This is a genomic window from Sphingomonas astragali, assembly GCF_051400615.1.
In the GTDB taxonomy this organism is placed as follows: domain Bacteria; phylum Pseudomonadota; class Alphaproteobacteria; order Sphingomonadales; family Sphingomonadaceae; genus Sphingomonas.
On sequence record NZ_JBLFFH010000001.1, the window covers coordinates 1,651,350 to 1,766,692 of the forward strand.

Sequence of the window (115,343 nt, forward strand, 5' to 3'; positions counted from 1 at the left end):
TGAGCGAGCCCGCCTGACGCGTGGCTAATCAGATCGGGATTGCAGCGCCTTAAGCCGCGCCGGGAGCTGGTCGAGGATCGCCTGCCGCCGCGCATCGGTGGTGCCGGTCCACTCCTCCACCTCGTCCCCGCTGCGCCCGCAGCCGAGGCACCAGCCGGTGGCGGAATCGAGCACGCAGACGTTGATGCACGGGCTCATCACCCTTGCCGGATCGGAATATTCGAAAAGGTCGTCGTCCATTGACCGAGGTGTGCGCTACGCCCCGAGCTTGACCTCGAGAAACGCTGGCACCGGGCCGTTCCAGCCCTCGTCCGGCCCTTCGCCGCGGCCTTGCCGGCGCTCGTCGCGGCGCGGCCGCTTCGCCTCGCGCCCCGGAGCCGGAGCGGCGGCGGGTTCCGCCTCGCGCCGCTGCCTACGCTCCTCGCGCGGTGCCTCGGCCTCATCGACGGGCTTTTCGGCGCGCCGCCCGCGCCTGGGCTTCTCGCGGTCCTCGATCTCGATCGTCTCGCGCGGGATGGTCTGGCCAGTGAGCTTCTCGATGTTCTGGATGTTCTCGGCGTCCTCGGGCGTCACCAGCGTGTAGGCGATGCCGGTCGCGCCCGCGCGGCCGGTGCGGCCGACGCGGTGGACATAGTCGTCGGGATGCCAGGGCGCATCGAAGTTGAAGACGTGGCTGACGCCCTTGATGTCGAGCCCGCGCGCCGCGACGTCCGAGGCGACGAGGATGTTGATCTCGCCGCGCTTGAACAACTCGAGCTCGGCCAGGCGCTGCGGCTGCTCCATGTCGCCGTGGATCTCGCCGGAGCGGTAGCCGCTACGCTTCAGGCTCTTGTTGAGCTCGCGCACTGTGGTCTTGCGGTTGCAGAAGACGATCGCGGTCGAGACGTTGTCGCGGTCGATCAGCGCGCGCAGCGTCTCGCGCTTGGCCGTCGACGTGGTGGCAACCAGCTTCTGGGCGATGTTGATGTTGGTGCTCGCCGGCCGCGCGACCTCGATCGTCTTGGGGTTCGACAGGAACTTGTCGGCAAGCTTCTTGATCGGCGGCGGCATCGTCGCCGAGAACAGCAGCGTCTGCCGGTTCTTGGGCAGCTTGGTGCAGATCTCCTCGATATCGGGAATGAACCCCATGTCGAGCATCCGGTCGGCCTCGTCGATCACGAGCAGGTTGCACCCGGTCAGCAGGATGTTGCCGCGCCCGAACAGGTCCATCAGCCGCCCCGGCGTCGCGATCAGCACGTCGACGCCCTTTTCCAGCGCCTTGATCTGATCGCCCATGGAGACGCCGCCGATGAGGAGCGCCATCGAGAGCTTATGGTACTTGCCGTATTTCTCGAAATTCTCGGAGACCTGGGCGGCGAGCTCGCGCGTCGGCTCCAGGATCAACGAGCGCGGCATCCGCGCGCGGCTGCGGCCCTGCGCCAGGATGTCGATCATCGGCAGCACGAAGCTGGCGGTCTTGCCGGTGCCGGTCTGGGCGATGCCGATCAGGTCGCGCATCATCAGCACGCTTGGGATGGCGCTCGCCTGGATCGGGGTGGGTTCGGTATAGCCGGACTCCTCCACCGCACGCAGCAATTCGTCTGAAAGGCCGAGGTCGGCGAAGCTCATGAACGATGTCCGGAAAGGGGCGGGCGAGGATCCCGCCTCGATTCAACATCGCGCGCTCGCGGATTTACCCGCGCTTGTCAAGCTATCGGCTGGGAACGAGGGCGCGAAATGACTCGATCCTGCACTCGCCGCCCGCGCGCGAGCGGATCGAATCGCGGCTGGCGCAGACCTTCCCGTCGGGGTTCATGCGTACGTAGAGGCCCGAGTAGAAGTCGAGCGCCGGGCAATCGTCGCCGAAACGTGCGCGCAGCCGCTTGCCGTTGAGCAGCAAGAGGTCGACCCGGTCGGTGCCCGCGATCGTCGCGCCGGCGAGCGTCTCCACCGGCACGCATTTGTCCGCCTTGCGCTCGACCCAGCGGATCGGCGGCAGCGGCGCGGCGGGCGGCGCTGCCGGCATCGACGCGCGCCCGACCGGCAGCCGCGGGATGCGGATGACCAGCCGCTGCTGGATCGTCACCTCGGTGATCGTCTCACGCCCGGATGCGGCCTGTCGACGCTGCTCACCACCGGCCGCGCCGGCGGCGCCGGGAACAGCGAGGGCGGTGAGCAAAAGCAGCGGAAGGCGGACGTCGGGCATGATGTCGGCGGAAATGTGGAATCCTGCGATTGAACCGGGCATGAATTGGCGGCCGAGACATGCCATGCTAGCGGCGAGCACGCCATGACGCCAGTGCAAGCCCAGCTCGTCGAAGCGCTGCGGTCCCGCTTCGGGGCGAAGATCGCCGTCACCGATCCCGCCGACATCGCCCCATGGGTGACCGACTGGCGCGGCCGCTATCATGGCGCCGCTCCGGCGCTGCTGGCGCCCGCCTCGACCGCGGAGGTGGTCGCGATCGTCGAGGCGGCGCGCGAGTCGCGGGTGCCGCTGGTGCCGCAGGGCGGCAACACCTCGATGGTCGGCGGCGCGACTCCGCCCGCGGACGGATCGGCGCTGATCCTGTCGTTGAGGCGGATGAATCGCGTGCGGAGCGTCGACCCCGACGCCAATCTCGCCGTCGCCGAGGCGGGGGTGATCCTCGCCGACCTCCATGCCGCCGCCGAGGCGGTCGGACGGCGCTTCCCGCTGTCGCTCGGCAGCCGCGGGTCGGCGACGATCGGCGGGCTCGCTTCGACCAACGCCGGCGGCACGCAGGTGCTGCGCTGGGGGACGATGCGCGGCCTTGTCGCCGGGCTGGAGGCGGTGCTCCCCGACGGCTCGGTGCACGAGGGGCTGGCCGCGCTCAAGAAGGACAATCGCGGCTACGATCTCGACCAACTGCTGATCGGCTCCGAGGGGACGATCGGCGTGATCACCGCCGCGACGCTGCGGCTCGCGTCCGCGATCGCCGCGCGCGCGGTTGCGTGGGCCGGCGTCGGCACGCCGCACGCGGCGCTCCGGCTGCTTCGGCTGATGGAGGCGGAGAGCGGTGCGATCGAGAGCTTCGAAATCATCCCGGGCGAGACGCTGGCGCTGGTACTCGGCCACATCCCCGACACCCGCCCGCCGCTCGCCGGCACGCACGGCTGGCATGTGCTGATCGAGGCGGTGGCGGGCGACCTCGACCGCGAGCCGCCGGCGATGCTGCTCGAGCGCCTGCTCGCCAGGGCGCTCGGCGATGGGCTGATCGAGGATGCGACGCTCGCCGCGAGCGAGGCGCAGGCCGAAGCCTTCTGGCGTATCCGCCACTCGATCTCGGAGGCCGAGCGGGCGCATGGGCCCCAGCTCGCACACGACATCTCGGTGCCGGTCGAGCGGATGCCCGATTTCCTGACGGCCGACGCCCGCGCGGTCGAGGCGGCCTTTCCCGGCACCACGGCGACCGGCTTCGGCCATCTGGGCGACGGCAACGTCCATTTCCATGTCCACGCCCCGGCCGGCACCGATCCGGCGACCTGGTATGTCGAGCAGGCGCCCGCGATCACCCGCCTCGTCCATGATCGCGTGGTGGCCGCGGGCGGCTCGATCTCGGCCGAGCATGGCATTGGGCAGATGAAGCTCGCCGAGCTCGAACGGCTGGGGCCGCCCGCCCGCCTTTCGGCGCTCCGGGCGATCAAGGCGGCGCTCGACCCGATCGGCTTGTTCAATCCGGGCAAGCTGGTGCGGCTTGCGCCGCCCCCCTTCGGCGCATCATAACGGTTGTCTCTTCGAACGGAGACATCAATGGCGCTGGGTCCACTTGTCCGTGACGATCGATATTCCACCGTCGCAATCGCCTTTCACTGGACGATCGCAGTGCTGGTGCTGTTCAACCTTGCGGTCGGGCTGTTCCACGACGGCTTGCCCCGCGAATGGCAGCTGATGCCGGTGCATAAGGCCGTTGGCATCACCGTGCTGGTGCTGAGCCTCGGGCGGCTGGCCTGGCGGCTGATGCACCTGCCGCCGACGCGCGCGACCAACGTCGCGCCGCTGGAGCACCGCCTGGCCCTCACAGCGCATTGGACGCTCTATTTTCTGATGATCGCGATGCCGCTGACCGGATGGGCGATGGCATCGATCGGCCGCGACGGCAATCCGCCGAGGCCGCTCACCTGGTTCTTCCTGTTCGACATTCCATATCTGCCGGTGTCGCCTGGCCTAGCCGGCTTCGGCCACGACGCGCATGAGATCCTGGGCTATCTGATGTCGGCGCTGGTGCTGCTGCACATCGCCGCGGCGCTGCGCCATCACCTTGTCTTGCGGGATGTTACGCTCGTGCGCATGCTACCCATTCTGCGGCCGGCGCGGGCTGACATACAAAGATACAATTGAGTGCCTTGAACGCCGGTAACCGTTTGCCTATATCGGTCTTGTACGGCTTCGTGTCCCCCCTTTCGCGAGGTCGTACGGCACGCCTGCGGGCGTGTCTCCTCCCTGAACCTTGGCCGCCTCGGGCTTGTCCCGAGGCGGTTTTTTATTCGTCGAATTCTATTCGGCAGCGATGGCGGTGGGAGCGATCTCGTCGGCCAGCGCGTCGATGATCGTGCGCAGCAGCCGGGCGGTCGCAACGAAGCCGGGGCCCGGCTCGCGCAGCTTGGCGTCGAGGTAGCTCGACCGGTCGATTTCGACCTGGATCGCGTGGATTCCGCGCGCCGGCGCGCCATGCCGGTCGAGGATATGGCCGCCGGGGTAGGGAGCATTGAGCGCAACCGCGAAGCCCGCATCGCGCACCACGCCCTCGATCCGATGGACGAACCGCGACCCTGCCGCGCGCCCGAAACGATCGCCGACTACCACCCGCGGCGCCCTGGCGGCGGCGATCGGCGGCATTGAATGGACGTCGAGCAGCACCGCCGCGCCGAACCGCGCCCTCGCCGACTGCAGCGCCGCTGCCAGCGCCGCGTGATAGGGCCGGTGATCGGCGACGATCCGCGCGACGACCTCCTCGCCCGACAGCCGCCTGAGCCACAGCTCGCCGGCGCCGCTCACCCGCCGCGGCACCAGCCCGAGGCCCCCCTTCACCTTGGCGGAGACGAACGGCATCGTCATCGTCGAAGCGCCGTCGTCGAGCCGCGGGTCGCGGTCCTGCTCGCCGCGGTTGAGATCGATCCAGGCCCGCGCACGCCGCGCAACGAAGGCGGTCTCCGCGCGGAGCGCCGCCTCCGTCAGCCGGTCGACATAGCGGTCCTCGAGCGGAATCAGCGACGCGAGCGGCACGCGCAGTGCCTCCCGCAGCGCCAGCGGATAGTCGCGGCCGCCGTGCGGCACCGACAGCACCACCGGGCTCGCCGGCTCCGCGGGGCCAAAACGCTCGAACGATGGAGTGTCGGCGGGACTCACGTCGGCAACGGTATCGGCCCCGCTTCCATCCTGCAACGCGCGCGTGGAACGGCTGGAAAATCTTAAGCCCTGGGCGCATAAGGAGAGCCTCGGGAGCATGTGATGATCAGGATTCTTCTGGCCGAGGACGATACGGTGATGCGCGAATATCTGACGCGTGCGCTGGAAAGGTCCGGCTATCAGGTGTCGGCGGTGGACCGCGGCACTGCGGCGCTCCCGCTGCTCGAGAGCGAGCGGTTCGACCTCCTGCTCACCGATATCGTGATGCCGGAGATGGACGGCATCGAGCTCGCGCAGAAGGCGGCCGAGATCGCGTCCGATACGCGCGTCATGTTCATTACCGGCTTCGCCGCGGTGACGCTGAAGGCGGGCAAGACGATGCCGCAGGCACGCGTGCTCTCCAAACCCTTCCACTTGCGCGACCTGGTGCTGGAGGTCGACCGTATGTTCGAGGTGGGAAACGCGAGCGGATCGATTTAATCGGGGAAAGCGGCTTGCGCGGACGATGAGCGCCCGCTAAAGCCCGCGCCTCTTGGGCGTGTAGCTCAGTGGTAGAGCACTGTGTTGACATCGCAGGGGTCGCAAGTTCAATCCTTGCCACGCCCACCATTCTTATGCGTTAAGAATCGACTGATTGGAGGTTGGCGACGGGTCGCCAACCTCCCGGTTGTCCGATTCTGGCCCGGTGAATGCGCCGGGCGCGAGCGTTTCGAACTCTCGCGTGGCGACCGCGCGGTGGGATCCCCCAGGAACAGGTCGATCTCCGGCCAGCCGGACTTCGGCATTCGCTCGCTGGCTGGCGCGCTTCGCCCCGATGCCGTTGCCGGTGTGCTCTTCACCGCCGACACGCACGGAACTTCCTGGTCAGCCGGCCGCGACGCTTTCTTTGCGGCCCCGCCCCGTCAGAAGAGGACGTCGGCCTGGGTAACCCACGCGTTCGCCTCGATGATGAAGTCGGCGACGCCGTCGCCGTCGACATCGCCGGCGAGGACAACCGATCCGCCCTCGCCATAGGCACGCAGCTCGCCCGCGGTGCCGCTGAACGCCTGCGACGCGATCCAGTGGAAGGCGTCGTCGCCGCCGCCGGCGACGGCGTCGATCGCAATCAGGTCGATGCGGTCCCCTCGCCGGAAGTCGGTCACCGCGTCGGTCCCGCCGAGATCGACGAAGACGAAGACGTCGTTGCCGCTGCCGCCGGTCAGGACGTCGTCGCCCGCGCCGCCGAACAGCCGGTCATTGTCGCTGCCGCCGTCGAGCCGGTCGTCGCCGTCGCTGCCGATCAGAAAATCGCTGCCGCTGCCCCCCGTCAGCGTGTCATGGCCGAGGCCGCCGGTGACGGTGTCGGTGTCGTTTCCTCCACTCAGCCGATCGTCACCGTCGCCGCCGCTCAGCACGTCGCGGCCGTTGCCGCCGTTCAACCGATCATTGTCCGCGCCGCCGTCGAGCGTATCGTCGTCGTTGCCGCCCTCGAGAAGATCGACGCCGGCCCCGCCGATCAGCACGTCGCGGCCGTTGCCGCCGATCAGCACATCGTCGCCGATGCCGCCGTCCAGCGTATCGTTGTCGTTGCCGCCGTCGAGCGTGTCGTTCCCGTCCCAACCGCTCAGCGTGTCGGCGCCGTTGCCGCCCCGCAGCGTGTCGTTGCCTGCGCCGCCGTCGAGCGTGTCATTGTCGTTGCCGCCGTCGAGCGTGTCGTTGCCCTCGCCACCAAACAGCGTGTCACGGCCGTTGCCGCCGTCGATGCGGTCGTTGCCGGCAAGTCCCGACAGCCAGTCGTTCGCCGTGCCGCCGATGAGGGTGTCGTTGAAGCCGCTTCCCTCGAACCGCTCGATCCCGACGTAGCGGTCGCCGGCCGCATCGCCCGAGACGCCGCGCATCGCCGCAGCCGACAGCGTCACCCCGGCGGTCGCCTGATGATAGCTGACGGTGTCGGTCCCGCCGTTGCCGGTCAGCACGTTGGCGACGGCATTGGCGACGATATAGTCGTCGCCGCCGCCGCCGACCGCGTTCTCGATCCAGGCGCCATAGGCGATCGAGATATTGTCGTGCAGCATCCCGTCGACCGCATTGTAGCGGGTGCGGAGCGCCAGATACTGCTCCTCGGTATAGCTCTCAGGCAGCAGGCCCCGCGCCTTGAGCACCTCGAGCGGCACGACGCCGCTGCCGCCGCCGCTGCTGAACTGGCCGGGATTGAGGTCGATCACCGAATTGCTGTCCCAGCCCGAGAAGTCGAGCGTGTCGTTGCCGCCGCCGTCCCAGATCGCCAGCACCGGCATGGTGTTGACGGCGAAGTCGTAGACGTCGCGGTCGGCGGTGCTGTTGAAGCCGTAGACGGTGTTGCCGGAACGGGTGGTCATGTCGGCGCCGTACATCGCCTGGATGGTGGCGATGTCGTGGATCAGCGGGGTCGCCGAATAGACCCAGCTCAGCCGGTTCCAGTCGATGTGCCCTGCCCCGGTGAACTCCGAATTGAAATAGGACATGACGGTATATTGCCGCGAGTCCTGATAATATTCGGCGTTGTTCGGATAGGTGATCGAGAGCCCCGGCGCCGCGTTGTAGGCGCCCGGATGCTGCAGGCCGAGCGTATGTCCGGTCTCGTGCACCAGCGTCTGCATCCCGTAATAGCCGTAGTCGAGCTGCAGGTTGCTCGCCTGGAGGCCGTTCACCCACACGTCGCCGGCCGCCAGCGTGTCGGGCGCGCTGTAGTTGTACGGCAGATAGGCATAGGCCTGAGTGCCAGGCTGGTTGGTGTAGTTGCCGTAGGTGATATCGGCCTGATCCGCCGTCGTCTCCTCGAAGCGGACCGAGACCAGGTCGTCCCACAGCCCGATCGCCTCGCGCGCGGCATCCTTCTGCGCCTCGGAGAATTCCTGGAAGCCGAAATATTCGACGGTGCCGTAGAGCTGCCCGTCCTGCTCGTAGACATAGGGCTCGGCGAACATCGTCTCCTCGGTGTGGAAACCGAAGGTGAGCACCGTCGCATCGCCGCTGCGCGGCCGCGCGCCGTAGCTGTCCTCGTCGGTGGTCCAGTGCGGGCTGTCGATATCGGTGCCGGGATAGGAGGTGCGGTTGAGATTGGCGATGATCTGGTCCAGCGACCACACCGGCTTGCCCGAGATGCTGCCGCCCTGACCGTCGACGTTGCCGTAGAGGGCGATCGTGTCGCCGACATCCACCACCGGCAGGTCGGTATCGCGGAACGGCTCGAGGTGGTCGCCCGGACCGTGCTGCACGCTGATCGCCTTCGTATTGACCTTGGCCATCGGACTCCCCTCTGTTGGCCGTTGGTGATCTATGACTCCGGACCTCGCCACGGCAGGCTTTGCCGGAGTGCGCCGTCGATCGCGGCGCGGATTTCGGGCGCGGCGGGATTGCCGCCGGCAAACGGGATCGCCACGGGCGGCGGCCCGAACAGCACCGTTCCCTCGGTGGCGCTGCGATAGGGTCGTATGCCGAGCAGCAGCAGCGGCTCGCCGCCGATGCGCTGCACGGCGGCGTGGACGAGGATGGTGAGGGTCGAGCGGTCGAGCACGGCCGGATCGCCGAACCCGACGGCCGAGACGGGGACCGGCGCGCCGCGCGCCGCGGCGTCGCGGACTTGCTCGCACAATTTCGTCCGGAGCGCGCGCGCACTGCCGTCCTGCGGCTCGACGAGACAGAGGATGCGGACGCTGGCGATGCCCTGGGCCGAAAGCGGCGGCGTGGTCGGCTCACGCTGCGCGCCCTGCACCCCAGCCGCGCCGATCAATGCGATCGACCCGACCAGCAAACGACTCCGGATTCGGCGCGCGCCCATCGCATAACCCGCTCCATAGGCCGGCCCCACACCCGGGTGCGCGGAATGACGGAACCGGAAGCTAGAACCCGCCGATGCTCGCGGTCAAGCCGGATTTGATGCCGCAGTGCGGCAACAAACGGTGCCGGAACAAACGGTTATCGACCATCATGTCATAGCGGCCGGCGATGGGACGACGAGCGGCCCGATTCAAGCGACCAGCCGCTCGCTTCTTTCCGCATCCGCCCGGGTCTTCCCGCCGGCTGCGTCGCGTTCCATGATAGGACACGAGCTAGCCCGCGCCGAGGGGAGCGCAATATCCTTGTCACAGATCGGACTTAGCGACCGAGGGATCACCGAGAGCGTGCCGGATCCCGAGCGGTTCGCAGCTTCCTGAGGGGGAGGAATTTCGATGCCTGCCAATGCGTTCATCAACGAGATCCATTACGACAATGCCGGCACCGACACCGGCGAATTCGTCGAGATCGCAGGACTCGCGGGCACCGACCTGACCGGATGGAAGCTGGTCCTCTACAACGGCAATCCGTCGCAGCGCACCGCCTACAGCACGGTCACGCTGAGCGGCACCATCGCCGACCAGCAGGACGGCTTCGGCGCGGTCCGCATCGCCTATCCGGCCAACGGCATCCAGAACGGCGGCAGCGGCGCAGCAGGGGAGCCCGACGGAGTCGCGCTCGTCGACGCGAGCGGCGCGGTGGTCCAGTTCCTGAGCTGGGAAGGCAGCTTCGTCGCCGCCGACGGTCCTGCTGCCGGCATGACCAGCGTCAACGTCGGCGTCCATGAGGACGGCACGCAGGCCGGCACCTCGATCGGCCTCACCGGCAGCGGCACCGAGGCAGGAGACTTCAGCTGGTCGCTGATCGCCGACGACACGCCCGGCGCGATCAACGTCGGCCAGAGCTTCGGCGGCGTCGTGCCGCCGTCGGCCGGCACGCTCGGCATCGCCGACGCGACCGTCGCCGAGGGCGACAGCGGCACGCGCGAGATCGTTTTCACCGTCACGCGCACTGAGGGCAGCGCGGGCGCCGTCTCGGCGACCTGGTCGCTGGAGCTCGGGACCGGCGCCGGCGCGGCCGACGCGAGCGACTTTGCGGCTGGCATCCCGACCACGGGCACCGTCACCTTTGCGGACGGTGCCGCCACCGCCGAGGTGCGCATCGCCGTCCGGGGTGACGCCAGCTTCGAGGGCAACGAGACCTTCACCGTAACGCTGGGCAACCCGCAGGGCGGCGCGGCGCTCGGCGACGCGAGCGCGACGGGCACGATCACCAACGACGACGCGGCGCCGCCGGCGGCCCCCGCGAACGTCTTCATCAACGAGATCCATTACGACAATTCCGGCACCGACACCGGCGAGGCGATCGAGATCGCCGGTGCCGCCGGGACCGACCTCAGCGGCTACAAGCTCGTCCTCTACAACGGCAGCAACACGCCCGATGCCGCGCCGAGCTACACAACCACCAGCCTGTCGGGCGTGATCGACGACGAAGGCAACGGCTTCGGCGCGGTCTCGTTCAGCTATCCGGCCAACGGGCTGCAGAACGGCGCCGCCGACGGCGTCGCGCTGATCGCGCCAGACGGCACCGTGATCCAGCTGCTGTCTTACGAAGGCACGTTCACCGCCGCCGCCGGCACGCCCGCCGCGGGCGTGACCAGCACCGACATCGGCGTGTCGGAAGATCCGGCGCCCGGCGCCGGCCTGTCGCTGCAGCTCGTCGGCACCGGCTCCAGCGCCGCCGACTTCACTTGGGTGGAGGGCGCCGACGACAGCTTCGGCAGCGTCAACGCGGACCAGACCTTCCTGCCGCCGACCGGCACCGGCCACCTGCGCATCGGCGATGCGCGCACGGTCGAGGGCGACGACGGCACGTCGAACCTGGTGTTCACCGTCCATCGCGCGGGCGGCACCGCGCTCGCCGCGAGCGTCGACTATGCGGTCAGCCTCGACGGAACCGCGACGGCCGACGACCTCGCCGGCGCCGCGCTCTCGGGGACGGTCGGCTTTGCGGCCGGCGAGACCTCGAAGCAGATCGTGATCCCGATCAAGGGCGACACGATCGGCGAGGGCAACGAGACGCTGTCGGTCACGCTCGGCGCCACCACCGGCGACGTCGTCGTCGACGACGCGCACGCGGTCGGCACGATCACCAACGACGATCCGATCGCGCTCTCGATTGGCGCGATCCAGGGCGAGGGCCACCAGTCGGCGTATGTCGGCCAGCCCGTCTCCACCACCGGCATCGTCACCGCAGTCGACAGCAACGGCTTCTATCTCCAGTCGGCGGAGGGCGACGGCAATGCCGCGACCTCCGACGCCATCTTCGTCTTCACCGGCTCGGCGCCGACGGTCCATGTCGGCGACGGTCTCTCGGTCAGCGGCACGGTATCCGAGTTCGCGGGCGATGCGCAGGGCCTCACCGTCACCGAGATCGTCACGCCGACGATCAGCGTCGAGAGCACCGGCAATGCGCTGCCCGCGGCGGTGCTGATCGGCGCGGGCGGCATCCTGCCGCCGACCGAGGTGATCGAGGACGACGCCTTCGCCAGCTTCGATCCCGCGCAGGACGGCCTCGACTTCTGGGAATCGCTCGAAGGGATGCGCGTCACCATCGACGCGCCCCAGGCGGTGTCGAACACCGACTCGTTCGGCGAGACCGACGTCGTCGCTTCCCACGGCGCCGGTGCCACCGGCATGAACGACCGCGGCGGCATCACCATCGCGCCGGGCGACTACAACCCCGAGAAGATCCAGATCGACGACGACAGCGCGATCTTCTCGGGCTTCACGCCGGGCTACACGATCGGCGACCAGCTGAGCAGCGTCACCGGCGTCGTCAACTATTCGTTCGACCAATATGAAGTGATCGCAACCGAGGCGGTCGCCGTCACCAAGGACGCGACGCTCGACCGCGAGGCGACGACGCTGTCGGCCGGCGATGCGAACTACCTGTCGATCGCGACCTACAATCTCGAGAATCTCGACACCTCCGACAACAAGTTCGACATCCTCGCGAACGACATCGTCTACAGCCTGAAGGCGCCCGACATCGTCGCGGTCCAGGAAATCCAGGACGCCGATGGCGCCGGTTCGGGTACGGACCTGTCGGGCACGGTGACGGCGCAGGGCCTGATCGACGCGATCTATGAAGCTTCCGGCCTGCACTATGCCTATGTCGAGGTCGCGCCGACCGTGGCCGGCTCGACCGGCGGCGAGCCGGGCGGCAACATCCGCAACGGCTATCTCTACAATCTCGACCGCGTCGATTACGTCGACGGCAGCGCCGAGCTGATCACCGGCGGGGCCTATGCCGGCACCCGCAACCCGCTGGCCGCGCAGTTCGAGTTCGGCGGGCAGACGATCACCACGATCAACGTCCATCTCACCTCGCGGCTCGGCAGCGACCCGCTGCTCGGCAACACCCAGCCCGCCGACAATGCCGGCGACGCCGCGCGCACGGCGCAGGCCGCGGGGGTCAAGGCCTATATCCAGGAGCATCTCGCCGACGATCCGGCGCTGAACATCGCGGTGCTCGGCGACTGGAACGGCTTCTATTTCGAGGACGCCCAGACCCAGCTCACCGACCCGGCGCAGGGCGGCGTGCTGACCAACCTCAACACGCTGCTGCCCGAGGAGGAGCGCTACAGCTATCTGTTCGACGGCAACGCCCAGCAGATCGACAACATCCTCGTCACCGGCGGCCTGCTCGGCGGCGCGCAATATGACGCGGTGCACCTCAACTCGCAGGTCGCCGGCAGCCGCCCGACCGACCACGACCCGCAGCTCGCGCTGCTGATGCTCGGCGCCGCACCGTCCGACCTGACGCTCGACCATGCGAGCATCGCGGAGAATCTGCCGGCCGGCACCGTGGTCGGCACGCTCTCGGCCACCGATACCGCCAACGACACGCTGACCTACGCGCTGCTCGACAATGCGGGCGGGCTGTTCGCGGTCGACGCGGCGACGGGCGTCGTCACCATCACCGCGCCGCTCGATCACGAAGCGGTCGCCAGCTACGCGATCGTCGCCAGGGTGACCGACAGCGCCGGCGCGAGCATCCAGCAGGACTTCACGATCGCGGTCGGCGACGTCAACGAAGCGCCGGTCGCCGCGGCCGATGCGGTGGCGGTCGACGAGGATGCGACGAGCGCCAACCTCTGGGCGACGCTGCTCGGCAACGATCACGACGTCGATGCCGGCCAGACGCTGTCGATCAGCGCGGTCGACACCACCGGCACGCTCGGCCATCTCATCTTCGATCCCACGCACCAGACGCTGCAATATGTCGCCGACGCCGATGCGTTCGACGCGCTGGCGAACGGCGCCGTCGCGGTCGACACGTTCAGCTACACCGTCACCGACGGCAACGGCCTCACCAGCACCGCGACGGTGAGCGTCGACGTCACCGGCATCGCCGACGGCATCACGCGCACCGGCTCGATCTTCGCCGACACGCTGAACGGCACCGCCGGCGAGGACAGGCTGTCGGGCCGCCTCGGCAACGACACGCTGAACGGTCTCGACGGCCACGACCGGCTCGACGGCGGCCTCGGCAACGACCGGGTCAACGGCGGGACCGGCAACGACGTCCTGTTCGGCGATCTCGGCCGGGATACGCTCTCGGGCGGCGACGGCCGCGACGTCCTGTTCGGCGGCCTCGGCAACGATACCCTCTGGGGCGGCGCCGGTGCCGACACCTTCCACTTCGGCCGCGTCGAGGGCAGCGACACGATCGGCGACTTCGACACCGCCGAGGACCGGATCGTCCTCGACGACGGCGTCACCGTCCGCGGCACCCGCGTGAAGGACGTCGATCGCGACGGCACCAAGGACCTGGTCCTGACGCTGAGCCTCGGCACCAGCGTCACGCTGCTGGGGGTCGGCGACGCCAAGCTCGTCAAATATGCGGGCCCCGACGGATATTCGGACCACCAGCCGGGCCTCGGCGGCGTGCTCGACGACTTCGGCGATTTCGTCGACGACCTGTTCGGTCATTGGAAGCCGATGGAGCTGGGCCACGGATTCTGATTTGATTCCAAGGCAATTCGCCCCGATACTGCGCTCGCCGCGCGATCATGCCGGTCGTGCGGCGAGGCTCGCGGGGGAAGCAGCAGCGTGAAGATGGCGGCACCGGCAACCGCGATGCGTGCGGCGTTCGCGCTGTGCCGCCGGCATTTCCTCGCCGCGGCGGGCTTCAGCGCGCTGATCAACCTGCTCTACATCGCGCCGACGATCTACATGCTGCAGATCTACGACCGGGTGGTGCCCACCCAGGGCCTGCAGACGCTGCTTTTCATCACGCTCGTGCTGCTGTTCGCGCTGGCGACGCTCTCGCTGCTCGACAGGGTCCGCAGCCGGCTGCTCGTGCGTGCGGGCGTCCAGCTCGACGCCGCACTCGCGCCGCAGATCCTCGACGCGACGCTCGGCCGGCCGGACCTGCCGGTCGCGCGTCAGGCGCTGCGCGAGTTCGACACAATGCGCAGCGCGCTGACCGGCACGGGAATCCTGGCGCTGTTCGATGCGCCGTGGATACCGATCTACCTGCTCGTCTGCTTCCTGGTGCATCCGTGGGTCGGAGCGCTCGGCGTGCTCGGCTGCGCGGTGCTGCCGCTGCTCGCCTGGGCCAATGCCAGGGCGACGCGCGTGCGGCTCGATCGCGCCCAGGCGATCGCGAGCGCCTCCTACGCCAGCCAGGACACGCTGCTGGCATCGAGCGACAGCATCCGGGCGCTCGGGATGCGCCGTGCGGTGGTGACCCGGCAGCTCCGCCAGCGCGAGGCGATGCTGACCGCACAGACCGAGGCGAGCTTCGCCACGGGCGGCTTCCTCACCGCCACCAAATTCACTCGCCTCGCACTCCAGTCGCTCGCGCTCGGTCTCGGCGCGATGCTGGCGGTCGACAATCTCATCTCGGGCGGCGCGATCTTCGCTTCCTCGTTCCTGATCGCCCGCGCGCTCGCCCCGATCGAGCAGCTGATCGGCACGTGGAAGACGATCGTGCAGGCGCGGCAGAGCTACCGCAATCTCGACCTTCTGCTGGACAATTTGGACTGGGGAGCCGCCGAGCCGACGCGCCTGCCGCCGCCGCGCGGGGAGATCGTTGTCGAGGGCGTCACCGTGCTCAACGACGCGCGTGACGGAGCGATCCTGAACGCGGTGTCGCTGCGGATCGAGCCCGGCGAGGTCGTCGCGGTCGTCGGACCGAGCGGCGCCGGCAAGTCGACCCTCGTCCGCGTGATCGCGGGCGCGGCGACCGCCGACCGCGGCGCGGTCCGCTTCGACGGCGCCGACACGCGCGACTGGAACCCGGAGGCGCTCGCGCGCCATGTCGGCTATCTGCCGCAGGACTCGGTCCTGTTCGCAGGCACGGTCGCCGAGAACATCGCCCGTTTCGCCGGCGAGCTGGACGCCGACCGCCCCACGATCGACGCGGCCGTGGTGCGCGCGGCCGAAAAGGTCGGCGCCGACGCGCTGATCCGCCGCCTGCCGGGCGGCTATGATCACCAGCTCAAGCTCGGCGGCCGCGGCCTCTCCGCCGGCCAGGCGCAGTGCATCGGGCTCGCACGCGCGGTCTATGGCGACCCGGCGATCCTCCTGCTCGACGAGCCCAACGCCCATCTCGACGGCGAAGGCGATGCCGCATTGGTCTCGGCGCTCGCCGCGCTCAAGGCCGAGGGAAGGACCGTCCTCGTCGTCTCTCACAAGCTCGGCATCCTGCCGGTGATCGACAAGATCGTGGTGCTGCGCGACGGCCGGGTCGAGATGTTCGGCCTGCGTGACGAGCTCCTTCCCAAGATCGCGCCGCAGAATGTGCGCCGTATGCCCGCCCAGGCGGCGGCTGCGCGATGAGCGAGGCCTTGCTCCTCCCGCCCGCGACGGCGGTCACGCCCGTCTCGACGGCGGTAGCGGACCCGCGCGGCGACATCCGCGGCGGCTCGATAATCGCAGCGCTGTTCTTCGTGCTGTTCCTGGGATGGGCCGCCTTCATCCGCCTCGATGCTGCGGCCTATGCTCCCGGCTCGCTCGTCGTCTCGGGGCAACGGCAATCGGTCCAGCACCGTGACGGCGGCGTCGTCGGCAGGATCCATGTCCGGGAAGGCCAGCGCGTCGAGCGCGGCCAGCTGCTGATCGAGCTCGCCGCGCCCGAGGTCCGTGCGCAGGAACGCGCGCTCGCGTCGCAGTCGATCCGGCTGCTCGCGCAGCGCGCGCGACTCGAAGCCGAACAGCTCGGCCAGTCGCGGATCACGCCGCCGTCGCAGTTCGCCTCGCTCGCGCCCGAGGACAAGGCCGAGGCGGCGACGGCATTGCGCCTCCAGCAGACCGAGCTCACCGCGCGGACGGCGGTGCTCGCCGCGCAGCGCGGGGCGCTCAGCCAGCGCGTCACCCAGTCGGGCGAACAGGGACGCGGCTATGGCGAGCAGGCGACGGCCGCCCGCGAGCAACTGCGCATCATCGACGAGCAGATCGCGGCGTTGCGGCCGGTCGCCGAAAAGGGCTTCGTGTCGCAGACGCGGATGCGCGAGCTCGAACGCGCCCGCGCCGAATTGCAGGGGCAAGGCGGCCAGTACAGCGCCAGCGTCGCCCAGACGCGCGGCGCCGCGCGCGAGAGCGAGCTGCAGGTGCTCGAGGCCGAGCGCAGCTTCCGCGAGCGCACCGCCTCCGATCTTCGCGAGGTCGAGACCAGCCTCGGCGAGATCCTCCCGAAATGGATGGCGGCGCGCGACCAGCTCGAACGCACCGCCATCCGCGCCCCCGCCACCGGCGCCGTCGTCGGCCTGTCGGTGTTCACACCGGGCGGCGTGATCTCGCCCGGGCAGAAGCTGATGGACATCGTGCCCGAGCGCGCGCCGCTCGTCATCCAGGCGCGCATTGCGCCCGACGATGCCGACGACCTCTCGGTCGGCCAGCTCGCGCGGGTCAAGTTCTCGGGACTGCACGAGCGCAGCCTGCCCAATCTCGAAGGCCATCTGACACGGCTCTCCGCGGACAGCTTCACCGACGAGAAGTCGGGCCAGAGCTATTTCACCGGCGAGATCGTGGTGCCCTACGATCAGCTCCAGCTGATCCACCGCGTCCGAGGCCATGATTTCGCCCTGCGCGCCGGAATGCCCGTGCAGATCCTGATCCCGCTGCGCAAGCGGACCGCGCTGGACTATATGCTCGAACCGCTGGTCAGCAGCTTCTGGTCGTCCTTCCGCGAGCACTGAAGGTATTTCGGAAATGGGATGAAGCTTCCCGAGGCTTGGGTTTGTGATTCGAGCTTCGGGTGTGGACGAAGCAGAGCCGTGGCCGGAGCTCCGTCAGCCAGGGAAATATTTGGTGGACATGTCTTAGCAGGCTCTCGACGCGACCTCGCTCTCATATTAATCTTACCATTGAGAATCGGACTCGTACGGGGGGAGAGATGGAGAGGCGGGACGCTCCAAGGGCGCTGCTGTCGCAGCATTGCTGCCCGCGGGAGCGCGCGCTGCGCAGGCGGCCCCCGCTTCTGCCCAGGCGCGTCAGCGGCTGCTGCTTGACCGGGAAGGGCGTTTCTCGCCTTGGCCACGCCGGCGCCGGCAACGGCGATCCTACCTGTCATGAGCCCGATCGTCCCAGCCAGCGGAGCGCCTTCAAGGGGCTCGCCCAGACGATCGTCCAATCGCCCGGCAGCAACGGATCGGTGCGGATCACGGCGGCCACGGACGGCCTCGAGTCGGGGAACCTCTCGATTCTCGCAGGAGCTAGACCATGATGCTGACCTCGCTCGTCGTGCTGCTGATGGCTGGCCCCAGTCCCGATCCGACGCTCTATCTTGGCGCCGACCTCTCCTATGTGAATGAGATGGAGGATTGCGGCGCGGTCTATCGCAAGAACGGCAAGCCGGTGGATCCCTTCGCGCTGCTCAAGGCCGAGGGCGGCAACCTGGTGCGCGTGCGCCTCTGGAACGATGCCGGATGGACCCGCTACAGCAATTACGAGGACGTGCTGAAGACGATCCGCCGTGCCCATGGCGCCGGGCTCCAAGTGCTGCTCGACTTCCACTATTCGGACGACTGGGCCGACGGCGACAAGCAGCACCCGCCCGCCGCCTGGGCCGGGCTCGACACCGATGCGCAGGCGAAGGCGCTCTACGACTATACCCGCGACATCATCGGCCGGCTGGCCGCGGCGGGCCATGTGCCGGAGATGGTCCAGGTCGGCAACGAGACCAACCCCGAGCTGATGAGCGGCGCGGGCAAGATGGCGATCGACTGGGCGCGTAACGCCAAGCTGCTCAACGCCGGTCTGAAGGCGGTGCGTGACGCGAGCACGGCGGCGGGCAAGCCGATCAAGTCGATGCTGCACATCGCCCAGCCCGAGAACGTCCTCCCCTGGTTCGACGATGCGACCAAGGCCGGCGTGACGGACTATGACCTGATCGGCGTCAGCTATTACCGCAAATGGTCGAAGCGCTCGATCCCCGAGCTCGGCACGACCGTCGCCGAGGCGAAGCGGCGCTACGGCAAGGACGTGATCCTGGTCGAGACCGCCTATCCTTTCACCACCGACGGCGCCGACGCCGCGCCCAACCTGCTCGGCCCGGACACGCTGATCCCCGGCTATCCGGCGACGCCTGACGGCCAGCGCCGGTATCTGATCGATGTGACGCAGACCATGGTCGACAACGGCGGTATCGGCACGGTCTATTGGGAGCCCGCGTGGATCGCCACCGCGTGCAAGACACGCTGGGGCACCGGTTCGAACTGGGAGAATGCGGCGTGGTTCGACCTCAGCACGCATGAGGCGCTGCCGGCGTTCGAATTTCTCCGGCACGACTATCGCCGGCGAGGGAACTGATCGTTTTGAACGAATGACCGTCGCACTTTGATACAAATGCTATCGGCGATCCCTATAAATGATAAGATAAATGCGATATCATGGTCGCAATAAGGATCCGACTCGATCGGGCCAGGGACCGGAAGCGAGGGGGAGGACCATGGGCAAGCTCAACGCAATTCACTCCGTCAGCGCGCTGGCGCTGACTGTGGCGCTGTCCACGCCGGCGCACGCGCAGGACACGGGCGAAACGCAACCCGCCGCTCCGGGCGAGCAGGGCTCCGAAGACATCGTCGTCACCGGCATCCGCCAGAGTATGCGCGATGCGCTCGACGTCAAGCGCAGCTCGGACAAGGTGGTCGACGCGATCTCGGCGAAGGAGATCGGCGTCCTGCCCGACGTGACGATCGCCGAGTCGATCAACCGCCTGCCGGGGGTGAACGCGACGCGCGACCGCGGCAACGACAGCCAGGCGGTCATCCGCGGGCTCGGCGCGCGGCTGGTGCTCGGCACCATCAACGGCCGCGAGGTCGCGTCGAGCGAGCCCGATCGCAACGTCCGCTGGGAAATCTATCCGTCCGAAGTGGTGTCCGGCGTCGAGGTCTACAAATCGCAGTCCGCCGACCTGATCGCGGGCGGCGTGGCGGCGACCGTCAACATCTCCACGCTCGATCCGCTGGACTATCGCGGTCCGGCGCTCGTCGTCCGCGCAGGCCCCGTCTTCTACGACGGCGGCAAGGATTTCCCGGGTTACGACCGGCTCGGCTATCGCGCCAGCGGATCGTTCGTGCACAAGCTCACCGACGATCTCGCGATCGTCCTCGGCGTGACGGCGCAGAAGCAGCGGAACGGCTACCCGTCGTTCCAGGGCTGGGGCTACAATGATTCCGAGGCGAGGCCGCCGGCCGGCGCCAGCGACTTCACCGGCGATCTCGACGGCGACGGCACGCCCGATCCGACGCCCTGGGGTGCGCAGGTCTCCAACACCCGCATCGACCAGGACCGTTTCGGCGTGTCCACCGGTCTTTCCTGGCAGCCGACCGACGGGTTCAAGCTCAAGGCCGACTTCCTCTATTCGGACATCTCGATCGAGGAGCGCCAGGACCAGACCGTCTACGGCCAGAACAACTGGGGCAATTGGGACAACGGCAACGCGGGCGATTACAATGCGCCGGGCGCCTCCTACACGCTGATCGACGGCGACGTGATCCGGGCGACGCTGCCGTTCAGCTCGGTCGGCACGGCGCTGGCCCGCTATGTCGAGAAGAAGAAGCTCTACATCGGCGGCCTCAACGGGCGCTGGAGCTCCGACGACTGGGCGGTGACCGCGGACCTTTCCTATTCGCGCGCGGAGCGTCGCAACGCCTGGATGGCGGTGCGCACCGAAGTCTATCCGGCCTCGATGAGCTTCGACTTCAGCGCCGATCGCGTGCCGAGCATCACGACGACGGAGGACCCGTCGACCCTGCCCCAGGTCGCGCAGAACTATCGCTCGGGCAGCTACGACGGTCCCGAGAATCTGAAGGACGAACTCGGTGCCGTCGCGCTCGACTTCAGCCGCGAGCTCGACGGCTTCGTCAAGAGGTTCAATTTCGGGCTGCGCGGGTCCCATCGCGTCAAGCGGCACGACAGCGCGATGTTCGTGCCGAGCGTGTGCGGCCCCGTCGAGCAGGCGTGGATGTGCTCGACCGGAAGCGTGACGATCCCGGCCGACATGTTCACGCCCTACAATGTCTCCGCGTTCAACGTTCCGACGCTGCTGACCGGCGACGTCGATGCGATCGCCGCGCTGGCCTATGGTGCCGATCCGTTCGATCCCGACAATGCGGTGGACGAGCCGGCCGAAGCCTGGCGGGTCAAGGAAAGGGTCTTTGAGAGCTATGCCAAGCTCGACTTCGGCGGCGACCTTGCGAGCGGCGGCTTCAGCGGCAACCTCGGCGTCCGGATCGTGCATGTCGAGACGACGAGCCGCGGCAACCAGCAGGACGCGATCAGCGGCACCTTCACCCCGGTGTCGGTCGAGGACGACTATACGCGGGTGCTGCCGAGCGCGAACGTCAGGTTCGACTTCGGCGGGGGCAAGGTCCTGCGCCTCGGCGCGGCCAAGGTGATCGCCCGCCCGCCGCTGGACGAGCTGCGCGCCAGCCGAACCCTCACCCAATGGCAGCCCTACACCGGCAGCGGGGGCAATCCCAATCTGAAGCCGTTCGAGGCGTGGCAGTTCGATGCCTCGTTCGAATATTATTTCCGGCCCGAATCGCTGTTCGCCGTCGCGGGCTACTACAAGCTGGTCGATTCCTACATCGGGTGGAAGCAGACGCCGATGACCTTCAGCGGCCTGACCTACAGCGTGTCCACGCCGGTCAACGGATCGAGCGGCTACATCCGCGGCGTCGAGGTCACGTTCCAGACCCCCTTCTTCTTCCTCGGCCTGGACAGCGTCGGCATCTATTCCAACTACGCCTTCGCCGATTCCGACCTCGAGGAATATGCGCCGGCCAATGATCCGCTCAAGATCGTCGGGCTCGCGCGGCACACCGCGACAGTGGACCTGTGGTACGCCAAGAGCGGACTCCAGCTGCGCGGAGGCATGAAATATCACAGCCCGTTCACGGTGATCTACGGCTGGAACGGCGCCGATCTGCAGACGCTCGAGGAAGAGACGACGTTCGACGCGAGCGCATCCTATGACATCAGCGACAACATCACGGTGCGTGCGCAGGTCAACAACCTCACCAACGAGCGTCTGCGGATGTATCGCGACAACAAGCCCGATCGGATCGGTCGATATGACCTTTACGGCAGGCGCTACCTCTTCGACGTCACGCTGAAGTTCTGACGTGGACTTGCGCTCGGAATATCGGCTGAGCCCTGGCGCCGTGCCGTCGAGGCAGCGCCGGCACGATCATTCCGCGACTTCGCGGCCGATCGGATAGAGCAGATAGCGCGCATCGTAATAGGGCGTGCGCTCGTAGAACCAGGCAAGCCTCGCCTCGCCGTCGGCCGCGAACGTCGGATCCGCCGCGAGCTTCGTTCTGAACTCGCGCCTGAGCGCCGGGTCGGCGGCGAGCATCCGCTCGGCGAGCGGCGCGATCACATAGCCTTCGACATATTCGGTGCGCTGGAGGATGCCTGGGAAATAGTTCCAGGCGAGCATCGAATCGGGGCTTTCCGGCTCGAGCAGCGCGGCCGCAAGCAGGCCGAGCGGCTGATCGGCGGGCACGCGCACCGAACCCGCCGGGAGGGTCTCCTCGCCGCGGACGGGCTCGAACTTGGCGGTGAGCGGAACATGGCCTTCGTTCGCCTTGCCGAGCTTCGGGTCGACGAGGCGTACCCTTTCCAGCGTCAGGCGCCGCGGCGCTGCGATCGTCTCGAAGGCGATGCCGTGCAGCTTCAGCCGGTCGATCACCTGCGTCTCCGACGCCGGCACCCACCACGCCTTGGGGAGCGTGACCTCCACCTCGGGCTCGTTCCCGAATACGGACATGCGCTGCCGGATCGGCTTGCCGAGCCAGCGGATCTCCTTTCGACCCGAAGCCGGCGAACGGTAGGTCTCATGCGCGACGCCGAGGAAGTCGATGGTGTAGAGCGGCGCCTCGCGGCGCTTCCAGCGCAGCACCATGGTCCTGGGCCGCGCCGCGCGGTCGCGGGCGATCGCGGTACGCAGCGAGGCTCCCTGCTCGCCGACCAGCCCGAGCGCCGACTCGACGAACACATAGGTGCCGAGCACGCGCTGGCGGTAGGGCTTCAGCGAATGCGTCTCGAGCAGCACGGTCGGCAGGCGCCGATGGTCGCCATAGCCGGTCGAGTAGCGCGGCAGGTCGGGGTCGTGGACGATCCCCTTGTCGGGATCGCGGTTGTCGACCGCGCTCACATAATAGCCGGGGATATGCCCGTTGCGGGCAAGCGCCCGGTCGACCGCCGGGCGGAAGCGCGCGTCGAGCCAGCGCCCGATCGCAGGCGACTGGGCGTAGTAGCCGCGCCAGCCCGAGAAGGCATAGGTGATGTCGTACTGGTAATCGGTGCCGTCGGTGACGTGGAGATCGAGATAGAGCACCGGGTCGAGACGATCGATGAGCGCGATCATCGCGCGCATCTCGGGCGAATCGGCCTTCAGATAGTCGCGGTTGAGATTGAGGTTCTGCGCGTTGGTCCGCCAGCCCTGCGACCGGGGGCCGCGCTGGTTGGGGCGGCTGTAGGGCGAGGACCGCTCGTGACCGTCGGCGTTGAAGATCGGCACGAAGACGAGCTCGGCCTTGTCGAGCAGGCCGTCCTTGCCCTTGAGCGCGATGTCGCGCAGCAGCATCAGCCCCGCGTCCTTGCCGTCGATCTCGCCCGAGTGGATGCCGGCTTGGACGAGCAGCACGGGCTTGCCGCCGCCCTTGCGCGCCCGCACGAAATAGAGGTCGCGGCCTTCCGGGGTCTTCCCGAAGCTCTCGATCGAAAGCAGCGGCGACGACGCGACAAGCCGCTCCAGCCACGCGCGCGTCGCCGCATAGTCGGGTGTCTCGACGAAGTCGCTGCGCTCGACCGGCGTGATCCAGGGATCGTCCTTGGCCACGATCAGCTTCTCGCTCGCCCCCGACCAGGGCAGCACCGGCGGCAGCGGTGCCTCCTCGAACGCCGTCTGCGCGGCGGCGACAGTGCTGCCGGTCGCGCCGCCCGCAACGAGCAACATTCCAAACGCCAGTCGAGACATCCGCATAGCTGAAGCCTGTGCCCCATTTTCCTTTTGCAGCTTGAGCCCCTTGCGACGTGGCGCAGGCCCCCAGCACGATCGTGATGCGCCGCATCGCTTCGTCGAGCAATCGCGTTGACTTAGGAAACGATACAACATTACTAGGCGCTTGCAACGCGGCAGAGACGTAACAGGAATGACCATGTCCGACGCTAGGGCTCCAGCCATGACCCAGCCTTCTTCCTTGAACGCGCCGATGCTCGATCGCCGCCGGTTCGCCCTCGGACTCACCGGCACCGCGTTCGCCGGTCTGCTCGGCGCCTGTACCTCGATGCGCCAAGGCATGACCCGGCCGGCGCCGCGCGCCTATGGCGCGCTCGAACCCGATCCCGCGGGCCTGCTCGACCTGCCCAGGGGCTTCCGCTACCGCGTGATCTCCGCGTTCGGCGACCGCATGGACGACGGCTTCGTGGTCCCCGACCGCGCCGACGGCATGGGCTGCTTCGCACTCGATCGCCGCCGCGTCGTGCTGGTGCGCAATCACGAGCTCCAGGCGCGCCACCGCGAGACGGGCCCGGTCCGCGGCTCGAGCGACTCCGGTCTCGCTTCCTATGACCGCAACGGCCGCGGCGAGGCGCTTCCCGGCGGCACGACGACGATCGTCTACGATCTCGCCGCCGGCCGGGTGGAAGCGCAGCATCTGAGCCTCCTCGGCACCATTCGCAACTGCGCGGGCGGGACGACGCCCTGGGGCAGCTGGCTCACCTGCGAGGAGGACGTGACGCGCGCCGGGGACGGCGTGGAGCGCGATCATGGCTGGGTGTTCGAGGTGCCGGCGACGGCGCGCGGGCTGGCGGAGCCGGTGCCGCTCACTGCCCTGGGCCGGTTCAACCACGAGGCGGCGGCGGTCGATCCGCGCACGGGGATCGTCTACCTGACCGAGGATCGGGACGACAGCCTGCTCTACCGTTTCCTTCCGGAGACGAAGGGCAGGCTCGCGCGCGGGGGGCGGCTCCAGGCGCTCGCGCTCGTCGAAGCGAGCCTCACCGACAGCCGCAACTGGAGCGGCATGGAGCTCCCCCAGAGCACATGGCAGGCGGTGCGCTGGATCGACCTTGACGGGGTCGATAGTCCGGATGACGATCTACGCCGCCGCGGCGCTGCGCGCGGGGCGCTGCTGTTCGCGCGCGGCGAGGGCATCCACTATGGCGACGGAGAGCTCTATTTCTGCTGCACCTCGGGCGGTGCCGCAAAGCTCGGCCAGGTGATGCGCTACAGGCCCTCGCGTTTCGAGGGACAACCGCAGGAGCGGGGCGATCCCGCTATGCTCCAGAACTTTGTCGAATCGACCGATCCTTCGCAGTTCAACTTCGGCGACAACCTGACCGTGGCGCCCAACGGCCACCTGATCGTCTGCGAGGACCAGTATACTGACGTCGTCGACAATCATCTGCGCGGCGTCACGCCGGCGGGTCAAGTCTACACCTTCGCCCGGCTGCGGACGCAGACCGAGCTTGCCGGCGCCTGCTTCTCGCCCGACGGTTCGACGCTGTTCGTCAACGCCTACAGTCCCGGCAAGACGCTCGCGATCACCGGCCCCTGGTCAGCTTTCGTCGCCTGAAGCAAGGCCGGACGGCGCGGCGGACCGGCGTTGCCAGCCCAGATCGAGCGACGACACGCCGAGCAGCCGCCGCCGCACGACCGCCCAGATGTCCATCACCGCGGTCGCACCGGCACCGATCAGAAGTGCGAAGACCAGAAAGTCCGTCGTCGCAGACATGGCTGCTTCCTACGCCCGCTAGGGAATGATCGCGCAGGCGATCCGCTCGCCCGCGCCGCCGATCGGCTGGGTCCGGTAATCGTCGGGATTGGCATGGATCACCAGCGCCGAGCCGTCGCCATCCTTCAGCGCCGGCCTGCCACCGCGGCCCTCGGCCGAGACCAAGGTCGAGTAGAGCTCGACGGTCACGCCGCCGTCCGCGGTGACATGGATGTTGGGGAGGTCGCCGGCGTCGTTGGCGTCCTCGACGAGGAAGCCGTGCACGATCGGCTTTTGCGAATGGACATGGCCGCCCGCGCTCTTGAAGGCGGCACCGCCGCAGTCCGCCTTCTCGTGGAAGTGTATGCCGTGCCAGCCGGGCGGCAGGCCCTTCGCCTCGATGCGCAGCAGCACGCCCTTCGGAGCGTCGGTGACGGCGACCGTGCCCAGTTCCCGACCTGCGCCGTCGTAGAGAATGCCGGGGCGGCGTTCGGCGGCGTCCGCGGGAATCGCGGTCACCACCGCACCCGCCGTCGCAACCAGTGCCAAAAGGCTCTTCATCCTGAACGCCATAATTTCCTCCTTCGGTCTCGTTGAACGGGCCTGCGGCGCGGTGCTGCGTCCCGCGCACTCGGCGCAGATGCCGGACAGCTCGAAGATCGCGTGCGATGCCGAGAAGCCGGCGGCGCGGCACACGCGGTCGACCGCGCGGGCGAAGGCAGAGCTCGGGAAGCTCTCGACGCTGCGGCAGCACCGGCAGATCATATAGCCCTTCTTCTCGCCTCGAGACGCATGATAGGCCGCCAGCAATTCGATCCGCTGCACCGTGCCCCTCGTGATCAACCGGTTAAGGATACGATAGACCTGGGTCGGCGAGATGGGAGATCCTCGATCGCTGCTTTGCCGGGCGATCTCATAAGCGGTGAGCGGCTGGTTGCTTTCCTCGAGGATTCCCATCAGCGACGCGTCGAGCATCGCGGGCGTGCGAAGGGGGTGGCCGCCCTTCGTACAGCCCGCGCGCCGCAGTGCGGCTGCTGGGGCCGCTTCCCTCTCGGCTTCAGGCCGCACAGGTCCGCCATCTCCAGTTCAGCGTGTGGCCGATGACGAGGAGCAGGCTTCCCGCAACGGTGACCCAGGTCTCGGCGCCTTCGGCAAGACCCGGGAGCAGCGCAGCGACGAGGCAGCCGACACCCGCGACGCCGAGCAGCGCCGGACCCGGCGTGCGATGGCGCCGATAGCCCAGCCAGAAGGCGCCCGCCGCCGAAGGCACGACCAGCGCCAGGGCAACATAGTGGAAGGCTTCCGAGCGCGCGAACAGGCCGATGATCCCGGGAAGCAGCAGCAGGAGCAGCGGCAGCGCCAGGCAATGAACGAGGCAGAGCACTGAGGCCGAGACCGCCGCCCCTTCGATGATGTCGGTCCGCCGCTGACCGTCGATCTGAGTTGCTGTGGTCTTCGCGCACATGATCGGTCCCAGAATCCGCTTGAGGTATGATATATCGTCTCCTAATAGGATCGGCATCTCAAAAGGAAAAGGGGGTCACTCGTGAAAAAACGCGTCTTGCTTCTTTCCGCTGTCTCGATTGCGGTGATGACGCCACATCCCGTGCGCGCTTCCAATCAGGCCGGCAGCACTGCTCCGCCCGACATCGTCGTGACCGCCTCGGCGCTCGATCAGAAGGCAGACGAGACCGCGACGCCCGTCATCACCCTGTCGGGCGACGAGCTGGTGCACCGCCGCCAGGCAACGCTCGGCGACACGCTCGCCGGTCAGCCGGGCATCAGCTTCGACAACTTCGGCGGCGGCGCCAGCCGGCCGGTGATCCGCGGCCAGACCGCGCCGCGCGTCCAGGCGCTGTCGGATGGCGCGAACATCCAGGATGCCTCGGCGATCTCGCCCGACCATGCCGTCACGACGGAGCCGCTGCTGCTCAGCGGCATCGAAGTGCTGCGCGGCCCCGCCGCCCTGCTCTACGGCGGCGGCGCGATCGGCGGCGCGATCAACCTGCTCGACGAGAAGGTGCCGACCAGGCTTCCCGACGGCGGCATCTCCGGCGTGGCGGAGGGCCGTATCGGCACCGCCGACGACGAGCGTTCGCTGGTGGGTGGCCTCACCGCCGGGATCGGCCCGTTCGCCTTCCATGCCGAGGGCGTCCATCGCAGCTCCGACGACTATCGCGTGCCGAAGGCGTTCGGTTCCTCGCGCGTCGAGGGCTCCTACAACGACACCTCGACCGTCAGCGTCGGCGGGTCGTGGATCGGCCCCGACGGCTATCTCGGCGTCGCCTATACCCGGCAGCGCAGCGAATACGGCCTGCCCGGCCACTCCCACGAATATGAGGACTGCCACCCGCACGGAACGCACCTCCATTGCGGCGGGCATGGCCATGACGACGACGATCATGACCACGACCATGGCGACGACCACGATCACGACCACGAAAGCGCGCCGTTCGTGAAGCTCCGCAGCGAGCGGTTCGACATCCGCAGCGACTATCGCGATCCCCTGCCGGGCTTCGAGAAGGTCCGCTTCCGCATGTCGTTCACCGATTATGCGCATGACGAGGTCGAAGGCGACGAGGTCGCCACCACCTTCAAGAACCAGGCGCACGACATTCGCTTTGAACTCACGCACAAGCCTGTCGCAGGCTTCCGGGGCGTGTTCGGCGTCCAGCATTCGGAAAGCGAGTTCAGCGCGCTCGGCGAGGAGGCCTTCATCCCCGAAAGCGAGACGCGCAGCACCGCCCTGTTCCTGATGGAGACGCTGCAGGCAGGGCCCGTCCGGTTCGAGCTCGCCGGACGCCAGGAGTGGCAGACGATCGAGACCTCGCTCAACCGCCGGGTCAGCCATGATCCGCTCTCCATCTCGGGCGCGGCGGTCTGGACCGTCGGCGATGGCTATTCGCTCGCGCTGTCGCTGGCCAGATCGCAGCGCGCGCCCAATGTCCAGGAACTCTATGCGCGCGGCATCCACCTCGCGACCAACACCTATGAGCTCGGCACCGACACGCTCGACAAGGAGACGGCGAGGTCCATCGACCTCACCTTCCGCAAGACGTCGGGCGCGACGACCTTCACCCTCGGCGCCTACCACCAGGATTTCGACAACTACATCTTCGCCGAGACGCTCGACCGTTTCGAGGACTTCCGCCTGATCCGGTACATCGGCGCGGACGCGACCTTCACCGGCGTCGATGGCGAGATCCGGCACCAGTTCACGCCCGATTTCGGCGCGTCGGTCTTCGGCGACTATGTGCGGGCGAAGCTCAAGCACGGCCTCGGCAACTTGCCGCGCATTCCCGCCGGACGCTTGGGCGCTCGCGCCGACGGCAAACGGGGTCCGCTGTCCGCTGACCTCGAATATTACCATGTCTTTGGGCAGGACCGGATCGCCTCGTTCGAGACGCGCACGCCCGGCTACGACATGCTGAACGCGACGCTCGCCTACAAGCTGGAGCTCGCGCCTGGAAAGACCGCGGAGCTGTTCGTCCGCGGGACCAACCTTGCGAATGAGCTGGCGTTCAACCATGCCTCGTTCATCAAGGACGCCTCGCCCTTGCGCGGCCGCAACTTCGTGTTCGGCTTGCGCACGGCGTTCTGAGGCGGGATCGGTCGGGCAACGGGTGCGGGAGGAGCGGACGGCCGTCCGCTCCTCCTTAATGCTCAAATCGAAGGCATGGCATGAACAGCGCGCGATCAGGCCGGCGGAAAGCGCCGCGAGGGCGGCGTCGCCAGCGTGAGCAGGTTGCCATCGGGATCACGCACCTGCGCCAGCGTCGAATAGTCGCCCTGAAAGTCCTCCCCGAGCACGATCCCCAGGCGCTGCAGCCTGCGGCGCTCGGCAGCGATATCGTCGACGTAAAGGAACATCGCGCCCCTACCGGCGATCTCGTCGCTGGTTGAAAGCATCAGCCCGCCCCGGTCGAAGAGCTCCCACTGCACCAGCGTGTCCATCGGCCGGTAATCCGGTCCACGACCGAGCAGCTTCGTGTACCAGTCTTCCGCTGCCGCAAGGTCTGCCGTGAGCAACGCGGTATAGATCTTCTGCAGGTTCATTGTTCGTCTCCAGGCCGGGCCCGGTGTGAACGCCTGCTCGACCAGGAGGGTTGCCGCGGCATTCGGAGCGGAAGCGGGCGACTACCCCGTTTCAGTCAATGGGAAACTTCCCGATAGGTCGCAGCGCGCGCCATTGGCGCGGTGTGACGCCCATCCGCCGTTGGAAGGCGGCGGCGAACTTGCTTGCATTGGCATAGCCGACCGTCAACGCCGCCCGCGTCACCGGCTCGCCATGCTCGAGCAGCAGTGCCGCGCGCTCCATTCGTCGCGCAGTGAGATAGGCGAACGGGGTGGAACCGGTCGCCTGCTTGAACGCGCGCGTGAAGCCGCTCGCCTCATAGTTGGCGACGGCCGCCATCTGTGCGACCGACAGGTCGCCGGCCAGGCGCGCCTCGACGAGTTCGAAGACGCGGTCGAGCCGTGCGCGGTCGAGCTTGTGCGGCCGGCGCGGCGCCGGCGCTCCCGAGAGCGCCGCGATCCTTCCCAGCACCAGCTCGACGCCATGTTCGAAGAACAGGGTCGAGCAGCCGTGGAGCTCCGCAGCGTGGCGCAGCGCCAGCAGTACCGATGCGATCGCCTCATCGCGGTGAAGCATGCCGGCGAGCGAGACCAGCTGGTCGGGACAGGGCCTCGCCTGCGCTCCCGGCCAGCGGTGGAGGTCGACCGCCAGGCCCACCATGTTGACCGGCGCGCAGCGGCCCTCGCCCGAGAGGTTCGGCGGCACGATCGTGAGCAATCCGGGGCGCCACTCGGCCTCGATCCGCCCCGCATCGGTGCGCTGGAAATAGGCGCCGCCTCCCGCCGTCGCCAAGCCGATGCGCAGATAGTTCGTCGCGTACACCAATCCTTCATAGGCGGCGAAATCCGACTGCATCACGAACAGCGAGCCGCTCGGATTGGCGGCGTGGAAGCCCCGCTCGGGATCGACGGACCGTGCGAAGTCGGACGCATGGCGGAAGCTGGCGTGCCGCAGAGGAATGATCCCTTCGATCGGAGCCGAACCGTCCCGGATCGGAGCGGTGGCCGGTCATGTAACAATATATCCCGCGATCGACGGAGCAAGCGAAAAGGGGCATCGGTGAAGGGCATTTATTGGCAATCGGCGCTTGCCGGCGTGCTGGCAGCCGGGTCGGTTCCGGCGACCGCTCAGGAGCGGGAGGAGCCGCGCGGCCCCGAAGGCGAGATCGTCGTCACCGGCCAGAAGCGCCAAGGCACGCTCCAGGACAGCGACATCGCGATCACCGTGCTCGACTCCAAGGCGATCGACGAGGCGCGCCTCCGGGATTTCAGCCAGCTCGACGACCTCGTCCCCAACGTGCAGTTCAACCAGGGCGGCCAGCTCGGCAATGTGTTCATCACGATCCGCGGCGTCGAATCGAACCCGTTCATCGTCAACCGCGCCGCGGTCTACATCGACGGTATCCCGTTCCGCGAGCTGACCAACGCCGTGCTGAGCCAGGTCGACTCGATCGAGGTGCTGCGCGGACCCCAGGGAACGCTCTACGGCGCCAACAGCGAGTCCGGCCTGATCGTCATCCGTACGCGCAACCCGGCCGACCGTCCGGAGCGCGAGCTGCGCGCCACCGGCAGCCTCTACAGCGGCGCGGGCGGCTATACGCTCGAAGGCTATGTCAGCGAACCTTTGGTCGAAGACCGGCTCTCTGCCTCGCTGGCGGTCAAATATAGCGACGAGGCGACTTGGATGCGCAACCGCGCGCCGGGCGTGACCGAGCCGGGCAGGATCGGCGAGCTGTTCGTCCACTCCAAGCTGCGCTGGACGCCGAGCGCGGACACCACCGTCAATGCCACCGCCTATGTCCTCGACATCAACGCGCCGGGGCTGTTCGACAACGACTTCTTTCCGTTCGACGTCGAGCTCTACGATCGCACCTATGGCCCGCTCAACAGTGGGCGGCGCTCGGGCCGGAGCAGCTATTTCCACGATGCGCCCAAGCGTACCGACGAGACTGAATATGTGTTGGGCCTGAGCGCAACGCAGCGGTTGGGGAGCGGCACGGTCGACGCCGCGCTCTCCTATCGCCGCGACAAGTCGGACTCGCGCGGGCTCGACTTCGATTTCACCGCGATGCCGACCGCGGCGGGGCGTGACGCGAACGACGAGCGGGTGTGGAATGCGGAGCTGCGCTATTCGAGCGACCAGGCGCTGCCGCTGAACGTCATCGGCGGCGTTGCCTGGTTCCGCGACGCCAAGGACAACCAGAAATCGACCTTCGTCGGGCCAGGGACGATGGATGCCTACGTCGCTGCGCCCGTCCAGACCCGCAGGATCGAGAGCGTATCGGCGTTCGGATCGGCGCGCTGGAAGCTGCCCTTCCTGCCCAAGGTGACGCTGAGCGCGGGCCTGCGCTACGACCGGACCAGGCAGGACGCGATCCAGCGGGCGGGCCAGCTCGACCTCGGTGGCGGATCGATCCTCTATTACACCGATGCGCGGCTCAAGGCCTCGGACGAGGCTGTGCTGCCGCGTTTCTCCGCGACCTGGGAACTTTCGGACGACGCGACCTTCTATGCGACCGTCGCCAAGGGGAACATCCCCGGCGGGTTCAACCTGGCGGCGACGCAGGAGGGCATCTCCGATCCGGACGTGCTCCGCTACCGCTCGGAATCGATGTGGAGCTACGAGCTTGGCTTCCGGCTGCGCTCCGCCGACGGAAAGCTGCGCGGCAGCGGCGCGATCTTCCAGATCGACTCCGACAACTGGCAGGAGATCCGCGTGCTGACCGACGCGAACGGCCGCCCGGTCTCCTCCGATTTCATCGGCTCGTCAGCCTCGGTGCGCAGCCGCGGGGTGGAGGTCGAGGTGAGCTGGCGCCCCAGCGACGCGCTCAGCCTCTCGGGCAGCTTCGGCTATGCGGATTCGGTCTACCGCTACCTGTTCAACGGCACCGAGAACCTCGCGGGCAACCGGGTGAAGCTGGTACCCGAATATGACGCCAACCTGACCGCCCGCTACGCCCATTCGAGTGGGCTCTTCGCGCGTGCCGCGGTGAACTTCACCGGCGCGATGGCGCTCGACGAGCGTAGCTATCGCATCCAAGGAACGACCACTACGATCGATCTCCAGCTCGGATACGAGAAGGACGGGTGGAGCGCACGGCTGTTCGCCGACAACCTCACCGATGAACGGCGGATGGGCGGCCTCGGGTTCGAGAACCTGACGTTCGGGACCGACGGCAACGTCTACGGCTCGCTCGAGGCGCCGCGGATCGTGGGGCTGGAGATCGAGCGGCGCTTCTAGCCGCGGAAGCGCGAGCCGCTCGTCGCCGGGAAACGATTACGATCGCCGGTTCATCTTCCCCCGAACCTCTTCGTCAGAACGAGGCCGATCGTTCGCGGATTGGGCGGCGTGTTGTAGGGATCGAAGCCCAGCACGGCGTCGACGATGCGAGGCGGCTGTGCGTCGAACATGTTGGCGACGACGAGCTGCACCTCGCTGTCCGCGAGCGCCGGCGCGGACGTCAGGCGGCCGAGATCGAAGCCGAGGAACAGCGATGCGGTCGTGAACGAGCCGATCCTGCGCAGCGGCTCGCCTGGCCGGTTGTCGGTGAAGCCGTCGACATAGTTGACGACCGACCCGATCGAGAAGCCGTCGCGTCCCCAGACCAGCGTGCCGTTCAGCCTGAGGTCCGACGGCTGGGCATAGCCGTCGAGCCGCGAGACCGCGGTTCCGCCGGCTGCCTTAAGGTCGAGGTTCAGGATATATTGCCCGGTCAGGTGCAAGCTCGCATTCCCCCCGAGCAGGCGCGTGCGGTAGGTGAGGTCGAGGTCGAAGCCGTCGGTCGATTCCACCGCGAAGTTCTGCGGCCGGATGTCCGCGATCACCTGTACGCTCGACAACAGATCGGCCGGGATCTGGCTCGCGCTGCTGTAGATCGCGGTCCCGCCATCGTTGACGAAGGGGATGCCTGTCGCGAACCAGCGGAACACCGTCGGATTGTTGACGATGCTGTTGACCAGATCGGCGTTCGGGTTCCGCACGTTGAAGACCTGCAGGTCCGGGACCGATGCGCTGTCGTCTTGCGACGGCGTGACGATGCGGCCGGAGATTTTGATCCGGTAATAGCCCGCCTTGACCGTGAGGTTCGGGATGAAGGTTGGCGTCAGGTCGACGCCGAGCGTGAAGGTATCCGCGTTCTGCGTCTTGAGATCGGGGTTCGCGCCGGCCCGGAACATGACCAGCGCGTTGCCGGCGGACAGCGCCGGGTTCTGGTCGGCGGGATCGAGGAACGCATAGGGATAGTTCCAGAAGGAGACCTGCTCGGCTATGCCGATCGTGTCGCGGAACCGCGGCACGAGGAACGAGCGCGCATAGGTGCCGCGCAGCGCGATGGAGCGGTCGATCTGCCAGCGCAGCCCCACCTTGGGCGCAAGCGCGTCGTCGAACCCCAAATCCTCGTAGCGCGCGGCGGCGGACAGGGTCAGCGATCGGACCAGCGGCACGCCCAGCTCGGGCCCGACGATCGGCACATTGACCTCGCCGAAGGCCGACTTGGCCTTGCGGGTGCCGCCGTTCAGGTTGAAGAAGATCTTCGCGTCGGTGCGCATCGTCTCGGCGCGGTACTGCACCCCGCCCGCCACCAGGACCGGCCCTGCCGGCAGCGTCGCCAGCTCGGTCTGCCCGCTCAGCTCGGCGACGAACAGCGTGTTGGTATATTCATAGTCGGTGGACGGGTTGCCGTAGGGCGGAATGCCCCGGAACGCCCTGCTGTTCGTCTTGTTGCGCCCATAGTCGATGTTGAGGTCGAGCGAGGTCGCGCCGCTCCCCTGCCAATGCACGTTGCCATAGATCGAATAGCCCGTCGTCCGGGTCTTGAAGAACCGGTTGTCCTCCGGCTCGTCGATATAGTTGATGCGCGCATCACGGTCGCGCTGAAAGCGCGAGGCGTCGACCGAGAAGGCGAGATCACCCACGTCCTGGCGAACGCCGCCGTAGAAGCCGGAGAGCTCCTCGTGCGGCAGCTGCGTGATCTGGAGCGGCGTGTCCGATACGACAATAGGATCTTCGATATAGGCCCCGCGCTTCTGGTACATCGCCATGCCGTAGACGTTGCCGCTGCCCCAGCTGTGGCCGGCCAGCGCGCTGGCTTCCCAGTTCTTGGAACCCGTCTCTGTAGTCGTCGAGCCGCGCAGCCGCAGTTCGGCGCCGTCCGTAACCTTGCGCGTGACGATGTTGACCACGCCGGCGACGGCATCCGCGCCGTAGGTCGCCGAAGCGCCGTCGGAGATGATGTCGATCCGCTCGATCAGGGCGGAGGGGATGACCGATACGGTAGGGGCCTCGATCATACCCACGGAGGCCATGCGGCGGCCGTTCAGCAGCGTCAGCGTCGCGTCCGAAGCGAGGCCGCGCAGCGCAAAGCCCGCGAAGCCGTCATATTGATTGTAGGTCGTGCCGTCGCCGAGGGTGGTGCCGATGCTCGCCGCCGAGGTGCCGAAGTCGCTCAGATCGCCGGTGAAGTTCTGCGGGATCGTGAGCATGTACTCCGAGACCGAGCCCGCACCGGATCGCACGATGTCCGCCTGGCCGTAGGTGAAGACGGGACTTGCGACATATTCCCGCGGCAGGCCGCGGATCAGCGAGCCGGTGACGACGATTTCGCCCGATGCCTCATCCGGATCGGCATTCTCGCGCGCATCCCTGCTCTCGGTCGAGGACTCGGCCGGATCGGCTGGCGGCGTCTGCTGCGCGAAGGCGGGCGACGCGGACGCCCCGATCAAGGAGAAGGCGGTGAAGCCCCGAACGATCGAAAGCTGCAAGCCACCCCCCTTCCAATAGGATATATCATATCGTTCCCTATCGAGCCGCCGACGATTGTCAATCGGCACGAGCCGGTCCGGGCGGTCGATCGGCAAGCCGGAGTCTGAAGGTTCCCGTGCCGTGCAGGGCGGCTGCGCGGCCGCCCGCGACGCAGCCTCATCCCGCGCCGCGGACGGGCTCCGCGGCGAGAACACAGCCATGGCCGCGCCACGGCCGCGTCGCGGCGCCTTGCAGCGGCGCCGACTCGGCGACGATCCGAAGCGGACGGACGCGCTGATCGCGATTGCCGCTGGTGTCGGCCGGCACCAGGCCGTAGACGGGTTTGCTGCTCCAACTCGGGTCAGAGCGTCGCCGTCCAGCCCGAACCGAGATTGTACGGTTGACCGGCTTCCCCTGGCGCATGGGTCGCGCCGACTGCTCCCGAGCAATATACCGGTGATTGGCCGGTGCGCCGGACGATCGCTCATGGTTCCGCCTCGAAAAGGATAACGCAATGCAACCTTCCTCGACCATGTGCCGCGCGCAGGAAGCGCAGCAGCGTGAGCTCGCCTCGAACGCGGTGCTGCCGAACGTACGGCGGATCGCAACGCTTGCTGCGGCCGCCTGGGCCAAGGAAGCGCTCGCCGCCGATAAACGGGAGGAGCGAAGGCGGCTTCGCAGGCTGGATGCCGGGGCGGCGCCGGCACCGCGCCTCGAACAGCCGCTGGATGACGACCGTTTGTTCAGCGAAAATCCTGACCGCGGCTTCGCGGATGTGGACCCGATCCGCAGATTGGGTGCGCTGCCCGCTGCGTGACGGTGCATTGATATTCGCGTTCGAGACCCCACATCCGGCGGGCTATCGTCGCCTGCGACGGAACCGACGCTTCCGGGCCGAACCTTCCCTTTCACGCTTCCTGGCTCCGTGCGCGCCTCGCGCGCGGAAAATCCCATGTTTCGCGAAAGGAACATCCGATGCCCATCGGCAAGGTCAAATTCTTCAACATCGACAAGGGCTACGGCTTCATCGCGCCCGAGGACGGCGGCAACGACAGCTTCGTCCACATCAGCGCGGTCGAGCGCGCCGGCATGACGACGCTGCAGGCCGAGCAGCGGGTGTCGTACGATGTCGAGAACGACCAGCGCGGCAAGCCGTCGGCCGTCAATCTCCAGGCCGTCTGACCAGGTGGCCAAAGAGGAGCTGATGACCTTCGACGGCAGGATCGACGAGATTCTGCCCGACGGGCGCTTCCGCGTCCTGCTCGAGAACGAGCATCAGATCATCGCCTATACGGCGGGGAGGATGCGACGAAACCGCATCCGCTCCGTCGTCGGTGATCGCGTCCAGGTCGAGATGACTCCCTATGACCTCGACAAAGGCCGGATCATCTACCGCGAGCGGACCCCGGGATCGGGGTTCGGCGCACCGCGCGGCACACGCCGCCGCTAGTCATCGCGACGGCGACCGGACACCGGGACTGCCTCGCTATTTGGTGGCGATCTCGTTCGTCTCCGCTCGAAATTCCTCGCAGACAAACGCCTTCGCCGCGGTCTGTGTCCTGAAGGCATCTTCGAGCAGTTCGCTCGACACGAGCGGGTAGCCCTGCGAGTTGAACCGCGTGGTGCGCACGGTCACCCGAAACACGCCTTCGTCGTCCTTGGTGATGAGATAAGGGCGGACGGGCACTCTCGACATTGCGATACTCCTGAGATGGAATGGTGGGCTGGATCAGAAGCCGCCGCTCGGAGCCATCGTCGGCGAGGCCGGCGAGCTTTCCGAGAAATCGACGATGGCGGCTTCGGTGGTGAGGAGCAGGCCCGCGACCGACGCGGCGTCCTGCAGCGCCGAGCGGACCACCAGCGTCGGATCGATCACGCCGGCTTCAATGAGGTTCTCATAGTGTTCGGTCTGGGCGTTGAAGCCGATGTCCTGGTCGTTACCGCCGATCAGCCGGGCGGCGACGACGCCGCCGTCATGGCCGGCATTCTCCGCGATCTGACGGAGCGGCGCCGACAGCGCCTTGCGGATGATATCGATGCCGCGTGTCTGATCGTCATTCGCACCTTTCCTGCCGTCGAGCGCGCGACATGCGTAGAACAGCGCAGCGCCGCCGCCGGGGACGATACCCTCCTCGACCGCAGCGCGGGTCGCGTGCAGTGCATCGTCGAGTCGATCCTTGCGCTCGCGCATCTCGACTTCGGTCGACGCGCCGACCCGGATGATCGCAACCCCGCCCGCGAGCTTGGCCAACCGATCCTGGAGCTTCTCCTGGTCATATTCGCTCGTGCTGAGCTCGATCTGCTGCTTGAGCATCGCGACCCGGCCGGCAATGGCGGCGCTATCGCCCGCGCCGTCGACGATCGTCGTGTCATCCCGGTCGATCGTCACGCGTCGGGCACTGCCGAGCATGTCGAGCGTGACCCCCTCCAGCCGAATACCAAGGTCGGGCGAGACCAGCACGCTGTCGGTGAGGATCGCGATATCCTCGAGCATCGCCCGGCGGCGATCGCCGAACCCCGGTGCCTTGACCGCGGCGACCTGAAGACTGCCGCGCAGCTTGTTGACCACCAGCGTGGCGAGCGCTTCGCTCTCGACGTCCTCGGCGACGATCAGCAACGGACGGCCCGACTGCGCCACTGCCTCCAGCACCGGCAGCAGCGCGCGCAGGTCCGAAAGCTTCTTCTCGTGGATCAGGATGTGGGGATTCTGCAGATCGACCGTCATCTTTCCGGCATCGGTGACGAAATAGGGACTGAGATAGCCGCGGTCGAACTGCATTCCCTCGACGATCTCGAGCTCGAACGCCGTGCCTTGCGCATCCTCGATCGAGATCACGCCTTCCTTGCCGACCTTGTCCATCGCCGCGGCAATCATCCGGCCGATCTCCTCATCGCCATTGGCCGAGATGATTCCGACCTGGGCGATCTCGGCGTTGTTCGACACCGCGCGCGACCGCGCCTTCAACTCCTCGATCACCTGCGCGACGGCGAGATCGATGCCGCGCTTGAGCTCGATCGGGCTGACGCCGGCCGAAACCGACTTCATCCCCTCGCGGACGATCGCCTGGGCGAGCACGGTAGCGGTGGTAGTGCCGTCGCCGGCATGATCCTGGGTCTTTGAGGCGACGGCGCGGAGCATCTGAGCGCCGAGGTTCTCGAACCGGTTCCTGAGCTCGATCTCCTTGGCGACGGTGACGCCGTCCTTGGTGATGTGCGGCGCGCCGTAGCCCTTGTCGAGCACCACGTTACGGCCCTTCGGCCCCAGCGTGACCCGCACCGTATCGGCGAGCATGTCGACGCCGCGTGCGATGCTGTCGCGCGCATCTCGCGAGAATTTGATGTCCTTGGCTGGCATGGATGTCGGCCGTTCCAGTCGCTGGGGCCGCGACGAAGGCGTCGCTCTCACAACCGGAAGCCAGCGCCGCCATTTGCGAATGGGCACGTCCGCCAAGCGGTGTGCCGATCGACTCCATGTGGGCGTTGGGACCGTCTCTGGCAAGCCCGGCCGTTGCGCTGTCGCCTGTCGGTTGCGAATGCCGTCAAGTCGGGGCCGTCGTGCCTATGCGCATTCCGGACTGGTACGGGCTTGCGCCAGGGTGTAGGCCGGATCGCTGCTCCAATCCGGGTCAGAGCGTTGGCCGACAGGCTCGAACGCGAAGGAGGAGCGACCAATGGCCAAGAGCCAGCGCAAGGGCAACAAGGAAGTCCGCAAGCCCAAGAAGCCCGAGCCGCCCAAGCGGAACGCATCCAATCCGTCGGTGAAGGGAGTTCCGGCGCCGAATTCGGCGAAGTGAGCGACTGAAGCCGATCTTCCCTGCGGACTGGATCGCCTTCGATCGTGCGGCAACGACTTCGCGGCTCGGCCGGGTTTGGAGGTGTCGGTGCCGTTCGAGGCACGCATGGCATTCGCCTTCCTGCAGTCGCGCCGAACCGCGGCGCATGGAGCTTCGAAATGGAACTGAGACTGATGGTTGCCTATGCGCTGATGCTGCTCATGGCGCTGCTCGTCGCCGCAGTCGTCGGCTATTACATTTACCATTCTCACGCGCGCAGCTATGCGCGGCGTCTGCGCCGCGAAGCCAGAGGCTCTGCGGAGCGCGCGTCGGCAAAGGATCAGCGCCGCCAAGCTGACCGGAATCCTCCATAGTAACGGCGGTCGCATAGCGTTCGACCGCCGCGTGATCACCGCGGCGCGCTGCTCGGTCTCCTCGGGCGTCGCGTGACGCCAGCCGGCGGCATAGCCGCCGAGCAGGACGAGCTTGATCGAAATTCGGCCGGCAGGCCGGCAATTAAGAGAAGATCTAAGAGAAGATCGACTTACGACCTAACGCCCCGCCGTTGGGCCAATTTAGGCCGGCTTTCTTCGCTGGAGCCGATCAATGACAATAGCATTTCCAGCTGGGGTCGCACAGCCTCGGCGATCGGCCGATCAAGGCGGGCGCGACCCGCTAGATGAAGCATCGCAAGCCCATGGACGGTCGACCAGACGAAATACCCGACCTCGGTGAGCCGGGCGTCGTCCATCCCGGGTATCGCGGGCCGCAGCAGATCGATCAGGAAATGCCAGCTCGCGGCTTGCCGCGCCGGGGCATCGGACTGAGGTGCGACGTCGCCAAGCCATTCGTCGAACATCAGCCGATATTCATGCTCGTGCCCGATCGCGAACTCGAGATAGGCGACGGCGGTGGCGCGCAGGCGCGCGCGCGGATCGGCGTGCCCGCCGGCACCCGCGCGTAGCGCTGCGGTGAACCGTCCGGAAATCTCCCATTTGAGGTCGCGGAGCAGTTCCTCCTTGTCGGCATAGTAGCGATAGGCGGTCATAGCACTGATACCGAGCGAGGCGGCGAGTCTGCGCATAGAGAGGTTGCGGGCGCCGTGAGCCCGCACCTGATCGAGCGCGGCCTTCCGCAGCACCGCGCGGGTCTCGTCATGATCGGCAGCGACTGCCCAGCGGGTGCGCAACTCGGGATCGGGGAGGCAGGCGGCGCTCATGTGAGGCCGAGCAACTCGCAGACCGCGGCGGCATAAGGCTGCGACACCGGCACGACCAGACCGTTGGCGAGCTCGAGCCGCAGCGTCCGGCCCGCTCGCGCCCCGGACTTGACTGCATCGCGCGCCACCCACCACGAGCGATGCACGCGCATTCCCGCCGATTCCTCCATCGCCGCCACCGCGTCGCGCATTCGCATGAGGATCAGTCCCGAACCCTCGGGGGTGTAGACGCGGACATAATGATCCTCGGTCTCCAGGCACAGGATCGGTCCGTGCAGATGCGCAGGGATGCGGGTCCGGACCGGGCAAGGCGCGATGGGAGCCGAGGCCGCGCGTGGAGGTTGGGGAGCCGGAGACCGCTCGTCACTCGTCGGCTCCGCCGTGACGCGCGGGCGCCGATCGGGCCAGCGTAGCGGACCGCCGAACACCGCGGTTGAAACTAGGGTCAGCCCGGCGCCGATCAGCAATGTCTTGGGATAGAGGTGCAGCAGCTTGTGCCAATCCGGCGTGAAGTCGAACAGTGCCTGGGTGGCCGGAGCCACGAACAGCAGCATCGGCACCGCGGCGAGCGCCACCTTGAGCGCCAGCCGCCGGGTTTCGGTCAGCCGGCCGGCGAGCGGGCTGCGATCGATCAGCAGGTCGACTGCCATCAGCATCACGAACCACAGCGCCGACAGGCCGATCCAGAAGCCGATGCGCTGGAGCGGCTCGCTCTCATAGGTCCTGAACGGCCCTAGCACCGCCAGCACCAGGCCGAGTCCCACGCCGAGTCCGATCTCGGCCCAGATCCGCTCGACCGGACCGGGAAGCGGCGAAATCGCGAAATCGCGCATGGGTTACCTCCGATTGGCGCGCTTACAGCGTAAACTCACGAAGCGATTCGACGCAACCACGTAGTTGCCGTCGCGGCACCGCGGCGGTTGCGGATAGCGGGGAAGCACCGTTCCCCACCTCCGGAGCCGTTCATGCCCCGCACGTTCCCGCCGCTGCTCGTCGCCTTTGCGTTGCCGCTGTTGCCCACACCCGCGCTCGCGCAGACCGCCGCCGAGGAGGCGCCGCCGCCGATCGACGAGGAGGAGGGTTGGTCGGGATTCGTCGCGATCGGCCCCGGCGCGGCGCCACGCTATGAGGGAGCGGACGACTACCGCGTCCTGCCGCTGGCGATCGGCACGATCCGCAATCGCGACGTCTCGATCGAGTTCCTCGGAGCGGGTCTGCGCGCCGATGTGATCCCGAGCGCCACGATTGCTGCCGGCCCGCTCGTCAGCCTGCGGCTGGGGCGCGACGACGATGCTGGTGGCCAGGTCGCGCTGCTCGACAAGATCGACAACGCGGTCGAGCTCGGCGGTTTCGTTGGGCTGAGGCTTGGCGGCGATGTGCTCGGTCAGGGCCAGGTGCAGCTCGACCTGTCGGCGCGCGCCGATGTAGCCGGAGCGCATGACGGCGTGCTGGTCTCGGCCAGCGCCGGCTATGTCGCAGTGCGTTCGCCGCGCTTCTCTCTCGCGCTCGACACCCAGGTGAGCTGGGGCGACGCCGCCTATACCCGCACCTATTTCGGCATCACTCCAGCCGAGACCGCGCGTACCGATCTCGCCGCCTATCGCCCGGGTGCATCGCTGCGCGACATCGGCGCCGGTGCAACGCTCGGCTATCAATTCGACCGGCGCTGGGGCCTGATCGGACGCCTGTCGTGGACCTATCTGGTCGGCGACGCCGCCGACAGCCCGATCGTTCGCGAAGAGGGCTCGCGCCATCAGGGCCTCGCCGGGCTCGCGCTGTCCTATCGCTTCTAGGGAAGTGCCGGTGTGGGTTGGTGGAAGCGACTGCTGCTCGCCCTCGCCGGGCTGGCGCTGATCGCCACCGGTCTCGGCTGGCCGCTGATCTGCCGCGGTACCCACACCCTGTCCCCGCAAACGGAGCCCGACGACCGATGACCAATCCCAGGCGCAACCTGCTCGCCGTGACGCTGGCGACGGGGCTGTTCGCCGGCTGCGCCGCCGAGGAGCCTCAGGCGAGTGAACCGGAGCCGCTTCCCGTCGAGGTGGTTTCGGTGAATCCCGAAACTGCCAAGGGCGTCGTCTCGGCAGTGGGGCGGATCGCGCACCAGCGCGAGATGACGCTCGCCTTCCGCGTGCCGGGAACGCTTGCCAGGCTGGAGGTCGACCTCGGTGACCGCGTGCGGCGCGGCCAGCGCCTCGCAGAACTCGACGCGCGCGACCTTGCGGCACGGGTTGCCCGGGCCGAAGGCGACGTCCGCCGTGCCGAGCGGGCGCTCGCGCGCTACGCGGTGCTCAATGAGAGCGGTGCGGTGGCGCGTGCACGCTACGAGGACGAGCGCACCACGCTCGACCAGGCGAATGCGGCGTTGCGTGCGGCGGTGTTCGACCGCGAATCCGCCCGGCTCCTAGCCCCGGCCTCGGGCGTGGTGCTGGAACGGATCGCCCAGGCGGGCGAAACGCTCGCGGTCGGTCAGGGCGTGCTGCGCATTGCCGATAGCACCAGTCCGCTGCTGGTGCGCGTGCCGGTGCCCGAGGGGCAAGTCGGGCGCGTCCGGTCTGGCGCGGCGGCACGACTCTCGATCGGGGTGCGGCCTCCGGTCCTGGGCACCGTGGGCCGGGTCGGCGCCAGCGTTGATCCGCGGACCGGTACCGCGGAGGTCGAGGTGCGGCTCCCGGACGCAAGCGAGCTGGTCAGCGGCATGACCGGTAATGTCGAGATCGAAGCCGCGAGCGCGCCCGGTGGCGAGCTGACGGTTGTGCCGGCAGAGGCCGTGCTCGAAGCCAAGGGCGACCGCGCGACGCTGTTCCTCTACGACCGCCGAACCCAGCGCGCGCGGCGGCAGACCGTACGCTTCGCCGGCTTCGCCGCCGAGGACGCGCTGGTCGTGGGCCTGCCCGCCGGCGCACAGGTGATCACCGCCGGCGCCGGCTTCGCGAGCGATGGCCAACGCGTGCGCGTGACCGGAGGCCGCCGCTGATGCGCTTCAATCCCGCCGCTTTCTTCGTCCGGCGCTGGCAGTTCACATTGGTGCTGTTCGCATTGTTCACCTTGCTTGGGGTCAACGCCTTCATGGCGATTCCGCGCACCGAGGATCCGCAATTCCCTTCGCCGTTCATGACCGTGCGCACCGTGATGCCCGGCGCGACGCCCTATGAGATGGAGCAGCTCGTCGCCCGGCCGATCGAGGACGCACTCGACGCGCTCGATGATGTCGAGGAGGTTCGTTCGACCAGCGCCGACGGCACGTCCCAGGTTCGGGTCGAGTTCACCTGGGGCACCAATGCCGACCGCAAGTACGACGAGGTAGTGCGCGAGGTGAATGCGCTGCGTCCGCGCCTTCCCGCCGGCGTGACGCGTATGGACGTGCTGCGTGCGCGCACGATCGAGGTCTCGATCATGGAGGTGGCGCTGGTCAGCGAACAGCTGCCGATGCGCCGGTTGGAGAAGGTCGCCGATCGGCTGCGCGAGGCGATCCAGCGCGTGCCCGGCGTGCGCGACGCGGGCTACTGGGGTGCGCCGCAATCGGAGATGCGCGTCACGCTCGACCTCGGCCGGCTGGCGCAGCTCCGTCTGCCCGCGAGCGCGGTGGTGGATGCGCTCGCCCGCGCCGGCGTCGAGGCGCCGATCGGCGCGGTCCATGCCGGCGACCGGCGGTTGACGGTGCGTCAGGGCGGCGCGTTCGACAGCATTGCCGCGGTCGAGGCAGTGCCGGTCGCGAGCGTGACCGGCCGCGTCATCCATGTCCGCGACGTGGCGAGGGTCATGTGGGAGACGGCCGAGCCCGAGCACATCACCCGCTTCGGCGGCCGGCGCGCGCTGCTCGTCTCGGCGACTCAGAAGGAAGGTGCGGACGTCACCGCCATCACCCGCGAGCTGCGCCGGACGCTTGACGAATTCGAGAGAACGTTGCCCGGCGGCGTGAGGCTCGAGCGCGCCTTCTTCCAGGCCGACAACGTCAGTCGCCGGCTTGGCGGGCTCACTCGGGATTTCGTACTGGCGCTGACGATCGTCGCGATCACCTTGCTGCCGCTTGGACTGCGCGCGGCAGGCGTCGTGATGGTATCGATTCCGCTGTCGCTGCTGATGGGACTGGCACTGATCCATGCCTTCGGCTTCGGTCTCAACCAGCTTTCGATCGCGGGCTTCGTGCTGTCGCTGGGGTTGCTGGTCGACGATTCGATCGTGGTGACCGAGAACATCGCCCGGCGCTTGCGCGAAGGCGAGGACCGGACGACCGCGGCGGTCAACGGCACCGGCCAGATCGCGCTGGCGGTGATCGGCTGTACCGGCTGCCTGATGCTTGCCTTCCTGCCGCTGATGATGCTGCCAGAAGGGTCGGGTGCGTTCATCCGCTCACTGCCGATGACGGTGATCGCCACTGTCGCGGCGTCGTTCGTGGTGGCGATGACCGTGATCCCCTTCGTCGCCAGCCGTCTGCTCTCGCGGCACGAGGAGCCCGAAGGCAATCGTCTGCTGCGCGCGATCAATCGTACGATCCACACCGTCTACCGGCCCGTGCTCCACTATGGACTGGCGCGGCCGTGGCGCACGTTGGCCGCGTTGCTGGCCCTGTGTCTTCTCACCGTACCGTTGCTCGGCGCGATCGGCTCCAGCCTGTTCCCGCCGGCCGAGACGCCGCAATTCCTGATCCGAGTGGAGACGCCGGAGGGTAGCGCGCTCGCCAGGACCGACCGTGCGTTGGCGTTCGTCGAGCGGCGGTTGGCCCGCGAGCCCGGCGTCGCCTGGCACATGGCCAATGCCGGGCGCGGCAACCCGCAACTCTACTACAATGTCGGCCAGCAGGAGCCCGCGCCCAATTTCGGCGAGGTGGCGGCGGCGCTGTCCGCCTGGCGTCCCGGGACGAGCGACGAGCAGATCGAACGGCTGCGGCGCGAGTTCGCCGCCTACCCGGGCGCCAAGATCAGCGTCCACACCTTCGAGCAAGGGGCGCAGACCGAGGCGCCGGTGGCGATCCGGATCAGCGGGCCGGACCTCGCCACGCTCAAGGCGCTCGCTCGTGCCGCTGAGATCGCGCTGACCGCCACTCCCGGTGTGCGCGACGTCGGCAATCCGCTGCGGCTCGACCGCACCGATCTGTCGCTCGGCATCGACGAGGGCAAGGCGGCGGCGCTCGGCGTCGCGGCGGGGGAGGCGCGCCGGATTACCCGGCTGGCGCTCACAGGCGAGCCGGCCGCGCGCTTCCGCGACGTCGACGGCGACGATTATCCGGTGACGGTTCGGATGCCGATGGGCGCGCGCAACGAACTCGCCGCGCTCGATCGGATCCATGCGCCGGCCGCGGACGGGGCGGCGGTACCACTTTCCGCCATCGCCGCGCCGGAGGCCGAGGGCGGCCCGGCGCGGATCGACCGGCTCAACCGCGACCGCACCGTCACCGTCACCGCCCACGTCCGCCAGGGCTTCCTCACCTCGCGGGTGACGCAGGACGCGCTGCGCCGCGTCGAGCAGGCCCTGACGCTGCCGCCCGGCTATCGCCTGTCGCTGGGCGGCGAGGCGGAGGCTCAGGCGGACAGCTTCGCAGGCCTCGGCGCCGCGATCCTGATCGCGGTGCTCGGCATACTCGCGGTGCTGGTGCTCGAGTTCGGCCGCTTCCGAACCGTCGCGGTGGTGGCGGGGATCATCCCGCTCGGGCTGTTCGGCGCGGTCGCGGCGCTGTGGCTGACCGGCTACTCGCTGTCCTTCACCGCCACGATCGGGCTGGTCGCGCTGATCGGGATCGAGATCAAGAACTCGATCCTGCTGGTCGACTTCACCGAGCAGCTCCATGCCGAAGGCCTCGGCATCCGCGAGGCGATCGAGCGCGCGGGCGAGGTGAGGTTCCTGCCGGTGCTGCTGACCTCGGTAACGGCGATCGGCGGGCTGCTGCCGCTCGCGATCGAAGGATCGGGCCTCTTTTCGCCGCTGGCGATCGCGATCATCGGCGGCCTCGTTTCCTCCACCGTCCTGTCGCGCATCGCCACGCCGGTCATGTATCTGCTGCTCGCCGGCCGCAGCCAGAGGACGCCGGCATGAAACGCCACCTGATCGTGATCCTGTTCCTGCCGCTCGGCGGCTGCATGGCGGGCAGCGACTATCGCGCCCCCGCGATCGATGTTGCTCCCGAATGGCGCGGTCCGCCGTCGGCGCCGGTCGGGGCGGATGCGGAATGGTGGAAGGCATTCGGCGATCCTGCGCTCGACCGGCTGGTGGCGCTGGCGCTGGCGCAGAATCTGGACATCGAGCAGGCGATGGCGCGCGTCGATCAGGCCCGCGCGGCGCTGCAGGGGGCGGGGGTTGCGCTGCTGCCCGGCGGATCGATCGACGCGAATGCCGCGCGGGTCCGCCAGTCGACCGAGAGCGGCCTCGGCCAGCTCGCCGGACTGGCGCCGGGCTTCAGCCGCACCGTCGGCCAATATGACGTTTCCGCCGGCGCGAGTTGGGAACTCGATCTCGCCGGCGGCCTCCGGCGCGGGCGCGAGGCGGCCGCCTATGAATATGAAGCGGCCGTGGCGACCGGTGCGACGATGCGCCTGACGATCGCCGGCGAGGTGACCGACGCCTATGTGCAACTCCGCGCATTCCAAGCGCAGCACGTCATCGCGACCGAGCAGACGACCGCTGCCGAACGGCTCGCGCGCCTCGTCGCCCAGCGTGAGCAGGTCGGCGAGGCCTCGCGGCGCGAACGGGAGCAGGCTGTCGCCGCCGCCGCGGCGGCGATGGCGTCGATCGCGCCGCTGGCCGCCGGGATCGAGGCACAGCTCAATCGTCTCGCGGTACTCACCGGACGCGAGCCACAGGCCGACCGGCTCGGGCTCGATGCGCCCGGCGCCATTCCCGCGGCGATGCTCGGTGGGGCGGGCGCGCCCGCCGATCTGCTCCGCCGGCGCCCCGATCTGGTCGCGGCCGAGCGGCGGCTGGCGGCGTCGCATACCCGCGTCAGCGCTGCGCTGGCGGAATATTATCCCAGCTTGTCGTTGTCGGGGCTGCTCGGCTTCCAGGCCAATGCTGCATCGGACCTACTCACCAGCCGGGCCAATGTGATCCAGGGTGTCACCGGTCTGCGCTGGCGACTGTTCGATTTCCCGCGCATCGACGCCGAGGTCGCTGCCGCGCGCGGGATCGAGCGCGAGGCGCTGGCGGCCTATCGCCAATCGGTGCTGCGCGCCGCCGAGGACGTCGAGACCAGCTTCGCGGCGTTCGTGCAGAACCACCTCCGGGCAAAAGCGTTGGTGCGGCAGGTCGAGGCCCGGCGTAGCGCACGCCACCTCGCCGAACAGGCGTGGAACACGGGTGAGGTCAGCCTGATCGAAGTGCTGGAGTCGGAACGCGATCTGCTCGCCGCCAGATCGGCGCTTGCGGGCGCCGAGGCCGAGGCGGCGCGCAGTCTGATAGCCTGCCGCCGCGCACTCGGCGGATGAGAAGGCAGAGATGCCTATGAAGCTGCTCAAACAGCTCGCTCTTGCGTTTAAATCGTTGCCGTGCGGATGTTTGTGCCCCTCCATGGCGGACTCCAGGCTTGAAGATCGTAGTTCCATTTTCAGCGGCCCGGCGCGGCCGTCACACGGCCTATCTCGCCTGTCATATGCGTTTCGCTCGATGGAGTCAGGCTCCTGCTCCGAATATCCTGGGGAGGGGCACCATGTATCGCCGGCTGATCTCGATCGTGCTGCTCGTCTCGATCCATGGCTCCCAGGTTGGCGCCCAGACCAGCTTCTCCGGCCCGCTCAGCCCTGGCGCCTTCGAGCAGACGTTGAATAACGGACCGATCGCCGACACACTGCGCCGAGCGAATCCCCAAGAAGAGAATGCCGCGCGGCAGCCGGCCTCTGCCACCACGCGCTTCGTCCGCGATCCTGCGCTTCTGAAGGCGAAGCAAGACCAGATCGTCGCCGCGATGCGCCGGCAGTCGCCGGAGGCGGCTGCCGAGCTGGAGAAGCTGTTCGCGCAGGACCTCATCGGTATGGTGGAGCCGGAGCTGCGCCGCATGGGCCTGAGCGACCGGGACATGGCCGACATGACCGCGGCCTATTGGATCACCGCCTGGGAAGCTGCGAACGGGATCGTCGGCCGGAAGACCGATCCCGCCGTCGCGAGGGGCGCCCGCGGTCAACTCGCACGGACTCTTGCAGCCAATCCTGCCCTCGGCCGGATGAGCGACCGCGACAAGCAGGAGGTCGCGGACACCATGTTCCTGCAGGCCATCCTCGTCGAGGCGCGGATGGACAGCGCCGCCAAGGCAGGCCCCGCCATGCAGAAGCGGATGAGCGACACGATTCACGGCGAGGCCAGTCAGCTCCTCAAGACGGACCTGAGGCAGGTGACGCTGAGCAGCGAAGGCTTCGCGCCTGCGACAGCTTCCACGGCGGCACGAACCGGCGACGCCGGGGAGGCCGGCCCATCGCCCGTGCCGGCGGCGTCTGCCGGACCGCCGGTCGCGCATCCCGAGAACTGGGCGCAGGTCGAAGGCGTCTATTTCCGATCCTTCACCGGCTTCGGTGTCGGCGGCATGGTGACATCTGATTTCGAGCCTTTGGTGTTCTTTCGCGATGGCAGCTATTACGAGGTCGAGGGGGAGGCCGTCGAAGACGTGGACCTTGCCGCCAGCCGTCGTGCCCAGCCGGCCAGATGGGGCCGCTGGTCGAGAAGCGGCGCCGGATTCACCCTCGTCGATCACAAGGGCAAGTCCTCCCGTGAGGAGCTTCAGGACGGCAGCTTCTTCAAAGCCTTTCCCGCTGAAGCGGGTGGCAATCGCTTGGCCGCCAAATACAGCCGCGTGTCGGGAGGCGGCAATTCCGCCCTCGGCGGCGAGATGACGATCGCCGCCCAGAACGACCTCACCTTCGCGGCAGACGGTCGCTACACGAGGGCGTCTGCCGCCGGCGCGATCGGATCGGGAAGCATCACCGGCGTGGCCACCTCCGCCTATAGCCGCAAGCCGGCCCAGGGCATCGGCCGCTATCGGATCGAGCGGCACACGATCACCTTCATCGAGCCCCATGGACAGACGCGCCGCCAGTTCTTCGCCTTCGGATCCCGCAGGACACCGCCGCAGCCTGCCACCAATATGATCTTCATCGGAGATCGCGTTTTCGTCGTGATGGACGATTAGGATGGTCAAGCGCCAGCGACAGGCGACGCCCGGGTCTGCACCGCAAGGATGCAGTTTCTGCGCCGCCGAGCGTCGCGGTGTTGGAACTCGCCGTCGTTCTTCTCTCGGCTATTTACTCGGAGCTATTTGGGCGCCGGCCGGCATCCTGAAAATGTCGTTCCTGCCTCCTACCGGCCAGGTCTTTGCATTGCGTCCGGTCCGGACCAAGTTGACTTGGAGGGAATTGAACCGACAAATATCGCGATTGAATCGCCGCGGCAGAATCCGCGGATCAGGGGGAGGGGAGTGTCAGATCGTGGCAACAAGATCGACCCATCTACCGGGCATGGCGATGGCGTTGGCGTTGGCAGGGCTCGGGACGGGAGTTCCTGCGGCGGCGCAGATGACAACCAGCGTTCCGGCGCCGGTGCCCGGCGCGCCACCGGTGACGATCGAGCGGATCAAGGTGCATTCGCCTGCGATCGAGGGAAATCTCGAAGGCGAAACCGCCGACCGCGATGTGCTAGTGGTTCTGCCCCCAAGCTATACGAAGAACCCGCGCAAGCGCTACCCGGTGCTCTATGCGCTCCATGGCTATTCGATCGGCGCCGAGCAGTGGATCAAGGAAATCCATGTTCCCCAGACGATCGAGGGCGCCTTCGCCAAGGGCGCGAAGGAGATGATCGTCGTGCTTCCGGACAGCAAAACGGTCCACAACGGCTCGATGTACTCCAGCTCGGTCACCACTGGCGATTTCGAGGCATTCGTATCGCGCGACCTGGTGCGTTTCATCGACGCCCGCTACCGCACGATTGCCGCGCGCGAGAGCCGTGGGCTCGCCGGCCATTCGATGGGCGGCTATGGCACGGCACGGATCGGCATGAAGCACCCCGAGGTGTTCGGGGCGATCTACATGATGAGCCCGTGCTGCCTGTCTCCGCGCGATCCCGGGCAATTCGATCCCGCGGCAAGCGCGGCGTTGACGAAGGTCAAATCGTTTGAGGAGGCGGCGAAGCTGAAGTGGGGCGAGCGCGCGCAGCTTGCGACTGCCGCGGCATGGTCACCCAACCCGAAGAACCCGCCCTTCTTCCTCGACCTGCCGGTCAACGACGGCGCGGTGCAGCCGGAGGTGCTGGCCAAATGGGCGGCGAACGCGCCGCTTGCCTTCCTTGATCAATATGTAGGCAATCTGCGACAATATCGCGCGATCGCGATCGATGTCGGCGACCGCGACGGGCTCAAGGGCGACGCGCAGAAGCTGCACGAGGCGCTCGACCGCTACGGCATTGCCAACGGCTTCGAAATCTATCCGGGCGATCATACGAGCGATGTCGCGGCGCGGTTCCAGGATCACGTCCTGCCGTTCTTCAGCCGCAGCCTGGCGTTCGAAGCTCGTCGGTGATCCCGTGTACGTGGGTGCGAAACCCTCGGGCGAGCACGACCTTCGGCATCAGTTCGACGTTGGACGACGCGGAGCTGTCAGCTCTCAAATACGAGAAAGATATGTCGTCAACATGGGGCGCCGCGGGCGTTCCATGTTGCGACGCAGACGGGGAGTTCGCAATAACGTAATCGCTATTTGGACGATGATATCCTATATGCCTCGCATCTGAATATATAAGCCGTGACCATGTCCGATCTGCAGAACATGTCCCAACCCTCCGGTGCCATCGGTCCCGCCGCGCGCCCCGCCTCCGGGCCGACGCTGGTGGAGCGCGCCTATAAGCATCTTCTCTCGATGCTGATGACGGTGAAGATCGCGCCGGGCGAGCGCATTCCGATCGATACTGTAGCGCGGCAGCTGGGTATCTCGCAGACGCCGATTCGCGAGGCGCTGAGCCAGTTGGAAGCGGAGAAGCTCGTCTACAAGACGACCAATGTCGGCTACCGCGCCAGTCCGCAGATGACGCCGGAGGAGGTGCACGACCTCTATACGCTGCGACTGCTGATCGAGCCCTATGCCGCCGCGCGCGCGGCTGAGCGTATGGACGACGAGGCGCTGTCCATCCTCCAGTCGATCCAAGCAGAGATGGACGCGGTGGTCGAGCGCGATGAGCAGGCCTATGCTCGGTTCGCCGAGGCAGATGCGCAGCTCCATCAGTTGATCGCGAAAGGCAGCGGAAACCGCCTGATCGAGGAGACGATCGAGCGGCTGCACGCGCATCTCCAGATCTTCCGTTCGCTCTACCAGAACAGCGCGCAACCCAACGCGCCCGAGGTGGCGGCGCGGGAGCATCAACGCATCATCGCCGCCCTGCTGGCGCATGATCCCGTCGCGGCCGAACAGTCGGTGCGCGATCACCTGACCTGCTCGCAGCAGCGGATGGACAGAGTGAACGGCACGCCTCGCGGCTGAGCGCACGGCCCCCGGCGAAGGGCGGCGCGGCGGAGTTCCGGCGGCGTGGAAAGCGGCTTGACGCGTCAGCCGCAACCACCTACGACGATCCGAGCCAGATCATATAGGATATGAAATAGATCTGGAGAGGATGAGTATGCGATCTGCGAAAAAAGCCGGACTTTCAATTTTCAGCCTGACGGTTGCGATGTTCGCCGGACTTGCGGGCACGGCCGTCGCGAAAACGACGGTTCTGCGCGATTTCACGCTGATCGACGGGACCGGAAACGCGCCGGCGGCGAACCAGGCCCTCGTCATCACCGACGGCAGGATCATCTGGGTCGGACCTTCCGCGAGGTTGAAGGTGCCCGCTGGGGCGGAGGTCGAGGAGCTGAACGGCAAATATCTGATGCCCGGCCTGATCGACAGCCACGTCCATCTGGGGCTGGTCGATGGCCTCACCCAGAATCTCAAATATCAGACACCGGAAAATATAGAGAAGCAGCTCAGGATATACGCCGCCTACGGCGTCACCACCGTCCAGACGCTCGGCACCGAGCAGGATCTGATCTTCCCGATCCAGCAGATGCGCAAGGGGCGCACGACGATGGCGCGGGTCTACACCGTCGGGCAGGGCGTGGTCTTCAAGGGGAGCTATGGCGGCGTTCCCGGCCTTAACCAGTCGGTCGCCACGCCGGAAGAGGCGCGGGCGATGGTGGATGCTCAAGCGTCCAAGGGCGCCGACCTCATCAAGCTGTGGGTCGACGACGAGTTCGGCATGTTGGATGAGCGTATGCCGCCGCAGATCAGCAGCGCGGTGATCGACGAGGCGCACCGGGACGGGAAGAAGGCGGTCGCCCACATCTTCTATTATGACAATGCCGCCGAGCTGACGCGCGAGGGCGTGGACGCCTTCGCCCATTCCGTGCGCGACCGGGCCGTGGACGAGGCATTGCTGGGCCAGATGAAGGCGAAGGGCGTCTGGCAGATGGCCGCGACGCTCAGCCGCGAGGCATCCTTCACCTACAAGACGCTGCCCTTCCTAGACGACCCGTTCTTCACGCGGGGAGTGACGCCCGAGGTGCTGAAGGAGCTCGCAAGCCCGGGGCGGGCGACGAAACTGGGCGCCGCGCCGAACTTCCCAAAATATGCGTCGGCCCTGCAGAACGCGATGGACAATTTCGGACGCGAGGTGAAGGCCGGCATCCGCTACGGCATGGGCACGGACAGCGGTCCCACGGCGCGTTTTCCCGGCTATTTTGCGCACTGGGAACTCGAGCTCATGGTCAAGGCGGGCGTGACGCCGATGCAGGCGCTCACCGCTGCCACCAGTGCCAATGCGGAATTCATGGGCGCCAGCGACATCGGCATGATCGCGCCGGGCAAATGGGCCGATCTGCTGGTGCTGGATCGTGATCCGACGGTGGATATCCGCAACACGCGCGCCATCGATGCTGTCTACATCGCCGGGGACAAGGTGCCGACGATATGGCAGATCTGCACCGGCCGCGCGACCGGTGCCTGCGGGGGGCGTCCGTGAGGGGTGAGGCGGTGGTCGCGGAGCAGCGCGACGCCATGGCCGCCGCCGCGACCGGTGCAGCGCGCCCGACACGCGCGCGCCACGTCGTCCTCTGGCTGACGGTGCTTGCCTACCTCATCACCTATATGGATCGCGTCGTGATTGCGACGGCCGCGCCGGTCATCGAACGGGAATATGGCTTTTCCCCGGTGACGATGGGCTGGATTTTCGCGTCCTTCTCCATCGCCTATGCCTTGTTCCAGATTCCGGGCGGCTGGCTGGGCGACAGGTTCGGGCCGCGCCGGGCGCTGACCGGCGTGGTGCTCTGGTGGTCCACCTTCACCGCCGCCACCGCACTGACCTGGTCGGCCGGGTCGATGATGGTGTGCCGCTTCCTGTTCGGCATGGGGGAGGCGGGCGCGTTCCCGATCGCGACCCGGTCGCTGTCGCGCTGGATGCTGCCGTCGGAACGCGGCTGGGCGCAGGGCGTGACACATGCCGGCGCACGGCTGGGCGGGGCGGTGACGCCGGTGTTCGTCGCGCTTCTGATCGTCGAGTTCGGCTGGCGGATGCCCTTCATGGTCTTTGCCCTAGTCGGCATCGCTTGGGCCCTGCTGTGGTTCTTCTATTATCGCGACACGCCGCGCGAGCATTCTTCCGTCAACGCCGCCGAGCTCGAGATGATCGAAGGCGCACTGGGCGCCGGCCGCGCGCGGGTTCGCGTGCCGTGGCGTCACCTGCTGGCCAATCCGCAGCTCTGGGTACTGTCGGCGATGTATTTCTGTTACGCCTATTGCATCAACATTTTCCTGACGTGGTTTCCCAAATATCTGCACGACGCGCGCGGGTTCGACATTGCCCTGATGGGATTGTTCGCCAGCCTGCCGCTCATGGCGGGCGTGGTCGGCGACCTCACGGGCGGCTGGGCGTCCGACCTGCTGGTGAAACGTGGCGCCGGACTGAAGATGGCGCGCCGCGCCGTGGCGATCGTCGGCTTCCTGATGGCGGCGGCGATGATCCCGCTGGCCGCGGCGATCGCGGATCCGGTGCCGAGCATCCTGTGCTTCTGCGTCGCGCTGTTCGGGCTGGAGTTGACGGTCGGCGTGTCCTGGGCGGTGACGCTCGACATCGGCGGCGAATATGCGGGTTCGGTGTCGGCGGTCATGAACACGCTCGGCAACATCGGCGCGGCGATCGCCGCCGCGGTGACCGGCTATATCGTCAGCATGAGCGGCTGGTTCGCCGCCTTTGCGGTGCTGTCGGTATTGTGCCTGACCGCGGCGCTGCTGTTCCTGCGCATTGACGCCTCGCGCAAGCTCCATGACGGGCAGGAGGCACGGGCATGAGCGAGAAGCCGACCGCGGACCGCCGTACCCTGCTGAAGCTCGCCGGCTTCGGCGTGGGCATGGCGGCGGCACCTTTCGCCGGAGCGCAGGAAACGCATGGCGGCCATGCCATGCCGGCACAGGATGCCGGCGGAACGCCGGCGGCGGGTGCGGCGCCGTCGCCCGGTTACATCTTCCTCAATCCCGATGAAGCCGCCTTCGTCGAAGCCTTCGTCGACACGCTGATCCCGCAGGACGAGTTCACCGCCAAGGGCACGGACCTGGGCGTCGCGCTGTTCGTCGACCGGCAGCTCTACAGCGCCTGGGGTAACGGCGAGCGCATGTACCTGCAGGGGCCTTTCCGCGAAGGGACGCCGGAGCAGGGATATCAGCTGCGCCTGACGCCCAATCAGCTCGTCCGCGTGGGGATCGCCGATGTGAATGATCACGTCCGTGCGGCCCATGGCGGCAACAGCTTCGACACGTTGGAGGAGGCGGACCGGATCAAGCTGGTGTCGGCGCTCGAGCAGGCGGCGATCGATCTGCCCAGCGTGCCGACGCGAAATTTCTTCAATACCCTGTTCCAGCTGGTCATGGACGGCTTCTTCGCCGACCCGATCTACGGCGGCAACCGAGGCAAGGCGTCCTGGAAGATGGTCGGCTATCCGGGCGTGGGCGAGATGTATGCCGACAAGATCGCCGAATGGCGCAATCGCCCCTATCGGGTCGCTGAGCCCCAATCGATCCAGGACCTGATGTGATGGCGGCGAAGCTTCCGCCCGTGGACGTTGTGATCGTCGGTTCAGGCTGGACCGGCGGCATCATGGCCAAGGAACTGGCGCCGACCGGCCTTAAGGTCGTGATGTTCGAACGGGGCCGGCCGCAGGATACCAATCCCGACTTCGCGGGTCCTCAGGCGCACGACGCGCTCAAATATTCGCGCCGCCTGCACATGGTGCAGGACCTCTCGCAGGAAACGATCACCTTCCGCAACAGCATGGACCAGGTCGCGCTGCCGATCCGCCAGCATGGCTTCTACTGGCCCGGCACCAACGTCGGCGGTTCGGGCGCGCACTGGTCGGGGCTCACCTGGCGCTGGCTGGAGTGGGAGCACAAGATGCGCTCCGGCACCGTCGCGAAATATGGAAAGGGCATCGTTCCGGAGGACATGAACCTTCAGGACTGGCCGGTTTCCTACGACGAGCTCGAACCCTATTACGACAAGTTCGAGAAGGTATGCGGCATCTCCGGCAAGGCTGGGAACATCAAGGGGCGGAAGATGCCGGGCGGCAATCCGTTCGAGGCGCCGCGCCAGAACGAATATCCCACGCCGCCGATGACCGCGTCACACATGATGATGCTGTTCGACAAGGCGACGAGGAACCTCGGCTATAACCCGTTTCCGATCCCGACGGCGAACTGTTCGCAGGACTATGTGAACCCGGACGGCATCGCGCTCGGCCAATGCCATTATTGCGGACACTGCACCGCCTATGGCTGCGAGGCGAACGCGAAGGCGAGCCCGCATTTCCTGATGCTGCCGCTGGCGCGTCGGAACCCCAATTTCGAGCTGCGCACCAATGCGACGGTGGTGAAGGTCAATCTCGCCCCGGACGGCAAGCGGGCGACCGGCGTCACCTATGTCGATGCGCAGGGGCGGGAGCTGGAGCAGCCCGCCGACCTCGTGATTCTGGGCGCCTTCGTCACGGGCAACGTCCACCTGATGCTCCATTCCCGCATCGGCAAGCCCTATGATCCCAAGACGAATACCGGCGTCATCGGCCGCAATTACGCGTTCCAGGGCGGGGGCGGCGCGTTCATCCTGCTGGACAGCAATGTGTTCACCAATCCCTTCATGGGGTCAGGGGCGCTCGGCACCTGGATCGACGATTTCAACGGCGACAATTATGATTTCGCCAGGGCCGGCTACATCGGCGGCGGCGGCATCAGCATCGGCAACAACAGCGGCGATCCGCTGACCTATCATCCCACCCTGCCGGGCCAGCCGCGCTGGGGCAAGGGATGGAAGAAGGCGATGGTCGACGCCTATCAGCACGTCTCCGCGATCGGCCACCAAGGCGCGGTGATGAGCTATCGCCAGAATTATTTCGATCTCGATCCGACCTATCGCGATGCCTTCGGCCGGCCGTTGCTGCGCCTGACCTTCGACTGGCAGCCGAACGAACGCAGGCTCATGGCGGCACACACCGCGGTATGCGAGCGGATCGCGGCAGAGATTACCGGGCGGAAGCAAGGCGGCGCCGGCACCCCGCGCAACTTCGGACATTTCAACAGCGCCCGTTACCAGACCACCCATAATACGGGCGGCGTGGTGTTCGGCGACGACCCGAGGACGAGCGCGCTCAACAAATATTGCCAGTCGTGGGACGTCCCGAACGTTTTCGTGCTCGGCGCCTGCGTGTTCCCGCAGAATGCAGGCCGCAATCCGACCGGGCCGGTCGGGGCGCTCGCCTTCTGGGCGGCCGACGCCATCACGAAGAAATATCTGAAGCGCCCCGGCGCATTGGTGTGAACAGGGCGCGCGCGGCGCGCTCGATAGGAGGTTGTGTACGTGAAGACCTGGATATTCGCTGTCGGCATAGGTGCAGTGATCGCCGGCGCGGCGATCGCTGCGCCCGCCCCGAAGGGGGACCCCGCTCGCGGGCAGCAGCTTTTCACGCGTTGCGCGGCTTGCCACAAGGTTGGCCCGAACCCGGCCCGGTCGATCGGTCCGGCGCTGAACGGCGTGATCGGGCGTCCGGCGGGCAGCGAGGCGGGCTATCGCTATTCGCCGGCGATGAAGGCGTCCGGCATCAAGTGGGACGAAGCCAGCATCGACAAGCTGCTCCAGGGGCCGTCCAAGCTCGTGCCCGGCACGAAGATGATCTTTCCTGGCATGGCCGCGCCGCGGGATCGTACGGACGTGATCGCCTATCTGAAGCAATATGGCGCGGACGGTAGCAGGAAGTGAGCGACCTCCCTCCCATCTTCGGCGCTCTCCGCCTGCCGCGCTCGATCCTGTTCGGACGCGGGCAGCGACATGCGCTCGGCTCTGCCGCCGGCAAGTGCGGCAAGCGCGCCCTGGTCTGCACCGACGCACGGCAAGGTGCCCAACCCGAATTCCACGCCATGGTCGCCGATCTGCGCGCCCATCGCCTGGAGGTCCATGTTTTCGACCGGACGATCCCGGATCTGCCGATCGCGTCGATCGAGGCCTGCGTCGAAGAGGTGCGCGGCTTCGCGCCCGATCTGGTGATCGGCATCGGCGGCGGCAGTTCCATGGACATGGCCAAGGCGGTCGCCGTCCTGCTGGCCCACGGGGGCGACATCCGGTCCTATTACGGCGAGTTCGCGGTGCCCGGCCCGGTCATACCGCTGATTGCGATGCCGACGACGGCCGGCACCGGGTCGGAAGTGACACCGGTTGCGGTGGTATCCGATGAAGAGCGCGGCACGAAGGTCGGCATCGCCAGTCCCCACATCATTCCCCTGATCGCGATCTGCGATCCGGAGCTGACCGTCAGCTGTCCGCCGGCCCTGACCGCCTGTTCGGGGGCCGATGCGCTGACCCACGCGGTGGAAGCCTATACGACGCTGGCACGTCCCGCCGATCCCATGCTGACTCAGGACCATGTGTTCGTCGGCAAGAATGCGCTCTCGGATCATTTCGCGCGGCTTGCCGTCGCCAACATCTTCCAGTTCCTCGAACGGGCCTATCGCGATGGCAGCGACATCGAGGCGCGGGAAGGGCTGATGCTGGCCGCGCTGGCGGCGGGCTGCGCGTTCGGCACGGCGGGCACGGCGGCGGCACATGCGCTGCAATATCCGGTCGGCAACCTAACGCATACTGCACATGGGGACGGGGTGGCGACGCTGCTGCCCTTCGTCATGCAGTTCAACCAGCCCTTCTGCATCCCGTCCTTCGCCGAGCTGGCGCGCACGGTCAATCTGACCGAAGCGCCGGAGGAGGAGATGTCGCAGGCCTTCATCGATGCGGTCGCGGACCTGCTCGGCCGCGTCAACATTCCCCGCTCGCTCGCCGCGCTGGGCCTGAAGGCCGATCAGCAGGAGTTTGTCGCGGAAAACGCGCTGAATGCCGCCCGGCTGGTCAAGAACAATCCGCGTCCTCTCGATCTCTCGGCGATGCAGAGCATCACCCGCGCGGCCTTTTCAGGCGAGCGGGCGGCGCTGAAACTCGTCTGATCCCCAGAACAAGGTCCCCATGACCACCAACAGCTTCACCTGCACGACGACCGACGGTCATGCCGGCCCGTTCGCCATTCCCACCGACCTGCTGATCGGCGGTGCCTGGATTTCCGCCGCCGGCGGCCGGCGCATCGACATCCTCGACCCGGCGACGGAGACGGTGCTGACCTCGGTCGCGGACGCGAGCCCGGCGGAGGGTATCGCAGCGGTGGATGCCGCCGCCGCGGCGGCGCCGCAATGGGCAGCGACCCCGCCGCGCAAGCGCGCCGAGATCCTGCTCGCCTGCTTCCATGCGATGATGGCCGAGCAGGAATGGCTGGCGCAGCTGATCACGCTCGAGAACGGCAAGGCGCTGTCCGACGCGCGCGGCGAGGTGGCCTATGCCGCCGAATTCTTCCGCTGGTATGCGGAGGAGGCGGTGCGCATCAACGGCGAGCTGGCCCTGTCACCGTCCGGCGCCAATCGCATCATGGTGCAGTATCAGCCGATCGGCGTCGCGCTGCTCATCACGCCGTGGAACTTCCCCGCCGCGATGGCGACGCGCAAGATCGCTCCGGCGCTGGCGGCGGGCTGCACCTGCATCCTCAAGCCAGCCGAAGAAACGCCGCTGACGGCGCTCGCCGTCGCGGAGATCATGCGCCGCGCCGGCGTGCCGGCCGGTGTCGTCAATGTCGTCAACACCAGCGATCCGGGGCCGGTCTGCAGTGGCATCCTGCACGACCCGCGCGTGCGCAAGCTGTCCTTCACCGGCTCTACCGAGGTCGGGCGCATCCTGCTGCACCAGGCGGCCGATCAGGTCATCAGCTCGTCGATGGAGCTGGGCGGCAACGCGCCTTTTCTCGTCCTCGACGACGCGGACATCGACGAGGCGATCGAAGGCGCGATGATCGCGAAGATGCGCAACGCGGGCGAGGCCTGCACGGCCGCCAACCGCTTCTACGTTCAGCGCGGCATTCACGACGCCTTCGTCGCGAAGCTGGTCGAACGCATGGGCGCGATGAAGATGGGCCCCGGCATCGAGGTCGCGACGCAGTGCGGGGCAATGATCAACCGGCAGGCGGTCGAGAAGATCGGGCATCTGGTGGCGGACGCCGTTGGCCGTGGCGGCGAAGTCAAGCTGGGCGGAAAGGCGCCGGCGGGCACGGGCTTCTTCTATCCGCCGTCCGTGATCGCGAACGTGCAGCCGGGTTCGGAAATCCTGACAACGGAGGTGTTCGGCCCGGTGGCGGCAGTGATCCCGTTCGACGACCCGGAGGCGGCCGTGGCGCTCGCCAATGCGACCGAATACGGCCTGGCCGCCTATGTCTACACCGGTGATCTGAAGCGCGGCCTGCAAATGGCCGAGCGCATCGAAGCCGGCATGGTGGCGATCAATCGCGGCCTCGTGTCCGACGCGGCTGCGCCCTTCGGCGGCGTCAAGCAAAGCGGGCTCGGGCGGGAGGGCGCGCACCACGGCCTGCTCGAATATTGCGAGGCGAAATACATCGCAGTGAGCTGGTGACCCGCAGGCGTCCGTAACGCGGCAGGGCGTGAGGTGAGGGAGGGGCCGGAAGCGCGATGTTCAGGATAACCCGACGCAGGCTTCTGGGCGGGACGGCCGCAGTCGTCGCAACCATGGGGATCGGCCCGATGCGGCGCGCGGCGGCGGAGGTGCCGCCCGGAGCGGCGGACACGGAATGGCGCCACTATGCGGCCGATCAGGCCAATACGCGCTATTCGCCGCTCGACCAGATCAATGCCGAGAATTTCGGCGACTTGCAGGCGGCCTGGAGCTTCAAGACGGACATATTGGGCGCGCGCAAGGAGTATCAGTTCGAGGCTACGCCCCTGCTGATCAAGGGACGGCTGTTCCTGACCGCCGGGTCGCGCCGCGATTGCGTGGCGATCGACGCGGCGACCGGCGAGCTGCTGTGGATGTACCGCAAGGACGAGGGGCAGCGCGCGCTCAACTCCCCGCGCCAGCTCTCGGGCCACGGCTGCTCCTACTGGACCGACGGCACGCGGGAACGCATCCTGTTCGTGACGATCGGCTACCAGCTCGTTTCGCTCGACGCGGCGACCGGCCTTCCCGATCCCGCGTTCGGCGTCGGCGGCGTGGTCGACCTCAAGAAGGATTTCGACCAGGAGATCGATTTGGAGACGGCGGATGTCGGCCTGCACGCGACGCCGCTGATCGCGCGCGACGTCGTCGTCGTCGGCGCCGCCCATGCGGCAGGCGACGTGCCGGCGATCCGCAAGAATGTGAAGGGCTATGTGCGCGGGTTCGACGTGCGGACCGGCAAGCGCAAATGGATATTCCATACCATCCCGAGGAAGGGCGAGTATGGCTATGACAGCTGGCTGAACGGCGATGCCGACGAGGCCGGCAATGCCGGCGTGTGGGCGGAAATGTCCGCCGACGAGGAGCTCGGCCTGGTCTATGTGCCGGTCGAGCTGCCCACCGGGGACGAGATGGGGCTGTTCCGTCGCGGCAACGCCCTGTTCGGAGAAACCCTCGTCGCGCTGGACATAGAGACTGGTGCGCGGCGCTGGCACTATCAATTGGTCCATCACGGATTGTGGGACCGCGATATCCCCTGCGCGCCGATCCTGTGTGACATACCCGTGAACGGCAAAACGGTGAAGGCGCTCGCCCAGCCGACCAAGCAATGCTTCCTCTACGTCCTCGACCGCACCAACGGCAAGCCGATCTGGCCGATCGTCGAACGGCTGGTGGAGGCGGGCGACGTGCCGGGCGAATGGTATGCCAGGACCCAGCCCTTTCCGACCAAGCCGCCCGCCTATGACGTGCAGGGGGTCACCGTCGACGACCTGATCGACTTCACCCCGGAACTGCGCGCCCAGGCGGTCGAACTGGTGAAGCAGTACAAGATCGGGCCGCTCTATACGCCTCCGGTGGTGAGCAAGCCCGGCCGCTGGGGCACCATCTCCGCTCCGGGCATCCAGGGCGGGACGAACTGACCGGGTGGCTGCTACGATCCGGAGAGCCACACCGTCTTCGTCTATTCCAAGACTCAGCCATCGGTGATCGGGATCATCCCCAACGACGATCCCAGCGTCTCCGAATTTCCGCAAGTGCACGGCATCGCCGGCCGGGAGGTGCGGCCGCAGGTGGCGATGGGTGCGGAGCAGGCCACTGAATTCCGGCGCCCGCCCGCGGCGAAGCCGGGCTCGGGTCCGCCGCCCGGCTTCCTGACCGTGCAGGGCCTGCCGCTGCTCAAGCCGCCCTATGGCCGCATCACCGCGATCGACCTGAGCAAAGGCGACATCAAATGGCAGATCGCGCATGGCGAGACGCCGGACAACGTCCGCGATCATCCGGCGCTCAAGGGGCTGAAGATCCCGCGCACCGGCCGCGCCGGCAATCTGGGGCCGCTGTGCACCAAGACGCTCGTCATCTGCGGCGAGGCGGGCTTCTACACCAACGAGTATGGCATCAGGGGCGCGATGCTGCGCGCCTATGACAAGGCGACCGGGGAAGAGAAAGGGGCGGTCTACATGCCCGCGCCGCAGAGCGGGTCGCCGATGACCTATATGCTGGACGGACGCCAATATATCGTCGTCGCGATCGGCGGCGGCAACTACAGCGCCGAGCTCGTGGCGTTCCGACTTCCGGGAGTGGCATGATGGGCAAGGGGACGCAGGGATATTGGCTGGCAGGCGCGGCGTTGCTTCTCGGCGGTGCCGTCGTGTCGCGCGCGCAGGCGCCCGAGCGCAACGTGTGGAGCGGCGTCTACACCGCCGAGCAGGCCGCGCGCGGCAAGGTCGCCTATGCGGAGAACTGCGCCGCCTGCCATGGCGACACGCTGGCCGGGATCGACGTGGCGCCGGCGCTCGCTGGTCCGACTTTTCTCAACAACTGGAACAACACCTCGGCCGGAGATCTGTTCGGCCGAATCCAGTCGACCATGCCGCTGAACGCGCCGGGCAGCCTGGGTGGCCGCAAGGTGGCGGACATCGAGGCGTATATGTTCGAGGCGAACGGCTTCCCGCCGGGCAAGCTGCCGCTGCCGCCCAACGCGGCGCTGATGCCCAATGTCAGGATTTCGGCGCAGAAGCCGGAGGAGTAGCTTTCCCTATCTCCCGCTCCAGTCCGGCACCTTCTTCGTGCGCGCGAGGAAATCCGCCACGCCTCGCCGGAAATCGGCGCTGCCGTAGACCTGCGCGATCAGGTCCTCGACATCGGGCAGGTTGCCGAAGGCGATGCGCCGGATCATTTCCTTGGTCGCGCGCGTGGTGAGCGGCGCATTCTCGGCCGCGCGCTCCGCCAGCGCCCCGGCTTCCGCATCCAGCGTTTCGCGCTCGGCGATCTTCAGCAGGAAGCCGCAGCCGAGCAGTTCCTGCGCGGTCAGCATCTCGCCCAGCAGCACCATGCGCTTGGCCCGCTGCAAGCCGACCGCGGCGCCGATCCGCGCCACGCTGGCGGCGGACAGGCAATTGCCGATCGTGCGCCCGATCGGCGACCCGAAGCGGGCGTCCGGCGTAGCAATGCGGAAATCGCAGGCCGACGAGATGTTGAGGCCGCCGCCCACCGCCCAGCCCTCCACGACGGCGATGGTCGTGCAGGGGATCGCGTCGATCGCGCCCATGCAGTCGTCGATGTCGCGCTCATAGTCGACGCCCTGCTGGCCGGTCGCATAATCCGCGAACTTGGAGATGTCGGTGCCCGATATGAACGCCTTGCCGCCGACGCCGCGGAACACCGCGACGCGGATTCCGGGATCGGCGGCGATGTCGCGCGCGGCGTCGCGCAGGTCGTGCCACATCGCGCTCGTCAGCGCATTATGGGCGGCGGGATTGTCGAAGCGGACATGAGCCTGGTTGCCCCGCTTCTCGTAGATCAGGCGCGCGTCGCTCATTTGGCGCCTTCCCGCTGCGGCGTGAGCAGGCCCGTCTCTTCCAGCTCCCGGCGGATCGTCGCGCCATGCTCGTCGAGCAGCGGGGGAGGGAGGCGGACCTGCTGCGGCGTGCCGCGCATCTTCACCGGGAATCCCAATGCCTTGAACTCGCCTTCCACCGGATGGGGCACCTGCATCACCATCTCGCGGGCGACCGCCTGCTCGCTCGTCACCGCCTCGCCATAGTCGAGGATCGGGGCGGCGGGAACGCCGGCGGCGAGCAATGCGTCGATCCAGTCCTGCCGGGTACGGGTGAGGAAGGTCGGCGCCAGATCCTCGATCAGCGCGATGCGGTTGACGACGCGCGCGGCATTGCTCGAATAGCGCGGGTCGTCCTGGAGCTCGGGGCGGCCGAGCACCTGCAGGAAGGTGAGCCACAGCCCCTGGTTGGCGGCGCCGATGACGAACCAGCCGTCCGATGCCTGCACTGCCTGATAGGGGGCGGACATGCGGTTGGCGGAGCCGATGGGCGTGGGGGGCTTGCCGGTTCCCCACAGCTCGGTGGTTTCCCAGATCGAAAGGCCGAGCGCGGCTTCCAGCAGGGAGGCGTCGATATATTGGCCCTGTCCGCTCTTTTCCCGTCCGATGACGGCCGAGAGGATCGCGTAGGCGGAGAACAGGCCCGCGCCCAGGTCCGCGACGGCGATGCTGTTCTTCGCGGGCTCCATGCCGGGAAAGCCGTTGGAGCTGAGAATGCCCGACATTGCCTGCGCGATGAGGTCGAAGCCGGGGCGCTGCGCCCAGGGGCCCGTCTGGCCGAAGCCGGAGATGCTGGCGTAGACGAGGCGGGGATTGATCTTCGCCAGCGTGTCATAGTCGATGCCCAGCCTCGCCGCCACGCCGGGGCGGGCATTCTCCACGAGCACGTCGGCGCTCTTCACCAGCGCGTAGAACACCGCCCGGTCGCCATCGTCCTTGAGGTTGAGCGCGATGCTCCGCTTGTTGCGGTTGAGCGCGAGGAATCCGGGACTGTCCTCCCCCTTCAGGCGGAAGCCCATCGAATGTCGGGTCGAATCGCCCGTTTGCGGCGGCTCGACCTTGATAACGTCCGCACCCATGTCGCCCAGCAACATGCAGCAGAACGGGCCGGCCATGACCTGCGAAACGTCGAGCACCCGAATGCCGGCGAGCGGCAGCGCCATATCCTTCTCCCTCACGCACCGTCAGACGGCGCCAATTTCCAGCCACAGATCATATTGTATATGATTTTGAGCTCTGCTAGCATCCTGATCGCAAAAGGACAACCGGCCTCGATGAAGGACCGGATCCCGCCTTCAGGAGAGGCATGTCGTTGAAAGCTCCATCCCCGTTCCGCCGGTCCGTTGCACTGGCGTCATTGATATCTCTCGCAACCGCCCTCGGGAGCGTTGCCATCGCGGCTCCGCCCAAGAACGGGGACTGGCCCAGCTACGGCCGCGACCCCGGCGGGGCGCGCCACTCGCCGCTCAAGCAGATCACCACCGCGAACGTCGATAAGCTGCGTCAGGCGTGGGTGTATCACATGCGACCGCCTGGCGTGACCGCCGACGTGGGGCCGATGCCCGACGGAATGCGGGCTCGCTTTGCGACGGGGTTTTCCGCGTCGGAGGCGACGCCGCTGGTCGTCGACGGCACCATGTATCTCTCCACGCCCTATAACCGCGTCGTCGCGCTCGATGCCGCGACGGGGCGGGAGCGCTGGGCCTATGTCCTTGCGAACAAGGACCAGCCCTCGACGCGCGGTGTCGCCTATTGGCCCGGAGCCAAGGGGAAGGGCGCCCGCATCTTCTTCGGCACGCGGTCCGGCAAGCTGATCGCGCTCGACGCGGTGACGGGGCATCCGGCCGCCGAGTTCGGCGAGGCCGGGATCGTCAACCTGAAGACGCCCGAGGTGATGAACGGCCTCAAGGCCGCGCCGCTCGGCATGAGCAGCCCGCCCGCGATCTACAAGGATTTGGTCATCTCCGGCTCGCGGGTTCAGGAGATGCCGGTCAAGGGCGCCGCCGGCGACGTCCGGGCTTGGGACGCGCGGACCGGCAAGCTGGTCTGGACCTTCCACACCATCCCGCGCGACGGCGAGCCGGGCGCCGACACCTGGGAGCCGGGCAGCACCAAGGGGCGGTCGGGCACCAACGTCTGGACGTTCGTCCAGGTCGACGAGAAGCGGGGCATCGCCTACCTGCCGATCGGCACGCCGACGTTCGACCGCTGGGGCGGCGATCGCAAGGGCGCCAATCTCTATGGCAACTCGGTGGTCGCGGTGGATGCCGCGACCGGCCGGTATCTCTGGCATTTCCAGACGGTCCACCACGACATCTGGGACCTCGACCTGCCGACGCTGACCCTCATCGACGTGCGGCGCGGCGGGCGGGTGATCCCGGCGCTGGTGGCGATGAACAAGACGGCGATCATGTTCATCCTCGACCGCGTGACGGGCAAGCCGCTGTTCGAGGTGCGCGAAGTGCCCGTGCCGACGGAAACGGACATTCCCGGCGAGCAGCCCTGGCCGACCCAGCCGATGCCGGCGGCGCCGCCGCCGCTGTCGCGCCTGTCCTACGGTCCGGGCGACATCCTCGACGCCACGCCGGAGCTCAAGGCGAAGTGCGAGCAGGTCGCCAGGGACTTGAACGTCGCGCCGAGCAAGCCCTTCCAGCCGCTGCGTGCGGACAGCGCGGTCAATACCTTTCCCGGCAGCCTCGGCGGCGTCGACTGGGGGGGCGGGGCGTTCGATCCGAAGCTCGGCCTCTACGTCGTCAACCTCAACGAGCTCGGCAGCCCGCAGCAGCTGGAGCGGCAGCCGGACGGAAGCTGGGGGATGAAGGGCGGCTATGCCTATTTCGCCGACATGGAAACCGGCTTCCCGTGCAGCAAGCCGCCGTGGGGTGAGCTGGTGGCCGTGGATGTCGCGAAGGGCACGGTCGCATGGCGCCGGCCGTTGGGCGACACCGGTCATCCAGCGCTCAAGGACGCGGGGATCACCAGCGCAGGCGGCCCGTTCACCACCTCGGGCGGCCTCACCTTCATCGGCGCGACCAAGGACCAGCGCCTGCGCGCCTTCGAGACGAAGACGGGCAAGCTGCTCTGGACGGCCGAGCTGCCGGGCTCGAACTACGGAACGCCGATGACCTATGCCGTCGGGAGACGGCAGATGGTCGCCGTCGTCGCGACCGGGGGGTTCGCCTTTTCACCGGCCACCAGCGACGCGGTGGTCGCCTATGCCCTGCCCTGAGAACATGACATGCGTATAGTCGGATTGATCGTCATGGCGCTCACCCTGCCGCTGATCGGCGCGCGAGCGCTGTCTCAGCAGGCGCCGGCGCCGGCCGCCGCGGCGGTGCCGCCGCCTGGTCCGGGCCTCGACCTCATCAATGAGCGCTGCGGCTTCTGCCACTCGACCGGACAGGTCTTCCAGAAGCGGCGGACCGAAGCGGAATGGGCGGCGACCGTCCAGGGCATGGCCGATCGCGGCGCCGAGGTGTCGCCCGAAGAGATCAAGGTGATCACCGCCTATCTGGCGAAGAACTATGCGGCGGCGCCCGCCACTCCTTCAGCAGGCGCGCCCGACGCGAGCAGCCGCCAATAGGGGCGGGCACAGGCAAGGCGGTCGCCGCCCGCCGCCGCTCACTTCGCATCGGCATAGAGCGGCATCATGCCCTTCACCTTGCTGCGCAGGCGATAGATGCTGGTGCTGGCGGTAATGTAGACGCTATGGCCGTCCTCGGCGAAGGCGAGGTTGGCGGCGGTTTCCGGCAGCTTGATCTGGCCCAGGACCTTGCCCTGTGGCGTGACGACGCGGATGCCGCCCGGGCCGGTCATCCAGATATTGCCGGCCGTGTCGACCTTCAGCCCGTCCGGCCCGCCGGGACCGGCCGGCAGGCGGATCAGCTCGCGCGGCGCCGACAGTGTGCCGCCCGGGCCCACGTCATAGGCGCGGACATATTTGTCCGGTCCGTAATTGCCGATGTACAGGGTTCTGAAATCGGGCGAGAAGCCGATGCCGTTGGGCAAGGTCATGTCGGTAACGACGGCTGTCAGCTTGCCGTCGGCATAGCGGAACACGCCGTTGAACGGCAGCTCCTTGGCCGGGTCCTTGTCCATGCCGTTGAAGAGGCCGAATGGCGGATCGGTGAACCACAGCGCGCCCGTCTTGTCATAGATGAGATCGTTGGGGCTGTTCAGCCGCTTGCCCCGATAGTCCGACAGGAAAGGGTGCAGGCTCATGTCCTGCGCGACCGTCACGATGCGGCGCGCGCCCATCTGCGTCATCAGCACCGTGCCGTCCGGGGCGGGTGCCATGCCGTTCGAGCCGATGCTGGCCCCGGCAGGCGGATCGGGAAGCCCGCCCGCATTGGCGATCAGTTCCTCCACCTTCCCGTCCGGGGTCACCGCCCGCATCTTGTCCCCCGTCACGTCGGAGAACCAGAGCCGTCCCTCGTGCCACATCGGCCCCTCGGTGAAGCCGAAGCCGGTGGCGACGCGCTCGATCGGCGTGCCCGGCGCGATGACCGCGTCGAGCGCGGGGTCGAGCCGCTCGATCGACGGCGCGGCGGGCGCGGGCGCAGGCCCCTGCGCCGCCAACGGTGTGCTCAGATGGCAAAGGGCCGCTGCAAGCAGAGCGGCGCGTAGACGGAAGGACATGGCGCTATTCCCTCGATGGATCGGCGGAAGACGAGAGAGGCAGGCCGGCATCGGCCGCTTCCGCTCAAACGCTGTCGGTCAGCAGGACCAGATAATCCTTGTTGAGCACGGTGTTCTCGATCAGCGGCCAGTTCTTCTGGTGCACGTCCGACTTGATCCAGACCTGCCGCTGCTCCTCGCTTTCATAGGTGAGCTGAAAGCGATAGTTGATGCCGGGGGCCGGCGCGGGACCGCCCTGGATCACGGTGCGCAGCTTCAGCATCTTGAGGTCGACATAGCCGCGGCCGCGAAAGGTTTCGGCGGCGGGTTTGAAATGATTGTGGAACGCGTCGAGCATTTCCTGTTCGCGTGCAGGATCGACGGCGAGGTCGCAATAGAGGACGATGGGCTTGCGCGGGGGCGGAGCGGTCTGGGCGCTGGCGCGGGCGGCCCCGGTCGTCGCGCCGATGCCCAGCACGGCCAGTCCTTTCAGCATGTGACGCCTGTCCATGGCTTCTCTCCTTGTTGTGATGGTTTCCCCGTCGGCGGGGAGGAATGGCTGTCGCGGCTATCGGCGCGGCCGCAGGCGCGCTTCGGCCTCCGCGCGATAACGGGCCTTCGCCGCCAGATCGCGCGCGACGCCGATGACCATCAGCTCGAGCGGTGCGCCACCGGTCTGCCGGATCGCCCGCGCTTCGCCGAGGTCGACGGGCACGGCATCGCCGGCCCTGATCGGCGTGGTCTCGTCGCCCAGCGTGACCTCGCCGGTGCCGGACATCACATAATAGACCTCGCTCATGTCTGCCTCAGCGCGGCGGCCTAGCGCGGAGCCGGCGGGCAGCAGGATATGATCGACATAGGACCAGGCCGTCGAAAAGATCGTCGGCCCCAGAGCGCGGCGGTAGAGCACGGCGCCGGTCGCGTCGGGCAGGATCCCTGCCGCGGGCTTCAGAAGGCTGCGGTCGAGCCGCATGGTGATGAACTGCGGCACGGGATCGAGCATGGCGTTGGTGCGCGGGTCGCCCAGATCGAAATTGTCATAGCTCTTCGTCATGCCGACGTTGATGTTCAGCCACTGAACGGGCTTGTCGGTGGGATTGTAGATGCCATGGGCATGACCCTTGCGGTCCGGCGCGCCCGCCGGCCCGACCAGGCGCGAGGTCCGGCCATCGATCGTGAATTCAGCCTCGCCGTCGAGGATGACGAACATCTCCTCGCAGTCGTTGTGGAAATGCTGGCCGATGCCGCTCTTCGGCGCGATCGTGCCGCGGTGGAGGAAGATGAAGTTGGTGCTGAGCGCACTCGCCCCGAGCAGCGCCCCGAATCTCATCGTGCCCGCGCCGCCATGGACGCCGGTCGCAAGCTGCATCTTATCGGGATCGCTGCGGCCGATGCGTTGCGCGAGCGGCGGCGCGGCCTGCGCCGCCGTGAGCGCTAAAAAGGCGATCAGCACCAGCCCCACGCGCGGCGTCATCATGCCCATATCGCTCCCTCTCCCGATGCTCTTGCCTGTTTACGCGGACGTGCATCCGCTTTACTAAAGATCATATACTATATTGTTTGGCATACAAGCCGGGCGGGAGGATCTCATGAGCGGAGCTGCGCGGTCCAAGGTCAGGGTGGGCCTCATCTTCCTGTTGTTCATCATCAGCGCGATCGCCTTTCTCGATCGCACGAACATCTCGGTCGCCGGCGTGGAGATGCGGAAGGAATATGGCATCGACCAGATCGAGCTGGGCTGGGTCTTCAGCGCCTTCCTGATCGGCTATGCCCTGTTCCAGGTTCCGGCCGGCTGGCTCGCGGCGCGCTACGGTCCGCGCATCGTGCTGACCGGCGCGCTGCTCTGGTGGGGTGTGTTCACCGCGGCGACTGCGATCATCCATCCGCAGGGCAGCGGCGCGCTCCTGCTGCTGGCGCTGACCCGGCTCGCGCTCGGCATCGGCGAGTCGGTCGTCTATCCGTGCGGCAATCAATTCCTGTCGCGCTGGATTCCCGCGCAGGAACGGGGGAAAGCGAATGGATGGATCTTTGCCGGGGTGGGGGCGGGGTCCGGCATCACGCCGCCGCTCATCACCGCCATCATTCTGTGGGGCGGCTGGCGGGCGTCATTCTACGTCTGCGCCGCTCTGGGGCTTGTTGCCGCCGCCGTCTGGTACCTGCTGGCGCGCGACCGACCGCAGGAGCATCCATCGGTCAACGCGGCCGAGCTGGCGCATATCGAGGCGGGCCTGCCGCCGGCCAAAACCGCCTCGCATGTGCCCATTCCTTGGGGCACGATTCTTACCAGCCGCAACGTCTGGGGTCTGTTCATCAGCTATTTCGCGTTCGGCTACGTGATCTGGATCTTCTTCAGCTGGTTCTTCATCTATCTGGCGGAAGCGCGGCATCTCGACGTCAAATCGAGCGCCGTTTTCTCCATGCTGCCCTTCCTGTGCATGACGTTCGGCTGTCTGCTCGGCGGGGTGATCAACGACAGGGTCTCGGCGCGCTACGGCCTTTACTGGGGCCGCTCCGGCCTGGGCATCGTATCGTTCATCCTGACAGGCCTGTTCCTGGCCTGCGGATCGATGGTCGACAATGCGCCGCTCGCGGTGCTGATCCTGGCCGGCGGCGCGGGCGCGATCTATCTCTCGCAAAGCTCCTTCTGGTCGGTGACGGCGGACATTGCGGGCCAGCACAGCGGCGTCGTTTCCGGCTTCATGAACATGGGATGCCAGATCGGCGGCGCGTTGACCTCCACGCTGACGCCGATGATCGCCGCGCAGTTCGGCTGGATTGCCGCCTTCTACGCGGGCGCCGCCGTGGTTCTGACGGGTGTGCTCGCCTGGGCGATAGTCGATCCGAACCGACTGCTCGAGCAGCCGGCTCGAGAGGCCGGCGAGGCGGCGCCTATTGGCGGCGCGACAGTCTGACGGTGAAGGGCTTGCGCCCGTCGATGTCGAAGAAGGTCGTGCCGAATGCGGAGCGGCGGACGTGGATGGTCTCGCCGACAGGCGGCGGCGGCGCGACGGTCGTGGTGTCGTACGCCGTGCCGTCCTCCAGCTCCAGCCGGTAATAGCCGTGGCGCAGGGCGATCACCGCTTTCAGCCGGCTGTTGAAATCCGTCCGGTTCTTGAGAGCGTCCCGGCGATTCTCGTAGTTCTCGGCCAGGGCTTGGCCTGGTGATTGCGACGATGGTGCCGGAGCAGGCGGGGCCGGAACGGAAACCGGCTGGCTTCCTCGTGCTGCCCGGCCCGACCGCTGATCATAGCAGGCGAGGCGCGCCGACGGGTCGTCCATGCCCGCGCAGCCGTCCTCCTGGGCCTGGGCGACACATTGGGGGAGCAACGCGATCCCGCCGATCGCGGCCAGTTGCCAGATGCCTTTCACGCCCTTCCCCTTCTTTCACGATGATAATTTTATTTGACTAATGGCTCAGCATCATATCCTATATGATAAATTGCGAGACGCAAAGTCTGCGAGAGGGGAGGATCGATGGCATTCGCCAAGGCCGTTTTCTATCTGTGTCCGCCTGCCTTGTTCATACTGGGGGCGGCCGCGCAGACGCCAGTTCCTTTCGGCGCTCCGAGCCGTCCGCCGATGGAAAGCGCCTGGTCGGCCAAGCGGACGCCCCCGCGCGCCTATGACACGCCGAACCGCCCCTGGTGGAAGCTTTCCGACATTCTCACGGCGCACGGGGGTGAGAAAAGCTGGACCCATCCGATCGTTCGCAACCGCGACCTGGAGGCGGACTGGCACCAGATGGCGGCCGGGCAGCGGACCGAGCCGCTGATGTACGCCGACAACGCGACGGCCCTCATCGTCTGGAGCGGGCAACTGCGGGTCAGCATCAAGGGACAGGAACCGTTCGTCGCCATCAAGGGAGGGGAGGTCAACATTCCCTTCCGCCTGCCTTTCACCCTGGAAAGCGTAGGCGATGAGCCGGCGCTGTGGCTGGAGGTGCATGGCGCCGGCGACGTGCCGCTCTATCCGACCGCGACGACGCCGGAGAAGCCCAGGGATGTGCCGGGCTTCACCTATGTGAAGGCTGCCCTGATGGGCGGGGACGGTCGCTATGGTCCGTCCGATCGGCCCTATCTCGATTATTACAAGGACGTGGTGAACGGCGGGCAGCGGGCCGGCGCGTTCATCGCTGGCGATCATCTGTTCGTAAACAATATCCGCGGGCCGGGCGTGAAGACCCCACCCGCAAGCGACCTTGGCCACTTTCATTTCGGCTATGACGAGTTCTGGTTCGTCATGGAAGGCAACGTCGATTACCAGATCGAGGGCGTGCCCTTCTTCACCGCATCCCCCGGCGACGTGGTGACCGCGGCGCAGGGCCGGTGGCATCGCGCCAGCTTTGGCGGACAGCCCGGACAGATGGCCACGCGCGTCGCGATCAACCCCTATCCGCGCGGCCTGCATAGCTTCCAGCCGCACTGAACGCGCTCGGCTGAGCGCAACGCCAACCTCCAGAAAAGAGAAGGAAGCTCGCGGAGGAACTCATAAGTCGACCTAAATCCTATAGTATATGAAAATATCAGAAAAGAGGGAGAGGGAAAATGTTGGGAGATATTCTGCCCGCAAAATTGAGCAGTTCGCTTATCGCGATCGCGGCGGTGCTGGTGGCCGGTCAGCCCGCGCTCGCTCAGGATAACGCCGCAACGGTCCAGCCACCCCAAAGCACACAGCCCGAGCCCACTACCGAGACGGACATCATCGTCACCGGTTCCGCCATTCGCGGCGTAGCGCCGGTCGGCTCCAACCTGATTTCGGTCGGGCAGGAGACGATCGAGAAGACCGCGCCAGTAAACGCGTCGCAGCTCGTCAACACGGTGCCATCCATTTCCACTGCCGGTTCGGTGGCGCAGGGCGAGAACGCCTATTCCTATTATTCGCCGCAGATCCACAGCCTCGCGGGGTCGTCGTCCAACACCACGCTGGTGATCCTCGACGGCCTGCGTCTTCCCGGCGGCGGCACGCAATTCGCCCAGACCGACCCCAACATCATTCCCGTGAGCGCGATCCAGCGGGTGGAGGTTCTCGCCGACGGCGCCTCGTCGGTTTACGGTTCGGACGCGGTCGCGGGCGTGGTCAACTTCATCACCCGCCGTACTTTCGACGGTTTCGAGGCGAATGCCCAGGCAGGCTTCGCCGACAGCTATCATAATGCCAACTTCAACTTCATCTGGGGCAAGAAGTGGGAGACAGGCGGCGTCTATGTCGCGGGGGCCTATTCCGATCAGTCGGCGTTGAAGAACAAGGACCGCCGCTTCTCGAGCATGGGTGATTATCGCCCGATCGGCGGCACCAACACGAACAGCTATCAATGCAGCCCCGCGACCATAGTGGCGCCGGGTGTCAGCGGCGTGTTCCTGTCGCCGGACGCGACCTCGACCGTCGCCAACATACAAGATAATGCACCGTGCAACAATTCGATCTACGCCAACCTGCTGCCGTCGCAATTCCGTGCGAACGGCATGATCAAGGTGACGAACGATTTCTCGGACAAATTCACCGTCACCGCGATGCTGAACTATAGTCGCCAGGAAACGCATAACGCGAACGGGCCGGGCGGCATTACCAACGCGACCGTGTTCGGCCCCGGGTCGGGCAGGGGCGGCCAGATCAATCCTTTCTACCAGGCGCCTGCCGGCGCTCCCGGTGCCACGCAGCAGACGGTCAGCTGGCTCGCCCTGCTGCCCGATGCCGATTATGGCGAAGTCGAATCGCAATCGGACTCGATCTATTCGACGGCCGTCGCCGAATATCGCGTCAACGAAGACTGGACGGTGACGTTCAGCGACGCGTTCGGCTGGAATCGCTCGGCGCTCAACACCATCAACGGCTTCTGCTCGGCTTGCGCCCTGCTGGCGTTGAACGGCACCGCGCAGCTCAGCGGAAGCACCACCGCGACGGACATTCCGGGACAGAATGTCATCGCTCTCAACCTGCCGCTGACGACCGCGAACTCTCTCGACGTGTGGCGGCCGTTCGACGGCACCAACCGGACTCCCGAGTCCGTCGTCCGCTCCCTCTACGGGAACAACAGCGAGAACACGAACTACAACACGTTCAACCAGATGAAGCTGGACCTGAACGGATCGCTGTTCAGCCTGCCCGCGGGCAAGGTCAAGATCGCGATGGGCGGCGAATATCTGTGGTACGAGCAGACCCAGAAGATCTCCGGCTCCAACAACACCGGGCCGACGACGACCGGGTCCAACTTCCGTGTCTACAACTACAAGCGCGACGTGAAGTCGCTCTATGCAGAGCTCTATGTCCCGGTCGTCTCTCCGGACATGGAGGTGCCGCTCGTGCACAGCCTCGATCTCAGCATCTCCGGCCGTTACGACAGCTACAGCGACGTCGGCTCGACCACCAATCCCAAATTCGCGGCGAACTGGGAGCCGGTGGAGGGCGTCAAGCTGCGCGGCAACTATTCCCGCGCATTCGTGGCGCCGCCGACGGCGGTCATCGGCGATCCGGCGCAGGGTTATCTCTATGCATCGGGCAGCGTCGGCGTGAACGGCACGCAGATCGCCGTGCCGATCGCCAACTATCCCGAGGTGGTGAACATCCCCGGGGTCGAGTGCAACGCCACCACCTGCACGATCGGCACTCCGGCGATTCAGGGAATGCGGCGACAGCTTGGCGGCGGCTTTTCCAACATGACGCCGCAAAAGGGCCGCAGCTGGTCCGCCGGTGTCGATCTCGCGCCGCGCTTCCTGCGCGGTTTCACCGCCGCCTTCACCTATTTCCACAACAAGTTCATCGGCGGCGTCTCGTCACCGAGCCCGAGCGCGATCGTGAACTCGGCAGGCCTGCGCAACCTGCTGACCATCTGCCCGCAGACCTGCTCGCAGGCGCAGATCGACGAGTTCGCCAACATCGCCAACGGTGCGTCGGTATCCGGCGCGATCCCGCCGCAGGTCTATTTCCTGATCGACCAGAGCAGCCGCAACGCGCTCAATCTGACCGTCGAAGGCATCGACGGCCAGTTCAATTACAACTCGGAGATTGGAGAGCTCGGTACCTTCGTCATCGGCACCGGCTTCACCTATTTCACCAAGTTCCAGCAGAATTTCGGCGGCGGCACGGACTTCAGCATCCTTAACACGTCGGGCTACAACACTACTTTCCCGTCGGTCCGGTTCAAGAACCGGGCGCAGTTCGGCTGGGCGAAGGACGGGATGTCGATCGATCTGTTCTGGAACCATACCGGCTCCTATCGGAACTGGATCAGTACGACGGTGACACCGATCATAGTCGATTCGGTCGGCAACCCGGTCGGCGGCGGCGACAAGGTGAAGGCCAACGATACTTTCGACCTTCACCTGCAATATGAGTTCCAGGGCGACAACTTCACCCGGGGGTGGCAGATCTATGTCGACGCCCAGAACATCCTCGACAAGGATCCGCCTTTCTACAACGGCAACACCGCGGGCATCCTAGGCGGCGCCTGGGGCTATAACGGCTTCGTGTCGAACCCGATCGGCCGCATCGTTTCCGTCGGCCTGCGCATCCGGATGTAATCCCCCTCCGAAGGGCCGTATGGAAAGGGCTCCGGAGCCTCCGCTGCTCCGGAGCCCTGCTTTCAGTTTGTACAATGATGGGTCAGCCGACGGGGCAGTGATAGTTATTGGACGCCGCAACTTTCACGACAACTTTCCTTAAGCGGACTGGCGCCGCGCGCCGCTCACCCATCACTGCGCGTCACCTGTCAGCATCACAATGCTGAATCAGATCATCGCCACCACTTCAACGCCGACTTTTTTCAACGGCATCGGCCAGATTCGGACGGCGGCTTCGCGCACAGCGTGCGCCGTTTCGGCGGGGAGTCTCGCCGCCGCCTAGGCGGCGCTAGGTACCCCACACCGTTCGCAGACGAGAAAGTCTTTAAGCAGCGCAGGACAAGTCGCACAGCTTCGCGCGATCTATGGTCTCGCGCCATGGACGGCTCGATTCACCGAAGGATGCTGCCAGGGGAGTATTGACCTCGCTACCGCCCGTGACGACGGCTGCGGCGTGGCGCGGCGATCGGCTGGTTCGCTGGAGCCGTTCCACTGGGATGCGCCGATGCCGTAGAGCGCGAGTCCGCTGAGCACGAGCGGCGACTGGAGCAGCTGGCTCATCTCATGGCCGACGCCCGACGGATGGGCAGCCGATACGGCACCCGTACCGAGCTTCAACGCGACCTGCGCGAGAGCGGACAGGCAGACGCTACCGAGGATCAGGAGGACGAGTTTCGCGGTCATCGGCGGCGGGATAGACGCCATTCTCAAGAGACCGTGAACCCCGAGATGAGAGCGTTGTTGGACGATACGCGGCCCCGAAGCAGTTCGGGGCCGCGCACGCAACATGGAAGGAAGCCCTCCCGTCCGGCTCCTTATGAGATCGCGGGGTTCTTGATAGCCTGGAGAACCGGAACCAGGTGGTGCCGGTGCCGTTCGGACCGAATCATGACAAAAATCCTGGCAAAATAGCCGTCAGGCCCGGTCGGGCTGGGGCTAGCCGGGTCGAGTTGTCGACCATCCGAATTTTACCTAAGTCACTGCATTGGAACCGAATCTAAAGGACTCGGTTGGCTGGGGCGGCAGGATTCGAACCTGCGAATGACGGTACCAAAAACCGTTGCCTTACCACTTGGCGACGCCCCAGCAGGAAGCGCAGGCCCTTAGAAGGTCGCGCTTCCGAAAGAAAGCCTCAAGCCAGCCGGTCGATCCAGTCATGGGGGTCGGGCGCGCTGCCGCGCTGGATGTCGGACAGGCGGCGGAGAATCCGCGCCGTGGTCTGGCCCGTGCCGCCGCTGCCGATCGTCACCTCGTAGCCGGGGCCGGAGAACTTGCCGATCGGCGTCACCACCGCGGCGGTGCCGCAGGCGAAGGCTTCAGTCAGCTTGCCCGATGCCGCGTCGTCGCGCCACTGGTCGATCGAGTAGAGCTCCTCGCGCACCGTCAGCCCTTCGTCCCGGGCGAGCCGGATGATCGAATCGCGGGTGATGCCGGGCAGGATCGTGCCGGTCAGCGGCGGCGTTGCCAGGCTGCCGTCAGCGAAGACGAAGAAGATGTTCATGCCGCCCAGTTCCTCGACGTAACGGCGCTCGGCAGCGTCGAGGAACACCACCTGGTCGCAGCCGTGGCGGATCGCCTCGGCCTGGGCGGCGAGGCTGCTGGCGTAATTGCCGCCGCACTTCGCGTCGCCGGTGCCGCCGGGCGCGGCGCGGGTATAGTCATGGCTCACCCACAGCGATACCGCCTTGACCCCACCCCTCCAATAGGCGCCGACGGAGGAGGCGAGCACGCAGTAGAGATATTCGGCCGAGGGCTTCACCCCCAGGAACACCTCGCTCGCGATCATGAAGGGGCGCAGGTACAGCGCGCCCTCCTCGCCCTCGGGAATCCAGTCGCGCTCGACTGCCACCAGCTCGCGGCACGAGGCGACGAACAGCTCCTCGGGCAGCTCCGCCATCGCCATCCGGCGCGCCGAGTTGCGGAAGCGCGCGGCGTTCGCCTGCGGGCGGAACAGCGTGATGCCGCCATCGGCCGTGCGATAGGCCTTGAGTCCCTCGAAAATCTCCTGCGCATAATGGAGCACCGCGGTCGCTGGATCGAAGCTCAGCGGCGCGCGCGCGACGATTTTCGCATCGTGCCAGCCCTTGTCCGCCGACCAGCGCGCTACCGCCATGTGATCGGTGAAGACGCGGCCGAAGCCCGGATCGGCGAGGCGCGAGATGCGCTCGTTGGCAGAGGTCGGTGTGGCGGTGGGTTCGAAGGTGAACAGGGGTTGCGCGGTCATCTCGGCTCCATCGGTTGCCAGCCGAGTAGGAGAGGTGCCAGATGGGGTCAACATGGCCACCGCTTCGCCCCTGTTCCTGACCGAGCCTGAGATCCGCCGCGGGATCGAACTGCTGTTCTTCGGCTATGGTCAGCTAACGCGCGCGATCGACCTCGCGCTGGAGGAGCACGACCTCGGCCGCGCGCATCAGCGGGCGCTCTACTTCATCGCGCGAAGGCCGAACCTCAGCGTCGGCGAGCTTTTGGGGGTGCTCGCGATCACCAAGCAGTCGCTCGCCCGCGTGCTCGCCGATCTCTCGAGGCGCGGTCTGGTCGAGAGCCGTCCCGGCGATCGCGATCGCCGCCAGCGTCTGCTGCGGCTCACCGTGGAGGGCGCCGCGATCGAGGCGCGGCTGTTCCAGGCATTGAGCGTGCGCATGGCCGAAGCCTATTCGCGCGCCGGGCAGGAAGCGGTCGGCGGCTTCTGGGGCGTGCTCGAAGGGCTGGTGCCGGTGCGCGAGCGTGGGAAGCTGCTGGGGCGATAGGGCCGGGACGTTCGGCCGCCTCAGGCCAGCTTGAACCCTTCCTTGTTCATCGCCGCGGTCAGCAGCTTGTTCTTCTCCTCGCTGAGCTTGGCCTTGAGCGACGGGAACAGCTGGTTCTCCTCTTCGGCGATATGCTCCTCGATCTCGGCTCGGAACCTGCGCACCGTCGTCAGGTAATCCGGGCTGTCGTTCGGCATGTTCTCAAGCTCGTAGAGATACTGCTTGATGTAGCCGTGCTCCTTGTTGAGCTCGTCCGCCGCGTCGGTCTCGCCGGCCTCGCGCAGCGCGGGGTAGATCACATTCTCCTCCTCCAGCGCGTGCTTGGCGAGCGAATGCTTGAGCTGCGCGAGCAGGATCGAGCGCTTGCTGGTGTTGCGGCTCTCGGTCGCCTCGATCGCGTCGAACAGCTTGAGCACCGCCTTGTGCTCGGCCGCGAGCGCCTGATCCCATTCGCCGGCGAGCAGGGTCGGCGCCTGCACCACCGCCTTGCGGGCGAGCATCGCCAGCATACCGAGCGCCATGCCGGCGGCGCCGACGCCGGCGAGCGTGCCGAGATTGGACGAGCTGCCGCCGTTCTTCTGGCTCGAGGTGCTGCGGCTGCGGGAAGCACTAGTGGTCGCCATCGGGGTTCCTCCGCTGAATTGGTTCAGCGGCTAGAACCCACGGCCATGCGGTCGCGTTCCCGTACCTGCCGTCACCCCGAAGGCCGCAGGACGATGGCGGGTGCGTTCGGTCCTCGCATCAACCATCAATCGAGCGGATGGCGCTCTGCCTGGAGCAGCCGCACTGGCCCCAGCAGGCCGGATTCGAGCAGCGGTGCGGCGGCGGCATAGTGTTTCCAGGTCGCGAACGCGACGCGCTGGCCGGGCGGCTTGGGGCGGCCTTCGCGGTACCAGTCGGGCAGCGCTACGATGCCGCCGGTCGAGCCGGCGTTGGTGACGGTGTAGTCGTACTCCGCCGGGAAATGCTCGTCGCCGATCAGGCGGTTGGGCCAGAGATTGGTGACGGCGATCTCCAGTTCGTTCGCCCCCGCGCGCGCCGCGTCGGTGACGTCGATGCGGAACGGCGGCTTCCACAGCTTGCCGAGATCGCGGCCGTTGACGCGGACGGCGGCGATCACCTCGACCCGGCCGAGGTCGAGGAACAGGCGGCGGTCGCGGCCGAGCGCGCGCGTGGGCACGTCGAAGCGGGTGCGCCAGGCGGCGGTGCCGGAGAAGTGCCGGACGCCGAAGTTGGCGTGGCGGTGCAGCGACGACAGCCGATCGAGCGTGACCGACGGCGGCGCGCCGAGATCGGACGGGAAGCGCACCTGCCAGGGGCCGGCGAGCGTCGCCGCCGGTATGAGACCGCTCGTATCGAGGGTGCGCTCGCCGAGCGCGTAGCGGCCGTTCCGCCAGACGAGCAGGCCGTCGCCAGCGACCTCGACCGCGGGCGGGCCATCCGGGGCCGGCGGGCCGGCGGCGGCGAGCTGAGCGATGTCTGCCAGCGGCCGCGGGTAGAGCTCGAGCGCGGCGACGTCGCCTTCGAAATAGCGCGGGCGGGTCACATGGCGGCCGAGCGCCGCATGGACGCGCGCCGCCGAGCGGGAGCCGGTTGCGACGAGCTTGCCGTCGAGGAAAATGGCCGGGCGACCATCGTCGTAGCTGACGGCGAGATGGGTCCAGCCGGCGATCGGTGCCGAAACAGCGAGGATCGGCGGATAGGTGGAACCGCGGTTCTCGTAGAGGATCACGCCGTTGCGGCCAGCCGAGACCGCCAGCGTGGCGTGGCCTGCGCCATAGGTCGCATCCCCCGCGGGCGGATCGATCAGGAAGCTCGCGCCGCTGACGCCCAGCCGATCCATTCCGCCGCCGGTTCGGGCGAGCGCGGCGTTGCGTGCGGCGGCGATCTCGGGCGCGTCGCTGGTCGAGGCGATCGCGGGATCGATCGGCCAGAGATCGGTCTCGGGCTTGATCCAGGCGGTGACGACGAAGCTGTCGACCGCCTCGCGCGCCGCCGGTGCCGGATAGGGGCGGGCCTGCAGGACAGTGCCTGTCGGGCCGGTCAGTGCCGGCGCGCCGGCTTCGGCCGGCTCGCGGAAGATGATGAAGCACGATCCCGCCTCCTCGAGCCGCAACGCGACGCGGGTGCGGCCGTCCGCCTGTTCGTGGACCGGCAGCGGGCTGGTCTCGCCGGTCATCGGGTCCCAGCGCTCGGGACGGCGGCCGGCGACGCGGAAGGTGCAGACGAGGTCCTCCGCCCGGCGGCGGCCGTTCGCCACGAAATAGACTTCGGCGCCGTCCACATGGCGGTGAATCCAGTTGACGAAGGGGTCGGGCGTGCGCGCGGAAATCTCGACGTCGGGCGGGCAGGCGGCGGCGTCGAGCACCTCGCGGAGCGGCACGCCCCAGAACACGCGGCCCTTGCCGACGGTGCGCGAGGTGCGGGTGCGGCCGTCGAGGTCGCCCCACAGCTCGGCGGCGAGGCGGCGGACCTCGGCGTCGCTCTCTGGATAGCCGGCGAGGCCATGCGAATGCTCGACGCGCGGGCCGACCAGCCACATGCCGGCGCGGACGAGCCCGGCGAGCTTCGCCAGCAGCTCGCGGGTGATGCGGCGGTCCTCGGGCATCACCAGCACGCGGTAGCTCGTGCCTTCGGGGAGGACGATGTGCCCGTCCTCGATGCGGACGCGCTTCAGCAGCACCTCGGCGTCGGCGACGTCATAATCGTGGCCGGCGGGGACCGGCTGCGGCAGCCCGGGCCGCGCGCCCGAGAGGGTGGCGGCGACCGGCTCCTCGACGTGGGTCGGCACCTGGACCGGGGAGTTCTCGCCGGCGAAATAAAGGATGTCGGCGGCGAAATGACCCTGGCGCAGCATGTGCTGGCAGCGGGCGGCGTAGGCGAGCCAAGGGCCGGCGTCCTCGAACCAGGTGTTGGTGCGGTCGAAGTGGAAGCCCCAGGGGCCCATCGTCATGCCGGGCTTCGCGGTCGGGTGCGGCTGCTGGGCGTAGCGGTGAAAGACGAAGTGGTTGAGGCCGAGCGTATACATCTCGTCGCCCAGTGCCTTCATCGCATAGGGATGCTCAAGCCAGCGCGACTGGGCGGGGCGGCCGGTGAAGCTCTCGGCGCCGACGAAGGTCTTGCCGTGGACATGGGCGGTGGTGGCGGCGACCTTGACCGAATAGGCGGCGGCGCCGCCGCGCACCCAGAACTCGCCCATCAGCGCGTCGACCTTGGCGCCGGCCTGCTGATCGTCGAACGGGCCGTTGCCATAGGGTTCGGTGTAGGAGATCAGGCCGTGGCGTCGACACAGCTCGTGGAAGCGGCCGTAGTAGCGGTCCTCCATCAATGTGGCGTGGACGCGGCGCAGGTCCCAGAGGAAACGTTCGGAGCTCTCCGCGTCGCCGACGATGCGGCCGGTGAGGGCGGGCATCCAGGGATTGATGGCATAGCCGCGGCGGGCCTGGAACTCCGCGGGGAAATCCGCGGTCCAGTTCTGCATTCCGGTTTCGTAGCTGTCGATGATCGCCCCGGCGAGGTCGCGCTTGCCCAGGCGTTCGAGGGTGGGGAGGACCTCGGCGAAATATCTGTCGAAGTGGAAGTCGAGCGCGGCGGCGCTGAACTTGTCGCATTCGAGCCCGCCGCCGTCCGCCGAGGCGGAGACGTTGCGCGCGCCGGTGGCGGTGTGGCCGAAGCGGAGGATGGTCCAGGTGCCGGCGGGTGCCTGCCAGCGGAGGCGGCCGTCCGGGTCCATGTGGCGGCTGATGTCGATCACCGACCTGGGATCGATCGCGGGGGCGGAGCCGGGGCCGGGTGCTTCGCCCTGGTTGGCGTCGCGACCCCAGCCGGCCTTGGTTCCGACGTCGGCGATGCGCGGGTCGGCGGAGAGCGACAGCTCGGCAACCTTCATCGGCGTGGGGAAGGCGATGCGGAAGAAGCGGGCGGTGGCGGCTTCGAAGCTCGCGACGATCGGGGGGATGGTGTGCAGGCGCCAGTTGGGCACCTGCGCCTCACCGATCGCGCGATAGCCGCGGCCGTCGTCGGACGCCTCGATCCGGATCATCGCCTGTTGCGCGAAATTGGCGCTGCCGTCGGAGGTGGCGCGGATGACCAACGCGCGGGCGCGGTAGGGCGCGGCGAATTCGAGCACGAGCTGCACGGGCGTATCGCCCGGCTTCACGTCGAAGGTGGTGGCGGTGTCGCTGTCGGTGAGGACGCGGATATCGGCAGCCTCGCCGTCGAGCGTGGCGCGGACGATCTGGCCTTGCCCCTCCGTCCGATCACCGGGGAGGGCGGGGAAAGCGACCACCATCGCGTCACGATAATGGCCGAGGCGGGTGAAGGGTTTGGGGAGAATGCGGTCTACTGCGCCGCTCTCGACGGCCGCCTCGCTCCAGACGAGCTGCTGCATCGACAGCTCGGGCGTGATCCAGGGGCCGCCGCTCGACGACCAGCCGGGACAGTTGTGGAGGGTGAACGACAGGCCGAGGCGGCCGCATTCGTCGGCGGCGTGGCGGACCAGCTTCACCCATTCGGGGCTCAAGGTGCGCGCGGGGCCGGCGGGGATGCCGCAGCCGACGTCGAACATCTGCACCCCGCCGACGCCGACCCGCGCCAGCGCCTCCAAGTCGCGGGTGATGCCGTCGGCGGTGGCGTTGCCGTTCATCCAGTGCCACCAGGTGTGCGGCCTGGCATCGGGCGGCGGCGCGCGGAAGGCGTCGCGCAGCGGATCGCCGCCCTCGGCCGGCGACGGCGCCGGCCAGTTCAGCGCTACGGCGAAGGTGCCGGCTGCGGCACCCGCCAGGAAGGTGCGGCGTTCCATCGGACTTCTCCCTATCAACCCTGCGCCTTCTTCGTCCGATCGAAGCGAGCGATCCGGACAGCCCACTCTCGATTGGCGGATTGCGTCAGAAGTTCAGCCGCGCGCCGGCATAATAGCGGCGCCCGATCGGGTCCCAGATCGCGTTGGCGTTCGACACCGGCGGACCGACGTAGATTGGCGGCGGCTGGACATCGAAGAGATTGTTCACGCCGACGTAGAATTCGAACCGGTCGATCCCTTTGAAGCGCAGCTGCGCGTCGGTGTAGATCTTCGAATCGATGGTGAAATACTTGCTGTCGGGCAGCGAACCGTCCGCCAGCCGGAACGTCGTCTGGTAGTTCTCGTAATCGAAGGCCTGCGGTCCGATGTAATCGTTGCTGACGGTGAAGCCGAAATCGTCGCTGTCCCACGACAGGCTGACGTTGGCGGTGTCGCGCGGCGTGCCGATCTCGCCCATCGTGTTGTCGTAGGGGTCGCCGGTCAGCGCGTTGAAGCCGTTCTTGAGCAGATGGGTCCAGCTTGCCGTGAGGCTCGCCCTGCCGCCCAGGACCTCGTGGCCGTAGCTCAGGGTGAAATCCAGGCCCCGCGTGAACGAGCCGCCGCTGTTGATCAGGCCGCGGACGATCTGCTCGACCGAGCCGACGCTGAACGCGCCCGACGCCTGCGATCGTCGGGTGATGAACTGGCAGAAGTCGGCCAGGCCGTCGCGGTAGCATTTGTTGAGCACGGTCGCCGCGGCCAGGCGGTTGATCGCGCCTTCCAGCTTGATGTCGAAATAGTCGGCGGTGAGCGTCAGGTTGCGCAGCGCGTCGATCGAGCGCGGATTGACGACCACGCCGAGCGTCAGCGTCTTGCCCGTCTCCTCGCGGATGTCGGGGTTGCTCGCGGTGACGCCGCCGACGCCCTGCGTGTCGGAGAAGGTCAGCGTGAACGCCCCGTTCTGCTGGATGTTGGCGAGCACGCCCGGATCGGCGCGGCAGTTCTCCGCGGTCGAGCCGGTCTGGGTCAGCGTCACGCCCTGGCAGGGATCGGTGATGGTGATGATGCCCGCCGCCGACGCCGCGAACAGCTCGCCGATGTTCGGCGCGCGCACCGCGAGCGCATAGACGCCACGGAAGCGGATGTCCGGGATCGGTGCCCATTCGGCGCCGACGTTCCAGGCGTAGAAGGTGCCGACCGTCGAATAATCCGACATGCGGCCCGCCCCGCGCAGCGTCAGACTGTCGAAGAACGGCGTGTCCGAGAGGATGGGGACGACGATCTCGCCATAGAGTTCCTTGACGTTGAAGCTGCCGCTGGTGTCGAGCAGCTGGACGTAGCCGTTGCGCGCCGCGTTGGTCAGCGGGTCGAAGTCCTCGCGGCTCGATTCCCGGCGATACTCCGCGCCCACCGACACCTGCACCGGACCGGCCGGCAGCTTGAACAGCGACCCGGTGAGGTTGACCGCCGCGACCTGCATCTCCTGCTTGGACTCGCGGCTCATCTCGGTGCGCAGATAATCGACCGCGGCCTGCGAGATCTTGCTCGTCCCGTCGGGGTTGAGGCCGTAGACGTCGATCGGCACGCAGCCCTGCGCCCGGGCGTTGGCGTTGACGCAGATCGCCTCGGTCGTGTTGCCGTCGCGGTCGTAGTCGAAGGCGTCGGGGATGACCTGCAGCGCCTCCGCCAGGCGGTAGAGGTCGGCGAGGCCGGTCATCTTCTGATTCTGCTTGGTGAAGCCGTACTGATAATAGGCGTCGAGGTTCCAGCTGCCGCCGAGGTCGACCTTCGCGCCGCCGGCAACGCGGAAATTGTCGCGCTCGGTCGGGGTGCTGCGCGTTCCCGGCGGGAACATGGTGGTGCGGATCAGGAAGCTCATGTCCTTGGAGTTGATCGCATCGTTGTTGTTGCGATTGTCGGCCGCGGCGAACACCGCGGCCGGGACCAGCGGGTTGTTGAGGATCACCGCCTGGCCGGTGTTGGGATCGAGCACGCTGAACTGGATCGGGTAATAGCCGCCTGTCCCGGTGAACGCGCCCAAGGCGCTGTCGGTGCGCATCGGCGAGGCCTCGCGGCGCCCGTTGGTGCGATAGTTCACATAGGTCGATTCGAAGAAGACGTTGACGTGGTCGGTCACGTCGTAGTTGAGCCGCGAGGCAAGCGTGATCTGCTTCGACGGCGATGCGATCTGGCCGTATGGCGCGGCGTTGAACCCGTCGAGCGCGACATTGTAGCCGCGGAAGCTGCCGTCGGGCTGGATGATGCGGTTGCCGGCGCCGCCGAAGTTGAAGATGCCGCCCGGCCCGACGTTCGACGGGGCATAGAGCCGCGTGAACAGGTTCTGCGCGGCGGTCAGGTTGGCGTCGTTGTTGCCGCCCACGCGCTGCGAATTGCCGAGGCTGGCGAAGGAGGTGGCGGTGCGCTCGCGATCGGCGTTGTCGACCGCGCCCTCCTGGTTCCAGCCGGCATAGACCATCAGGTTGCCGCGGTCGCCGGCGAAGTTCTGTCCGAATGTCGCGTTGGCCGAGAACCGCCAGTCGTCGCCGTGCTCGGAGATGCCGGACTGGACATTAAGGCGCAGCCCCTCGAACTTCTTCTTGTAGATGAAGTTGACGACGCCCGCGATCGCGTCGGACCCGTAGACGGCCGAGGCGCCGCCGGTCAGCACGTCGACGCGCTCGACGAATGGCGCGGGGATCATCGACAGGTCGACCTGTGCGGTGCCGGGAATGCCGGCGACCGTGCGGCGGCCGTCGATCAGCACCAGGGTGCGGTCCGATCCCAGATTGCGCAAGTTGACCGTCGCCAGGCCCGGATTGGTGTCGTTGCCGCCGGTGACGCGGCTCTGGGTCGGGACGCCGACCGCCGGGATTTGCTGGAGCACGTCCTGGACGTTGGTCGCGCCGGTGTTTTCGATCAGCTCGGCGGTCACTGCCTGCAGCGGCGAGGGCGACGTGAGCGAGGGACTGGCGATGCGCGAGCCGGTGACGATGATGTCGCTCGCAGGCACCTGATCGCCGCCCGGTTCGGCTTGGGCCGGCTCCGACGGCGCGGTTTGGGCATGGGCGATGCCGGCGAGGCAGAGCGCCGATCCGGCGGCCCCGCTCGCAAGCAGCGTGCGCAAAGATGTGCGGACGCAGCCGAATGTCGTCATCTTGAGACTCCCCTCTCCTTGGCCGTGCCCGACTGGAATGCGGTGCTTGCGGCCTGATCTCCCTGCCGCTGCCGATCGATCCGGCGGCGCCGGTCGCTCTGTTAGCGGTCAGGCGGTTATATGGTATGCTGGTATAATGAGCAACGAGAATCTTATCTTATTATAATAATATAATATTATTAAACAAACGAACTGTTGCGAAGCGGGAGCTCTTTAGCTCATCATACCAGTGAGGCTGCCGGCCGGCGAAACGAGCGAGCAGGTGCCGGCCTAGGTTGTCCGCAAGCGACTTGATCGCCAGCTACTTTGGGAAGAAGATCGCATCCGTGACCCCGTCGGACAGTGAAACCATCGTCAGGCGCAAGCTGGCGGACGAAGTCTTCGACAGGCTGAAGGCGATGATCGTCAGCGGCGAACGCGGCCCCGGCGAAAGCCTGCCGTCGGAACGCGAGCTGATGACGCGCTTCGGTGTCGGCCGGCCTGCGATCCGCGAGGCGATGCAGGCGCTCGCCAATCTGGGCCTGGTGACGATCAGTCATGGCGAGCGCGCGCGCGTGCGCGAGATCACGGCGCAGGCGGCGATCCGGCAGATCGATACGGTGGCGCAGCTGCTGCTGTCGACCTCGCCGCAGTCGCTGGAGCATCTCAAGGAGGCGCGCAGCTTCTTCGAGCGCGGCATGGTGCGCAAGGCCGCCGAGCAGGCGAGCGCCGACGACGTCGCGGAGCTGCGCGGGATCGTCGAGCGGCAGCGCGCGGTGACCGGCGACGCCGCGGCATTCGTGCGCGCCGACATGGGCTTCCACACGCGGATCGCGCGGATCACCGCCAACCCGATCTACAGCGCGGTCAGCGAAGGGATGCTGAGCTGGCTGCAGCAGTATCACGCCCATATGCTGATCTGGCAGGGCCAGAGCGAGCGAACGCTGGCCGAGCATGGCGAGATCATCGACCGGATCGCGGCGCATGATCCGGAAGGGGCCGAGCAGGCGATGGTGCGGCACCTCACGCGATCGAACCACCTCTATGCGCATACGCGGGATGCCGGGGCGTCCGGTTAAGGCCGGGGGGCAGAGGAATCAGCTCGTCGGGAGGACCATTGTCTCATAGGCGTCGAGGGTGAGCCGGTGCGCGGTGCCCTCGATGCGGACCTCGCATGAGTCGGCGGTGATATTGGCGAGCAGGATCGTGCGATCCGTTGCGATTCCCAGAACCCGCTCGGGCGCGGACGAGCGGCACGACCGGCGCGGCGCTCCGGCGAGTGCGGCGAGGCTCCTTACCGTCGCAAACACCGGACGCGGGCCATTGTCCCCGAGCAGCCCGAAGGGGCCGGTCAGCGCGCCGGGCGTCAACGCGTCGAGGCTCGCCTCCTCGCTCGCGGCGACATAGCCGAGCGTCCACGCCGCGGCGAAGCGGCCGTCCTGGCGCGGATCGACCTGCGCCATGGGGATGCGGCGGCGGTCGGGATTGTCCATCGTGCGCGAGCCATAGGGATTCTGGCGCATCCCGATCGTGACAGGGCCGAGGCGATAGGGCTTGGCGCCGATGATCGCGCGGGCGGAGCGGACGATGTGCGGGATCGCCTCCAGCGTCTGCATGACGCTGAGGTCGTCGGCGGCGTGGACGATCGGGCAGGTCGCGTGCGTCACATAGTCGAGCGGCGCGAGCGGTGGGCGCTTGCGGTTGAGCTCGGTGAAATAGCCGAACATGCCGCCGCCGAGCGCAGCGCCGGGAAAGGCGCGGCGGGCAGCGGCATAGACCTGCTCCAGCGGCGGGCAGGCAGGCCATTCGCTGCCGGGCGGCGTCGATTGCAGGTCGGGGGCGGGGAAGACCGACAGCGCGTCGAGCTTCAGCCCGGCACGGGCGACGTGATCGGCGACCAGGCCGAGCTCCGCATCGAGATCGGCTGCGGCGATGACGCACTCGAGCGTGATGCGGGCATCGAGGATGCGAGCGATTTCCGCCAGGGCGGCCATTTCGGCGGCGCCGTGACCGGCGTGGGCCTCGAAGGTGAGCAGCAGGTCCTGCGGCGCGATCGACCTCAGCGCCTTGGCCTGTGCGAAACCGGCGGCGGCTTCGGCGGGCGTGACCACCAGGCCGATGCGGGGCATCGTGCCGATCGGATCGCCGGGCGTGATCGTGATCGGGCCGTTCGTTTGCGGCGCCGCCGACAGCGAGCCTTCGATGGCGACCTTCACCGACTGTCGGTCGAGCGTGCCGGCGGGCACGACATAGGGCCAGGGCCGCGCGAGCGGGCGGATGTAGGTCTTGTACGAGGCGTCGGACCAGTTGCGCTGGTCTTCCATCTCGAAGGCGTCGTCGCCATCGAGGCGGCAGGCGATCGCCGCCCCGTCCTGGCGGTGGATCAGCGCGCGGATGTCGGTGAAGGGCTGCCAGGGCTCGATGCGCGTTGGGAAGGCGGAGCGCTCGATGCTGCCGCCACCGTGCTCCACGGTGAGCGGAGCTCCGGCGAGGCCGGCCGGGTGGAGCACGCAGAAGCCGAGACGGTTGGTGGTGAAGTCGTCCTCGGCGACGGCCTCGACGATGAAGTCCAGGCCAGTGGCGGTGGCACGGATCGTCGCCGCATAGCCGAGCATGGCGCCATCGTCGCCGCGCACGGAGGCGCGGTAGGCGACGGTGATGCCTTCCGGACCTTCCTTCACCACCAGGTCGCTGATCGCCGGTGCCAGCGTACCCCAGTCGCGGTCGCGCACCAGATACTGGATGCCGCGCAGCACCTCACTCCCGCCGACGCGGACGGAGCGGATATTGCCGCCGACCAGCTCGAACGACAGCGGACCCGCCGCCAGCCGCAACGGCTGCGGCTCGGGCTCGTCGGTGCCGTAGAGCTCTTCAGCGCGGCCCGACATCGATCGTACGACCCTCGACGGCGCTGCGATAGGCGGCGTCGACCAGCGCGAGCGTGCGGAGATTGTCGCGGCCGGAGGTGTCGGGCTCGCGGCCGGCGGCGAGGCAGTCGAGCCAATGACGCTGGATCGCCAGCACGCTTTCCTGGATGCCGTGCCACGGCCGCTCTGCCCAAGGGAGCAGCGGCGGGGAGGCGTCGCGGACCTCGATGGTGTCGCGGTCCTCGACGGTGAGGCGGTAGTTGGCCTCCAGCCGCAGCCGGCCGCGGTCGCCGTCGACCTCGATCAGCGTCTGGGGGAACAGCTCGTCGCGGACCGGCGTCGCGTAGCTGCAGTCGACGATGCTGGTGGCGCCGCCGGCATGGCCGAGCATGATCGTCGCGACGTCCTCGCCGCAGATCGCCGGGTTGACGCGCTGGATGCGGCAGGTGAGCGTCGTCGCCTCGCCCATCACGAAGCGGGCGACGTCGAGGATGTGGATGCCGAGGTCCTCGATGATGAAGCGCTCGCCCTCGGCGAGATAGGGCTGGGCGGCGTAGACGTCGAAGCCCGAGCGGAAGGCGAAGCGGGCGAAGAAGGGTAGGCCGATCCGGCCTTCGTCGATCGCGGTGCGCAGGGCGCGGATCGGGGCCTGCCAGCGGAAATTCTCGTGCACCATCATCGGCGCGCCGGCGGCGTCGCAGGCGGCGACCATCGCCTCGGCGTCGGCATAGGCGGCGGCGAGGGGCTTCTGGCAGATCACCGGCAAACGATGACGTGCGGCGAGCTCGACCAGTGTGCGGTGGCTGGGCGGCGTGGTGGCGATGTCGACGAAGTCGAGCCGTTCGGCCGCGAGCATCTCCGCCGCGTCGGTATAGCGCGCGGCGATGCCGAACTGGTCGCCGGTCGCGGTCAGGCGTGCACGATCGGTGTCGCAGACCGAGGCGATCTCGACGCCCTCCAAGTCGCGCCAGGCGTGGAGCTGGTTGGCGGCGAAGAAGCCGCAGCCGATGAGGGCGCCGCGCAGCGTCATGCCATCGCCGCCGCGCGCCGGATCGCGACGCGATGCTGGAGCCGCGCCTGGGCGCCGTCGAGCAGCACCGCGGCGATGATGACGAGGCCCTTGATCACCATCTGCCAGAAGGCGCTCACCCCCATCATCACCATGCCGTCGCCGAGCACGCCGATCACCGCCGCGCCGACGAGGGTGCCGAGGACGGTGCCCCGCCCGCCGCTCATCGAGGCACCGCCCAGCACCGCCGCGGCGATGGCGTTCAATTCGAAGGTCTCGCCGGTCGCGGGATGCGCCGCCTGCAGCTCGGAGGCGATGATGAGGCCGACCACCGCCGCGCAGAAGCCCGAGACCATGTAGGTGACGACCAGCACGCGATTGACGCGGATGCCCGACAGCGCCGCCGCATGGGCGTTGCCGCCGACCGCGTAGACCTGCCGCCCGAGCGGGGTGCGCATCGCGACATAGGCGGCAAGCGCGGCAATGACGGCGAGGATCCACACCGACACCGGCAGGCCGAGCCAGTAGCCGCCGCCGATCGTTGGGAAACCGTCGGTGCCGTAATGGGGATCGCCGACCAGGTCGGGGAAGGTCCGCCCGTCCGACGACAGCAGCGCGGCGCCGCGCACGACGTAGAGCGTGCCGAGCGTGGCGATGAACGGCGCGACCTTGAGCCGCGCCACCAGCAGGCCGTTGATCAGCCCGATCGCGACGCCGAGCGCGAGCACGATCAGGATGATCTCGACGAGATTGAAGCGCACCAGCAGGTCGCCGCCGACCGGCACCCCGTTCAGCATCAGGAACCCCGCGACCATGCCTGCGAGCCCCGCCACCGACCCCACCGACAGGTCGATGCCGCCCGCGACGATCACATAGGTCAGGCCGATCGCCAGGATCGCGTTCAGCGCGACATGCTTCAGCATCAGCACCATGTTGGCGCTGCTGAGGAAATTGGGCGCGGCGGCGGAGAAGACGGCGAGCACGACGACCAGCGCGATCACCGTCCTCAGCCGCATCAGCACAAGCAGTATGTCGCCTGCCATCCTATCCCCCTTCAGGCCGCCTCGGCACGCGGATTGGCCGCGGCGGTGATGCCGTCATGGTCCGCCGCTCCGCACGGGAGGTCGAGCGCGATCGTTCCTTCGCGCATCACCAGCACATGGGTTGCGAGTGCGGTCAGCTCGTCGAGTTCGGACGTCGCGAACAGCACGCCCAGCCCCTCGTCGGCGAGACGGCGGATCAGCCGGTACTGCTCGGCCTTGGCGCCGACGTCGACACCGCGCGTGGGCTCGTCGAGCAGCAGCACCCTGGGCCGGGTGAGCAGCGCCTTGCCGATCACCACCTTCTGCTGGTTGCCGCCTGACAAGGTGGTGACCATCGTGTCAGGGCCCGCCGTCTTGATCGCGAGATCGCCGGTCGAGGCCTTCACGGCTTCGGCCTCGCGCGAAGGGTCGAGGTGGAAGAGGCGGGTGAAGCGCCCGAGGCTGGCCAGCGTCAGGTTGCGCGCGACCGAGAAGCTGTGGACGAAGCCGGCGTGGCGGCGATCCTCCGGCACCAGCGCGACGCCGGCGGCCATGCGTCCCGCGACGTCGCGGCCGGTCACGTCGGTGCCGGCGATCTCGACCCGGCCGGTCGCGTCGCGGCGGCAGCCGATGATCGACTCGAGCAGCTCGGTGCGCCCGGCGCCGAGCAGGCCGTAGATGCCGACGATCTCGCCTGCACGCACCGTCAGCGAGACGTGATCGACGGTGAAGCCGCCGCGCTCGCGGGGCAGCGCGAGGTCGGTGACGCGCAGCACCTCCGCGCCCGGCTCGTCGCGTGCTGCCTCAGCACGAGCGGGGGCGTCGCGACCGATCATCTGACGGACGATCCACGGCACGTCGACGTCGTGCATCTCGGCGGTGGCGACGAGGCGGCCGTCGCGCAGCACCGTCACATGGTCGCCGATCCGCTTCAGCTCCTCGAGCCGGTGCGAGATGTAGACGATGGCGACGCCGCGCGCCTTCAACTCGGCGATCACCCCGAACAGCGTCTCCGCCTCGGCCGCGCTCAGCGCCGAGGTCGGCTCGTCGAGGATCAGCACGCGCGCATCCTGTGCCAGCGCGCGGGCGATCTCGACGATCTGCTGCTGGCCGATAGTGAGCGTGGAGACGAGCGCGCGCGGATCGAGCGGGTGGCCGAGCCGTGCCAGCACCTCGCGGGCGCGCTCGATCTCGAAGCCCTGGTCGATGTCGATACCGAGCCGGCAGCGCTCGCGGCCGATGAAGACGTTCTCGGCGATGCTCAAATTGGCGAACAGGCTCAGCTCCTGGAACACCATGCACACGCCCTGCCGCGCGGCCGCGGCGGGGTCGGCGAAGCTCACCTCCGCGCCGTCGAGCAGCAGCCGGCCGGCGCCCGGCGGCTCGACGCCGGCGATGATCTTCATCAGCGTCGACTTGCCCGCGCCATTCTCGCCGATCAGCACGTTGACCGCGCCGGCATGGACGTCGAAGTCGACCCCGTCGAGCGCCTGCACGCCGGGATAGAGCTTCGACACGCGCTCGGCGCGGAGGCGCGGGGCAGTCATGCGACGAGCCGGATCGTGGCGGGTGTGATGAAGGCCGGCCGGTCGTCGCCGGGCACATAGGCGCCGATCACCTCGACGTGCGCGCCGGGCGCCAGGCCCTTCGCCGCGCCGCGTGCCTGACCGACGATGCGGTCGTTGATGGCGCGCGCGTAGCGGGCATATTCGATCTGGCTGTCGAAGTCGTTGAAGGTGCGCGTGCCGAGCGCGTCGCGCAGCGCCGTGCCGCGCACCACCGGGCCGAGCTGGACGATGGCGTCGGCGCTGCCGTCGCCATCGGCGTCGATGGCGAGCGAACGCGCTCGCTCGCCGCCCTTCACCGCGAGCACGCGGCCGGCGAGGCGCACGGCCAGCGCGGCATCGCCGGTGCGGCCCGGCTGGAATGTTGCCGCCTTGCCGGCGATCGCGGCGGGTAGGCCGCGCGCCGCCTCGTCGGCCATGCCGTCGATGTCGGCGACCTCGGCGCTCGCCGCATGGCGCGCGGCCTCCTCGCGCGTCTCGAGCCGGCAGCCGGCGAGCAGCGCCAGCGCGATCATCCAGGCGGCCCGCGTCATGCGCGCATATCGAAGTTGCTGAGCCGCCAGGCGTTGCCCGGCACGATCAGGATGCAGTCGATCAGCTGCTTCTCGGGCGCGCCGGTCTTGCCGGCACGCAGGTACGCGTCCGCCTGCTCGACCGCCATCCGCGCCTGGCGCGAGGCGGGCTGGAGCACGGTCGCGCGGATGCCGCCCGACAGGATCGACTGCTTGACGTCGTCGCTGCCGTCGAAGCCGACCACGATCACGTCGGTGCGTCCCGCCGCCTTGAGCGCCGCCCAGGCGCCCATCGCCATGGTGTCGTTGCCCGCGATCACCCCTTTGATCTGCGGATTGGCCTGCAGCATCGATTCCATCTTGGCATAGGCCTCGGTCTGGCTCCAGCTGGCGGACTGGCGCGCGACGAGCTTGAGATCGGGGTATTGGTCGATGATCGCGTGGAAGCCTTCGGACCGGATCGTCGCGTTGGTGTCCGCCTCGCGCCCGACCAGCTCGGCATAGGCGCCTTTCTCGCCCATCGCCTCGACGAACGCCTCGGCGCCGATCTGCGCGCCCTGATAGTTGTTCGAGACGATCTGCGAGACCGCGACGCCGCGCACGTTGAGCTCGCGATCAATGAGGAAGGAGGGGACGCCCGCCGCCTTGGCCCGGCGCACCGCGGCGACGGTGGCGGCGGCGCCGGCGTTGTCGAGGATGATCGCCTTGGCTCCCCGCGCGATCGCCGTGTCGATCATCTCGGACTGCTTGCTGACGTCGTCGTCGTGGACGAGCATCAGCGGCTCGTAGCCGAGCGCCACCGCGCGGTCGCGCGCCGCTTCGGCCTGGGCGCGGAAGAAGGGGTTGTCGTAGGGCGGGGTGATGATCGCGATGATGCCGTGCCCGGCGTCGGCAGTGGGCGAGCAGCCCGCGACCAGGGTCGCTGCTCCCAACATGCCCAGAACCGTGCGCCTTGCGATCACTTGCCTCTCCCGATCCCGCTCCTCTTTTCCGGGAGCCTTAGACCAAAACCGCGTTTCAGGTGATCCGCCGGATGCTGGCGGCGAGCTCGTCGGGCTCGAACACCTTCTTCCAGTCGTCGCGCATCAGCGCGGGCTTGCCGAAGGTGATCGCCTTGTTGCACGCGTCGGAGAAGACGCCGGGAACGTGCCTGAAGATCACCGCGGCCAGGATGTTCATGTGGCCGAGCAGGAAGTCGCGCGCGGCCTCCGCGGGGACGCCGCGGTCGACCACCTCGTCCATCGCCTCGCGCATGATGTCGAGCAGCGAGGCGCAGACCGTCTCGGACAGGCCCGGCTCGAGTAGTGCCATCTGCTCGACGGTGACCTTGTGCGAGCGCAGGATCGGGGCCCAGATCACCTTGGCGATCGCCTCGCCGAGGTCGTAATGCTCCTCCGGTCCCTGCATCAGCGCGCTGACGATGCTCTGGCGCGCGTGGAGCCCGCCGAACCGGTCGTCGCGCGCAGCGGGATCGGTCTCATCGTTGAAGATCGGCGGATGGCAGGGGTGGGTGACGAAATAGGTGAGATCGGGCCGGTCGGGAAAATGTCCGGCGAAGGGCGCGGCGGCATCGAGCGCGACCACCATCGTGCCGGGCTTGAGCGCAGGCGAGATCTCGTGCGCGACCTTGCCGACATGCGTGTCGGGAACGGCGAGGATCACCACGTCGACATCGTCGAGCGCCGCCGCCTGGTCGACGCACTCGATGCCGAGCTCGTCGTGCAGGCGGGCGCGACCGGCTTCGTTCAGCTCGACGTGGCGGACGTCGTAGTCGCTCGATTTGAGGTTGCGCGACAGGCGCCCCCCCATTTTCCCGCCCGCGCCGAACAGCGCAATCGCGACCATGTGAACCCTCCGCAAAGCTGACTTGGCGATCATGGTATGCTGGTATAATGAGTAGTGCAAGTGGCGATCCTTTGCCTGCGTGGGAGGACGCGACTAGGGGAACGGGATGACGCTGAGGATGCCTGAGCCGGATGCGCACACGCTGGCGCGGCGCGACACGATCGTCGCCGCGCTCCGGCGAATCGTGCCGGGCGAGGGCGTGATCGCCGACCCCGACGGCCTGCGTCCCTATGAGAGCGACGGGCTCACCGCCTATCGCCAGATGCCGATGGTGGTGGTGCTGCCCGAGACGACCGAGCAGGTCTCGCAGGTGCTGCGCTGGTGCTATGCCGAGGGCGTGAAGGTGGTGCCGCGCGGATCGGGCACGTCGCTGTCCGGCGGTGCGCTGCCGCTGGCGGACGCGGTGCTGCTGGGGCTCGGCAAGTTCAACCGCGTGCTCGACATCGACTATGACGACCGCATCGCGGTGGTGCAGCCGGGCGTCACCAACCTTGCCATCACCCGCGCGGTCGAGGATCGCGGCTTCTACTATGCGCCCGACCCGTCGAGCCAGATCGCCTGCTCGATCGGCGGCAACGTCGCCGAGAATTCGGGCGGGGTGCATTGCCTGAAGTACGGGCTCACCACCAACAACGTGCTCGGCGTCGAGCTGGTGATGATGGACGGCGAGATCGTGCGGCTGGGCGGACGGCAGCTCGATCCGGCCGGGCTCGACCTGCTCGGCGTGGTCGTGGGGTCGGAGGGGCTGCTCGGCGTCGTCACCGAGGTGACGGTACGCATCCTGCCGAAGCCCGAGGGCGCGCGGGCGCTGCTGATCGGATTCCCCAGCGTCGAGGGCGCAGGGCAATGCGTCGCCGACGTGATCGCGGCCGGCATCATCCCGGCGGGCATGGAGATGATGGACAGGCCGGCGATCCACGCGGCCGAAGCCTTCGTGCAGGTCGGCTATCCGCTCGACGTCGAGGCGCTGCTGATCGTCGAGCTCGACGGCGTCGGCGCCGAGTGCGACCATCTGGTCGAGGAAGTGACCAAGATCGCGCGGGCGAACGGATCGACCACGCTGCGCGCGTCGCAGGACGAGGCGGAGCGGCTCTCCTTCTGGGCGGGGCGCAAGGCCGCGTTCCCGGCGGTGGGACGCATCTCGCCCGATTATTACTGCATGGATGGCACCATTCCGCGGCGGCGGCTGCCCGAGGTGCTGGAGCGGATGAATGCGCTGTCGGAGCAATATGGGCTTGATGTCGCCAACGTCTTCCATGCCGGCGACGGCAACCTCCATCCGCTGATCCTCTACGACGCCAACCAGCCCGGCCAGCTCGAGCGCGCCGAGGCGTTCGGCAGCGATATCCTCAGGCTCTGCGTCGAGGTCGGCGGCGTGCTGACCGGCGAGCATGGCGTCGGCGTCGAGAAGCGCGACCTGATGCCGACGATGTTCGGCGAGGATGATCTGGCGCAGCAGCAGCGGCTGAAATGCGCGTTCGACCCGCAAGGGCTGCTCAATCCCGGCAAGGTGTTCCCGACGCTGCACCGTTGCGCCGAGCTCGGCCGGATGCACATCCATCGGGGGCAGATGCCCCATCCCGAGCTGCCGCGCTTCTGATGCGACCGACCGGCGAAGACGAGGTCCGCGACGCGATCGCCGACGCCATCCGGGCCGGGACGACGCTCGACATCCGCGGCGGCGGCAGCAAGGCGGCGATCGGCGCGCCGCGATCCGAGGCACGGGTGCTGGACCTTTCGGGACTGGCCGGCGTGGTCGATTATGATCCGGCCGAGCTGGTGCTGACGGTGCGGCCGGGCACGCCGTTGGCGGAGGTCGAGGCGCTGGTCGCCGGACGCGGGCAGCGGCTGGCGTTCGACCCGTTCGACCATGGGCCGATCCTGGGCGACGTGGCGGGCGCGGCGACGATCGGCGGCGCGGTGGCGGCGGGCGTGGCGGGATCGCTCCGGCTGTCTGGCGGGGCGCCCCGCGATCACCTGCTCGGGCTGCGCGCGGTGTCGGGGCGGGCGGAGAGCTTCGTCGCGGGCGCCAAGGTGGTGAAGAACGTTACCGGCTACGACCTGCCCAAGCTCGCGGCGGGAAGCTGGGGCCGGCTGTTCGCGATCACCGAGATGACGCTCAAGGTGCTGCCGCGCCCGCCGATCGCCGCGACGCGGGCGGTGGAGGGGCTCGATCCGGCGGCGGCGGTGAAGGTGATGGCGGCGGCGATGGGATCGCCGGCCGAGGTCGGCGCGGCGGCCTATCTGCCGGCGGGGGATGGGCGTTCGATGATGGCGCTTCGGCTGCTCGGGTTCGGGCCGTCGGTGAAGGCGCGATGCCGGATGATCGAGCAGCTGCTTGGCGAGCATGGTGCGGTGGTCGCGCTCGATGGCGAGGAAGATGCGGGTTGGTGGGAGAGGCTTCGCGCGCCGCTTGAGACTTCGACCGCCCTCTGGCGAGTCAACGTGCCGCCGAGCAGCGGACCTGCGGTCGCAGCCACGCTGGAGCCGCACGGCGCGCGCTGGCTGTTCGACTGGGCCGGCGGGCTGGTGTGGGTCGCGTTCGACGGCGATCCGACGCTCGTCCGCGAAGCCGCAGCGAAGGTCGGCGGCCACGCCATGCTGGTGCGCGCGCCCGAGGCGATGCGCGCCAAGGTCCCGACATTCCACCCGCCCGCGCCAGGCGTCGCCGCGCTGGAGGAACGGGTGCGCCGCGCCTTCGATCCGGCGGGCGTGTTCGAGACCGGGCGCTTCTAGGCCATGCAGACCAATTTCTCTCCCGAGCAGCTCGCCGATCCGGCGATGGCCGCCTCCGAGGCGGTGATCCGCAAGTGCGTGCATTGCGGCTTCTGCACCGCGACCTGCCCGACCTATGTCCTGCTTGGCGACGAACTCGACAGCCCGCGCGGTCGCATCTACTTGATGAAGGACATGCTCGAGAACGAGCGCGAGCCGACCGCGGAGATCGTCAAGCACATCGACCGCTGCCTGTCGTGCCTGTCGTGCATGACCACCTGCCCGTCGGGCGTGAACTACATGCACCTGGTCGACCATGCGCGCGCCTATATCGAGGAGCGCTATCGCCGGCCCTGGCGCGAGCGGCTGTTCCGGGCGCTGCTGGCCGAGGTGCTGCCCCATCGGGGACGGTTCCGGCTGGCGCTGGCGCTGGCGCGGCTCGCGCGGCCGGCGACGCCGCTGATCGAGCGCATCGCGGCGCTGAAGCCGATGGCGGCGATGCTGGCACTGGCGCCGAAGCGAGTGCCGCCGCCTCCGTCAAGCGCACCGTCGCCGGCACCGCAATCGCGCGGCCGCGTGGCGCTGATGCAGGGGTGTGCGGAGCCGGTGCTGCGGCCCGAGATCCGCGCGGCGACGGTGCGTCTGCTCAACCGCGCGGGCTATGACGTGGTGTTCGCGCCCGGCGAAGGCTGCTGCGGCGCCCTGGTTCATCACATGGGCAAGGATGCGGCGAGCCTCGCCGCCGCGCGCCGCAACGTCGACGCCTGGACCGCGCTGATCGAGGACGGCGGACTCGACGCGATCGTCATCACCACTTCGGGCTGCGGCACCACCATCAAGGACTATGGCTTCATGCTGCGCGAGGACCCGGCCTATGCCGACAAGGCAGCGCGGGTGTCGGCGCTGGCCAAGGACGTGAGCGAGCTGCTGGTCGAGGCGGAGCTGCCTGGCGGCGACGGACGCGGGCTGACGGTCGCCTATCACGCCGCCTGCTCGCTCCAGCATGGCCAGAAGGTCACCGAGGCGCCGAAGCGACTGCTGGCCGGCGCCGGCTATGTCGTGCGCACCCCGGCGGAGGCGCACCTGTGCTGCGGCTCGGCCGGCACCTATAATATCCTCCAGCCCGAGATCGCCGGGAAGCTCGGCGATCGGAAGGCGGCGCATCTCGCCCGGCTCGACGCCGACGTGATCGCCACCGGCAACATCGGCTGCGCGGTGCAGATCGGACAGCGCGCGGCGATTCCGGTGGTCCATACCGTCGAGCTGCTCGACTGGGCGACCGGCGGTCCGAAGCCGGCGGCGCTATCGTCTCTAACGTCATGCCGGGCTTGATCCGGCATCCAGGGTCACGGGCGACGCCGCTCTTGGCTCTGGATGCCGGATCAAGTCCGGCATGACGATTCTAGTTAATTAGTGTGATTATAGGATTTTTGTTGATCCGACCTCCGCTGCCCGGCTAACGATGGCGAAAGCACAAGCGGGGAGAGGCACGATGGCCGGGATCAAGGGTTCGATCGGGCGCATGGCCGCGATGTCGGCATCGCTGCTCGCGCTGGCGGCCGCGGTGCCGGCGGCCGCCGAGGTGCCGGGCTATCAGGCCAAGGTCGCAGCCAAGCTGCGCGAGGTTCAGACGGGCGTCGCGCAGGGGCCGTTCAAGTCGGACTGGGATTCGCTGCGCCAGGGCTATCGCACCCCGGAGTGGTTCCGCGACGCCAAGTTCGGCATCTTCATCCATTGGGGCGTCTATTCGGTGCCGGCGTTCGCGAACGAATGGTATTCGCGCAACATGTACGTGCCGGGCAACGCCGCCTACGAGCACCACGTCAGGACTTACGGCCCGCAGTCGAAGTTCGGATACAAGGACTTCATCCCCCGGTTCAAGGCGGAGAAGTTCGATCCCGCCGCCTGGGTGCAGCTCTTCTCCGACGCCGGCGCGCGCTACGTCGTGCCGGTCGCCGAGCATTGCGACGGCTTCGCGATGTACGCGTCCGACCTCACCGAATGGGACGCGGCGGACATGGGGCCGCGCCGCGACGTCGTCGGGCTGATCGCAGAGGCGGCGCGGGCGAAGGGCCTGCATTTCGGCCTCTCCTCCCACCGCGCGGAGCATTGGTGGTGGTACCATATGGACCGCACCTATGATTCGGACGTCAACGATCCGAAGTACGCCGGCCTCTACGGCCCGGCGGCACCGACCGGGCTTCCCGCCGACGCGCCGACGACCTGGCCCGACAGCGATTCGCTCCAGAACTGGATGCCGCCGGACAAGGCGTTCCTCGACGACTGGATGGCGCGCACCACCGAGCTGATCGACAAGTACCGGCCCGAGCTCATCTACTTCGACTGGTGGACCTCGGCCCCGATGTTCGCGCCGCTGATGCGCGACACCGCCGCCTATTACTACAACCGCACCGCCGCGCGGCACGAGCAGGGCATCATCGCCTACAAGGGTTCGCAGTTCGCCGAGGGCAGCGCGCTGTTCGACATGGAGCGCGGCAAGACCGACGCGCTCAAGCTGACGCCATGGCAGTCGGACACCTCGGTCAGCGTGCACAGCTGGGGCTATGCCCAGAACGACACCTACCGCACGCCGCAGTCGCTGGTCGCCGATCTGATCGACATCGTCAGCAAGAACGGCAACCTGCTGCTCAACGTCGGGCCAAAGGCCGACGGCACTATCCCCGACGAGATCGCGACGGTGCTGCGCGGGATGGGCGGCTGGCTCAAGGTCAACGGCGAGGCGATCTACGGCACGCGGCCGTTCAAATATTTCGGTGAGGGGCCGACCAAGTCCGGCCAGGTCCGCGTCGGCGGGCAGGTCGAGGAGTCGGCGGTGAAGGGCTTCACGCCGGCCGACATCCGCTTCACCACCAAGGGCGACACGCTCTACGCGCTGGGGTTGGCGCGGCCGAAGGACGGGCGGGTGCTGGTCAAGACGCTCTACGCCGGCACGCCCTATCTCGACGCGCCGATCAGGAGCATCGAGCTGCTCGGCGGCGGCACGATCAAGTGGCAGCAGACACCCAGGGGGCTCGAGGTCGCCTTGCCGCCGGTCGGCGACGGGGCTTTTCCCTACGCACTCAAGATCAGGACGCGCTGAACGGGAAGCGGGGACTCGTGCTCCTGCGAAGGCAGGAGCCCTGGATCGCCGGGGTGCCGCTTGAGGCCAGAGCTCCTGCCTTCGCAGGAGCACCGACATTGCTTTCGATCCGAACGGGACGGATTCTAAGGGGAGAGGGGTGATGGTGAAATGGCGAGCCAGGAATATCCTTGCGGCCGCGTCGATTGCGATGGCGGGACCGGGCCTGGCGCAAACCGACATTCCGCTCCAGCCCTTTCCGGTCAACCACGAGCTGAGGGCCGATTCCGCCGCTGACGCCCGCTTCCTGCTGGACGGCCCGGCTGGGAAATACGGCTTCATCCAGGTCAAGGACGGCCACCTCTACCGGCCGGACGGCAGGCGCTTCCGCTGCTGGGGCGTCAACATGACCGGCTGGGCGGTGGGATCGGAGGAGATCCCGTCGCACAAGGATGCCGAGACCTATGCCGCCGCGCTGGCGCGGCTCGGGGTCAATTGCGTGCGGCTGCACTTCCTCGACATGCCCGACACGGTGAACCCGATCCGCAACGCTGGCGAGGACGTCTCTCCGACCGCCGGGCCCTTCACCCACGCCCCGCGCGGGCTGATCCGCTGGGACCAGCCCTCCAGCCGCGGCGCGTTCAACGCCGAGCGGCTCGACCGGCTCGACTATTGGATCGCCGAGCTCAAGAAGAACGGCATCTACGTCGACTTCAACCTCAACGTCGGCCGCCGCTACAAGGCCGGCGACGGCATCCCCGACGCCGAGCTGCTCGGCCCGGCCAAGGCCTTCACCTATTTCGGTCCCGAGCTGATCGCGGCGCAGAAGGAATATGCGAAGCAGCTGCTCGGCCACCTCAATCCCTATACCAAGCTGCGCTACGCCGACGATCCGGCGGTGGTGATCGTCGAGGTGCTGAACGAGAATTCGCTGCTCGAATTCTGGATGCGCAACTGGTTGCGCGGCGAGCGCGTGCCGGGCGGGGCGAACATCCAGCTCGACATGACGCCGCATTACCAGGCGCTGCTGGTCGGCATGTACAACGACTGGCTGGCGAAGAACCGCACGCCGGCCGAAGTGGCCGAGCTGCGCCGGATAGCGGGTGTCGCCGAGGGGCAGCCGGTCCCCTTCATGCGCCGCGGCGACCATCCCGAGGCGCCGCGCCTCCGGCTCGACGCGGAGCTCGGCTTCCTGACGCAGGTCGAGGTCGACTTCCATGCCGAGATGAGGCGCTTCCTGCGCGACGAGGTGGGGGTGAAGTCGCCGATCATCCCGACCGCGGACCACACCTATTTCATCGCCAACCAGCCGCTGATGCGGACGGCGATGAAGTCCGACGTCATGGACGCGCACGTCTATTGGCAGCATCCCGCCATCTACGGCCGCCGCAACGAGCCGATGGTCAACAGTCCTGAGCTGTCGATCATCCAGAAGCTCGCCCGCTCGGCGACGGTCGGCAAGCCGTTTACGGTGAGCGAGGTCAACCACCCCTATCCCAGCGACTATGGGTCGGAGATGATCCCGATCCTGGCGTCCTATGCGGCGCTGCAGGACTGGGATGGCATCTTCTTCTACACCTTCGAGACCAAGATCGCCGGCCGGTGGACGCCGATGATCGGCGACCATTTCGACATGACGCTCGATCCGGTGAAGATGGCGCAGATGCCGGCCGGCGCGATGCTGTTCCTGCGCAGCGACGTGTCGGCGGCGAAGGAGGTGCTGACGCGGTCCTATTCGACTGACCAGATCAGCGAAGCCTCGCGGCTGCCGCGCGCGGCGATGCCCTATTACACGCCGGGCTTCGACATGATGATCCCGCTGGTCCACGGTTCGCGGGTCTCCTGCCTCGACTGCAAGCCGAGCCTGCCGGCGCCGCTGCCGCCGATGAACCCGATCGTTTCGGACACCGGCGAGCTCAGCTGGCGCACCCAGGGCGGCAAGGACGGGCTGGTGACGATCGATAGCCCGCGCAGCCAGGCGCTGGTCGGGTTCGTCAGCGCCAATGCCGAGGTGCAGACGCGCAACCTCTCGGCCGACATCCGCAACCGTTTTGCCACGGTCACGCTGTCGTCGCTGGACGGCAAGCCGCTCAACCTGTCGAACCGGATGCTGCTCACCACCACCGGCAAGGTCGAGAACAGCGGCCAGGTCTGGGACGAACGGCGCGCGATGCTGACCAACTGGGGCACCGCGCCGACGGTGATCGAGCCGATCACCGGCTGGATCCAGCTCAAGGACCTCGAAGGCGCGGTCGGCGTGTTCGCGCAGCCGCTCGACGGATCGGCGCGGCCGATCGGGCCGGAGATCAGGGGCAAGATGATCGAGCCGGGATGGGAGATCGCGGTCGGCAAGCCGGCGACGACGAGCTACCTGATCCGGGTGGTTCGGTAGCGCTAAGTTCATCTCGTTCAGATTGAAGCAGCGTCAGCGCTCCTGCGAAGGCAGGAGCTCAGGCCGCGAGCGACACGCCCATGATCCAGGGCTCCTGCCTTCGCAGGAGCACGGTTATCGACACCCCTGCGCCAGCACCACCGGCAGCGCCGTCTTCGCCATCGTCGTGTAGCCGGCGTCGTTGGGGTGGAGATGGTCGCCGATCTGCTCGGCGAGGCGCATCACGGTCGGCTGGCCGGGCTCCTGCATCGCCGCATCGAAGTCGATCAGGCCGTCGAAGCGCTTGGCATTGGCGCGCAGCCATTGGTTGAGAGTCGCACGGCGCTGCTCGCCGTCGGGCGAGGCATAGCCGGCGCCGTCGTAGGGGAGGAGCGTGCCGAAGATCACCTTGAGGCCGCTGGCGTGGGCGCGGGCGAGGAGCTGCTCATTGGCGGCGATCAGCTTGTCGGCGGGCGGCTGCCAGTCCCTGGCCGGGTCCTTGACCTTGCCGATGTCGTTGATGCCTTCGAGGATCACGACATGGGTGGCGCCGGGCACCGACAGCACGTCGCGGTCGAAGCGCGACAGCGCGTTGGGGCCGCGGCCGTCGCTGAGCAGGCGGTTGCCGCTGATGCCCTGGTTGGCGACCGCCCAACAGCGGCCGCGCGGGGTGGCCGCCAGCATCCGGCCGAGCTGGTCGGGCCAGCTCATCGCCTTGCCCGGCGTGGCGCCGGCGCCCTCGGTGATCGAATCGCCGAACGCGACCAGCACTCGCGTGGCCGCCGGATTCACCACATCGACCGCGCTGACGATGCCCGAGGCGCGGACGCGGCGCGGCGACGGCAGCTCGAGCGAACCGGTCGCATCGCCGGCCGCGACCTCGACCATCTGGGCATGGGCGGGCGGCGCGGCGTCCTCGGGGAAATGGACTGAGACGGCGAGGCGCTCGCCGGCCTTCACCGGATAGGCGATCGGATCCGACAGCATCGGCGCGTGCGCCGGCGCGCGGACGTCGCGCGCGCCGCTGAAGGTCAGCGGGCGCAGGCTGCCCGGGACGGGCTTGCCGGCCTCGTCTAGGCGCAGGACCGAGGCGGCGCCGATATGGAGCGGCACGTCCGACAGCTCGTTGGTGAAGCGGATGCGCACGGTGCCGCCGCCGACACCGGCGCGGACTTCCTGACGGACGGTCTCGTCCTTGAACGGGCGGCCGAGGCCTTCGCGGATATCCGGCTCATAGCCGATCGGCGACGAGGTCCAACCCGGCACCCAATGCTGGGGCGCGGCGGCGTGGGCGGCGGTGAACGCGAGCAGGCCGAGCAGGGCCGGGGCTAGGCGGAAATGCTTCATCGACGATCCTTTCACTGTCCCTCTCCCCTTGGGAGAGGAAAGGAGCCGCCGAAGGCGGCGGGAGGGTGAGGGTGACTGCGGCTGGCGGTGGCCGCCCTCACCCTCCCACTCCCAAAGGGAGAGGGGAATTGGGTACGCCAAGCTCGAACAGCGCGACACCATGCGCAGTAACCCGTCCGTCCGTCCAGTCGCCGCCGACAGATTTCGCGCCGGCGGGCAGCGCGAGCGGATGGGCGGCCGCGCCGTGGTTGATGACGATCAGCACCCGCTTGCCGGCGCCGGCGCGCTCGGCGATCTCGAGGTCGGGGTGGGCATCGGCGATGAGCGGCTTCACCCCGGCATCGGCGAGCAGCGACCTCGCCAGCTTCGCCATCGCCTCTGGATCGAGCCAGGCGCCGACATAGGTGATGCTGCCGCGGCCGACCTTGCGGGTCACGATCGCGGGCTTGCCGTCGAGCCAGCCGCTGGGATCGGTGTAGGTCGCGACGGTGCGGACGTCGGTCGCCTCGGGCGCCAGCGCCTCGGCCCAGATCGAAGCCTTGCCAGTGACGGAACCGGTGATGCCGACGCCTTCGTCCAGCGCGTAGAACTGCTCGACCCGCGCGCCGAGCAGCTTCGCGAGCGGGCCCGGCTGGCGCTCGGGCCACAGTGCGTTGGCGTCGTCCTTCATGCCCGAGCGGGGGCCGAGCACGAGATGGCCGCCGCCGCGGACATAGGCTTCGAGCCCCTTCGCCTGCGCCTCGGTCAGCACGTTGAGGTTGGGCGCGACCACCAGCGGGTAGCGCTTGAGGTCGGCCTCGGCCGGAAGGATATGAATACCCTGCGACAGCACGCGGAGCGGCCGGTAGAAATCGGTGAACGCCTTGATCGGATCGAAATCCTTGTGGTGGCGCTGCAGGTCGATCGCCCAGCGGCTGTCGTAGGAGAAGATCATCGCCACCTTCGCCACCGGCTCGGTGTCGGCGAGCAGCGGCGCGGCCCTGGCAAGGTCGGCGGCGACGCGGGCGATCTCGGGCTGGATCGGATTGGGCCGGCCGTCCTGGCCGAGGATGGCGCCGTGATAGGTCTCCTGCCCGTTCGCCGCCGGGCGCCACTGCCAGTAGAGCACCGCGTCGGCGCCATGCGCGACCGACTGCCACGCGAGCTCGCGCACCTGCCCCGGATCGAGCGCGCGGTTGACCGGCACCCAGTCGACGCGGCCGGGCTGCGTCTCCATCAGCCAGAAGTTGCGCTGCTTGTAACCGCGGACGAGGTCGTGGTTGGCGCCGTTCGCCACCCAGTCGGGCCGTCCGTTCGGGATGTAATTGTCCCACGCCGCGAGATCGAGGTCCCGGTGCATGACGAAATGGTCGAAGCCCGCGTTCCAGAACATGGTGTTGGTAGTGACGAAGGCGCGCGGGTCGATCAGCGGGCGGATCGCGCGGACCTGGTTCTGGACATAGTCGGTCCAGGTCGCGGTGGTGAAATGCCTGAAGTCGAGCAGCAGCCCCGGGTTCTGCTGGCCGGTCGCGTGAAGCGGGACCTGGTCGAAGTCGTTGTAGCGCTGGCTCCAATATTCGGTGGTCCAGCGGCGGTTGAGCTCGTCGATCGAGCCGTAGCGGGCTTTGAGGAACGCGTGCCAGGCCGCGACCGTTTCGGGATCGAACGAGGGCGGGCCGACCTCGTTGTCGATCTGCCACCCGACCACCGCGGGATTGCGGCCGTAGCGCCTGGCCATCTCGGTCGCGATGCGGCGGCCGAAGTCGCGGTAGCGCTTGCTGGCGAAGGAGAAATGGCGCCGCCCGCCGTGGCCGGCGCGCTGGCCGTTCTCGTCGACGCGCAGCGTGTCGGGGTATGTCTGGGTCAGCCAGGCCGGCGGCGCGGCGGTCGGCGTGCCGAGCACCACCATGAAGCCGCGCCGAGCCGCCGCGGCGATCGCGCGGTCGAGCCAGGCGAAGTCGAATTTGCCTTCCTCCGGCTCCATCCGGCTCCAGGCGAATTCGGCGAGGCGCACGGTGTTGAAGCCGGTCGCCCTCATCATGTCGAGGTCGGTGTCCCAGCGGCTCTCCGGCCATTGCTCGGGATACCAGGAGACGCCGACTGCGATCGCGGGGTGATTGGGGAAGGCGGTCGCACGAGCCGGGAAGGCCTGCGTCTCTGGCGGCCGGGCTTGGGCTCCGACGCCGCTCAAAACCATTGCCAGAGCTGCCACCGCTGGCCTACAGATCATACCAGCTCCCCTTGCCATTTGTATTATCATATGGCTAGATATAGCCAGATTGGCGCGGGGAACGCCAGACGGAATCGGGCGAGGATGGGATGAAGGACGACATGGTGACCGAGGGCGTGTCGAGGCGCGATTTCTTCCACTGCGCGGCCTGCGCGACGGCGGCCGCCGGTGCGGCGGCGATGCCCTCCACCACCTGGGCGGGCGCGGCGGCTGCGGCGATGCGTGGCAAGGAAGTGCTTCATGAATTTCCCTATGGCGCGGTCCAGCTGACCGGCAGCGGCCGGATCAAGGAGCATTACGACCGTATCCACGCCCATTACCTCGCGCTCGACAATGATCGCCTGCTCAAGGTTTTCCGTCAGAACGCGGGCTTGCCGGCGCCGGGGCCGGACATGGGCGGCTGGTACGATGCCGACGGATTCGTGCCCGGACTCGCCTTCGGTCAGTATGTTTCCGGTCTCGCCCGCCTCGCGGCGACCACCGACGACAAGGCGGCGCACGCCAAGGTCGCCGCGCTGGTCGACGGCTTCGGCGAGGCGATGATCGCCGCCAAGAACCCCTACGCCGGCAAGAACGCCCAGGCGCAGTGGGCGGCCTATGTCATGGACAAGTATGTCGTCGCGCTGGTCGACGCCTATCGGCTGAGCGGGGTCGCGCGCGCCAAGGAGCTGCTGCCGATCATCATCGACAAGTGCGTGCCGTACATCTCGCCGGTCTCGCGCGATCGCATCGGCAAGGTCGATCCGCCCTATGACGAGACCTATGTCATCTCCGAGAACCTGTTCCACGTCGCCGACATCACCGGCGATGACAAGTACCGCGCGATGGCGGTGCACTATCTCCTCGACAAGGAGTGGTTCGATCCGCTCGCGGCCGGGCAGGACGTGCTGCCGACCAAGCACGCCTACAGCCACACCATCGCGCTGAGCTCGGGCGCGCAGGCCTATCTCCACCTCGGCGATCCCAAGTACCGGCAGGCGCTGGTCAACGCCTGGAAGTTCATGGAGCCGCAGCGCTTCGCCTCGGGCGGCTGGGGACCGGAGGAGCAGTTCGTCGAGCTCCACCAGGGCAGGCTCGCCGCCAGCCTCAAATCGTCCAAGGCGCATTTCGAGACGCCGTGCGGCAGCTTCGCCGACATGAAGCTGGCGCGCTACCTGATCCGCTTCACCGGCGAGCCGGTGTACGGCGACGGGCTCGAGCGCACGCTCTACAACACGATGCTGGCGACGCGCCTGCCCGACAGCGACGGCGGCTATCCCTATTATTCGAACTACGGCCCCGCTGGCGAGAAGCTCTACTATCACAAGAAATGGCCATGCTGCTCGGGCACGCTGGTGCAGGGCGTCGCCGACTATGTGCAGGGGCTCTATTTCCACGACGACGACGCGCTGGTCGTCAACATGTACGCCTCGTCGCAGGTGAAGTGGGATCGCCCCGGCGGCGCGGTCGAGGTGGCGCAGGAGACCGGCTATCCCGCAATCGACACGGTGCGGCTGACAGTGCGCAAGCCCGGCAACGGCCGCTTCGCGATGAAGCTGCGCATCCCCGCCTGGGCCAAGGGCGCGACGCTGGCGGTCAACGGTCAGCAGCAGGCAGCGACGCCTGGCACGCTCGCGCCCCTCGCGCGGACGTGGAAGACGGGCGACACGATCGACCTCGTCCTGCCGCAGCCGCTCCGTACGCTGGCGATAGACGACCAGAATCCCAACGTCGCCGCCGTCCTGCGCGGCGCGGTGATGTACGTCGGCGTCAACCCGTGGGCGGGCATCGAGACCCAGACGATCGCGCTGCCCGGCACGCTCGCTCCGCTCGCCAACCAGACGCAGGCCTATCGCGCCAGCGTCGACGGCCGCGACCTCGTGTTCGTGCCGTACTTCGCGATCGAGACCGAGCGCTACAACACCTATTTCAAGGTCGCCTGATGTCCGACCGCGTCTACGCGACCTATTGGATCGAGACCGCCTTCCCGCTCGCCCAGGCGGCGGAGACGATGGCGGGCGAGCAGTCGACCGGCACCTTCGTCCGCGTGCCGGGCGAGACCGACGAGCTGCGCGAGGCGCACGCCGCGGTCGTCGAATCGATCGAGGATCTGGAAGATGCGACGGCGCCGTCGCTGCCCGGTTCGGGCCTGCCCAAGGGCGGCGGCGACGGCCGGCGGCGGACGGCGCGAGTGGTGCTGTCGTGGCCGGTGCACAATTTCGGGCCGTCGCTCCCGAACCTGCTCGCGACCGCCGCCGGCAACCTCTCCGAGCTCAAGGCGTTCTCGGGCCTCAAGCTGCTCGATCTCGGGCTGCCTCCGGTGTTCCTCGACCGCTATCAGGGGCCGCAGTTCGGCGTGGCGGGCACGCGCAGGCTCGCCGGCGTCCATGACCGGCCGATGATCGGCACCATCATCAAGCCGAGCGTCGGGCTCGATCCCGACGCCACCGCCGCGCAGGTCAAGGGGCTGGTCGAGGCCGGCGTCGACTTCATCAAGGACGACGAGCTCCAGGCCGACGGCCCCGCCTGTCCATTCGAGGCGCGGATCTCGGCGGTGATGCGCGTCGTCAACGACCATGCCCAGCGCACCGGCAGACAGGTGATGTACGCCGCCAACCTGACCGGCGACATCGACGAGATGCTGCGCCGCCACGACCATGTGCTGGCCGAGGGCGGCACTTGCATCATGGCGAGCATGAACTCGATCGGCCTGCCGGCGATGAAGGTGCTGCGCGCGCACAGCCGACTGCCGATCCACGGCCACCGCAACGGGTGGGGAATGCTCGGCCGCTCGCCGGCGATCGGCATGAGCTTCATCGCCTTCCAGAAGCTGTGGCGGCTGGCCGGCATCGACCACACCCACGTCAACGGCATCGACAACAAGTTCTGCGAGTCGAACGAGAGCGTGATCGCCTCGGCGCGCGAATGCCTGACGCCGATGTTCGACCCGCCGCATCCGGGATGCGAGGTGATGCCGGTGTTCTCCTCCGGTCAGTCGGCGAAGCAGGCGCATCCGACCTATGCGGCGCTGGGATCGACCGACCTCATCTTCGCGGCGGGCGGCGGTATCCTCGCGCATCCGGGCGGGCCGGCGGCGGGCGTCGCGGCGCTCCGCCAGGCGTGGGAAGCGGCAGTGGCGGGCGTGCCGCTCGACGAAGCGGCGCGGCAGGCGCCCGAGCTTCGGGCGGCGTTGGGGGCGTTCGGGGGGTGACCCTCCTCTACGGCTATTACGGCGACGACTTCACGGGCTCGACCGACGTCCTCGAGCAGCTCGCCGAGGGCGGCGTGCCGGCGGTGCTGTTCCTGCGCCGGCCGGACGCTAAACTGCGGGCACGCTTTCCGGAGGCGCGAGCGATCGGGCTGGCCGGCGACAGCCGCAGCCGCTCACCCGAATGGATGGATACGCATCTGCCAGACGCTTTCGCGGCGCTCGGGGAGGCGGCGGTCGTCCATTACAAGACCTGCTCGACCTTCGACTCGAGCCAGGCCATCGGCTCGATCGGCCGCGCGATAGAGATCGGGGCGCGGGTGTTCGGCGGCGTGGTGCCGATCCTGGTCGGGGCGCCGTATCTCGGCCGCTATGTCGTGTTCGGCAACCTGTTCGCAGCGGCAGGCGGCGAGGTGTTCCGCATCGACCGCCACCCGACCATGTCGCATCATCCGGTGACGCCGATGCACGAGGCGGACCTCCGCCGCCATCTCGCGCTCCAGACCGACGTGCCGGTGGCGCTGGTGCCGATCGACCGCATCCAGGCGGGCGAGGCGGCGGCGGTATTCGACGCGGTGGGCGAGGGTGCTGTGCTGTTCGACGGCGTCGACATGCCGAGCCTCGCCGCGGCGGGCGAGCTGCTGCTGTCGCGCGGGACGCGCTTCACGGTCGGCAGCTCGGGGGTGACCCGTGCGCTGGTGATGGCATGGCAGGCGAGCGGCGCGGTCACTGCGCCCGGCGCCCTGACGTGTGCCGGGGAAGTCGACCGGCTGCTGGTGGTGAGCGGAAGCTGCTCACCCGTGACGGCGCGGCAGATCGCCTGGGGCATGGCGGAAGGCTATGCCGGCGTGCGCGCCGACGTCCCGGCGCTGCTGAACGGCGAAGCGGCGGAGGAGGCGCGGCTGGTCGACGCCGCCGTGGCCGCGCTGGCGGCGGGGGGGCGCTGCGTGATCCATTCGGCGGACGGGCCGCTCGGCGACGCGGCGCCGGCGGCCGGCGACCGGCTCGGCGTGGCGCTGGGACGCGCGGCGCATGAGGTCATCCGGCGGCAGCGCCTCAGCCGCGTCCTGTTCGCGGGTGGGGATACGTCGAGCCACGGCGTCGCCGAGCTCGGCATCGACGCGCTGACCTGGGCGGCGCCGCTCGAACCGGGCGCGCCGCTGGTCCGCGCCCATGCCGATGAACCGGCGGTCGATGGCCTTGAGCTGGTGCTCAAGGGCGGCCAGATGGGTGGCGAGGGCTTCTTCGAAACGGTGCGGCGGGGCGGTTAAGAAAGCCCCTCCCCTTCAGGGAAGGGGCTTACAGCGCCGCCGGTGCGATCTCCGGCGCGGCCTTGTGGTCGAACCCTCTGGTGCAGTCGATCGCCGCGAAGATCGCCGCGGCCACCAGCACCATCGCCGCGACGCCCTGCAGTGGCAGGTCGTAGTTGCCCGTCGCCTTGACGACATAGCCGAACGCGACCGAGCAGATGAAGCCGCCCAGATTGCCGGCCGTGTTCATCACGCCGCTCGCGGTGCCGCCATAGCGGCCGCCGATCGCCATGCACATCGCCCAGGCGGCGGGGAGCATCAGGTCCATCACCATGAACGCGGCGCCGCAGAAGATCACCACCATCAGCTTGGTGGTCGCCAGGCTCATCGCGACCAGCAGCGCGGCGGTGAGCATCAGGCAGGTCGCGGCGATCAGGCGATAGGCGTTGCGGATGCCGATCCGCGTCGCCATCCGGTCGCACAGCGCGCCGCCGAGCAGGTTGCCGACCACGCCGAGCAGGAAGGGGATCGATCCGTAGAGCCCCATCTCGGCCTCGGTGAAGCCGGCGCCCTTGACCATCCAGGTCGGGAACCAGCCGAAGAAGAACCAGCTGCCGAACGCGTAGAAGAAATAGGCGAGGGCGATCAGCCACAGCTGCGGCAGGCCGAGCAGCTGGCGCCATGGCGTGCCGGCGTGGCCGCCATGGTCGTCGCTGCCGATCTCGGCGACCTCCTCCGCGGTGATGCCGGGGTGCTCCGCCGGACGGTCGTGGAACCAGCGCCACCAGGCGATCGCCCAGACGAAGCCGATCGCTCCCAGGATCAGGAACACCGCCTGCCAGCCGAGATGGGCGTTGGCCGGCACCAGCAGCAGCGGCGCCAGCGCCCCGCCGAAGCGGCTCGCCGCCCAGATCACCCCCTGGCCGCGCGCCCGCTCGCGCGCCGGCAGCCAGCGGTAGAGCACGCCGGTCATGTTGGGATAGGCGCCCGCCGCCCCCAGCCCGAACAGGAAGCGCGCCGCGGCGAGCTGCCAGAAATTGCGGCACAGGGCGGTGATCGCGGTGAAGAACGACCACCACACGGTGATCCGCGTCAGCTCCTTGCGATAGCCGTGCCGGTCGCCCATCGCGCCCGAGGGAATCTCGAACACGGCATAGGCGATCACATAGGCGCTCAGCACCCAGCCCCATTGCACGGGGCTGATCGCCAGATCCTTCTGGATCGTCGGTCCGGTGACCGCGATCGCCATCCGGTCGATGAAGGTGATGATCGACAGGAGGGCCAGGAAGCCGAGGACGAGGCGCCGCTTCCTCACGTCCCCAGGCTCGCCAGCACGTCGCGCGCGCGCTCCAGCCCCAGCTCGGGGCTCGCGAACACCGGCGCCGCCACCGCGCCTTCGGGCAGGCTTGCGACGACGCGCGCCATCGAGGCCTGGGCGAGCAGGATCACGTCGACGCCCTTCAGCCCCTCGGTCAGCGCCTCGCCGACGATGCGGTCATGGGTGGCGCCGTCGCCGGCCATCACCGCTTCGAACGCGCCTTCGCACAAATGCTCGACGAGCTCGACGTCTTTGCTCTGCTGTCCGGCGATGCGGCGGACGAGATCGGCAGTCGGCTCGAGCGTGGTCGACAGCGTCGCGACCACGCCGATCCGGCGCCCGGTCGCGACCGCCTTCTCCGCCATCGGCCGGTCGACGCGCAGCACGGGCCGGTCGTAGAGCTCCGCCGCCATGTCGACCGCACGCCCGATCGACGAGCAGGTGACCAGCGCCGCGTCGCAGCCGGCGTCGAAGGTCGAGCCGACCAGCCGGATCACCTGCCGCATCGTCGCCTTCTGGAGATGGCCCGCCGCGATGGTGTTCTTGATCGTGCTCTCGTCGACGAAGTGCAGCAGCCGCACGTCGGGCATGATCCGCGCCGCGATCTCGTTGAACACCAGCGCGAGCATCGGCGAATTGTGGATGAGTCCGAGGGTGGGCAAGGGAAATTCCTCTTAGATCGTAAAGCGGTAGGCACCGGAGCCGACCTCGAAGCGGACGAGGTCCTGTTCGTGGCGCAGGTTGCGGACGTCGGAATGGCCGTCGAGCGTGCGGCCGCCCTCGCGCCAGGCGCGCGCGGGGAGTTCGACCTCGGCCACGGTATTGGCGGGAACGGTGAGCGCGAGGCTGGTGAGGCCTTGCGCGTCGCCGTCGACCTCCGTCGCGATCGTGCCGACGCAGGACTCGTACTTGGCCGAGACCTTGCCGACGTTGGGCAGCCAGACCGGCCGCACCGCGATGCGGCGGAAGCCCGGCGCCGCCGGCGCGATGCCGGCGAGGCGGCGGTATAGGAAGCCCACCACCGCGCCCAACGCATAGTGATTGTAGCTGTTCATCGCGATGTCGCCGACATCGCCGTTCCATCGCTCCCATACGGTCGTGGCGCCCTTGACGGGCATGTAGCCCCACGACGGATAGCCGGTCTGGAGGAGAAGGCCGCTGACCACCTCCCACTCGCCCGCGTCCGCGAGCGCGTCGAGCAGATAGGGCGTGCCAAGGAAGCCGGTCGACAGCTTCATGCCCCTGCGGCGGATATCGGCGGCGAGGATCTTCGCGGCGGCCGCGCGCTGGTCGGGCGGGGTGAGGCCGCAGTGGAGCGCGAGCACCTGGCTGGTCTGGCTGCCGTTGCCGGCGGTGCCGTCCGGCTTGAGCAGGGTCTGCTGCGCGGCCCGGACGATCTTCCCGCGCAGGTCGGTGTAGCGCGCGGCATCGGCGGAGCGCCCGGTCGCGGTCGCCATCTCCGCCATGAGCTGCGCGCACCACGCCCAATAGGCCGTCGCGCACAGGACGCGCGGCGTGGTCTCGTCGTCGGGCTTGACCGCGTCGACCGACAGCCAGTCGCCGAGATCGAGCCCGCGGTCCTTGCGCCAGATGTAATCGGGGTTGTTCCGGGCGACATAGGCCATCCAGCCTTCCATCGCCGCCCAGTTCTCGTCGATCACGGCGGTGTCGCCGTAGCGCTGCCATAGGCGGTAGGGGAGGATGATCCCCGCCTCGCTCCAGCCCGCGGTCACCACGTCGGGGAAGGAGAGGGGCTGCGGCACCACGATCGGATAGGCGCCGTCCTGCCGCTGCGCCGCGCGCGCCTCGGTCAGGAAGCGGCGGATGAAGGGATCGACCTCCATGTTGAACGCGGCGGCGTCGAGGAACACCTGGATATCGCCCATCCAGCCCATGCGCTCGTCGCGTTGCGGGCAGTCGGTCGGCACCGCGAAGAAATTGGAGCGCTGGCTCCATTCGGCGTTCTGCCAGATCTTCTGGAGCAGCGGCGCGGTGAAGGTCATCTCGCCGGTCGTGCGGCAGCCGGAGTAGACGACGACGCCCTCGATGTCGGCCAGCGTCGGGGTGCCCGGATATCCTTCGATCTCGACGTAGCGGAAGCCGTGGTAGGTGAAGTGCGGCTCGAACGTCTCGCCTTCCGGGTCGCCGCTGAGGATGAAGCGGTCGGTGCATTCGGCGAGGCGGAGGTTGGACTGGTCGGCGGTGCCGTCCTTCTTGAGCAGCTCGGCGAAGCGCGCGGTAATGGTGGTGCCGGCCGCGCCTTTGGCCTTGAGGCGCACCCAGCCGGCGAAATTCTGGCCGAAATCGAAGACGAATCGGCCGGGCCGAGGCTCGCTCACCTTCACCGGACGGCGCGTCATGTTGGGGGTGAGCAGCGGCGAGGTTTGCGCGATGAGCCGGGCCTTGGGTGCGGCGCCGACCTTCACCGGCACCCAGCGCGAGGCGTCGAAGCCCGGCGTGTCCCAGCCGGGCGTGCGCAGCCGCGCGTCGAAGGTCTCGCCGTTGTAGATGTCCGACTTGAGGATCGGCGAGGGACCGATGCGCCAGCCCGGCCCCGTCACGATCCACTCGTGCGAGCCATCCTCGTAATCGAGCCGGAGCTGCGCCCGCAGCCGCCGCGGCGCCGGACCGAAGCCGTAGCGCTCCATCCGCCAGCCATAGGCGCCGGCGTACCAGCCATCG

At 67.9% G+C, this 115,343-nt stretch carries 89 protein-coding genes, 2 tRNA genes and 1 pseudogene (2 of these 92 cut by a window edge); 51 read left to right on the top strand and 41 right to left on the bottom strand.

Annotation, left to right across the window (positions count from 1 at the left end):
- Positions 1-17, top strand: partial view of a glutathione S-transferase family protein gene (locus tag ACMGER_RS07945; protein ID WP_436811539.1) — the 3' end only. Its footprint begins 607 nt before the window's first position; only the last 17 of its 624 coding nucleotides appear in the window; its start codon lies off the left edge, out of view; the stop codon is at positions 15-17.
- A 7-nt stretch (positions 18-24) separates the two neighbouring features.
- Here ACMGER_RS07945 and ACMGER_RS07950 read toward each other — a convergent pair whose 3' ends face one another.
- The 3 genes from ACMGER_RS07950 to ACMGER_RS07960 all read right to left on the bottom strand — a co-directional run bounded on the left by ACMGER_RS07950 (position 25) and on the right by ACMGER_RS07960 (position 2,227).
- Positions 25-240 (bottom strand): DUF1289 domain-containing protein, encoded by a 216-nt coding sequence (locus ACMGER_RS07950; RefSeq protein ID WP_436811540.1) that lies wholly within the window; start codon positions 238-240, stop codon positions 25-27.
- Between the two features lie 15 nt (positions 241-255).
- The gene (locus ACMGER_RS07955) at positions 256-1,608 is read right to left on the bottom strand and encodes a DEAD/DEAH box helicase (protein ID WP_436811541.1); all 1,353 of its coding nucleotides are present in this window, start codon (positions 1,606-1,608) and stop codon (positions 256-258) included.
- A gap of 82 nt (positions 1,609-1,690) precedes the next feature.
- A complete protein-coding gene (locus tag ACMGER_RS07960) occupies positions 1,691-2,227 on the bottom strand; it encodes a hypothetical protein (protein ID WP_436811542.1) in 537 nt (178 codons plus the stop codon).
- Between the two features lie 42 nt (positions 2,228-2,269).
- Between ACMGER_RS07960 and ACMGER_RS07965 the strand changes: the two genes are divergently transcribed.
- Both ACMGER_RS07965 and ACMGER_RS07970 read left to right on the top strand, forming a co-directional pair.
- Entirely contained in the window at positions 2,270-3,721 is a 1,452-nt protein-coding gene (locus tag ACMGER_RS07965; protein WP_436811543.1) for an FAD-binding oxidoreductase, read from the top strand.
- Between the two features lie 27 nt (positions 3,722-3,748).
- Complete coding sequence (locus ACMGER_RS07970; RefSeq protein WP_436811544.1) at positions 3,749-4,336, top strand: cytochrome b; 588 nt, start codon at positions 3,749-3,751, stop codon at positions 4,334-4,336.
- A gap of 156 nt (positions 4,337-4,492) precedes the next feature.
- On the opposite strand, the gene ACMGER_RS07975 is transcribed toward ACMGER_RS07970, so the two are convergent.
- On the bottom strand, positions 4,493-5,344 hold the full coding sequence (locus ACMGER_RS07975) for an N-formylglutamate amidohydrolase (RefSeq protein ID WP_436811545.1): 852 nt from the start codon (positions 5,342-5,344) through the stop codon (positions 4,493-4,495).
- Between the two features lie 102 nt (positions 5,345-5,446).
- Between ACMGER_RS07975 and cpdR the strand changes: the two genes are divergently transcribed.
- Positions 5,447-5,824 carry a cell cycle two-component system response regulator CpdR gene (cpdR, locus tag ACMGER_RS07980; RefSeq protein WP_436811546.1) on the top strand — a complete coding sequence of 126 codons (378 nt, stop codon included), beginning with the start codon at positions 5,447-5,449 and terminating at the stop codon, positions 5,822-5,824.
- Between the two features lie 54 nt (positions 5,825-5,878).
- Positions 5,879-5,953 (top strand) — tRNA-Val (locus ACMGER_RS07985).
- A 293-nt stretch (positions 5,954-6,246) separates the two neighbouring features.
- On the opposite strand, the gene ACMGER_RS07990 is transcribed toward ACMGER_RS07985, so the two are convergent.
- Both ACMGER_RS07990 and ACMGER_RS07995 read right to left on the bottom strand, forming a co-directional pair.
- The gene (locus ACMGER_RS07990) at positions 6,247-8,610 is read right to left on the bottom strand and encodes a M10 family metallopeptidase C-terminal domain-containing protein (RefSeq protein ID WP_436811547.1); all 2,364 of its coding nucleotides are present in this window, start codon (positions 8,608-8,610) and stop codon (positions 6,247-6,249) included.
- Positions 8,611-8,639: 29 nt separating this feature from the next.
- A complete protein-coding gene (locus ACMGER_RS07995) occupies positions 8,640-9,143 on the bottom strand; it encodes a hypothetical protein (RefSeq protein ID WP_436811548.1) in 504 nt (167 codons plus the stop codon).
- Positions 9,144-9,534: 391 nt separating this feature from the next.
- On the opposite strand from ACMGER_RS07995, the gene ACMGER_RS08000 reads away from it, so the two are divergent.
- The 6 genes from ACMGER_RS08000 to ACMGER_RS08025 all read left to right on the top strand — a co-directional run bounded on the left by ACMGER_RS08000 (position 9,535) and on the right by ACMGER_RS08025 (position 21,778).
- A complete protein-coding gene (locus ACMGER_RS08000) occupies positions 9,535-14,169 on the top strand; it encodes a DUF8508 domain-containing protein (protein WP_436811549.1) in 4,635 nt (1,544 codons plus the stop codon).
- Positions 14,170-14,262: 93 nt separating this feature from the next.
- Positions 14,263-15,990, top strand: coding sequence for a type I secretion system permease/ATPase (locus ACMGER_RS08005; protein ID WP_436811550.1), 1,728 nt, complete (start codon positions 14,263-14,265; stop codon positions 15,988-15,990).
- Positions 15,987-17,348 (top strand): HlyD family type I secretion periplasmic adaptor subunit, encoded by a 1,362-nt coding sequence (locus ACMGER_RS08010; protein WP_436811551.1) that lies wholly within the window; start codon positions 15,987-15,989, stop codon positions 17,346-17,348. Before ACMGER_RS08005 ends, ACMGER_RS08010 begins: the two co-directional genes overlap by 4 nt.
- Positions 17,349-17,545: 197 nt before the next feature.
- Positions 17,546-17,875, top strand: a complete 330-nt coding sequence (locus ACMGER_RS08015; protein WP_436811552.1) for a hypothetical protein — start codon at positions 17,546-17,548, stop codon at positions 17,873-17,875.
- Positions 17,872-18,960: a glycoside hydrolase family 53 protein gene (locus tag ACMGER_RS08020; protein WP_436811553.1), complete on the top strand. Its 1,089-nt coding sequence runs from the start codon at positions 17,872-17,874 to the stop codon at positions 18,958-18,960. The genes ACMGER_RS08015 and ACMGER_RS08020 overlap by 4 nt, the downstream gene beginning before the upstream one ends.
- 139 nt (positions 18,961-19,099) lie before the next feature.
- Entirely contained in the window at positions 19,100-21,778 is a 2,679-nt protein-coding gene (locus ACMGER_RS08025) for a TonB-dependent receptor (RefSeq protein WP_436811554.1), read from the top strand.
- A 66-nt stretch (positions 21,779-21,844) separates the two neighbouring features.
- On the opposite strand, the gene ACMGER_RS08030 is transcribed toward ACMGER_RS08025, so the two are convergent.
- Positions 21,845-23,617, bottom strand: a complete 1,773-nt coding sequence (locus tag ACMGER_RS08030; RefSeq protein ID WP_436811555.1) for a M14 family metallopeptidase — start codon at positions 23,615-23,617, stop codon at positions 21,845-21,847.
- Between the two features lie 226 nt (positions 23,618-23,843).
- Between ACMGER_RS08030 and ACMGER_RS08035 the strand changes: the two genes are divergently transcribed.
- Positions 23,844-25,238 carry an alkaline phosphatase PhoX gene (locus ACMGER_RS08035; protein ID WP_436811556.1) on the top strand — a complete coding sequence of 465 codons (1,395 nt, stop codon included), beginning with the start codon at positions 23,844-23,846 and terminating at the stop codon, positions 25,236-25,238.
- On the opposite strand, the gene ACMGER_RS08040 is transcribed toward ACMGER_RS08035, so the two are convergent.
- From ACMGER_RS08040 to ACMGER_RS08050, 3 genes are all read right to left on the bottom strand, one after another.
- Positions 25,221-25,397: a DUF2938 family protein gene (locus ACMGER_RS08040; protein ID WP_436811557.1), complete on the bottom strand. Its 177-nt coding sequence runs from the start codon at positions 25,395-25,397 to the stop codon at positions 25,221-25,223. The genes ACMGER_RS08035 and ACMGER_RS08040 overlap by 18 nt on opposite strands.
- A gap of 18 nt (positions 25,398-25,415) precedes the next feature.
- Entirely contained in the window at positions 25,416-26,351 is a 936-nt protein-coding gene (sodC, locus tag ACMGER_RS08045; RefSeq protein WP_436811558.1) for a superoxide dismutase[Cu-Zn], read from the bottom strand.
- An 82-nt stretch (positions 26,352-26,433) separates the two neighbouring features.
- Positions 26,434-26,841, bottom strand: coding sequence for a MerC domain-containing protein (locus ACMGER_RS08050; RefSeq protein WP_436811559.1), 408 nt, complete (start codon positions 26,839-26,841; stop codon positions 26,434-26,436).
- 126 nt (positions 26,842-26,967) lie between these two features.
- Between ACMGER_RS08050 and ACMGER_RS08055 the strand changes: the two genes are divergently transcribed.
- Positions 26,968-28,977: a TonB-dependent receptor domain-containing protein gene (locus ACMGER_RS08055; protein ID WP_436811560.1), complete on the top strand. Its 2,010-nt coding sequence runs from the start codon at positions 26,968-26,970 to the stop codon at positions 28,975-28,977.
- A gap of 95 nt (positions 28,978-29,072) precedes the next feature.
- Here the strand turns inward: ACMGER_RS08055 and ACMGER_RS08060 are convergent, their stop codons facing one another.
- Both ACMGER_RS08060 and ACMGER_RS08065 read right to left on the bottom strand, forming a co-directional pair.
- The gene (locus ACMGER_RS08060) at positions 29,073-29,432 is read right to left on the bottom strand and encodes a VOC family protein (RefSeq protein WP_436811561.1); all 360 of its coding nucleotides are present in this window, start codon (positions 29,430-29,432) and stop codon (positions 29,073-29,075) included.
- Positions 29,433-29,523: 91 nt separating this feature from the next.
- Entirely contained in the window at positions 29,524-30,306 is a 783-nt protein-coding gene (locus tag ACMGER_RS08065) for a helix-turn-helix transcriptional regulator (RefSeq protein ID WP_436811707.1), read from the bottom strand.
- A gap of 204 nt (positions 30,307-30,510) precedes the next feature.
- Between ACMGER_RS08065 and ACMGER_RS08070 the strand changes: the two genes are divergently transcribed.
- On the top strand, positions 30,511-32,691 hold the full coding sequence (locus tag ACMGER_RS08070; protein WP_436811562.1) for a TonB-dependent receptor: 2,181 nt from the start codon (positions 30,511-30,513) through the stop codon (positions 32,689-32,691).
- A 50-nt stretch (positions 32,692-32,741) separates the two neighbouring features.
- Here ACMGER_RS08070 and ACMGER_RS08075 read toward each other — a convergent pair whose 3' ends face one another.
- Entirely contained in the window at positions 32,742-35,210 is a 2,469-nt protein-coding gene (locus tag ACMGER_RS08075) for a TonB-dependent receptor plug domain-containing protein (RefSeq protein ID WP_436811563.1), read from the bottom strand.
- A 494-nt stretch (positions 35,211-35,704) separates the two neighbouring features.
- Between ACMGER_RS08075 and ACMGER_RS08080 the strand changes: the two genes are divergently transcribed.
- The 3 genes from ACMGER_RS08080 (at position 35,705) to infA (ending at position 36,640) form a co-directional block, all read left to right on the top strand.
- Positions 35,705-36,007 carry a hypothetical protein gene (locus ACMGER_RS08080; protein ID WP_436811564.1) on the top strand — a complete coding sequence of 101 codons (303 nt, stop codon included), beginning with the start codon at positions 35,705-35,707 and terminating at the stop codon, positions 36,005-36,007.
- 158 nt (positions 36,008-36,165) lie between these two features.
- Positions 36,166-36,372: a cold-shock protein gene (locus tag ACMGER_RS08085; protein WP_436811565.1), complete on the top strand. Its 207-nt coding sequence runs from the start codon at positions 36,166-36,168 to the stop codon at positions 36,370-36,372.
- Between the two features lie 4 nt (positions 36,373-36,376).
- The gene (gene infA / locus ACMGER_RS08090; protein ID WP_436811566.1) at positions 36,377-36,640 is read left to right on the top strand and encodes a translation initiation factor IF-1; all 264 of its coding nucleotides are present in this window, start codon (positions 36,377-36,379) and stop codon (positions 36,638-36,640) included.
- 36 nt (positions 36,641-36,676) lie between these two features.
- On the opposite strand, the gene ACMGER_RS08095 is transcribed toward infA, so the two are convergent.
- Both ACMGER_RS08095 and groL read right to left on the bottom strand, forming a co-directional pair.
- Positions 36,677-36,886: a hypothetical protein gene (locus ACMGER_RS08095; protein WP_436811567.1), complete on the bottom strand. Its 210-nt coding sequence runs from the start codon at positions 36,884-36,886 to the stop codon at positions 36,677-36,679.
- Between the two features lie 33 nt (positions 36,887-36,919).
- Positions 36,920-38,545, bottom strand: a complete 1,626-nt coding sequence (gene groL / locus ACMGER_RS08100; RefSeq protein ID WP_436811568.1) for a chaperonin GroEL — start codon at positions 38,543-38,545, stop codon at positions 36,920-36,922.
- 316 nt (positions 38,546-38,861) lie between these two features.
- Between groL and ACMGER_RS08105 the strand changes: the two genes are divergently transcribed.
- Both ACMGER_RS08105 and ACMGER_RS08110 read left to right on the top strand, forming a co-directional pair.
- The gene (locus tag ACMGER_RS08105) at positions 38,862-38,984 is read left to right on the top strand and encodes a hypothetical protein (RefSeq protein WP_436811569.1); all 123 of its coding nucleotides are present in this window, start codon (positions 38,862-38,864) and stop codon (positions 38,982-38,984) included.
- 158 nt (positions 38,985-39,142) lie between these two features.
- Positions 39,143-39,337: a hypothetical protein gene (locus ACMGER_RS08110; protein WP_436811570.1), complete on the top strand. Its 195-nt coding sequence runs from the start codon at positions 39,143-39,145 to the stop codon at positions 39,335-39,337.
- A gap of 170 nt (positions 39,338-39,507) precedes the next feature.
- Here ACMGER_RS08110 and ACMGER_RS08115 read toward each other — a convergent pair whose 3' ends face one another.
- Positions 39,508-40,152 carry a TetR/AcrR family transcriptional regulator gene (locus tag ACMGER_RS08115; RefSeq protein WP_436811571.1) on the bottom strand — a complete coding sequence of 215 codons (645 nt, stop codon included), beginning with the start codon at positions 40,150-40,152 and terminating at the stop codon, positions 39,508-39,510.
- Between the two features lie 26 nt (positions 40,153-40,178).
- Entirely contained in the window at positions 40,179-41,015 is an 837-nt protein-coding gene (locus ACMGER_RS08120; RefSeq protein ID WP_436811572.1) for a LytTR family DNA-binding domain-containing protein, read from the bottom strand.
- Between the two features lie 132 nt (positions 41,016-41,147).
- Between ACMGER_RS08120 and ACMGER_RS08125 the strand changes: the two genes are divergently transcribed.
- The 17 genes and pseudogenes from ACMGER_RS08125 to ACMGER_RS08205 all read left to right on the top strand — a co-directional run bounded on the left by ACMGER_RS08125 (position 41,148) and on the right by ACMGER_RS08205 (position 62,725).
- The gene (locus tag ACMGER_RS08125) at positions 41,148-41,975 is read left to right on the top strand and encodes a MipA/OmpV family protein (protein WP_436811573.1); all 828 of its coding nucleotides are present in this window, start codon (positions 41,148-41,150) and stop codon (positions 41,973-41,975) included.
- 12 nt (positions 41,976-41,987) lie between these two features.
- Positions 41,988-42,116 (top strand): hypothetical protein, encoded by a 129-nt coding sequence (locus tag ACMGER_RS08130; protein ID WP_436811574.1) that lies wholly within the window; start codon positions 41,988-41,990, stop codon positions 42,114-42,116.
- Positions 42,113-43,159, top strand: a complete 1,047-nt coding sequence (locus ACMGER_RS08135) for an efflux RND transporter periplasmic adaptor subunit (RefSeq protein ID WP_436811575.1) — start codon at positions 42,113-42,115, stop codon at positions 43,157-43,159. The genes ACMGER_RS08130 and ACMGER_RS08135 overlap by 4 nt, the downstream gene beginning before the upstream one ends.
- A complete protein-coding gene (locus ACMGER_RS08140) occupies positions 43,159-46,215 on the top strand; it encodes an efflux RND transporter permease subunit (RefSeq protein WP_436811576.1) in 3,057 nt (1,018 codons plus the stop codon). Before ACMGER_RS08135 ends, ACMGER_RS08140 begins: the two co-directional genes overlap by 1 nt.
- A complete protein-coding gene (locus ACMGER_RS08145; protein WP_436811577.1) occupies positions 46,212-47,600 on the top strand; it encodes an efflux transporter outer membrane subunit in 1,389 nt (462 codons plus the stop codon). The genes ACMGER_RS08140 and ACMGER_RS08145 overlap by 4 nt, the downstream gene beginning before the upstream one ends.
- Before the next feature lie 221 nt (positions 47,601-47,821).
- On the top strand, positions 47,822-49,291 hold the full coding sequence (locus ACMGER_RS08150; RefSeq protein WP_436811578.1) for a DUF6683 family protein: 1,470 nt from the start codon (positions 47,822-47,824) through the stop codon (positions 49,289-49,291).
- 1 nt (position 49,292) lies between these two features.
- Positions 49,293-50,672 carry an alpha/beta hydrolase gene (locus tag ACMGER_RS08155; protein ID WP_436811579.1) on the top strand — a complete coding sequence of 460 codons (1,380 nt, stop codon included), beginning with the start codon at positions 49,293-49,295 and terminating at the stop codon, positions 50,670-50,672.
- A gap of 228 nt (positions 50,673-50,900) precedes the next feature.
- The gene (locus ACMGER_RS08160) at positions 50,901-51,626 is read left to right on the top strand and encodes a GntR family transcriptional regulator (RefSeq protein WP_436811580.1); all 726 of its coding nucleotides are present in this window, start codon (positions 50,901-50,903) and stop codon (positions 51,624-51,626) included.
- Between the two features lie 187 nt (positions 51,627-51,813).
- Positions 51,814-53,145 carry an amidohydrolase family protein gene (locus ACMGER_RS08165; protein WP_436811581.1) on the top strand — a complete coding sequence of 444 codons (1,332 nt, stop codon included), beginning with the start codon at positions 51,814-51,816 and terminating at the stop codon, positions 53,143-53,145.
- On the top strand, positions 53,142-54,470 hold the full coding sequence (locus ACMGER_RS08170; RefSeq protein ID WP_436811582.1) for an MFS transporter: 1,329 nt from the start codon (positions 53,142-53,144) through the stop codon (positions 54,468-54,470). The genes ACMGER_RS08165 and ACMGER_RS08170 overlap by 4 nt, the downstream gene beginning before the upstream one ends.
- Positions 54,467-55,210: a gluconate 2-dehydrogenase subunit 3 family protein gene (locus ACMGER_RS08175; RefSeq protein WP_436811583.1), complete on the top strand. Its 744-nt coding sequence runs from the start codon at positions 54,467-54,469 to the stop codon at positions 55,208-55,210. Before ACMGER_RS08170 ends, ACMGER_RS08175 begins: the two co-directional genes overlap by 4 nt.
- 20 nt (positions 55,211-55,230) lie before the next feature.
- The gene (locus ACMGER_RS08180) at positions 55,231-56,982 is read left to right on the top strand and encodes a GMC family oxidoreductase (RefSeq protein WP_436811584.1); all 1,752 of its coding nucleotides are present in this window, start codon (positions 55,231-55,233) and stop codon (positions 56,980-56,982) included.
- A 75-nt stretch (positions 56,983-57,057) separates the two neighbouring features.
- The gene (locus ACMGER_RS08185) at positions 57,058-57,420 is read left to right on the top strand and encodes a c-type cytochrome (protein WP_436811585.1); all 363 of its coding nucleotides are present in this window, start codon (positions 57,058-57,060) and stop codon (positions 57,418-57,420) included.
- On the top strand, positions 57,417-58,652 hold the full coding sequence (locus ACMGER_RS08190) for an iron-containing alcohol dehydrogenase (protein WP_436811586.1): 1,236 nt from the start codon (positions 57,417-57,419) through the stop codon (positions 58,650-58,652). Before ACMGER_RS08185 ends, ACMGER_RS08190 begins: the two co-directional genes overlap by 4 nt.
- Before the next feature lie 19 nt (positions 58,653-58,671).
- Positions 58,672-60,156, top strand: coding sequence for an NAD-dependent succinate-semialdehyde dehydrogenase (locus ACMGER_RS08195; protein ID WP_436811587.1), 1,485 nt, complete (start codon positions 58,672-58,674; stop codon positions 60,154-60,156).
- Between the two features lie 128 nt (positions 60,157-60,284).
- Positions 60,285-62,282 (top strand): annotated as a pseudogene (locus ACMGER_RS08200) (outer membrane protein assembly factor BamB family protein).
- A complete protein-coding gene (locus tag ACMGER_RS08205) occupies positions 62,282-62,725 on the top strand; it encodes a c-type cytochrome (RefSeq protein WP_436811588.1) in 444 nt (147 codons plus the stop codon). The pseudogene ACMGER_RS08200 and the gene ACMGER_RS08205 overlap by 1 nt, the downstream one beginning before the upstream one ends.
- Before the next feature lie 6 nt (positions 62,726-62,731).
- On the opposite strand, the gene ACMGER_RS08210 is transcribed toward ACMGER_RS08205, so the two are convergent.
- Positions 62,732-63,514, bottom strand: coding sequence for an enoyl-CoA hydratase (locus ACMGER_RS08210; protein WP_436811589.1), 783 nt, complete (start codon positions 63,512-63,514; stop codon positions 62,732-62,734).
- A complete protein-coding gene (locus tag ACMGER_RS08215) occupies positions 63,511-64,695 on the bottom strand; it encodes a CaiB/BaiF CoA transferase family protein (protein WP_436811590.1) in 1,185 nt (394 codons plus the stop codon). The genes ACMGER_RS08210 and ACMGER_RS08215 overlap by 4 nt, the downstream gene beginning before the upstream one ends.
- Positions 64,696-64,889: 194 nt before the next feature.
- Here ACMGER_RS08215 and ACMGER_RS08220 point away from each other — a divergent pair, with 194 nt between their 5' ends.
- On the top strand, positions 64,890-66,761 hold the full coding sequence (locus ACMGER_RS08220; protein ID WP_436811591.1) for a pyrroloquinoline quinone-dependent dehydrogenase: 1,872 nt from the start codon (positions 64,890-64,892) through the stop codon (positions 66,759-66,761).
- 9 nt (positions 66,762-66,770) lie between these two features.
- Positions 66,771-67,115 (top strand): c-type cytochrome, encoded by a 345-nt coding sequence (locus ACMGER_RS08225; RefSeq protein WP_436811592.1) that lies wholly within the window; start codon positions 66,771-66,773, stop codon positions 67,113-67,115.
- A gap of 38 nt (positions 67,116-67,153) precedes the next feature.
- On the opposite strand, the gene ACMGER_RS08230 is transcribed toward ACMGER_RS08225, so the two are convergent.
- From ACMGER_RS08230 to ACMGER_RS08240, 3 genes are all read right to left on the bottom strand, one after another.
- Positions 67,154-68,170 carry an SMP-30/gluconolactonase/LRE family protein gene (locus tag ACMGER_RS08230; RefSeq protein ID WP_436811593.1) on the bottom strand — a complete coding sequence of 339 codons (1,017 nt, stop codon included), beginning with the start codon at positions 68,168-68,170 and terminating at the stop codon, positions 67,154-67,156.
- Between the two features lie 64 nt (positions 68,171-68,234).
- A complete protein-coding gene (locus tag ACMGER_RS08235; RefSeq protein ID WP_436811594.1) occupies positions 68,235-68,660 on the bottom strand; it encodes a hypothetical protein in 426 nt (141 codons plus the stop codon).
- A gap of 57 nt (positions 68,661-68,717) precedes the next feature.
- Positions 68,718-69,626 (bottom strand): cupin domain-containing protein, encoded by a 909-nt coding sequence (locus ACMGER_RS08240; RefSeq protein ID WP_436811595.1) that lies wholly within the window; start codon positions 69,624-69,626, stop codon positions 68,718-68,720.
- 112 nt (positions 69,627-69,738) lie between these two features.
- On the opposite strand from ACMGER_RS08240, the gene ACMGER_RS08245 reads away from it, so the two are divergent.
- Positions 69,739-71,061 (top strand): MFS transporter, encoded by a 1,323-nt coding sequence (locus tag ACMGER_RS08245; RefSeq protein WP_436811596.1) that lies wholly within the window; start codon positions 69,739-69,741, stop codon positions 71,059-71,061.
- Here ACMGER_RS08245 and ACMGER_RS08250 read toward each other — a convergent pair.
- Positions 71,039-71,518: a hypothetical protein gene (locus tag ACMGER_RS08250; RefSeq protein ID WP_436811597.1), complete on the bottom strand. Its 480-nt coding sequence runs from the start codon at positions 71,516-71,518 to the stop codon at positions 71,039-71,041. The two genes, ACMGER_RS08245 and ACMGER_RS08250, sit on opposite strands and share 23 nt — an antisense overlap.
- A gap of 105 nt (positions 71,519-71,623) precedes the next feature.
- On the opposite strand from ACMGER_RS08250, the gene ACMGER_RS08255 reads away from it, so the two are divergent.
- Complete coding sequence (locus tag ACMGER_RS08255; RefSeq protein WP_436811598.1) at positions 71,624-72,574, top strand: cupin domain-containing protein; 951 nt, start codon at positions 71,624-71,626, stop codon at positions 72,572-72,574.
- Between the two features lie 146 nt (positions 72,575-72,720).
- Positions 72,721-75,666 (top strand): TonB-dependent receptor domain-containing protein, encoded by a 2,946-nt coding sequence (locus ACMGER_RS08260; protein ID WP_436811599.1) that lies wholly within the window; start codon positions 72,721-72,723, stop codon positions 75,664-75,666.
- 402 nt (positions 75,667-76,068) lie between these two features.
- Here the strand turns inward: ACMGER_RS08260 and ACMGER_RS08265 are convergent, their stop codons facing one another.
- The 3 genes from ACMGER_RS08265 to ACMGER_RS08275 form a co-directional block, all read right to left on the bottom strand.
- Positions 76,069-76,389, bottom strand: coding sequence for a hypothetical protein (locus tag ACMGER_RS08265; RefSeq protein ID WP_436811600.1), 321 nt, complete (start codon positions 76,387-76,389; stop codon positions 76,069-76,071).
- Between the two features lie 327 nt (positions 76,390-76,716).
- Positions 76,717-76,791: transfer RNA gene (locus ACMGER_RS08270), tRNA-Gln, on the bottom strand.
- 46 nt (positions 76,792-76,837) lie between these two features.
- Entirely contained in the window at positions 76,838-77,929 is a 1,092-nt protein-coding gene (locus tag ACMGER_RS08275; protein WP_436811601.1) for a branched-chain amino acid aminotransferase, read from the bottom strand.
- A gap of 52 nt (positions 77,930-77,981) precedes the next feature.
- Here ACMGER_RS08275 and ACMGER_RS08280 point away from each other — a divergent pair, with 52 nt between their 5' ends.
- Positions 77,982-78,452 (top strand): MarR family winged helix-turn-helix transcriptional regulator, encoded by a 471-nt coding sequence (locus ACMGER_RS08280; protein ID WP_436811602.1) that lies wholly within the window; start codon positions 77,982-77,984, stop codon positions 78,450-78,452.
- 20 nt (positions 78,453-78,472) lie between these two features.
- Here the strand turns inward: ACMGER_RS08280 and ACMGER_RS08285 are convergent, their stop codons facing one another.
- The 3 genes from ACMGER_RS08285 to ACMGER_RS08295 form a co-directional block, all read right to left on the bottom strand.
- A complete protein-coding gene (locus tag ACMGER_RS08285) occupies positions 78,473-79,075 on the bottom strand; it encodes a hemerythrin domain-containing protein (RefSeq protein ID WP_436811603.1) in 603 nt (200 codons plus the stop codon).
- Positions 79,076-79,200: 125 nt separating this feature from the next.
- Positions 79,201-83,253: a glycosyl hydrolase gene (locus ACMGER_RS08290; protein WP_436811604.1), complete on the bottom strand. Its 4,053-nt coding sequence runs from the start codon at positions 83,251-83,253 to the stop codon at positions 79,201-79,203.
- Between the two features lie 85 nt (positions 83,254-83,338).
- Complete coding sequence (locus tag ACMGER_RS08295) at positions 83,339-86,386, bottom strand: TonB-dependent receptor plug domain-containing protein (RefSeq protein WP_436811605.1); 3,048 nt, start codon at positions 86,384-86,386, stop codon at positions 83,339-83,341.
- A 326-nt stretch (positions 86,387-86,712) separates the two neighbouring features.
- Between ACMGER_RS08295 and ACMGER_RS08300 the strand changes: the two genes are divergently transcribed.
- Positions 86,713-87,444: a transcriptional regulator NanR gene (locus tag ACMGER_RS08300; RefSeq protein WP_436811606.1), complete on the top strand. Its 732-nt coding sequence runs from the start codon at positions 86,713-86,715 to the stop codon at positions 87,442-87,444.
- An 18-nt stretch (positions 87,445-87,462) separates the two neighbouring features.
- Here the strand turns inward: ACMGER_RS08300 and apnL are convergent, their stop codons facing one another.
- From apnL to ACMGER_RS08335, 7 genes are read right to left on the bottom strand one after another with little or no spacing between them, the layout of a single operon-like run.
- The gene (gene apnL, locus ACMGER_RS08305; protein ID WP_436811607.1) at positions 87,463-89,253 is read right to left on the bottom strand and encodes a D-apionate lactonase; all 1,791 of its coding nucleotides are present in this window, start codon (positions 89,251-89,253) and stop codon (positions 87,463-87,465) included.
- Positions 89,237-90,262, bottom strand: coding sequence for a Gfo/Idh/MocA family protein (locus ACMGER_RS08310; protein ID WP_436811608.1), 1,026 nt, complete (start codon positions 90,260-90,262; stop codon positions 89,237-89,239). The genes apnL and ACMGER_RS08310 overlap by 17 nt, the downstream gene beginning before the upstream one ends.
- Positions 90,259-91,284: an ABC transporter permease gene (locus ACMGER_RS08315; protein ID WP_436811609.1), complete on the bottom strand. Its 1,026-nt coding sequence runs from the start codon at positions 91,282-91,284 to the stop codon at positions 90,259-90,261. The genes ACMGER_RS08310 and ACMGER_RS08315 overlap by 4 nt, the downstream gene beginning before the upstream one ends.
- 11 nt (positions 91,285-91,295) lie before the next feature.
- A complete protein-coding gene (locus ACMGER_RS08320; protein WP_436811610.1) occupies positions 91,296-92,810 on the bottom strand; it encodes a sugar ABC transporter ATP-binding protein in 1,515 nt (504 codons plus the stop codon).
- Positions 92,807-93,361 (bottom strand): DUF2291 family protein, encoded by a 555-nt coding sequence (locus tag ACMGER_RS08325; protein WP_436811611.1) that lies wholly within the window; start codon positions 93,359-93,361, stop codon positions 92,807-92,809. Before ACMGER_RS08325 ends, ACMGER_RS08320 begins: the two co-directional genes overlap by 4 nt.
- Positions 93,358-94,302 (bottom strand): D-ribose ABC transporter substrate-binding protein, encoded by a 945-nt coding sequence (locus ACMGER_RS08330; RefSeq protein WP_436811612.1) that lies wholly within the window; start codon positions 94,300-94,302, stop codon positions 93,358-93,360. The genes ACMGER_RS08325 and ACMGER_RS08330 overlap by 4 nt, the downstream gene beginning before the upstream one ends.
- Before the next feature lie 55 nt (positions 94,303-94,357).
- On the bottom strand, positions 94,358-95,185 hold the full coding sequence (locus ACMGER_RS08335; protein WP_436811613.1) for a phosphogluconate dehydrogenase C-terminal domain-containing protein: 828 nt from the start codon (positions 95,183-95,185) through the stop codon (positions 94,358-94,360).
- Between the two features lie 106 nt (positions 95,186-95,291).
- Here ACMGER_RS08335 and ACMGER_RS08340 point away from each other — a divergent pair, with 106 nt between their 5' ends.
- The 5 genes from ACMGER_RS08340 to ACMGER_RS08360 all read left to right on the top strand — a co-directional run bounded on the left by ACMGER_RS08340 (position 95,292) and on the right by ACMGER_RS08360 (position 103,371).
- Positions 95,292-96,785 (top strand): FAD-linked oxidase C-terminal domain-containing protein, encoded by a 1,494-nt coding sequence (locus ACMGER_RS08340; protein WP_436811614.1) that lies wholly within the window; start codon positions 95,292-95,294, stop codon positions 96,783-96,785.
- Positions 96,785-97,921 (top strand): FAD-binding protein, encoded by a 1,137-nt coding sequence (locus ACMGER_RS08345; protein WP_436811615.1) that lies wholly within the window; start codon positions 96,785-96,787, stop codon positions 97,919-97,921. Before ACMGER_RS08340 ends, ACMGER_RS08345 begins: the two co-directional genes overlap by 1 nt.
- A gap of 3 nt (positions 97,922-97,924) precedes the next feature.
- A complete protein-coding gene (gene glcF, locus ACMGER_RS08350) occupies positions 97,925-99,232 on the top strand; it encodes a glycolate oxidase subunit GlcF (RefSeq protein ID WP_436811616.1) in 1,308 nt (435 codons plus the stop codon).
- A 160-nt stretch (positions 99,233-99,392) separates the two neighbouring features.
- A complete protein-coding gene (locus ACMGER_RS08355) occupies positions 99,393-101,000 on the top strand; it encodes an alpha-L-fucosidase (protein ID WP_436811617.1) in 1,608 nt (535 codons plus the stop codon).
- Between the two features lie 142 nt (positions 101,001-101,142).
- Entirely contained in the window at positions 101,143-103,371 is a 2,229-nt protein-coding gene (locus tag ACMGER_RS08360) for a glycoside hydrolase family 5 protein (RefSeq protein WP_436811618.1), read from the top strand.
- Positions 103,372-103,485: 114 nt separating this feature from the next.
- Here ACMGER_RS08360 and ACMGER_RS08365 read toward each other — a convergent pair whose 3' ends face one another.
- Both ACMGER_RS08365 and ACMGER_RS08370 read right to left on the bottom strand, forming a co-directional pair.
- The gene (locus ACMGER_RS08365; protein ID WP_436811619.1) at positions 103,486-104,697 is read right to left on the bottom strand and encodes an SGNH/GDSL hydrolase family protein; all 1,212 of its coding nucleotides are present in this window, start codon (positions 104,695-104,697) and stop codon (positions 103,486-103,488) included.
- Positions 104,698-104,794: 97 nt separating this feature from the next.
- Complete coding sequence (locus tag ACMGER_RS08370; protein WP_436811620.1) at positions 104,795-106,873, bottom strand: beta-galactosidase; 2,079 nt, start codon at positions 106,871-106,873, stop codon at positions 104,795-104,797.
- A gap of 122 nt (positions 106,874-106,995) precedes the next feature.
- Between ACMGER_RS08370 and ACMGER_RS08375 the strand changes: the two genes are divergently transcribed.
- From ACMGER_RS08375 to ACMGER_RS08385, 3 genes are read left to right on the top strand one after another with little or no spacing between them, the layout of a single operon-like run.
- Complete coding sequence (locus tag ACMGER_RS08375) at positions 106,996-108,828, top strand: beta-L-arabinofuranosidase domain-containing protein (RefSeq protein ID WP_436811621.1); 1,833 nt, start codon at positions 106,996-106,998, stop codon at positions 108,826-108,828.
- A complete protein-coding gene (locus ACMGER_RS08380; protein WP_436811622.1) occupies positions 108,828-110,096 on the top strand; it encodes a ribulose-bisphosphate carboxylase large subunit family protein in 1,269 nt (422 codons plus the stop codon). Before ACMGER_RS08375 ends, ACMGER_RS08380 begins: the two co-directional genes overlap by 1 nt.
- On the top strand, positions 110,093-111,364 hold the full coding sequence (locus ACMGER_RS08385; protein ID WP_436811623.1) for a four-carbon acid sugar kinase family protein: 1,272 nt from the start codon (positions 110,093-110,095) through the stop codon (positions 111,362-111,364). Before ACMGER_RS08380 ends, ACMGER_RS08385 begins: the two co-directional genes overlap by 4 nt.
- Positions 111,365-111,392: 28 nt before the next feature.
- Here ACMGER_RS08385 and ACMGER_RS08390 read toward each other — a convergent pair whose 3' ends face one another.
- The 3 genes in view from ACMGER_RS08390 to ACMGER_RS08400 are tightly spaced (at most 12 nt apart) and all read right to left on the bottom strand, a layout consistent with a single transcriptional unit that may run on beyond the window.
- Positions 111,393-112,658, bottom strand: coding sequence for an MFS transporter (locus tag ACMGER_RS08390; RefSeq protein WP_436811624.1), 1,266 nt, complete (start codon positions 112,656-112,658; stop codon positions 111,393-111,395).
- A complete protein-coding gene (locus ACMGER_RS08395) occupies positions 112,655-113,323 on the bottom strand; it encodes an aspartate/glutamate racemase family protein (protein ID WP_436811625.1) in 669 nt (222 codons plus the stop codon). The genes ACMGER_RS08390 and ACMGER_RS08395 overlap by 4 nt, the downstream gene beginning before the upstream one ends.
- Positions 113,324-113,335: 12 nt before the next feature.
- Positions 113,336-115,343, bottom strand: the 3' portion of a protein-coding gene (locus ACMGER_RS08400; RefSeq protein ID WP_436811626.1) for an alpha-L-rhamnosidase. The gene runs 1,193 nt beyond the window's last position; 2,008 of the gene's 3,201 nt are visible here — the last part of the coding sequence; its start codon lies off the right edge, out of view; the stop codon is at positions 113,336-113,338.

Bases quoted from the DNA above. Each gene is read 5' to 3' on its own strand.
- ACMGER_RS08135 (WP_436811575.1), top strand. From the start codon at position 42,113: ATGACCAATCCCAGGCGCAACCTGCTCGCCGTGACGCTGGCGACGGGG.
- ACMGER_RS08040 (WP_436811557.1), bottom strand. From the start codon at position 25,397: ATGTCTGCGACGACGGACTTTCTGGTCTTCGCACTTCTGATCGGTGCC.
- ACMGER_RS08150 (WP_436811578.1), top strand. From the start codon at position 47,822: ATGTATCGCCGGCTGATCTCGATCGTGCTGCTCGTCTCGATCCATGGC.
- ACMGER_RS08245 (WP_436811596.1), top strand. From the start codon at position 69,739: ATGAGCGGAGCTGCGCGGTCCAAGGTCAGGGTGGGCCTCATCTTCCTG.
- ACMGER_RS08280 (WP_436811602.1), top strand. From the start codon at position 77,982: ATGGCCACCGCTTCGCCCCTGTTCCTGACCGAGCCTGAGATCCGCCGC.
- ACMGER_RS08355 (WP_436811617.1), top strand. From the start codon at position 99,393: ATGGCCGGGATCAAGGGTTCGATCGGGCGCATGGCCGCGATGTCGGCA.
- ACMGER_RS07950 (WP_436811540.1), bottom strand. From the start codon at position 240: ATGGACGACGACCTTTTCGAATATTCCGATCCGGCAAGGGTGATGAGC.
- ACMGER_RS08005 (WP_436811550.1), top strand. From the start codon at position 14,263: ATGGCGGCACCGGCAACCGCGATGCGTGCGGCGTTCGCGCTGTGCCGC.
- ACMGER_RS08265 (WP_436811600.1), bottom strand. From the start codon at position 76,389: ATGACCGCGAAACTCGTCCTCCTGATCCTCGGTAGCGTCTGCCTGTCC.
- ACMGER_RS08195 (WP_436811587.1), top strand. From the start codon at position 58,672: ATGACCACCAACAGCTTCACCTGCACGACGACCGACGGTCATGCCGGC.
- ACMGER_RS07995 (WP_436811548.1), bottom strand. From the start codon at position 9,143: ATGGGCGCGCGCCGAATCCGGAGTCGTTTGCTGGTCGGGTCGATCGCA.
- ACMGER_RS08120 (WP_436811572.1), bottom strand. From the start codon at position 41,015: ATGCGCGATTTCGCGATTTCGCCGCTTCCCGGTCCGGTCGAGCGGATC.
- ACMGER_RS08335 (WP_436811613.1), bottom strand. From the start codon at position 95,185: ATGGTCGCGATTGCGCTGTTCGGCGCGGGCGGGAAAATGGGGGGGCGC.
- ACMGER_RS08365 (WP_436811619.1), bottom strand. From the start codon at position 104,697: ATGAAGCATTTCCGCCTAGCCCCGGCCCTGCTCGGCCTGCTCGCGTTC.
- ACMGER_RS08165 (WP_436811581.1), top strand. From the start codon at position 51,814: ATGTTCGCCGGACTTGCGGGCACGGCCGTCGCGAAAACGACGGTTCTG.
- ACMGER_RS08060 (WP_436811561.1), bottom strand. From the start codon at position 29,432: ATGAACCTGCAGAAGATCTATACCGCGTTGCTCACGGCAGACCTTGCG.
- ACMGER_RS08160 (WP_436811580.1), top strand. From the start codon at position 50,901: ATGTCCGATCTGCAGAACATGTCCCAACCCTCCGGTGCCATCGGTCCC.
- ACMGER_RS08225 (WP_436811592.1), top strand. From the start codon at position 66,771: ATGCGTATAGTCGGATTGATCGTCATGGCGCTCACCCTGCCGCTGATC.
- ACMGER_RS08140 (WP_436811576.1), top strand. From the start codon at position 43,159: ATGCGCTTCAATCCCGCCGCTTTCTTCGTCCGGCGCTGGCAGTTCACA.
- ACMGER_RS07955 (WP_436811541.1), bottom strand. From the start codon at position 1,608: ATGAGCTTCGCCGACCTCGGCCTTTCAGACGAATTGCTGCGTGCGGTG.
- ACMGER_RS07965 (WP_436811543.1), top strand. From the start codon at position 2,270: ATGACGCCAGTGCAAGCCCAGCTCGTCGAAGCGCTGCGGTCCCGCTTC.
- ACMGER_RS08025 (WP_436811554.1), top strand. From the start codon at position 19,100: ATGGGCAAGCTCAACGCAATTCACTCCGTCAGCGCGCTGGCGCTGACT.
- ACMGER_RS08125 (WP_436811573.1), top strand. From the start codon at position 41,148: ATGCCCCGCACGTTCCCGCCGCTGCTCGTCGCCTTTGCGTTGCCGCTG.
- ACMGER_RS08285 (WP_436811603.1), bottom strand. From the start codon at position 79,075: ATGGCGACCACTAGTGCTTCCCGCAGCCGCAGCACCTCGAGCCAGAAG.
- ACMGER_RS08315 (WP_436811609.1), bottom strand. From the start codon at position 91,284: ATGGCAGGCGACATACTGCTTGTGCTGATGCGGCTGAGGACGGTGATC.
- ACMGER_RS08235 (WP_436811594.1), bottom strand. From the start codon at position 68,660: ATGGACAGGCGTCACATGCTGAAAGGACTGGCCGTGCTGGGCATCGGC.
- ACMGER_RS08290 (WP_436811604.1), bottom strand. From the start codon at position 83,253: ATGGAACGCCGCACCTTCCTGGCGGGTGCCGCAGCCGGCACCTTCGCC.
- sodC (WP_436811558.1), bottom strand. From the start codon at position 26,351: ATGCTCGACGCGTCGCTGATGGGAATCCTCGAGGAAAGCAACCAGCCG.
- ACMGER_RS08080 (WP_436811564.1), top strand. From the start codon at position 35,705: ATGCAACCTTCCTCGACCATGTGCCGCGCGCAGGAAGCGCAGCAGCGT.
- ACMGER_RS08145 (WP_436811577.1), top strand. From the start codon at position 46,212: ATGAAACGCCACCTGATCGTGATCCTGTTCCTGCCGCTCGGCGGCTGC.
- ACMGER_RS07990 (WP_436811547.1), bottom strand. From the start codon at position 8,610: ATGGCCAAGGTCAATACGAAGGCGATCAGCGTGCAGCACGGTCCGGGC.
- ACMGER_RS08065 (WP_436811707.1), bottom strand. From the start codon at position 30,306: ATGCAGTCGGATTTCGCCGCCTATGAAGGATTGGTGTACGCGACGAAC.
- ACMGER_RS08230 (WP_436811593.1), bottom strand. From the start codon at position 68,170: ATGTCCTTCCGTCTACGCGCCGCTCTGCTTGCAGCGGCCCTTTGCCAT.
- ACMGER_RS08155 (WP_436811579.1), top strand. From the start codon at position 49,293: ATGGTCAAGCGCCAGCGACAGGCGACGCCCGGGTCTGCACCGCAAGGA.
- ACMGER_RS08255 (WP_436811598.1), top strand. From the start codon at position 71,624: ATGGCATTCGCCAAGGCCGTTTTCTATCTGTGTCCGCCTGCCTTGTTC.
- apnL (WP_436811607.1), bottom strand. From the start codon at position 89,253: ATGTCGGGCCGCGCTGAAGAGCTCTACGGCACCGACGAGCCCGAGCCG.
- ACMGER_RS08240 (WP_436811595.1), bottom strand. From the start codon at position 69,626: ATGATGACGCCGCGCGTGGGGCTGGTGCTGATCGCCTTTTTAGCGCTC.
- ACMGER_RS08095 (WP_436811567.1), bottom strand. From the start codon at position 36,886: ATGTCGAGAGTGCCCGTCCGCCCTTATCTCATCACCAAGGACGACGAA.
- ACMGER_RS08345 (WP_436811615.1), top strand. From the start codon at position 96,785: ATGCGACCGACCGGCGAAGACGAGGTCCGCGACGCGATCGCCGACGCC.
- ACMGER_RS08310 (WP_436811608.1), bottom strand. From the start codon at position 90,262: ATGACGCTGCGCGGCGCCCTCATCGGCTGCGGCTTCTTCGCCGCCAAC.
- ACMGER_RS08380 (WP_436811622.1), top strand. From the start codon at position 108,828: ATGTCCGACCGCGTCTACGCGACCTATTGGATCGAGACCGCCTTCCCG.
- ACMGER_RS07960 (WP_436811542.1), bottom strand. From the start codon at position 2,227: ATGCCCGGTTCAATCGCAGGATTCCACATTTCCGCCGACATCATGCCC.
- ACMGER_RS07970 (WP_436811544.1), top strand. From the start codon at position 3,749: ATGGCGCTGGGTCCACTTGTCCGTGACGATCGATATTCCACCGTCGCA.
- ACMGER_RS08175 (WP_436811583.1), top strand. From the start codon at position 54,467: ATGAGCGAGAAGCCGACCGCGGACCGCCGTACCCTGCTGAAGCTCGCC.
- ACMGER_RS08320 (WP_436811610.1), bottom strand. From the start codon at position 92,810: ATGACTGCCCCGCGCCTCCGCGCCGAGCGCGTGTCGAAGCTCTATCCC.
- ACMGER_RS08105 (WP_436811569.1), top strand. From the start codon at position 38,862: ATGGCCAAGAGCCAGCGCAAGGGCAACAAGGAAGTCCGCAAGCCCAAG.
- ACMGER_RS08325 (WP_436811611.1), bottom strand. From the start codon at position 93,361: ATGACGCGGGCCGCCTGGATGATCGCGCTGGCGCTGCTCGCCGGCTGC.
- ACMGER_RS08000 (WP_436811549.1), top strand. From the start codon at position 9,535: ATGCCTGCCAATGCGTTCATCAACGAGATCCATTACGACAATGCCGGC.
- cpdR (WP_436811546.1), top strand. From the start codon at position 5,447: ATGATCAGGATTCTTCTGGCCGAGGACGATACGGTGATGCGCGAATAT.
- ACMGER_RS08085 (WP_436811565.1), top strand. From the start codon at position 36,166: ATGCCCATCGGCAAGGTCAAATTCTTCAACATCGACAAGGGCTACGGC.
- ACMGER_RS08275 (WP_436811601.1), bottom strand. From the start codon at position 77,929: ATGACCGCGCAACCCCTGTTCACCTTCGAACCCACCGCCACACCGACC.
- glcF (WP_436811616.1), top strand. From the start codon at position 97,925: ATGCAGACCAATTTCTCTCCCGAGCAGCTCGCCGATCCGGCGATGGCC.
- groL (WP_436811568.1), bottom strand. From the start codon at position 38,545: ATGCCAGCCAAGGACATCAAATTCTCGCGAGATGCGCGCGACAGCATC.
- ACMGER_RS08010 (WP_436811551.1), top strand. From the start codon at position 15,987: ATGAGCGAGGCCTTGCTCCTCCCGCCCGCGACGGCGGTCACGCCCGTC.
- ACMGER_RS08030 (WP_436811555.1), bottom strand. From the start codon at position 23,617: ATGTTGCTCGTTGCGGGCGGCGCGACCGGCAGCACTGTCGCCGCCGCG.
- ACMGER_RS08375 (WP_436811621.1), top strand. From the start codon at position 106,996: ATGAAGGACGACATGGTGACCGAGGGCGTGTCGAGGCGCGATTTCTTC.
- ACMGER_RS08035 (WP_436811556.1), top strand. From the start codon at position 23,844: ATGACCCAGCCTTCTTCCTTGAACGCGCCGATGCTCGATCGCCGCCGG.
- ACMGER_RS08360 (WP_436811618.1), top strand. From the start codon at position 101,143: ATGGTGAAATGGCGAGCCAGGAATATCCTTGCGGCCGCGTCGATTGCG.
- ACMGER_RS08020 (WP_436811553.1), top strand. From the start codon at position 17,872: ATGATGCTGACCTCGCTCGTCGTGCTGCTGATGGCTGGCCCCAGTCCC.
- ACMGER_RS08340 (WP_436811614.1), top strand. From the start codon at position 95,292: ATGACGCTGAGGATGCCTGAGCCGGATGCGCACACGCTGGCGCGGCGC.
- ACMGER_RS08050 (WP_436811559.1), bottom strand. From the start codon at position 26,841: ATGTGCGCGAAGACCACAGCAACTCAGATCGACGGTCAGCGGCGGACC.
- ACMGER_RS08295 (WP_436811605.1), bottom strand. From the start codon at position 86,386: ATGACGACATTCGGCTGCGTCCGCACATCTTTGCGCACGCTGCTTGCG.
- ACMGER_RS08015 (WP_436811552.1), top strand. From the start codon at position 17,546: ATGGAGAGGCGGGACGCTCCAAGGGCGCTGCTGTCGCAGCATTGCTGC.
- ACMGER_RS08205 (WP_436811588.1), top strand. From the start codon at position 62,282: ATGGGCAAGGGGACGCAGGGATATTGGCTGGCAGGCGCGGCGTTGCTT.
- ACMGER_RS08215 (WP_436811590.1), bottom strand. From the start codon at position 64,695: ATGGCGCTGCCGCTCGCCGGCATTCGGGTGCTCGACGTTTCGCAGGTC.
- ACMGER_RS08055 (WP_436811560.1), top strand. From the start codon at position 26,968: ATGACGCCACATCCCGTGCGCGCTTCCAATCAGGCCGGCAGCACTGCT.
- ACMGER_RS08110 (WP_436811570.1), top strand. From the start codon at position 39,143: ATGGAACTGAGACTGATGGTTGCCTATGCGCTGATGCTGCTCATGGCG.
- ACMGER_RS08370 (WP_436811620.1), bottom strand. From the start codon at position 106,873: ATGGTTTTGAGCGGCGTCGGAGCCCAAGCCCGGCCGCCAGAGACGCAG.
- ACMGER_RS08210 (WP_436811589.1), bottom strand. From the start codon at position 63,514: ATGAGCGACGCGCGCCTGATCTACGAGAAGCGGGGCAACCAGGCTCAT.